General features: G+C 47.0%; 71 protein-coding genes and 2 pseudogenes (2 of these 73 only partly in view). 44 read left to right on the forward strand and 29 right to left on the reverse strand.

Going from position 1 to position 115,343, the window contains the following annotated elements; all coding sequences use genetic code 11:
- From DF182_RS26710 to DF182_RS26770, 15 genes and pseudogenes are all read left to right on the forward strand, one after another.
- Positions 1–3,319, forward strand: the 3' portion of a protein-coding gene (locus DF182_RS26710; RefSeq protein WP_113618813.1) for a non-ribosomal peptide synthetase. Its footprint begins 3,092 nt before the window's first position; only the last 3,319 of its 6,411 coding nucleotides appear in the window; its start codon lies off the left edge, out of view; the stop codon is at positions 3,317–3,319.
- A gap of 3 nt (positions 3,320–3,322) precedes the next feature.
- The gene (locus DF182_RS26715) at positions 3,323–7,810 is read left to right on the forward strand and encodes a MupA/Atu3671 family FMN-dependent luciferase-like monooxygenase (RefSeq protein WP_113618814.1); all 4,488 of its coding nucleotides are present in this window, start codon (positions 3,323–3,325) and stop codon (positions 7,808–7,810) included.
- A gap of 40 nt (positions 7,811–7,850) precedes the next feature.
- Positions 7,851–14,006 (forward strand): non-ribosomal peptide synthetase/type I polyketide synthase, encoded by a 6,156-nt coding sequence (locus DF182_RS26720; protein ID WP_161964279.1) that lies wholly within the window; start codon positions 7,851–7,853, stop codon positions 14,004–14,006.
- A gap of 9 nt (positions 14,007–14,015) precedes the next feature.
- Positions 14,016–17,087, forward strand: a complete 3,072-nt coding sequence (locus DF182_RS26725; RefSeq protein WP_113618816.1) for a type I polyketide synthase — start codon at positions 14,016–14,018, stop codon at positions 17,085–17,087.
- A 3-nt stretch (positions 17,088–17,090) separates the two neighbouring features.
- Positions 17,091–23,630, forward strand: a complete 6,540-nt coding sequence (locus DF182_RS26730) for a non-ribosomal peptide synthetase (protein WP_113618817.1) — start codon at positions 17,091–17,093, stop codon at positions 23,628–23,630.
- A gap of 28 nt (positions 23,631–23,658) precedes the next feature.
- Positions 23,659–25,023, forward strand: a pseudogene (locus DF182_RS32935) (condensation domain-containing protein); the annotation flags it as partial.
- Between the two features lie 81 nt (positions 25,024–25,104).
- A pseudogene (locus DF182_RS32940) lies at positions 25,105–25,644 on the forward strand (AMP-binding protein); the annotation flags it as partial.
- The gene (locus DF182_RS32945; protein WP_449384901.1) at positions 25,642–27,885 is read left to right on the forward strand and encodes a MupA/Atu3671 family FMN-dependent luciferase-like monooxygenase; all 2,244 of its coding nucleotides are present in this window, start codon (positions 25,642–25,644) and stop codon (positions 27,883–27,885) included. The pseudogene DF182_RS32940 and the gene DF182_RS32945, both read left to right, overlap by 3 nt.
- A gap of 18 nt (positions 27,886–27,903) precedes the next feature.
- The gene (locus DF182_RS26740) at positions 27,904–31,605 is read left to right on the forward strand and encodes a beta-ketoacyl synthase N-terminal-like domain-containing protein (RefSeq protein WP_113618819.1); all 3,702 of its coding nucleotides are present in this window, start codon (positions 27,904–27,906) and stop codon (positions 31,603–31,605) included.
- A 6-nt stretch (positions 31,606–31,611) separates the two neighbouring features.
- Positions 31,612–34,002, forward strand: coding sequence for a TonB-dependent receptor domain-containing protein (locus tag DF182_RS26745; RefSeq protein WP_113618820.1), 2,391 nt, complete (start codon positions 31,612–31,614; stop codon positions 34,000–34,002).
- A 16-nt stretch (positions 34,003–34,018) separates the two neighbouring features.
- Positions 34,019–35,662 carry a cyclic peptide export ABC transporter gene (locus tag DF182_RS26750; protein ID WP_113618821.1) on the forward strand — a complete coding sequence of 548 codons (1,644 nt, stop codon included), beginning with the start codon at positions 34,019–34,021 and terminating at the stop codon, positions 35,660–35,662.
- An 18-nt stretch (positions 35,663–35,680) separates the two neighbouring features.
- Positions 35,681–36,388: a thioesterase II family protein gene (locus DF182_RS26755; protein ID WP_113618822.1), complete on the forward strand. Its 708-nt coding sequence runs from the start codon at positions 35,681–35,683 to the stop codon at positions 36,386–36,388.
- Between the two features lie 12 nt (positions 36,389–36,400).
- Positions 36,401–38,830: a penicillin acylase family protein gene (locus DF182_RS26760; RefSeq protein ID WP_113618823.1), complete on the forward strand. Its 2,430-nt coding sequence runs from the start codon at positions 36,401–36,403 to the stop codon at positions 38,828–38,830.
- Positions 38,809–39,213 (forward strand): hypothetical protein, encoded by a 405-nt coding sequence (locus DF182_RS26765; RefSeq protein ID WP_113618824.1) that lies wholly within the window; start codon positions 38,809–38,811, stop codon positions 39,211–39,213. Before DF182_RS26760 ends, DF182_RS26765 begins: the two co-directional genes overlap by 22 nt.
- 169 nt (positions 39,214–39,382) lie before the next feature.
- Entirely contained in the window at positions 39,383–39,808 is a 426-nt protein-coding gene (locus DF182_RS26770) for a hypothetical protein (protein ID WP_113618825.1), read from the forward strand.
- Positions 39,809–39,818: 10 nt separating this feature from the next.
- On the opposite strand, the gene DF182_RS26775 is transcribed toward DF182_RS26770, so the two are convergent.
- Complete coding sequence (locus tag DF182_RS26775) at positions 39,819–40,259, reverse strand: hypothetical protein (protein ID WP_113618826.1); 441 nt, start codon at positions 40,257–40,259, stop codon at positions 39,819–39,821.
- Between the two features lie 199 nt (positions 40,260–40,458).
- Between DF182_RS26775 and DF182_RS26780 the strand changes: the two genes are divergently transcribed.
- The 3 genes from DF182_RS26780 to DF182_RS26790 all read left to right on the forward strand — a co-directional run bounded on the left by DF182_RS26780 (position 40,459) and on the right by DF182_RS26790 (position 44,304).
- Positions 40,459–41,331, forward strand: coding sequence for a helix-turn-helix domain-containing protein (locus DF182_RS26780; protein WP_113618827.1), 873 nt, complete (start codon positions 40,459–40,461; stop codon positions 41,329–41,331).
- A gap of 97 nt (positions 41,332–41,428) precedes the next feature.
- Positions 41,429–43,378: an oleate hydratase gene (locus DF182_RS26785; RefSeq protein ID WP_113618828.1), complete on the forward strand. Its 1,950-nt coding sequence runs from the start codon at positions 41,429–41,431 to the stop codon at positions 43,376–43,378.
- Positions 43,379–43,407: 29 nt separating this feature from the next.
- A complete protein-coding gene (locus tag DF182_RS26790; RefSeq protein WP_113618829.1) occupies positions 43,408–44,304 on the forward strand; it encodes a 3-hydroxyacyl-CoA dehydrogenase in 897 nt (298 codons plus the stop codon).
- A gap of 108 nt (positions 44,305–44,412) precedes the next feature.
- On the opposite strand, the gene DF182_RS26795 is transcribed toward DF182_RS26790, so the two are convergent.
- The 8 genes from DF182_RS26795 to DF182_RS26825 form a co-directional block, all read right to left on the reverse strand.
- The gene (locus tag DF182_RS26795) at positions 44,413–45,162 is read right to left on the reverse strand and encodes a hypothetical protein (RefSeq protein WP_113618830.1); all 750 of its coding nucleotides are present in this window, start codon (positions 45,160–45,162) and stop codon (positions 44,413–44,415) included.
- Positions 45,163–45,196: 34 nt separating this feature from the next.
- Positions 45,197–48,559, reverse strand: coding sequence for a TonB-dependent receptor domain-containing protein (locus DF182_RS26800; protein WP_113618831.1), 3,363 nt, complete (start codon positions 48,557–48,559; stop codon positions 45,197–45,199).
- Positions 48,560–48,768: 209 nt separating this feature from the next.
- Positions 48,769–49,815: a FecR family protein gene (locus DF182_RS26805; protein ID WP_113618832.1), complete on the reverse strand. Its 1,047-nt coding sequence runs from the start codon at positions 49,813–49,815 to the stop codon at positions 48,769–48,771.
- Between the two features lie 234 nt (positions 49,816–50,049).
- A complete protein-coding gene (locus tag DF182_RS26810) occupies positions 50,050–50,652 on the reverse strand; it encodes an RNA polymerase sigma-70 factor (protein ID WP_113618833.1) in 603 nt (200 codons plus the stop codon).
- A gap of 79 nt (positions 50,653–50,731) precedes the next feature.
- Positions 50,732–51,160, reverse strand: a complete 429-nt coding sequence (locus tag DF182_RS32620; protein WP_394337293.1) for an MFS transporter — start codon at positions 51,158–51,160, stop codon at positions 50,732–50,734.
- An 85-nt stretch (positions 51,161–51,245) separates the two neighbouring features.
- Positions 51,246–51,650 (reverse strand): MFS transporter, encoded by a 405-nt coding sequence (locus DF182_RS32625; protein ID WP_211327219.1) that lies wholly within the window; start codon positions 51,648–51,650, stop codon positions 51,246–51,248.
- An 18-nt stretch (positions 51,651–51,668) separates the two neighbouring features.
- Complete coding sequence (locus tag DF182_RS26820) at positions 51,669–52,193, reverse strand: N-acetyltransferase (protein WP_113618834.1); 525 nt, start codon at positions 52,191–52,193, stop codon at positions 51,669–51,671.
- An 86-nt stretch (positions 52,194–52,279) separates the two neighbouring features.
- On the reverse strand, positions 52,280–53,686 hold the full coding sequence (locus tag DF182_RS26825) for an aminotransferase-like domain-containing protein (protein WP_113618835.1): 1,407 nt from the start codon (positions 53,684–53,686) through the stop codon (positions 52,280–52,282).
- Positions 53,687–53,765: 79 nt separating this feature from the next.
- Between DF182_RS26825 and dxs the strand changes: the two genes are divergently transcribed.
- On the forward strand, positions 53,766–55,661 hold the full coding sequence (gene dxs, locus DF182_RS26830; protein WP_113618836.1) for a 1-deoxy-D-xylulose-5-phosphate synthase: 1,896 nt from the start codon (positions 53,766–53,768) through the stop codon (positions 55,659–55,661).
- A gap of 97 nt (positions 55,662–55,758) precedes the next feature.
- Here dxs and DF182_RS26835 read toward each other — a convergent pair whose 3' ends face one another.
- From DF182_RS26835 to DF182_RS26845, 3 genes are all read right to left on the reverse strand, one after another.
- The gene (locus tag DF182_RS26835) at positions 55,759–56,499 is read right to left on the reverse strand and encodes a class I SAM-dependent methyltransferase (RefSeq protein WP_113618837.1); all 741 of its coding nucleotides are present in this window, start codon (positions 56,497–56,499) and stop codon (positions 55,759–55,761) included.
- A 259-nt stretch (positions 56,500–56,758) separates the two neighbouring features.
- Positions 56,759–58,237, reverse strand: coding sequence for a SusD/RagB family nutrient-binding outer membrane lipoprotein (locus DF182_RS26840; protein WP_113618838.1), 1,479 nt, complete (start codon positions 58,235–58,237; stop codon positions 56,759–56,761).
- 11 nt (positions 58,238–58,248) lie between these two features.
- On the reverse strand, positions 58,249–61,503 hold the full coding sequence (locus DF182_RS26845) for a SusC/RagA family TonB-linked outer membrane protein (protein ID WP_113618839.1): 3,255 nt from the start codon (positions 61,501–61,503) through the stop codon (positions 58,249–58,251).
- Positions 61,504–61,886: 383 nt separating this feature from the next.
- Here DF182_RS26845 and DF182_RS26850 point away from each other — a divergent pair, with 383 nt between their 5' ends.
- From DF182_RS26850 to ppsA, 4 genes are all read left to right on the forward strand, one after another.
- Positions 61,887–62,687: a helix-turn-helix domain-containing protein gene (locus DF182_RS26850; protein ID WP_211327220.1), complete on the forward strand. Its 801-nt coding sequence runs from the start codon at positions 61,887–61,889 to the stop codon at positions 62,685–62,687.
- Between the two features lie 73 nt (positions 62,688–62,760).
- Positions 62,761–64,311: an FAD-dependent monooxygenase gene (locus DF182_RS26855; protein ID WP_113618840.1), complete on the forward strand. Its 1,551-nt coding sequence runs from the start codon at positions 62,761–62,763 to the stop codon at positions 64,309–64,311.
- 162 nt (positions 64,312–64,473) lie between these two features.
- Positions 64,474–64,926: a MarR family winged helix-turn-helix transcriptional regulator gene (locus tag DF182_RS26860; RefSeq protein WP_113618841.1), complete on the forward strand. Its 453-nt coding sequence runs from the start codon at positions 64,474–64,476 to the stop codon at positions 64,924–64,926.
- On the forward strand, positions 64,923–67,517 hold the full coding sequence (ppsA, locus tag DF182_RS26865) for a phosphoenolpyruvate synthase (RefSeq protein WP_113618842.1): 2,595 nt from the start codon (positions 64,923–64,925) through the stop codon (positions 67,515–67,517). Before DF182_RS26860 ends, ppsA begins: the two co-directional genes overlap by 4 nt.
- 69 nt (positions 67,518–67,586) lie before the next feature.
- Here ppsA and DF182_RS26870 read toward each other — a convergent pair whose 3' ends face one another.
- The 4 genes from DF182_RS26870 to DF182_RS26885 form a co-directional block, all read right to left on the reverse strand.
- Positions 67,587–68,366 carry an alpha/beta hydrolase gene (locus DF182_RS26870; protein WP_113618843.1) on the reverse strand — a complete coding sequence of 260 codons (780 nt, stop codon included), beginning with the start codon at positions 68,364–68,366 and terminating at the stop codon, positions 67,587–67,589.
- Positions 68,367–68,461: 95 nt separating this feature from the next.
- A complete protein-coding gene (locus DF182_RS26875; RefSeq protein WP_113618844.1) occupies positions 68,462–69,322 on the reverse strand; it encodes a helix-turn-helix domain-containing protein in 861 nt (286 codons plus the stop codon).
- 160 nt (positions 69,323–69,482) lie between these two features.
- Positions 69,483–70,193 (reverse strand): alpha/beta hydrolase, encoded by a 711-nt coding sequence (locus tag DF182_RS26880; RefSeq protein ID WP_113618845.1) that lies wholly within the window; start codon positions 70,191–70,193, stop codon positions 69,483–69,485.
- 123 nt (positions 70,194–70,316) lie between these two features.
- The gene (locus tag DF182_RS26885) at positions 70,317–72,512 is read right to left on the reverse strand and encodes an outer membrane beta-barrel family protein (protein WP_113618846.1); all 2,196 of its coding nucleotides are present in this window, start codon (positions 72,510–72,512) and stop codon (positions 70,317–70,319) included.
- Positions 72,513–72,978: 466 nt separating this feature from the next.
- On the opposite strand from DF182_RS26885, the gene DF182_RS26890 reads away from it, so the two are divergent.
- The 5 genes from DF182_RS26890 (at position 72,979) to DF182_RS26910 (ending at position 75,363) form a co-directional block, all read left to right on the forward strand.
- Positions 72,979–73,374 (forward strand): hypothetical protein, encoded by a 396-nt coding sequence (locus DF182_RS26890; RefSeq protein WP_113618847.1) that lies wholly within the window; start codon positions 72,979–72,981, stop codon positions 73,372–73,374.
- 184 nt (positions 73,375–73,558) lie between these two features.
- The gene (locus DF182_RS26895; protein WP_113618848.1) at positions 73,559–73,882 is read left to right on the forward strand and encodes an ArsR/SmtB family transcription factor; all 324 of its coding nucleotides are present in this window, start codon (positions 73,559–73,561) and stop codon (positions 73,880–73,882) included.
- A gap of 1 nt (position 73,883) precedes the next feature.
- The gene (locus DF182_RS26900; RefSeq protein WP_113618849.1) at positions 73,884–74,351 is read left to right on the forward strand and encodes an SRPBCC domain-containing protein; all 468 of its coding nucleotides are present in this window, start codon (positions 73,884–73,886) and stop codon (positions 74,349–74,351) included.
- Positions 74,352–74,387: 36 nt separating this feature from the next.
- Positions 74,388–74,768 (forward strand): DoxX family protein, encoded by a 381-nt coding sequence (locus DF182_RS26905; protein ID WP_113618850.1) that lies wholly within the window; start codon positions 74,388–74,390, stop codon positions 74,766–74,768.
- 16 nt (positions 74,769–74,784) lie between these two features.
- The gene (locus tag DF182_RS26910; RefSeq protein ID WP_113618851.1) at positions 74,785–75,363 is read left to right on the forward strand and encodes a YdeI/OmpD-associated family protein; all 579 of its coding nucleotides are present in this window, start codon (positions 74,785–74,787) and stop codon (positions 75,361–75,363) included.
- Between the two features lie 67 nt (positions 75,364–75,430).
- On the opposite strand, the gene DF182_RS26915 is transcribed toward DF182_RS26910, so the two are convergent.
- Both DF182_RS26915 and DF182_RS26920 read right to left on the reverse strand, forming a co-directional pair.
- Positions 75,431–76,000, reverse strand: a complete 570-nt coding sequence (locus DF182_RS26915; RefSeq protein WP_113618852.1) for a site-2 protease family protein — start codon at positions 75,998–76,000, stop codon at positions 75,431–75,433.
- A 71-nt stretch (positions 76,001–76,071) separates the two neighbouring features.
- Positions 76,072–77,481 carry an APC family permease gene (locus DF182_RS26920; protein ID WP_113618853.1) on the reverse strand — a complete coding sequence of 470 codons (1,410 nt, stop codon included), beginning with the start codon at positions 77,479–77,481 and terminating at the stop codon, positions 76,072–76,074.
- Positions 77,482–77,740: 259 nt separating this feature from the next.
- Here DF182_RS26920 and DF182_RS26925 point away from each other — a divergent pair, with 259 nt between their 5' ends.
- The 10 genes from DF182_RS26925 (at position 77,741) to DF182_RS32490 (ending at position 96,059) form a co-directional block, all read left to right on the forward strand.
- Entirely contained in the window at positions 77,741–79,882 is a 2,142-nt protein-coding gene (locus tag DF182_RS26925) for a S9 family peptidase (RefSeq protein WP_113618854.1), read from the forward strand.
- Between the two features lie 169 nt (positions 79,883–80,051).
- Complete coding sequence (locus tag DF182_RS26930) at positions 80,052–81,224, forward strand: enolase C-terminal domain-like protein (RefSeq protein ID WP_113618855.1); 1,173 nt, start codon at positions 80,052–80,054, stop codon at positions 81,222–81,224.
- Positions 81,225–81,513: 289 nt separating this feature from the next.
- Positions 81,514–84,642 (forward strand): SusC/RagA family TonB-linked outer membrane protein, encoded by a 3,129-nt coding sequence (locus DF182_RS26935; protein WP_113618856.1) that lies wholly within the window; start codon positions 81,514–81,516, stop codon positions 84,640–84,642.
- Positions 84,643–84,671: 29 nt separating this feature from the next.
- Entirely contained in the window at positions 84,672–86,414 is a 1,743-nt protein-coding gene (locus DF182_RS26940; RefSeq protein WP_113618857.1) for a RagB/SusD family nutrient uptake outer membrane protein, read from the forward strand.
- Positions 86,415–86,650: 236 nt separating this feature from the next.
- Positions 86,651–89,197: a hypothetical protein gene (locus tag DF182_RS26945; protein WP_147243561.1), complete on the forward strand. Its 2,547-nt coding sequence runs from the start codon at positions 86,651–86,653 to the stop codon at positions 89,195–89,197.
- 51 nt (positions 89,198–89,248) lie between these two features.
- On the forward strand, positions 89,249–91,924 hold the full coding sequence (locus tag DF182_RS26950; RefSeq protein ID WP_113618859.1) for a glycoside hydrolase family 38 N-terminal domain-containing protein: 2,676 nt from the start codon (positions 89,249–89,251) through the stop codon (positions 91,922–91,924).
- Between the two features lie 15 nt (positions 91,925–91,939).
- The gene (locus DF182_RS26955; RefSeq protein ID WP_211327221.1) at positions 91,940–93,169 is read left to right on the forward strand and encodes a glycoside hydrolase family 27 protein; all 1,230 of its coding nucleotides are present in this window, start codon (positions 91,940–91,942) and stop codon (positions 93,167–93,169) included.
- Positions 93,170–94,051: an aldo/keto reductase gene (locus DF182_RS26960; RefSeq protein ID WP_113618860.1), complete on the forward strand. Its 882-nt coding sequence runs from the start codon at positions 93,170–93,172 to the stop codon at positions 94,049–94,051. It abuts the gene before it with no gap.
- A gap of 50 nt (positions 94,052–94,101) precedes the next feature.
- Positions 94,102–95,646: an SLC5 family protein gene (locus tag DF182_RS26965; protein ID WP_113618861.1), complete on the forward strand. Its 1,545-nt coding sequence runs from the start codon at positions 94,102–94,104 to the stop codon at positions 95,644–95,646.
- A 2-nt stretch (positions 95,647–95,648) separates the two neighbouring features.
- Positions 95,649–96,059 (forward strand): L-rhamnose mutarotase, encoded by a 411-nt coding sequence (locus DF182_RS32490; protein WP_161964280.1) that lies wholly within the window; start codon positions 95,649–95,651, stop codon positions 96,057–96,059.
- Here the strand turns inward: DF182_RS32490 and DF182_RS26975 are convergent.
- A complete protein-coding gene (locus tag DF182_RS26975) occupies positions 96,046–96,927 on the reverse strand; it encodes an AraC family transcriptional regulator (protein ID WP_113618862.1) in 882 nt (293 codons plus the stop codon). The two genes, DF182_RS32490 and DF182_RS26975, sit on opposite strands and share 14 nt — an antisense overlap.
- Before the next feature lie 270 nt (positions 96,928–97,197).
- Here DF182_RS26975 and DF182_RS26980 point away from each other — a divergent pair, with 270 nt between their 5' ends.
- Entirely contained in the window at positions 97,198–99,477 is a 2,280-nt protein-coding gene (locus DF182_RS26980) for a hypothetical protein (RefSeq protein ID WP_113618863.1), read from the forward strand.
- 7 nt (positions 99,478–99,484) lie between these two features.
- Here DF182_RS26980 and DF182_RS26985 read toward each other — a convergent pair whose 3' ends face one another.
- Positions 99,485–100,969 carry an FAD-dependent oxidoreductase gene (locus tag DF182_RS26985; protein WP_113618864.1) on the reverse strand — a complete coding sequence of 495 codons (1,485 nt, stop codon included), beginning with the start codon at positions 100,967–100,969 and terminating at the stop codon, positions 99,485–99,487.
- Between the two features lie 120 nt (positions 100,970–101,089).
- On the opposite strand from DF182_RS26985, the gene DF182_RS26990 reads away from it, so the two are divergent.
- Together DF182_RS26990 and DF182_RS26995 are read left to right on the forward strand one after the other, a co-directional pair.
- Complete coding sequence (locus DF182_RS26990) at positions 101,090–101,665, forward strand: Crp/Fnr family transcriptional regulator (RefSeq protein ID WP_113618865.1); 576 nt, start codon at positions 101,090–101,092, stop codon at positions 101,663–101,665.
- A 79-nt stretch (positions 101,666–101,744) separates the two neighbouring features.
- Positions 101,745–102,164 (forward strand): DUF4267 domain-containing protein, encoded by a 420-nt coding sequence (locus DF182_RS26995; protein ID WP_113618866.1) that lies wholly within the window; start codon positions 101,745–101,747, stop codon positions 102,162–102,164.
- A 47-nt stretch (positions 102,165–102,211) separates the two neighbouring features.
- On the opposite strand, the gene DF182_RS27000 is transcribed toward DF182_RS26995, so the two are convergent.
- Both DF182_RS27000 and DF182_RS27005 read right to left on the reverse strand, forming a co-directional pair.
- Positions 102,212–103,036 (reverse strand): M57 family metalloprotease, encoded by an 825-nt coding sequence (locus tag DF182_RS27000; protein WP_113618867.1) that lies wholly within the window; start codon positions 103,034–103,036, stop codon positions 102,212–102,214.
- Positions 103,037–103,534: 498 nt separating this feature from the next.
- The gene (locus DF182_RS27005; RefSeq protein WP_113618868.1) at positions 103,535–104,296 is read right to left on the reverse strand and encodes a response regulator transcription factor; all 762 of its coding nucleotides are present in this window, start codon (positions 104,294–104,296) and stop codon (positions 103,535–103,537) included.
- Between the two features lie 133 nt (positions 104,297–104,429).
- Here DF182_RS27005 and DF182_RS27010 point away from each other — a divergent pair, with 133 nt between their 5' ends.
- Both DF182_RS27010 and DF182_RS27015 read left to right on the forward strand, forming a co-directional pair.
- Positions 104,430–105,083, forward strand: a complete 654-nt coding sequence (locus tag DF182_RS27010) for a DUF1349 domain-containing protein (protein WP_113618869.1) — start codon at positions 104,430–104,432, stop codon at positions 105,081–105,083.
- 355 nt (positions 105,084–105,438) lie between these two features.
- A complete protein-coding gene (locus DF182_RS27015; RefSeq protein ID WP_113618870.1) occupies positions 105,439–106,383 on the forward strand; it encodes a terpene synthase family protein in 945 nt (314 codons plus the stop codon).
- Here DF182_RS27015 and DF182_RS27020 read toward each other — a convergent pair.
- From DF182_RS27020 to DF182_RS27035, 4 genes are all read right to left on the reverse strand, one after another.
- The gene (locus DF182_RS27020; RefSeq protein ID WP_161964281.1) at positions 106,378–108,090 is read right to left on the reverse strand and encodes a hybrid sensor histidine kinase/response regulator; all 1,713 of its coding nucleotides are present in this window, start codon (positions 108,088–108,090) and stop codon (positions 106,378–106,380) included. The two genes, DF182_RS27015 and DF182_RS27020, sit on opposite strands and share 6 nt — an antisense overlap.
- 283 nt (positions 108,091–108,373) lie before the next feature.
- On the reverse strand, positions 108,374–109,039 hold the full coding sequence (locus DF182_RS27025) for a hypothetical protein (RefSeq protein ID WP_113618872.1): 666 nt from the start codon (positions 109,037–109,039) through the stop codon (positions 108,374–108,376).
- 33 nt (positions 109,040–109,072) lie between these two features.
- Positions 109,073–109,582, reverse strand: a complete 510-nt coding sequence (locus DF182_RS27030; protein ID WP_113618873.1) for an RNA polymerase sigma factor — start codon at positions 109,580–109,582, stop codon at positions 109,073–109,075.
- 104 nt (positions 109,583–109,686) lie between these two features.
- A complete protein-coding gene (locus tag DF182_RS27035) occupies positions 109,687–110,808 on the reverse strand; it encodes a serine hydrolase domain-containing protein (protein ID WP_113618874.1) in 1,122 nt (373 codons plus the stop codon).
- Between the two features lie 164 nt (positions 110,809–110,972).
- Between DF182_RS27035 and DF182_RS27040 the strand changes: the two genes are divergently transcribed.
- Positions 110,973–112,550 carry a Na+/H+ antiporter gene (locus DF182_RS27040; protein WP_113618875.1) on the forward strand — a complete coding sequence of 526 codons (1,578 nt, stop codon included), beginning with the start codon at positions 110,973–110,975 and terminating at the stop codon, positions 112,548–112,550.
- On the opposite strand, the gene DF182_RS27045 is transcribed toward DF182_RS27040, so the two are convergent.
- The 3 genes from DF182_RS27045 to DF182_RS27055 all read right to left on the reverse strand — a co-directional run.
- A complete protein-coding gene (locus tag DF182_RS27045) occupies positions 112,543–113,325 on the reverse strand; it encodes a GNAT family N-acetyltransferase (protein ID WP_211327222.1) in 783 nt (260 codons plus the stop codon). The genes DF182_RS27040 and DF182_RS27045 overlap by 8 nt on opposite strands.
- A gap of 219 nt (positions 113,326–113,544) precedes the next feature.
- Positions 113,545–113,925 carry a peptidase associated/transthyretin-like domain-containing protein gene (locus DF182_RS27050; RefSeq protein WP_113618877.1) on the reverse strand — a complete coding sequence of 127 codons (381 nt, stop codon included), beginning with the start codon at positions 113,923–113,925 and terminating at the stop codon, positions 113,545–113,547.
- Positions 113,926–114,010: 85 nt separating this feature from the next.
- Positions 114,011–115,343: the 3' portion of an ABC transporter ATP-binding protein gene (locus tag DF182_RS27055; protein ID WP_113618878.1), read on the reverse strand. It continues 440 nt past the right edge of the window; 1,333 of the gene's 1,773 nt are visible here — the last part of the coding sequence; its start codon lies off the right edge, out of view — the gene reads right to left on this strand; it ends in the stop codon at positions 114,011–114,013.

Below are 115,343 nucleotides of genomic sequence, written 5' to 3' on the forward strand. Positions count from 1 at the left end.
GCTGGGGCAGGAGCAGGTAAGTGTGAAAGATAATTTCTTTGAATTGGGCGGCCACAGTCTGAAAGCCACGCGCCTGTCGAGCCGTATCTACAAAGCATTTGAGGTGAAGGTTACTTTGAAGGAGCTATTCACGCACCCGGTGCTGGAGGACCTGGCCCGGCTGATCGCGGGGGCACAGAAGTCAGTGGCGATCAATATACCGGTTGTACCAGAACAATCTTCTTATGTGTTATCATCTGCCCAGCGCCGTTTGTGGGTGCTGAGCCGGTTCGAAGGCGGCAGTGCGGCGTACAATATGCCTGGCGTATTCATGTTTGAAGGAACACTGAACACGGTGGCGCTGTCGCAATCCTTTGATATGTTGATAGCCCGTCATGAGAGCCTGCGCACAATATTCCGTGCAACTGCAGACGGAGATGTGAGGCAATATATTTTATCTGCACCGGCTTTTCGAGTAGCTATACATGATCTGCATGATGAAGCTGAAGCAGTTATCCAGAAGGCTGTGCAGGAGTGCGTTTTACGCCCGTTCGATCTGGAAGAAGGTCCGTTGCTGCGAGCAGAACTGTATCGCGTGAGCGAAGATAAGTGGGTGTTCGCATATGTGATGCATCACATCATCAGCGACGGCTGGTCTATGGAAGTGTTGATAAAGGAATTGCTGGCGTTGTATCAGGCTATCACGGAAAGCCGGCCCCATTCATTGATGCCGCTGCGCATCCAGTACAAGGACTATGCGACATGGCAGCAGGAACAGCTAAGCAGCCCATCGCTGAATGGGCAAAGAAAATGGTGGCTGGAACATTTGTCAGGAGAGCTGCCGATACTGGAATTCCCGGCGGACCACCCAAGGCCCGCGGTCAAAACATATCAGGGCGGCGTAGTGAACGGAATTGTAAACGCTGCTACTGTAGCAGGTTTCAAAGGATTGCTGCGCAGTCGTGAAGCTACCCTGTTTACGGGGCTGCTGGCATTGGTGAAAACATTATTATACCGTTATACCGGCCAGGAGGATATGATCATCGGTATGCCGGTGGCGGGCCGTGAGCATATTGACCTGGAAGAGCAGATAGGGTTTTATGTAAACACGCTGGCGCTGAGAACACAATTCTCGGGTACGGAAAACTATTGCCAGGTGTTGGAAAAAATAAAAGAGCTTACACTGCAGGCGCAGGCGAATCAGTTTTATCCCTTTGATGAACTGGTGGACCAGCTGGCACTTCAACGCGATATGAGCCGCCACCCGCTGTTTGATGTGATGGTGGTGGTACAGCAGGATGATGGCCACAGCAGCGCTTTGCAGCAGCTGAAAGATCTGAAGGTAAGTGCCTTCAATGATGAATCAGCCACATTCTGCAAGTTTGATCTGCTGTTTAATTTCATAGAACAGGGAGATTGTATAAAAACAAAGATCAGCTACAATAGCGGCATCTATTCCCGTAGTACCATCGAGCAGTTATCATTTCACCTGGAACAGTTGCTACAGGCCATTGTGCAACAACCATATCAACCTGTTCAGCAGGTCGACTTCCTGAATGCTGACGAAAAACAATTGTTGTCAGTAACATTCAATGATACTGCGCGTATCTATCCCACCGGAAAAACAATAGTTGATCTCTTCGAAGCACAAGCTGCCAGAACACCCGACGCAATAGCATTGGTAAGCGGTAAGAAAACCTGCACCTACCGTGAGCTGCAGGAGATATCCAACCAGTTGGCCAACTATTTACTGGTCAACCATCATATCAGCACGGAAGACCTGGTGGGAGTGAAGCTGCCGCGTAATGAATGGCTGGTGATCACCCTGCTGGCTGTATTAAAATCGGGCGCAGCTTATGTGCCTATAGATATGAATTACCCGGAAGAACGCATTGCCTATATAGAGTTGGACAGCAATTGCAAACTGACTATCACGGATGCGTTCCTGCTTGAGTTCAGCAAACATATTTCTTCGGGAGAACGGCCGCAGGTGAAACTGCATCCCGGCAACCTGGCTTATGTGATCTATACTTCAGGTTCCACAGGGAAGCCCAAGGGAGTAATGATCACACATAGCAGTGCCGTAACCTTGCTGCAATGGAGCGAGGAGGAATTCACGAATACGGATTTCGACATCATGTATGCCGTAACCTCCCATTGCTTCGACTTGTCAGTCTTTGAAATATTCTATCCCCTGAGTATCGGAAAAAAGATAAGGGTGGTGGAGAACGGCGCCGCCATTGCTTCCTGGCTGCCAGAAGATAAAAAGGTGCTGATCAATACTGTGCCGGCAGTGGTGAATGAGCTTTACAACAATGCTGTGTTGTCAGATCATATTGCCGGTATCAATATGGCCGGAGAACCCATTCCTGTAGCGTTGAGCAACGGTTTACTGAAGTACGGCATTCCGCTCAGGAACCTGTACGGCCCTTCTGAAGACACTACGTATAGCAGCTGTTACCGTATCGAAACACCGCAGGAGCAGTCTGTTTCCATTGGTAAGCCTATTGCCAACACACAGTTCTATATCCTGTCGTCCACGCTGGCGCTGCAACCTATGCTGGTGGCTGGCGAGATCTACATTTCCGGTGATGGTTTATCAAAAGGTTACCTGAACCGCAGTGAGCTCACCGCTGAAAAATTTATTCCCAACCCATACCGTGAAGGCCAGCTGATGTACCGTACCGGAGACGTCGGCCGGTGGATGCCCGATGGGAATATCAGCTTTGCCGGCCGTAAAGATGACCAGGTGAAGGTTCGCGGTTACCGCATAGAACTGGGAGAGATAGAACATGCGCTGATGGCGTCACCGGCTGTTACTGATGCAGTGGTGCTGGCTAAAACGCAGGAAGGGGAAAGATATATAGTGGCTTACCTGAAAGGCACACAGATCAGCGTGGACGAGCTGAAGGCGCATCTCTCGCAGCGCCTGCCCCATTACATGCTCCCTGCCGCTTACGTGGTGCTGGACAAACTGCCGCTCACTCCCAACGGGAAAGTGGACAAGAAAGCGTTGTTGCAGCTGGAAGTGTTCAACGTCAGGACTACTGCGTACGTAGCGCCTGAAGGTGAAGTGGAAGAAAAACTGGCGCTCATCTGGCAGGAAGTGCTGAAGCTCGACAGCGTAGGGACTACAGATAATTTCTTCGAGATAGGAGGGCAGAGCTTAAAGATGATCACCATGCTGAACCGTGTTAAGACGGAATTTGGTTTTGAGATAAAACTGGAGATGTTTCTCGGCCAGCCAACTATCGCATCGGTGGCATTGCATATCGGGAATTTACAATCACTGAATAATACTGCCGGCCCGCGTGCCAATCAGCAGAAAATAATCATTTGAGCTATGAAAACAGCATCCTTAGTGAAGCATATCAGAGAACAGGGTATTGATATGAGGTTATCCGGAGAGAACCTTGAACTGATCTTTGTTAATGAGACGGTTGACAATGCTGTCATCGAGCAGATAAAGGCGCATAAACAGGATATTGTGGCCTACCTGCGATCCATCATGTCTACCGCAAAGTGGGAGCAGATCCCGCAGGTAGCGGTGCAGGACATATATCCCGTTACTTCTTCGCAGTTGCGTTTCTGGATATTGTGCCAGATGGAAGACGTCAACAAGGCCTATAATCTGCCGGCTGTGCTCAGGCTGGAGGGGGCTTTGGACGCAACTATGCTGCAGGCCACATTTGAACAGCTGATCGCCAGGCATGAGATCCTGAGAACGCATTTCACCGCTACGGCAGATGGCGCTATCGGGCAGAAAGTGCTGGGTGCGCGTGATGCAGGTTTTGAGATGCAGATACGCGAGCTTCAGGATGATCAGCAGATCGAAGATACGATTGCTACATTCATACAGGCGCCCTTTGAGCTGAAAGATACATTGTTGTTCAAAGCCCTGCTGCTCCGGAAGAACGAACAGGAACACTACCTCTGCATCAATATTCATCATATCATCGCTGATGGCGGCTCCCTGGAAATATTGCTCACAGAGCTGATGCATATATACAATGCGCTGACTACGCCAACGCCTGTACGTTTGCCTGAGCTGCGTGTGCAGTTTAAGGACTATGCTGCATGGGTGAACAATAGGCAGCAGGCCGGCGATGACGCCGCGTATTGGTCGGAGACTTTCTCCGGCGAGCTTCCGGTCATCAACCTGCCTACATACCAGCCACGTCCGGCACTCAAAACGTATAACGGGGCCGTATATACGCATTCCTGGGAACCACAGCTGCTGAAACAGCTGAAAGAATTTTCACATGAAAACAAAGGCACTGTTTTCATGGCGCTGATGGCCGGCCTCAACGGCCTGTTGCACCGGTACACCGGGCAGACAGACATCATCCTGGGTACGCCCATATCCGGCAGGAGCCATGCTGACCTCCAGGGGCAGATAGGTTTATATATCAACACGCTGCCGGTACGTATGCAGTTTGACGGCTCAAATTCTTTTTCAAATCTTTTCTCACTACAGAAAACAAACCTGGAAGCTGTATATGCCCATGCGGACTATCCCTTCGGAGATCTGGTGCATCAGCTTAACCTGACAAGGGATGTAAGCCGTTCGCCGTTGTTCGATGTGCTGGTGATCCACCAGCGGAAAAACGATGAGCAGCTGCCGGCAGGCACAGGGTTTTCAGGTCTGACATGCTCCTTCTTCAATAACCGGAAAAGTACGGTCAGCAAGTATGATATTACATTCGCTTTCTTTGAGGATGAAAACCGGCTTACCTTATCCATAGAATATAATACAGACCTGTTTCTGGAAACATTCATCAGCGATCTGGCACGCAACGTGGAGCGCTTCATCAGGGAATGTCTTCATGATCCGAAGCAGGAGATACAAAGGATCGCTTACCTGGATGAAGCACAGGTGCAGCAGTTGCTGCATGGCTTTAATAACACCAGTACAGCTTATGATACCACTGCAACGATCGTTTCGCAGTTCCGGACGCAGGTAAAACTGACGCCTGATAATACGGCTTTTGTTTGTGAAGACAGGCAGATCTCATACCGTGAGCTGGATGAACGTTCCACGCAACTCGCGCTGCACCTGCAATCGCTCGGCGCGGGGCCGGGCGCAGTGATCGGCGTATGCCTCGGCCGTTCCATAGAAATGATGACAGGCATACTTGCCATCTTCAAATGCGGGGCTGCATACCTGCCGGTAGATCCGTTCTATCCACTAGACCGTATTGATTATATTCTGCATCACAGCAGGGCCGCGCTGGTGCTTACCAACGACCAGACCAGCCCGATCATCGCCGCCGGACTCACTAACGTGAACATAGAGCACCCGGAAGCATGGCAGACGTCTGGAACCGCTGCGCTGCCAGTCGTAAACAGTGACACCGCCGCTTACGTGATCTATACCTCCGGATCTACCGGCAAGCCCAAAGGCGTACAGGTTTCGCATCGTAACCTCGTTAACTTTATGGAGGGTATGAACCAGCGGTTTGCAAAAACAAACGACGCGGCTGTATGGCTGGCCATGACGAGCATCAGTTTTGACATTTCCATACTCGAACTGCTCTGGACGCTGACAAGGGGCGACAAGGTGGTGATACACCTCGAAAGGCCCGTTCCCGTTATGCCCAGGCCTGAAATGGATTTCAGCCTGTTCTACTTCCCTGCAGGTACATCATCTCCCGATAATAGGTACAGACTTCTGCTGGAAGGTGCGAAGTTCGCTGATCAGCACGGGTTCAAGGCCATTTGGGTACCTGAGCGGCACTTCCATCATTTCGGCGACCAGTTCCCGAATCCTTCTGTAGCCGCAGCGGCCGTGTCAACGATCACACAGAACATAAAGATCCGTTCAGGCAGTGTGGTATTGCCACTGCATGATCCTGTACGTGTAGCCGAAGAATGGTCTATGATCGACAACCTTTCCTCCGGCAGGGTGGAACTGTCTATCGCTTCCGGGTGGCATCCAAATGATTTTGTGCTGGCTCCCGGTGAATACCAGGACCGCCACCGATCTATGCGCGATAAGATCGTTACGCTGAAAGACCTCTGGGAAGGTAAATCGCTGACCCGTAAAAACGGTGTCGGTAAAGACTTTGAGTTCACCATCCACCCGCGGCCCGTTCAAAGCAGGCTACCCTTATGGATTACAGCGGCAGGCAGCATTGATACTTTCAAATATGCCGGATCCATCGGCGCAAATATATTGACGCACCTGCTGGGACAGAGTATCGAAGAGCTGGGCGAAAAAGTGAAGATATACCGGCAGACGCTCCTGGAGCACGGTTTTGATCCGCAGCAGGGCAAAGTGGCGCTGATGGTGCATTCCTTTGTGAATAATAACCCGGAACTGGTACGGAAAGTAGTGGAAGCTCCTTTTAAGAATTATCTGAAAACGTCTCTCAACCTGCTGAAACCAATGGCCGAGGAGAAAGGACTGGATGTGGAGAAAGATGTGGATGCGCTGCTGGAAATGGGTTTCAGAAGGTTTTACAATACAGGCAGTCTGTTTGGTACGCCTGAGTCATGCCTCGAAATCATCAATAGAATTTATGAAGCTGACATCAATGAAGTTGCCTGCCTCATTGATTTTGGAGTGGATGAAGACCTGGTGGCTGCCAGTCTTCCCGACCTGCATAAACTGAAGGAAATGGTAAGAAGGGCCAGGGAGCAGGCCGGTTTCATCACCGCGCGTATGGAGCGCCTTACAGCGGAAGAAGAGACTGGTGCATTGATAGCGCGCCACGGTGTGACACATATGCAATCCACGCCTTCGTTCTATGAAGAGCTGCTGCAGCAGCCGGGAGGAAAAGCCGCGTTGCAACAGATCAGGACATTACTGGTAGGCGGAGAACCACTGAAAAGATCACTGGCAGAAAACCTCTTTGAAACAAGGCAAAGAGAGATATATAACATGTACGGGCCTACGGAGACTACCATATGGTCATCTGTAAAAACGGTTATCTCCGCTCAGGATATCACCATCGGCACACCCATTGCCAATACCGGCATTTATGTGCTGGACCATCTTCATCAGCTGTGCCCCGTGGGCGTGGCAGGAGAGCTTTGTATTGGCGGCGACGGCGTGGCGACAGGCTACCTGCATGAAGAATCGTTAACCGCAGTAAGGTTCATTGAACATCGGTTTGATCAGTATCTCAGGATATATAAAACCGGCGATCTCGCACGGTGGTTACCCAATGGAGAGCTGGAATGCCTGGGACGCCTGGACAGACAGGTGAAAATCAGGGGATACCGTATAGAGCTGGAAGAAATAGAGAACGTGATAGCGTCGAACCCGGATGTAACGCAATGTGTGGTGGCGTCCATACAGAAGAACAACCAGCCCCTGCTGACGGCCTACGTAAAAGCACATCATGCCGTGGATGGCGCTGCCATCAAGGACTGGCTGAGATTGAGATTGCCACATTATATGATCCCGCAGCATGTAATGATCGTCGATGATTTCCCCTATACGCCCAATGGAAAAATAGATCATAAGAAACTGCCGCATCCCGGAGACGAGCATATCGTTGCTGCAAAATTTGTGGCGCCCGCCACAGAGCTGGAGAAGAAGCTGGCGAAGATCTGGAGCGAATTCCTGAAAGTGGAGGCTGTAAGCGTAGAAGACAACTTCTTCGAGATTGGAGGCAACTCCATGAGAGCGTTCCAGCTGCTTTCCATCATCAACACTTCGCTGAACACCGATATGAAGATCATCGCTTTCTTCCAGTACCCGACAGTCAGAACGCTGGCAGAACATTTAAGTCCGAAGAATACCCGGAAGGAAATACAGGTGGAGGAAAATGAAATGGAAGACGTGGACGACCTCATACACTTCATGGGTAACATGGAGCACTAAACGAAAACAGAATTCAATCAAGCAGACCAAAGTCAAACTGATGAAGAAGGACATTGCAATTATAGGCTTAGCAGGTAAGTTCCCGAAATCAGACAACATTGAAGTGTTGTGGAAGAACCTGGTGGAGGAAAAAGAACTGATCCATTTTTTCACTGATGAGGAACTGGAAGAAAAAGGTATTGCCCGGAAAGACATAGCGCGTGCGAATTACGTGAAGGCAGCCTCTTTTATACAGACAACAGATGAATTTGACTATCCTTTTTTTAAATACACCATTCATGAGGCCAGGGTAATGAACCCGCAAACCCGCATGATGCACCAGCTGGTATGGGAAGCCCTGGAAGACGCCGCCTGCAATGTAGACACCTATAACCGGAAGGTAGGCATCTTCGTGGGAGCCAACAAAGATCTGAACTGGAGCATGTACTCCCTGCTAAATAAAAGCGAACATGTGGATGAGCTGACACGCAGCAAATTATCCAACCCCAATTTCATGGCTTCACAGATCGCGTATAAGCTGAATTTCAGGGGACCTTGTTATTTCCTCGACACTGCCTGTTCCACATCGTTGAGTACCGCACATCTCGCCTGCAGAAGTTTGCTGCTGAATGAATGTGGCATCGCGGTGGTGGGCGGCATCCGGCTGCTGTCGATGGAAAACACGGGTTACCTTTATCAGCAGGGCTCTATCATGTCCGCCGACGGGCATAACCGGAGCTTCGATAACAACTCTTCCGGCACCATCAATTGCGACGGGGCTGGTGTTGTGATACTGAAAAGACTGGAAGAGGCCATCGCCGACAAAGATCATATCTATGCCGTTATCAAAGGTTCCGCGATGAACAACGACGGCAACGCCAAAGCCGGCTACACCATGCCCGGCGTGGAAGGCCAGGCAGAGTGCATCCGGATCGCACATAAAATAGCAGGCGTGGCGCCGGCACATATCTCTTACGTGGAAACGCACGGCACCGGCACCATCATCGGCGATCCCATCGAGATAACCGCATTAAACAAAGCATTCAATAACGATACACAACACCGTTGCGCCATCGGTTCCATCAAATCAAATATGGGCCATGCCGATGAAGCCGCCGGTATAGCCGGGTTGATCAAAACGGCGCTGGCATTGAAACATAAGACCATCCCAGCAAGCCTGCATTATAAAACACCCAATAAAACAGTGCCTTTCCAGGAAGGACCGTTTTATGTCAACAATGCCACCCGGTCATGGGAGCATCCGGAAGGCGCGCTGCGCACCGCCGGCGTCAGCTCGCTGGGCATAGGCGGCACCAACGTGCATATGATCCTTCAGGAAGCCCCTGTTCTGCAACACAGGCCTGTCGCTGCAAGGCATTATCTGATCCGGTATTCGGCCAACACCGAAACGGCACTGGAGAGATACGAAGCGAAGCTTCTGCACTTCCTGGAAAAAAGTAAAGACATAGATCCCGCTGATCTGGCCTACACCTTACAGGCGGGAAGAAAGCGTTTTGATTGTGGTCGTTTTATCGTGGCGGCAAGCAGGGAAGAGCTGATCGATATGCTCCGTGGCGGTAGGCTGAAAACACAGCCTGTCAGGCCCAAACAGCATATCACGTTTATGTTCTCCGGGCAGGGAAGCCAGTATGTAAACATGGGCCGTTATCTCTATGAAACGTTCCCGGCCTTCAAAACCATACTGGATGAAGGTTTTGAAAGGCTTCAACAGATAAGGGGCGTCGATTACCGCAAAGCCCTGTTCACAGAAGGAAGCGATGAAATATACAATACGCTGTACACACAGCCCGTATTGTTCCTGTTCGAATATGCGCTGGCGCGGCTGCTGATGACCTGGGGTATACAGCCTGATTACATGATCGGGCACAGTCTGGGAGAATATGTGGCTGCTACTGTCAGCGGTGTGTTCACACTGGAAGACGCCCTGAGAGTGGTAAGCAGGCGCGCTGAACTGATGGCGGGCGTGGAAGCAGGTGATATGATCAGTGTATTGCTGCCCATTGATAAAATTGACGAAAAACTGCTCAGAGATGTGTCTGTGGCGGCTGTGAATGCACCGGATAGCTTTGTGCTCTCAGGTACTAAACCAGCCATCGCTGGCGTGAAAGAACAACTGAAGGCTGCCGATATTCCCTTTACAGAACTGAAAACGTCTCACGCCTTTCATTCCACTATGATGGAACAGATCATTGCGGACTTTGAAAAGGAGTTGGGTGGCGTTGCATTTGGTAAGCCCTCCATTCCTTTTATCTCCAATGTTACAGGCGATTACATCACTGCAGAGCAGTCCTCTTCTCCGGCTTACTGGGCAAAGCATATACTGGCCACAGTACTGTTTGAAAAAGGCATCCGCAGGCTGATGGAAAATGATCATACGCTGTTCATAGAAGTAGGGCCGGGAAATACCCTAACCTCTTTCTTCCGTAAATGCAAAAGTCCCGATCAGCATAATGCGGTGGTCAATACTATCCGTCATCCGCGTGAGCAGGCAGATGATAGTTCTTATCTCGCCTCCTTTCTCGGGAATATCTGGATCAATGGTGTAGATATAGACTGGGAACAGTTTTACGGAGCAGCCAGGCCACGCAGGATACCAGTGCCTGGTTATGCTTTTGAGCCGTATAAAGTACCATCGAGAGTAGCACTGGAAGGACAGCTGCCGGGTCGTGCCGCGGCCATAACAGAGGAAGCGCCTGTTGCAGATGTGGAAATGAACCGGAATAATCTCACCACTACCTATAAAGGAGCCGGCAATGAAACAGAGCAGCAGATCATGCAGCTGTTTGAATCGCTGTTTGGCATACAGGGTGTAGGTGTAGATGATGATTTCTTCGAACTGGGTGGCGATTCACTGAAAGCACTGGTGCTGGTGAACAGGATGAAGAAAGAGACAGGTGCCGAGATCACTATTTCCGAGCTGTTCACCTCCAAGACACCAGCTACGATTGCACTGCTGGTGGCAGAGAAAAAAGAAGAACGTATATCCGTTGACGGTATATCGGCCATTCCTCCCATTGCTCTTTCTGAAAACGGTTATGCGCTTTCGTCTTCCCAGCAACGCCTATGGATACTGAACCAGTTTGAAGAAGGGCTGGCGTCTTATAATATCACACACCAGGTGGAGCTGAACGGCGATTATGATATAAGGCTTTTCAAGATGGCAGTGTATACGGTGCTGGAACGCCATGAAATATTGAGAACAGTATTCCGGAAGAACAATGAGGGTGAAGTGCGCCAGTGGATACTGACGATGGACGAACTGGACTTTGCCATAGACCACCAGGATTTCAGCGCCGTGGCAGATCCCCGTGCGGCGGTAACTGCTTATATCCGTAAGGACGCGGTACAGTTCTTCAACCTGGAGAATGGGCCACTGCTGAGAGCCGCCTTATTACAAACGGCTCCGGGTCAGTATGTGTTCTATTACAATATGCACCACATCATTAGTGATGGATGGTCCATGGGTGTGCTCTACAGCGACGTGGCGGCCAGCTATCAGTCTTTTGTGACCGATACGCCGGTGAGCCTTACACCTTTACCGATACAGTACAAAGACTATGCAGCCTGGCAGCTGCAGGAGCTGAGCAACACGGCCAACGCTGTTCACCGTGAATACTGGTTGTCTGCATTATCAGGAGAACTTCCGGTGATAGACCTGCCCTCCGGCAAACAGCGCCCGCCGGTGAAAACACAACACGGCCATACGCTGGAAGCATTTCTGCCCGCACCGCTGACTCAACAGCTGAAAACATTCACCAAAGACCACGAAGGCAGCCTGTTCATCACGCTGCTGTCGCTGTGGCAGGTACTTATATACCGTTATACCGGCCAGGAAGACCTGATCATCGGCTCTCCGGTAGCAGGCAGGGACCATGCGGACCTGGAAAACCAGATAGGCTTCTTCGTGAACACAGTAGTGTTCAGGAATAGGGTGAAACCGGGAGAAGATTTTCTGCATCATTTCCAACAGGTGAAAGCAAATGCGCTGGAAGCCTATTCACACCAGATGTATCCTTTCGACCGGCTGCTGGAAGACCTGAACCCCAGGCGCAATGTGAGCAGGAGCGCCATCTTTGATATGATGCTGGCATTGCAGAACACCGGAAAGAAAATAACAACGATAAATGCCGAAATCATACCCGAACGCATATACGACAAAGGCCCGCAACTGACGAAGTTTGATATGGAGATCAACTTCACCGAGATAGGCGACCATTTGTCATTCAATGTTAATTTCAACACGGACGTGTATGATCAGGAAATGGTAGGCTCACTGATGCAGCATTTCATGCGGCTGGCGGCGGCAGTCATGGAAGATGCCTCCCGGTCATTACAATCAGTCAGTTTCCTGGCTCCTGCTGAGTTCAGCAAACTGGATGCATTTAACAACACCAGTATTGTGTACGGGGAAAGCGGCACTGTGATAGACCTGTTCAGACAACAGGCTGCGCTTACTCCCGATGCAACAGCTGTTGTATTTGAAGACAGTGCGCTTACATACCGGCAGCTCAACGCCGTATCTGACCAGCTGGCCCATTATCTTACTGCACAGCACAACATTACATTGCATGATCTTGTGGGTATCAGGCTGTATCGCAGTGAATGGATGCTTATAGCAATACTTGGCGTCCTGAAGGCAGGAGGGGCATATGTACCCATTGATCCGGCCTACCCGCAGGAGCGGCTGGACTACATCAGAAACGACAGCGCTTATAAAGTATGTATAGATCAGAACCTGCTTGATGATTTCAGGGCTGCACAGCATCATTATACTAAGCCTTTTGTGATAACGTTGTCACCGGAAGACTATGCCTACGCCATCTATACCTCCGGTTCCACCGGCATGCCCAAGGGTGTTCTCAATCACCATGCGGGATTGCGCAACAGGCTGCTCTGGATGAAACATTATCTGCAGGCAGACAGCAGCTCTGTGATACTGCAGAAAACGCCTTACACGTTTGATGTGTCAGTGTGGGAACTGCTGCTGCCTGTTATCTGCGGCGCACAGCTGATATTTGCAGTGCCGGAGGGGCATAAAGATCCGTTCTACCTGCAACGCCTCATCGATGAAAGGCAGGTGACCATCATTCATTTCGTTCCTTCCATGTTGCAGATATTCCTGCATAGCATAGCCGGCGCGGCCGGCAACAGCCTGAAACATGTGGTGTGCAGCGGCGAAGCCCTGCCGGCGACCGTAGTGAACGCATTCAAAAAGAAAATCAATTGCCGCCTGCATAACCTATACGGCCCTACGGAGGCAGCGATCGACGTGACAGCGATCGACCTGACGGAGATGAATACTACCCTGCAGGGTGTATCTATAGGGTACCCCATCGCCAACTGCAGCATTTACATCGTGAACGAGGCTATGGCACTGCAACCTGTAGGCATTGCCGGCGAATTGCTGATTGGAGGCGTGCAGGTGGCCTATAAATACCTCAATAAGCCGGAGCTGAGCAGTGAGAAATTTATTGAAAGTCCGTTCAAAAAAGGGGAACGCTTATATAAGACCGGCGACCTCGCCAAATGGAACAATGATGGCAGCATCGCTTATCTGGGCAGGAGAGACGGACAGGTGAAGATACGCGGCCATAGGATAGAGCTGGGTGCTATTACCGCGCAGCTGTTGCTGAAGCCGGATATAAAGGAAGCCGTTGTCAGCGTGCATAGGAAGGCAGACCTCGAACATGAGCTGGTGGCTTACGTAGTGTCTGATGAGCCACAGGATACGTCCACATTACGCAAATACCTGGCCGGTAAGGTACCTGATTACGAGATCCCTGCATACTTCGTTCAGCTGGAAGCCCTGCCACTATCGGCCAATGGGAAGATAGATGAAAAAGCATTGCCAGGCCCCGGCTCCAATACCCTGACCGTCAACACGGCCTATGTGGCTCCGCGCAATGAGAAAGAGCAATTGCTCATTGAAATTTTCGCCCGGGAGCTGGGCAGGGAACCGTCTGAGATAGGCATTAATGACAACTTCTTTGACCTCGGCGCCAATTCCATAAAACTGATCAGGATACTGAATGAGATCAGGAATGAATTTAAAGTGGATATAAAGCCCATCATGCTTTTCCAGTACACCAACATACAAGACCTGGTGAACGCATTTGCAGCAGCGCCTGATGAGGAGCCGGAAGAAGAGAACCTTCAGATCTCAGCAGAGATGGACGATATGATCGAATCATTTTAATTTTTTTTCATGAACACAGAAATAAAACAGGCAGCGAGGAAAAAAGATATTGCCATCATCGGGCTGGCAGGCAGGTTCCCGCAATCTGAACATATACAGGCTTTCTGGAAGAACCTGACAGAAGGGAAGGAGCTGGTACGGTTTTTCACACCGGAAGAGCTGTTACAGAAAGGCATTGATAAAAGCGTGATTGATGATAAAAGCTTTATTCCCTGCAGTGCTTCGCTCGACAATGCCGAAAGCTTTGATTATTCATTCTTTGGATATACCCTTGAAGAAGCGTCCCTGATGGACCCCCAGATAAGGGTTATGCATGAGCAGGTATGGGCCGCGCTGGATGATGCCGGCTATACGAAACATATCGATCGCGAAACCATCGGGTTGTTCCTGGCCGCATCCGATAATCTCAACTGGCGGGCTTACGCCATGATGAACCCCAGTGAAAAAGTAACTCCGTTCATTGCAGCAAGGATGGCCAACAGGGATTTCATCAGCACGATGATTGCCTATAAGCTGGGACTGAAAGGCCCGGCCTATCATATCGACACAGCCTGTTCCGGTGCACTGAGTGCCGTGCATCTGGCTTGCAGAAGCCTGTTGCTGAAAGAATGTTCTTTGTCTGTAGCAGGAGGTGTCAGTATCTATACGCAGGACACCGGAGGATATTTTTATAAAGAAGGGATGATCGCCTCCAAAGACGGGCATTGCCGGGCTTTTGACGAACAGGCCTCCGGAACCATCTGGGGCGAGGGCGCGGCCGCAGTAGTGCTGAAACGCTACGACGACGCTGTGCGCGATGGTGATCATATCTATGCCGTAATCCGCTCTTCCGCTACCAACAATGACGGGAAAAGAAAAGTAGGCTATACGGCCCCCAGTGTAGAGGGGCAGGCAGAATGTATCCGGCTCGCGCACAGGATCGCGGATGTGACGCCCGCATCCATCGGCTATGTGGAAGCACATGGCACCGGCACCCGTCTGGGAGATCCGATTGAAATTGAAGCGCTGAACAAGGCCTTTAATTTTGATACCACTTACAGCTGCGCGATCGGCTCGGTGAAAACGAACATGGGGCATCTCGACGCAGCGGCAGGAGTAACAGGGCTCATCAAAGCAAGCCTCTCGCTCAAACACAGGACGCTCGTGCCTTCGCTGCATTTTACCAAACCCAACCCGGAGATTAGTTTCCAGGCAGGCCCCTTTTATGTGAACACCCAGTTTAAAAAATGGGAGCCGCTGAATGGTACGCCATTGCGGGCAGGGGTCAGCAGCTTCGGCATCGGCGGTACCAATGTGCATGTAGTGCTGGAAGAAGCGCCAGTCCTGGTTTCTGGCGGAGATACAAAGCCGTTCTATCCGCTGTTATATTCCGGAAAAACAAAGACATCTCTCAAAAACTATAAACAAAAACTGCGGGAATTTTTACCGCTGCAACAGGAAGGCCTGCCAGACCTGAGTTACACCAGCGCCGTAAAAAGAATGCATCACAAATACCGTGATGCAGTGATCGCAACAGATGTTGAAGACATCCTCAGCAAACTGTCCCGGGATGATTCCTCCCGCCAGTCAGACAAAACGCTGTATCCCGCTAAGGATGTGGTGTTCATGTTCCCTGGTCAGGGCTCGCAGTATTTCGGGATGGCACAGGAACTGTATCGACATCAACCAGTCTTCAGCTCCTGGATGGATAAAGGGCTGCAGACGCTTCAGGAGTTGTCCGGCATCAGCTTCCGGGAGATCATCGGCTATGCCCCCGGTGATAATGCGGATCAGCAGCAGATCAACAACACGCTTTATACGCAACCGTTGCTGTTCCTCGTGGAATATGCTATGGCGCAGACCCTGATCCATATGGGCGTGAAGCCTGCCAGTATGATAGGTCACAGCCTGGGCGAATATGTGGCGGCATGCCTCAGCGGTGTGTTCTCCTTTGAAGACGGTCTGAAGATCATCTGGGAAAGGGCAAGGTTGATGAACAGCCTCCCTGGCGGATCTATGCTGGCGGTAAATGCCGGCCGGGAGGAAGTCAGTCCGCTGCTGACAAATAATATATCCGTTGCCGTTATTAATACCAAAGATACCTGTGTGGTGGCCGGTAACACAGAAGAGATAGATGCACTGGCCATGCAGCTAACCGCGCAGGGAATCGTCTGCACCCGGCTCAGGACTTCCCATGCATTTCACTCCCGCATGATGGACGGCATCCTGCCTGCATTTGAACAGCTGTTGTCCGGCATAAGTCTCTCGGCACCACAGATACCTTTCATCTCCAACCGGAGCGGCAAAGCCATCACTGCTGAAGAAGCGGTGTCGCCTGCATACTGGGTGACGCACCTGCGCGAAGCTGTATTGTTTTCAGCAGGTCTGCAATCGTTGCTGCATGAGGCCAAAGATAGTACCATATTCGTAGAGGTGGGCCCTGGTAAAACGCTCACCGGTTTTTTAAAACAGCAGGAAAATTATGATGCAGGCTGCCGTGTTTTTTCAACCGTAAGGCCAGCGAGAGAACATGCCCATGACTATGGATATTTCCTGAATACGCTGGCCGATCTGTGGAAGAATGGTCTGTCTGTGGATTGGGAACAACTGTATGTATCGGAGAACCGGAAAAAAGTGCCGGTGCTTACCTATGCTTTCGACCGCACGGCGCTGCCGCTGAAAGTGAAACCATTTGAACAGCTCAAACAGTTGAAGAATGGAACGCCGTCATTGCCGGTAGTCCAAAACCCTATACAGCAGCCGGCCGGGAGCGAGTATGACGAACAGCCAGAACGGCCCGAACTAAGCGTCAGCTACCAGCCGCCGGAAAATGAAGTGCAGCGTAAGCTTTGCGAAATATGGCAATCATTCCTGGGATTTGGACAGATCGGTATCTACGATAACTTTTTTGAGCTGGGAGGCGATTCATTAAGGGCCATGTCCCTGTTGAGCAGGATACAGAAAGAATTCAACGTGGTGGTGAACCTCCAGGATTTTTATACCAACGCCAATATAAAAGACATCAGCACAGAGATAGACATAGCCCTGAAGCTGAGCAGCATTAAAAAAGAAAGCGCGAACCGCAATAAAATTAAAATATAAGATATGGATATCCTTCAATTATTAGCCGAACTGGAAGCGAACGGTATTTATGTCTCATTGGATGGAGATGATATACAGCTGAGCTTTGAGCAGGACGAAATTCCTTCAGCCATAATAGACCTGATAAGAACGCATAAGCCGCTGATCATTTCTTACCTGAAGAAATATGATACACCGGCCGGGTATACACCGGTTCCTATGGTGGACATAGCAGCGGATTATCCCGTATCTCCATCCCAGCGCAGGTTGTGGATACTAAGCCAGTTTGATAAAGGCACGCTGGCCTACAATATCCCGTTCTCTGTTAAGCTGAATGGCAGCTACCATATCGAAAGCCTGAAGCGGGCCATCACTGCGGTTATCGGGCGCCATGAAATATTACGTACGGTATTCCGGGAGAATGAACAGGGGGATGTGCGGCAGTGGATATTAAGCGAAGAAGAGGTTAGCCTGCAGATAGATTACCAGGACTATCGTGCGCATTCCTCACCTCAGTTGCAGGCCGACGCTTACATGGTTGCAGACAATGCAAAGACGTTCGATCTGGAGAACGGCCCGCTCATGAGGGTGGCGTTGTTGCAGCTAACTGATACCGATTATGTTTTCTATTATAACCTGCATCATATCATCACCGACGGCTGGTCTATGGACGTGCTGGCCCGCGATGTGATCGCCTTTTATGAAGCATACCGGCAGAACATTGCGCCGGTGCTCACGCCATTAGGAATACAGTACAAAGATTATACAGCCTGGCAACAGCAACAGCTGGAATCCGCTACCGGAAAGGCCGCAGCGGTATGGTGGCTCGATGCACTCAAAGGAGAGCTGCCCGTATTCGAACTGCCGGGCAATAAAAAACGTCCTGCAATAAAAACATATAATGGGCATCGGCTGCAAGCCTGGCTGCCCGCCAGCCTTACACAGGAGCTGAAAACCTTCAGCCGCCAGCAGGGTGGAAGTTTGTTCATGTCGCTGCTGGCTGTCTGGAAAGTGCTTTTTTATCGTTACTCCGGTCAGCAGGATATCATCATCGGTTCGCCGACAGCCGGCCGCCAACACCCCGACCTGGAGAACCAGATAGGTTTTTATGTGAATACGCTTTCGCTGCGTGATCAGCTAAATCCTATGGATACATTCAACGCCTGTTATCAGCGCATCCGTGAAAAAACGCTACAGGCCTTTAATCACCAGGCATTCCCATTTGATTTTCTGGTGGACGGACTGTCGTTGAAAAGAGATACTTCCAGGAGCGCCGTGTTTGACGTGATGATCGCATTGCAGAATACCACCAGTAGGGAAACACCTGCTACAGTTATCGTGACAGATACGGATACCATCTCCTCCTTAGGCCCGTGCTACGCCAAGTTTGATATGGAGATCAATTTCGTGGAACAGGGCGACTGTCTGTCGCTGATCGTAGACTTCAATACAGATGTGTACGAACAGCAGCTGATAGAACAGCTGATGCGCCATTACAAACAGCTGGCGCAAAGCCTGATGGACCATGCAGACCAGCTTATCAGGGATGCTGTTTTCCTGACAGCATCAGAAAAGCATCATCTGCTGGAGGAACTGAATAACACAACAGTGAGCCTGCCCTCAGGTACGCTGCTAGACCTGCTGGAAGCACAGCGCCAACAAACGCCTGACCGCCCAGCGGTGGTGTATGAAAATACGGTACTTAGCTACCGCCAGTACCATGAACTTGGTAACCAGCTGGCAGGCTATCTGAAAGGCCAGTACAGCATAACACCTGGCGACCTGGTAGGCATCGGCCTTGAACGCAGCGAGTGGCTGCCAGTGGTGATCCTCGGCATCCTGAAAGCAGGCGGCGCTTATATTCCCATAGATATAAATTATCCGCAGGAGCGTATCGATTATATTCTGCGTGACGGGGCCTGCAAAGTGTTCATCAATGCGGCCGAACTGGAACAGTTCCTGACCGTGCGTCATCACTACAGCACCTCTAACGTAGCTGCCGGCATTACACCGGAGCATACGGCCTACTGCATCTATACCTCCGGGTCCACGGGCACACCGAAGGGCGTGCTGAACAGCCACGCCGGTATCTGCAACCGGCTGCTGTGGATGAAAGACTACCTGGGCGTAACGCCTGGTGACGTCTTTCTGCAGAAGACACCCTACACTTTCGATGTATCGGTGTGGGAGCTGCTGCTGCCGTTTATCTCCGGCAGCGCGCTGGTGATGGCAGCCCCCGAAAAACATAAAGACCCTGCTTATCTCCAGGATGTTATCAGCAATCATGGTATAACGGTTACGCACTTCGTACCCTCGATGCTGGGCGCGTTCCTGCCGGATGTATCTACTGATAAATGTGCATCACTGCGCCATATTGTGTGCAGTGGCGAAGAGCTGCCTGTATCGATGGTGACCGGCGTGCGCAGCAGGTTGGGGCATGTACACCTTCATAACCTTTACGGCCCTACGGAGGCGGCGATAGACGTTACGGCTATCGATCTGACAGATACGGACGTAGCGCAATACGGCGTAAGCATAGGCGTGCCGGTATGGAACACGAAGATCTATATCGTGAACGAATCGCTGCAGCTGCAGCCCGCGGGCGTGGCAGGAGAGCTGTTGATCTCCGGTGTGCAGGTGGCGCAGGGCTATCTTCACCTGGAGGAGCTGACAGCTTCCCGTTTTATCGCTGATCCCTTCACGCCTGGCAATCGCGTGTACCGCACCGGTGATGTGGCCCGCTGGCTGCCAGACGGCACTATCCAATACCTCGGCCGTATAGACGACCAGGTGAAGATCCGTGGCAACCGCATAGAGTTGGGAGAAGTGGAGAAAGTGCTATCATCTTTCGCCGGCATAGAACAGGGTATCGTTGCAGTGAAAACGTTGCACAACGAAAAGGTGCTGGTGGCCTATTACACCTCATCTTCCACCATCGACAAAACCATCCTGAAACAATACCTGCAACAGAAATTACCGGAGTACATGGTGCCGGGTTATTATGTAGCAGTGGAGCATATTCCGCTGACAGTAAGCGGTAAGGCCGACCGCAAGGCGCTTCCGGGCATCAGCGGTGAAGACATCATCCATCGTGAGTACGTAGCTCCCGGCAATGACACCGAACACACGCTGGTAGCCATATGGGAAGAGGTGCTGGGAGTAGAAAAGGTAGGGATGACGGATGACTTCTTTGAACTGGGAGGCCATAGCCTGAAAGCAACGCGCCTGTTGAGCCGCTATGCTAAAGATTTCAAAGTCAGGCTGAAACTGCAGGATATCTTCAGCCGCACTACTGTAGCTGACCATGCGGAGCTGATACAACATGCCGGAACAGACAACTTTACCGCTATCCCTAAAGCCGCGCTGGCAGAGAGTTATCCTATATCCAGTGCACAGCGCATGATATGGGCGCTGAGCCAGGTGAAAGATGGCTTTGTATCCTACAACATTCCTTCCGCCATCGAGATGGACCATAGCTTTGATGTGTCCTGCTTTGAAAGGGCCGTGAAAGCACTGACAGACAGGCACGAGATACTACGCACTGTTTTCAGGGAAGATGGAAGCGGGGAGATCAGGCAATGGGTATTACCGGCTGATGCGTTCAACTTCAGGACCGGATACGCTGATATCCGGGAAGAAGCTGACCAGGACGGGCTTATAAAAGAATACATCTATCACAATGACCTGTTCAGGCCATTCGACCTGCAAGAGGGACCGCTCTTCAGGATAAAAATTTTCCGTACCGACAGGGGATATTTTGTGTACTACCTGATCCATCACATCATCACTGACGGTATATCCAACCAGGTGGCGAGGAAAGACCTGTGGGCCTTTTACCAGGCCTATATCGCGCAACGCGAACCTGTGCTGCCGGAACTGAACGTACAGTATAAAGACTTTGCCGTATGGCAGCAGGAGCAGCTGGCGAGGCAGGAATACACGCATCAGCGGGATTACTGGGTGAAGCAGCTGAGTGGCGAGATTCCTCTGTTGGACCTGCCCGCGCAGAAAAAACGCCCGGGTGTGAAAACATTCAATGGCCGCTACCTGAACACTTATTTATCATCAGGTCTTACTGCAAAGCTGTATGCTTTCAGTCAGCAGCATGGTGGAAGTCTGTTCATGACCCTGCTGTCTGTTTGGAATGTGCTGTTGTCGCGCTATACCGGCCAGCAGGATATTGTCATAGGTGCGCCCATTGCAGGAAGGAACCATCCTGATCTGGAAAATCAGGTGGGTTGTTATATCAATACGCTGACACTTCGTAACCAGGTAAGTCCGGATGAAAGTTTTTCCGCTTTCTATAAACGGGTGAAACATACCACCCTCGAGGCTTACAATAATCAGATGTACCCGTTCGACCTGCTGGTGAAAGACCTGGGCGTAAAACGGGATGTAAGCAGGAGCAATGTACTGTTTGATATTATGATGGTATTGCAGAACTATGAATCTACCATCGAGATGGCAGATATAGATGATGAAAGCACCGCGATCATTGAAAACCTGGGCCGGCGTCTGACCAAGTTCGATATCGAGATCGGCTTCTATGAAAGAAAGGAGCATATCATGTTCAGGCTCAAATATAATACAGATGTATACGATCAGCCGCTGATAGAACAACTGATGCGGCATTACAAACAGCTGGCACAAAGCCTGGTGGACTATGCAGATCAATCCATAAAAACGATCGATTACCTGACAGCACCAGAAAAGCATCACCTGCTGGAAGAACTGAATAACACAACAGTGAGCCTGCCCTCAGGTACGCTGCTGGACCTGCTGGAAACACAGCACCAGCAAACGCCCGACCGCCCTGCGGTAGTATATGAAAATACGGTACTTAGCTACCGCCAGTACCATGAACTTGGCAACCAGCTGGCAGGCTATCTGAAAGGGCAGTACAGTATAGCACCTGGCGACCTGGTAGGCATCGGCCTTGAGCGCAGCGAATGGCTGCCGGTGGTGATCCTCGGCATCCTGAAAGCCGGTGGCGCTTATATTCCCATAGATACCAATTATCCGCAGGAGCGTATCGATTATATCCTGCGCGACGGGGCCTGCAAAGTGTTCATCAATGCGGCCGAACTGGAACAGTTCCTGACCGTGCGTAATCACTACAGCACCTCCAACGTCGCTGCCGGCATTACACCGGAGCATACGGCCTACTGCATCTATACCTCCGGGTCCACGGGCACACCGAAGGGCGTGCTGAACAACCACGCCGGTATCTGCAACCGGCTGCTGTGGATGAAAGACTACCTGGGCGTAACGCCTGGTGACGTCTTCCTGCAGAAGACACCCTACACTTTCGATGTATCAGTATGGGAGCTGCTGCTGCCGTTCATTTCCGGCAGCGCGCTGGTGATGGCGGCTCCCGAAAAACATAAAGATCCCGCTTATCTCCAGGATGTTATCAGCAGTCATGGTATAACGGTTACGCACTTTGTACCCTCAATGCTGGGCGTGTTCCTGCTGGATGTATCTGCTGATAAATGTGCATCGCTGCGCCATATCGTGTGCAGTGGCGAAGAGCTGCCTGTATCGATGGTGACAGGCGTGCGCAGCAGGTTGGGGCATGTACGCCTTCATAACCTTTACGGCCCTACGGAGGCAGCGATAGACGTTACAGCTATCGATCTGACAGATACGGACGTAGAACAATATGGTGTAAGCATAGGTGCGCCGGTATGGAATACGAAGATCTATATCGTGAATGAATCACCGCAGCTGCAGCCCGCCGGCGTGGCAGGAGAGTTGCTGATCTCCGGTGTGCAGGTGGCGCAGGGCTATCTTCACCTGGAAGAGCTGACAGCTTCCCGTTTTATCGCTGATCCCTTCACGCCCGGCAATCGCGTATACCGCACCGGTGATGTGGCCCGCTGGCTGCCAGACGGCACTATCCAATACCTTGGCCGTATGGACGACCAGGTGAAGATCCGTGGCAACCGTATAGAGCTGGGAGAAGTGGAGAAAGTGCTATCATCTTTCGCCGGCATAGAACAGGGTATCGCCGCAGTGAAAACGTTGCACAACGAAAAGGTGCTGGTAGCCTATTACACCTCATCTTCCACCATCGACAAAACTATCCTGAAACAATACCTGCAACAGAAATTACCGGAGTACATGGTGCCGGGTTATTATGTAGCAGTGGAGCATATTCCGCTGACAGTAAGCGGGAAGGCCGACCGTAAGAAGCTTCCGGGCATCAGCGGTGAAGATATTATTCATCGTGAGTACGTAGCTCCTGGCAATGACACTGAACACACGCTGGTGGCCATATGGGAAGAGGTGCTGGGCGTGGAGAAGCCGGGTATCACGGATGACTTCTTCTTTCTCGGCGGCGATTCCATCCTGTCTATACGACTCCTCAGCAGGATCAACGACACCTTCAAATGCAAGCTCGCGCTGCCCGATCTCTATGATGCCAGGACTATCGAGGCACTGTCGCATAAAATAAAGAGCACAGCTGCCTTGCAGGAGGAAACAGCCGCACCGGCAAATGAGATCGATGCATTCATGCAAAGCCTGATGAACGAAGTGCTTGATAATAACGCTAAGCTTTAAAATATTCTCTGATACAAAAAAGAAAAAAATGCAAAACAAAGAAAATATTGAGAGTGTATATCCCATGAGTGATATTCAGAAGGGGATGACCGCTTTATCCCTCGTGAATCCTGAGGCAGCTTTGTATCATGATCAATTTGTGTATCAGATATCAAAAGTGGACATTGCTCTGTTTGAGAAAGCCCTGCTGCTGATGGTGCAAAAGCACGAAGCATTGAGGACCTCGCTGGACATGGATAATTATAGTGAGGAGGTGCAGATCGTTTATAAAGAGATCAAACTGCCTACTTCGGAGACAGATCTTTATACGCTCAGCACAACAGAGCAGGAGGAATATATCCAGTCGTATATGGTGAAGGAAAGGAAAAATCCTTTTGTGTTAACAGAGGCCCCATTGTGGCGTTCTTCCATCTTTAATGTGGGCGAGGACCGTAGCGTGTTCGTGTTCCAGTTCCATCACGCCATACTGGATGGATGGAGTGTAGCGGCTTTCAATACAGAACTGTTCCAGGTCTACAACCAGCTGAAAACAAACGAAAACTTCAGGCCTCAGAAGCTGAAGTGCAATAACAGGGAGCATGTATTGCAGGAGCTGCTGGCCAAGAAGGACGCGTCTTACGTTGACTTCTGGAAGAAAGAGCTGGATGAGTACAAACGGCTGAACATCTTTACCAATGAAGCAGGCGTGGGGGAGGCGAAGTTTAGCAAAACCCTTGAGAACCCTCTGTTGGAACAGCTCCGGCAGGTTTGTAAAAATGAAAGGATCAGCATCAAAGCGCTGTTGTTTGGTGCATATGCCTATGCATTGAATCTGCTGTCGTATGAAAATGACGTTACACTCGGTCTGGTAGCTAACAACCGTCCGCTGATGGAAGATGGCGACAAAATCCTCGGCTGTTTCCTGAATACACTGCCGGCGCGGGTGAACTTCGAGCAATACAAAGGGCAGTCATGGGGCAGCTTCTTCCGGGAGATGGAACAAAAGCTGATGGGCATCAACAGCCGTAGTGCGCTAACTTTACTGGAGATCGTGAAAACAGTGGAAGGACAGGCGGGAAGGGAAAACCCGTTCTTTGATGTCATATTCAATTACGTGGATTTTCACGTCTATAACGAGATGGATACAAACCGCCAGGAGACTGGTTCCGGGACATCCTCATCTTCCAATTCAAGACTGAAGCTGACGCCGTACGAAAAGACCAACACACTCCTCGATCTTACCATTTCAGCCAACAAAAATAAACTGCATTTCAACTATCATCTCGGAAGTAGGCTGGTGGCGGATGCTACACTGGAGCAGTTGCATAGTTACGTAGAGAACGTGTTGCTGCAATATCTCCAGGATAAAAATGCTGTTGTTGGAAGCATCCAAATCCTCTCATCTGAAGAAAAACAAAAACTGCTGGTTGAATTCAACAGTACCGATAAAGAGGAGGGTAGCTTCCGCTCTGTTGTGGCCCGCTTCGGGGAGCAGGTGAAGGCACATCCGGATAAATGCGCATTGGTCGTTAAAGATAAAATATATACTTACCGGGAGCTGGATAATATCTCCAGCCAGTTTGCCAACTACCTGAAAGTTTTTGGTAAGACAGGGAAGGATGACCTGATCGGGCTGAAAGTGCCGCGCAGCGAATGGATCGTGATAGCCATACTGGCCGTCTGGAAGTCTGGCGGGGCTTATGTTCCCATCGATCCTACCTACCCGGAGAACCGTATCGCTTTCATGGAGGAAGATAGCGAATGCAGGTTTATCATTGATGCAAGGATGATAGAGCAGTTTATTGCAGAGAAAGATCAATACGCTGCCGCATATGATGCGTATCCTGTGGATGAGCGCAGCCTGGCATACATGATCTATACCTCCGGCTCCACAGGGCAACCCAAGGGCGTAATGATAGAACACGGTGCCCTGGCCAATTTCCTGCTGGCCATGAATGACGCGCTGCCATTGGATAGCACCGATCATCTGCTGGCACTGACCACCATCTCTTTCGATATATCCATCCTTGAATTGTTCTGGACGCTCAGCAATGGCGTTGGCATCACCATCGAGAAAGACAATACAGACCTGTATGGATTTGACAGATTTATTGAAAACAATGAAGTGAAAATGGATTTCAGCCTGTTTTACTTCGCCAGCCAGAGCCTGGATGCGGAAGATAAATACAAACTGCTGCTGGAGTCCGCGAAGTTCGGTGATGAACATGATTTTAGCGCCGTATGGCTTCCGGAGCGGCACTTCCATGAGTTCGGCGGTATATTCCCCAATCCTTCCCTGCTGGCGGCAGCGATGGCCACCGCCACGAAAAAGATCAAGATCCGTGCAGGAAGCGTGGTGCTGCCCTTGCATGATACGATCAGAGTAGCGGAAGAATGGTCGGTGATAGATAACTTATCGAAAGGAAGAGCGGCGATGGCCATCGCTTCCGGCTGGCATGCGAACGACTTTGTGCTGCAGCCTGAAAACTATAAGGACCGCCGCGAGGTAATGTACAATCAGATAAAAGAACTGAAACATATCTGGAAAGGAGGTGCGGTAAAACGTATCAACGGTTCGGGCAAAGAAGTGGAGCTGAATATTTACCCCAGGCCCATTCAGCCTGATATCCCCATCTGGATCACTTCTGCGGGGAGCGCAGATACGTTCAGGAGCGCAGGGGAGATCGGTGCCAATCTGCTGACGCATATGCTGGGGCAGGATATACATACGCTGGAAGAGAACATCAGCGTGTATAAGGAAGCTCTCACACAAAACGGCTATGATGTATCAAAAGCGCAGGTGACCCTGATGTTGCACGTGTATATAGGCGACGATATCGAGAGTGTGAAGCAGACCGTAAAAGAACCGTTTAAAAACTACCTGCGGGCTAGCGTGGGGTTACTGAGGAACCTGCTGAGCGGTATCGGTGTGAAAGATACCAACATCGAGGATAATGAGCTGGAAGAGCTGCTGGAAATGGTTTTTGAGCGTTACTGGAATACGGCGGCGTTGTTCGGCACGAAGGAGAGCTGCGCCCGGATATTACACAAACTTTACAGGATAGGCGTTACCGAGATTGGTTGCCTGATCGACTTCGGCATAGCAGACGAAAAAGTAATGCGTGGCCTGCAATACCTGAACGAACTGAAAAACGAGTTTAAAGAAAAGTCCGCCGACAGCCAGCGGCCTGCCATCACTGCCATGCAGATTACGCCTTCTTACCTCGGCGCACTAACGGAAGACAGTGATTCGGCCAGGTTCCTGCATGACCTGAAACATGTGATCGTGGGAGGGGAGTATTTCCCGGAAAAGCTGAAGAAGAAAGTGATGGAAACGACGGATGCAGGGGTGTATAACATGTACGGCCCTACGGAAACAACAATCTGGTCCACTTCCTGCAGGGTGCTGTCGGAGAAGGGGAATACGATTGGGAGGCCCATCGCCAATACGCAGGTGTACATCCTCAATAAAGACAATCAGTTGTGCCCTATAGGCGTGAAGGGACAATTATACATCGGCGGTAGCGGGCTTTCCCGCGGATATCACAAACAGCCGGAGGCCACCGCCAAAAAATTTATTGCCTCTCCCTTCCGTGAGAACGAAAGGATCTATAACACCGGCGACCTCGCCCGGTGGCTGCCCGACGGCACCATTGAATTCTTCGGAAGAGAAGACGGCCTAGTGAAAATACGCGGACACCGCATTGAGCTGGGTGAGATAGAGCATCACCTGGCAAAGATGCCGGGCATTGACGCCGCCGTAGTTATCGACAGAGAGACCGCAGGAGGGCAAAAAGAACTGGTGGCTTACTTCTGTTCGAAAGAACCATTGAAAAGCGCAGAGCTGCGCAGCTACCTCGCAGGCAGGCTGCCGGCTATCATGGTGCCCGCTTTCTTTATACAGATAGCAGAGATGCCGCTCACCGCCAACGGCAAGATTAACAGGAAGGCGCTGGCTACTACCGGCGATTTCACCCCCCAGGCCAATGTAGACTATACCGCCCCGAGAAACGAGACAGAAAAACAACTGGCTGAGATCTGGCAGCTGATCCTGAACAGGAAACAGGTAGGTGTGAATGACAATTTCTTCGAGATCGGAGGCAACTCCCTGAACGTAGTGAGGCTGAGACGCCTGCTGAAGAAGAACATGAACGTCTCCATCAGTATCGTTGACCTGTTCAAATATTCTACCATCGAAGATATTGCCCGGATCATCAACAAGGAAAGGCAGCCTGCCGACAGTGTAAAAGAAAGTGTAGAGGTCTTAAAGTTTTAACGCCAAAAAATATGCAGTATGTATAAATCAATCGCGATTATAGGATTATCATATGAATTGCCGGGAATCAGGAACTGGTCTGAATTATCCCGGTCGCTGAAGTCAAAGGGAACGAACATAGGTACGTTGTCTCCCGGACGGTTGCAGGACATTTATGACAAATATGGCCCGGTGGAAATGGATACTGGTGGATTTATTGACAGGGTAGACTTGTTTGACAATGAATACTTCGATGTGACCGAAAGGGAAGCAGTCAAGATGTATCCGGAGCACAGGTTGTTCCTGCTGCATGCACTGCGTGCCTTTTATGATGCCGGCTATACGGAGAAAGACCTGGAGGGTTCGGGTACCGGTATATTTCTCGCGTCCGGGAAATCGCAGTACCTGAGCTTTTTAGATGGTCAGTACGATTTTTTCAATGGCCTTACAGGGATCGAGGCTACTCGTCTTGCAAAGTTCCTGGACCTCAGGGGGCCTGCCGTAACGGTGAACACAACCTGCTCATCCTCTCTCGTAGCATTGCATAATGCCTGTATGAGCCTTGAACAGAGAGAATGTGATATGGTGCTGACAGGAGGGGTAAGAATAGGGACCATCACCAAAGAAAGGGCCGGGGATTTTGCTATCATGTCCAGAACAGGCGCCTGCCGGCCGTTTGATAAAGATGCGGATGGAACGATGAATGGTGAGGGGGCTGTTTGTATGGTGCTTAAACGTCTCGAGGACGCTATCAGAGATGAAGATCCTATATATGCCACCATCGAAGGGAGTGCGGTCAATCATGGAGGTGCCAGGATATCCAGTCTTACAGCTCCGAGCATTGAAGCCCAGAAAGAGGTGATATTGAAAGCCTGGGAAAATGCAAGGGTTGACCCGAAAGATATAAGGTTTATAGAAGCACACGGTACAGGCACTATACTCGGCGATCCCATTGAGTTCAGCGGGATCAGCGAAGCATTTACAGAAAAAGGCGTGACCGGGCTTACCTGTAAGATCAGTTCAGTAAAAGCTCAGATCGGACACCTGGATACATTGTGCGGCCTGGCGGGATTGTTACGGGTGATTGCGGCATTGAACAACAAGATAATCCCTCCTCAGGCAAATTTTGCTGTCATCAATGAACATATTGAAGAAACGGACAACGTAATTGAGGTACAGCGGGAGCCGGAATACTGGGATGCCGGCAATGGAATTAGAATAGGGGGCGTCAGTAGTTTTGGTTTAACCGGAACGAATGTGCATATGGTTGTTGCGCACAAGGAAGAGGAAAGCCGACTTGCGGCTGACAGTGATCTCTATTTTCTGCAACTGGGAGCTCCCACTCCGGAAAGACTCAGTGACATAAAGCAGGAGATCAGCAATGTGTTGGAAAATAACAGGCATACAAACCTGGATGCACTTAGCCGGAAGCTCAACAGGCTCTATAACGTCGGGAAGTATAATGAAGGGCTCTCCTTTACGGACAGTGCCAGCCTGCTGAAAGGACTACAGCAACCGGTGGCTGTACCCGAAAAGGAAACTATATTCCTTTTGATGGATCTCGATTTACAGGAGTACGACCGGGAGCTGATTGGAACGATATTCAATGAGAACAGTTTAATAAAAAAATGCTGGGAAGATCTGGTTGGTGCTGCCTATCTCCCTGAACGTATCTCAGATGACAAGGTTACCAGTGTTTTATTTCAGTATGTGCTGTACAAATACCTGCTGTCCATCCCGGAAGGTAAAATGCAGGTGGTCACCAGGCAAGGTGAAGGCATATTGCAGCAGCTTCTGAACAATAAGGTGAGGCCGGCGGATATTGTTCAGGACCCCTCATTGATCATAGATAATGAGAACAGCTTCAATAGACAGAATTTTGAGTATTACCTGTTCAAGAATTTCAGGCAGCAGAGAGTCATCCTTGTTGATTTTTCAAAAGGACGGCAGATGCAATTCCCGGACGCTGACAATGTTATAAATATCAGCGGTGGATTTGAGCGGAAGGAACGTTTCCTGCTTTATAGTGAACTGCTGGCATCTGGCAGAAGCCCGCTTAAAGTTCCCAATGTTCCGGTTTTTTTATATGATGCCCAGTTCCCTGTCTATAAACTCAGCCGGTTCTGGCCGAAGAATGTTCCCTCAGCTAATGTTGGCCAGAAAGCGACTGAGCCGGTGGAAAAGATAGATAAGGGGGTATTGACCCTCGCGGAAATTGAAGCCCGCCTGAAGCCCATATGGAAGAAATTGCTGGAGATAGAAGGTGATATAGCGGCTGATGATGACTTCTTTGAACAAGGAGGCGATTCTTTGGCAGGCCTTGATCTGCTTGGTCAGCTGAATAAAGAGTTTAAGAAAAATCTGATCATCTATGAGGAAATGTTTTCTTATTCAACGTTCGGTGGGCTATGCGGTGTATTACATGATAGGCTGACGGGTATCACGGTGATGCCTAAACTCCAGGCACCTGTATCGGCCAACGTTGCGGAAAAGGCGACCGGAACAGTGGCCGTAGTAAAAGAGTCAGAAGATGCAACCTTCCGGGAAAACAAGTATAAAGCGTTGCTGGATACCATTCAGCAAAGCGGAGCACTGGCAAGGATCACACATGGGGACATCCTGATCACTGGATCTACAGGTTTCATCGGTTCATTCCTTGTAAAAAGGATACTGGATTCCACCGATGCGAATATCATCTGTATGGCAAGGGATAAAAAGGGACAGCGTGCCGAAGAGCGTTTCTGGTCAGTATTCAATGAGAGTTTTGGCATCAGTGCCCATGAAAGAATCAGAGTAGTCAACGCAGATATCACGGATGAAAATCTGCTCAGTGACAAGGAGTCAAGGGAGCTGCTGAAAAACGTGACTACTGTTTATCACGCTGCAGGATCGCCGGCCTTTGTAGGAAATCCGAACCTGCAAGAGCATATCAGCTTCAAAGGCACCAAACGGATTTTCGACTGGGCGTTGTCAAATAAAATAAAAAGCTTCAATCATATCTCTACTATCGGGATTACCGGGAATGGTTTGCCGGAGCATATAGAATCATTTTATGAAACTGACCTCAACATGGGCCAGAACGTGGAAAATTATGTGCATTCAGCGACCAAACTAATGGCCGAGGAGTATATAAACGCTCACCGTTCACCTGATATGGGGGTGAATATTTTCCGCATTCCCAATGCCGGCGGCCGGTATGACGATGGCTTCACCCTGCTGCACATGGAGTCCAATTTAATGTACATGAAGCTAAGAAGGATATGCAAGGCAGGATGTTACTCCGATGAGTTCCTGGAGCATAACCTGAATTTCAGAATTGTACCGGTGGATATGCTTATCAAGGTAGTCTGCGAATTATCATTCTATCAGCATAAACACCTCAGTACTTTCCACCTGCCATTCGAAAAAGGATTTACAATGCCTGAAATTATTGATGCCTTCATCAAAAATGGAATTAAATTAACTAAATTGGACAATAATGACTTCCGTGAGTACATGCGAAAATGGGAGGAGAATTCGGAAGAATATTCTGTTAAACTGATTAAATACGGCATCTATGATAAAGTAAGGGGACGAAACTATAAAATCAAGACCGACGCCACCAGGTTAACCTTGGAAAAAATAAAGGAACCCGTAGCCTATGACCGGTTAACATACCTCAAAAATGTTGTGAGTTATTGCCTTAAAGAAGGGTTCTTAAATACGGATACCAGTTTGTCACCAAATTTTATTAATCAATAAAGCACTATGAATACAACCCTAATCAGAACCATTCTTGTTAAAGCGTTGCTCTTTGTATCTGTAGCGCTAAATGCCCAGCAGATCAAATCGATTTCTGGTAAAGTAATAAATGCTAAAAACGAACCCCTTACCGGAAATGTATTGGTGCTATCTGTTGCTGATTCCTCTTTTATTAAAGGGGTCAGCTACCGTGATGCAAGTTTTGAACTGCCTGAGATCAATCAGAAGGCGGTATTGTTGAAACTTACTTCGCTGCAGTTCCCGGATACGATACTGAGAGTTGAATACAATGGACAGGAGCATATTAACCTGGGAAACATTTTGATAAAAAACACGCGTTTCCAGCTTAGTGAGGTGCAGGTGACAAGTCAGGTACCGATGGTAAGATACAGCGGGAACGGGAATGTTGATATAAATGTAGCAAAAACCATATTGGCCAGTAGCAGCTCAGTAACGGAGATATTATCAAGGGCTCCCAGCGTTACGGTTGATGAATCAGGATTGTTCTTTGTTTTCGGCAAGGGAGAGGCTATTATATATCTCAACGGGAAACGCATTACCAGACAACAGATGTCTGCCATCCCCACTTCCCAGATCTCGCGGATTGAAATAGTTTCAAATCCTTCTGCCAGGTATGATGCAGAGGGGAAAGCCGTGATCAATATCATTACAAAGGTCAATACGCAGGAAGGTTTTATTGGTTCAATAAGCCAGCATGTTACCGTTTCCGATTTTGCGGGCACCAATGCCAATACGTTTCTGGACCTTAGCTATATGAAAGGCAAGTTTTCGCTGGTTGGAAACTACGGCCTGCTTGTAGGAAAAAGCAGGGAGTTTTTGTACACGACCCGAAGCAGACCTGCGGGCGCCGATTTTATGAGCTCGGATCTGACAATAGACTGGAGACGTAAATTCAATAACTATTCCAATTTTGGCCTGGGTGCCCAGTACAATATCAATGAGCGCAGTTATGTTTCGCTGGGATACAGTGGATATGTGGAAAACCAGGGTGGTGGACAGTTCAGCAGAAACGTCATCACTACAAACACAGAACGCAGCCTTTATGTCAGCGATCTCAATGTAGACCAGCAGCGATGGAACCACACAGGTACTTTCAATTATAGTACAACATTTGACAGCCTTGGCTCGAACCTGTTTTTTGGAGGACAGTATTCCTATTTTGATGGCAACACGAATGATTTTATTGACGAAAAAAGCCCCACTGACATTTCAGCCGCCGAAAGGTTTCTGAAAAATCTCACGGATACAAGGATTTCCATTTTCACATCTCAGTTGGACTATACCAAAATATATAGTCCCAGGAGCAAACTGGAACTGGGGGCCAAGTTTAGCTATGTACATGATAAATCTGCTACAGACTTTATGGTGAGCGAGAAAGGACAGTTATTCAAACTGGATTCAGGAATGTCAAATAATTTTCTTTATTCGGAGCGGATTCCGGCTGTATATATCAACTATGGCGGCGCACTCACCAGAAAAATAGATTTCAGTACAGGGGTGAGGGGAGAATGGACTGATTTCAGTCTGAACACAAGCTATGGTGGCGGCGAAGTTATCAAAAGAAACTACTTTAATGTATTTCCTAACCTGTCGCTGAGCACAACGGTCAATGCTGTTAAGCTCCGTGTTTCTTATGTATCCAGGATATTAAGGCCGAGGTACCAGGGGCTTAATCCTTTTATTATCTATCAGGACCGTTTTACTTCCATACAGGGAAGCCCGGACCTTGTACCCGAAAAAACACATGCCTTTGAAATAGGCGCCAATTATAGAAAGTTCGACCTGAAGATAGGATACAATTATACGATTGATCCCATCATGTCTGCTGCAATAAGGGGAGATAGCGCTAACAGTTATGTATTAAAGGCTATAAACCTGGAAAAGGACCATACCTTCTTTATCTCCCTTTCCAGGACGATCAACATTGGTTGGTGGAATTCCATGAATACTGCAACGCTGAGCTACAGTAAATCAATCGACAGCAGGTATGCGTTTGTTGAGCCGAAGCCGTATGTATATCTTTATTCCAACAATACTTTCAATGTGCGTAACCTGTTCAAGATACAGCTGCTGGCCTGGTACCTGAGCAATAAATCATATGGGATACGTTTCGAAGAACAGAAGTCAACTATAACAGTCGGCCTTGAAAAGGAATTCTTCAAGAATGCATTAAAACTGAACCTGACTGCGAATGATATCTTTCATAAAACCAATTCCACAGGGTTTTATGATGTCGGAAAAACGGCGGTGTTTTATGACAGGTCCTACAATACCAATTACTTCAAATTTGTAGGCACTTACAATTTCGGTAAGCTGAAGAAATCCAACTACAAAATCAAATCAACAGGACAGGCAGAGAATAACAGGGCCAACTAACCACATATTATTTATCATGAAACGTATACTGCAATTGATTATACCGATGACAGGCAGGTCAGGGTTTATTAAATATGTTTGCCTGGGGATACTATCGGGTTTGTGCAGTTTCCTGTTCATCAACACCGTTACCGGCGTACTGGGGCAGATCATTGCAGGTACCTTCTCAAATATCCGGGAGTATCTGCTTATATTCCTGGCTATTATCCTGTTGTTCGTATGGATAAGAAGGGTGTTGTCTGTGGCCGTTATCCGGCTGTCGCAGACCCTTTTCTGGGACCTCAGGAAACAGATCGTAGCGCTGGTGCTGAAATCGGGTTACCGGCAATTATCATCCAGGAAGGTGGAAGTGCATGCAGCTGTTGTCAGTGATGTGAATATCCTGACGCAGGCGTCACAAAGCATCATAGATTTTTTCACCGCCACGGTGCTGACGGTAATCTGTTTCATATACCTCGCCACATTGTCGATGCCATTGTTCGCTATCACGCTGCTGGTGGCGGTGGCAGGTGTGGCCATCTACCGCCTCAGAGCCGGCATCAACATCCGGAATCTGCAGACGGCCCGCAGCCTCGAGAATAATTTCCAGGACAGCTTTAACTCCATACTCGAGGGTTTCAAGGAGCTCTTCATGGATAGCCGTAAACGTAAGTCCATCTTTGAACAGCAGGTGGTGCCTGTATCTGCAGAAGCCTATGAGAACAACACGAAAGCCTACATTGGTTTTCTCAACAATCAAATCACCGGCTACACCCTTTTCTATACACTCATAGCGGCGATACTCCTTTATCTCAATACGGCGCTGGAGATAGAAGTGAAACATACGCTGACCTTTGTTTTCACGCTCCTGTACCTGCTGGGCGCCATCAATACCATCATGGTGCTGCTGCCGGTGCTGGTGCGCGCCAAAGTGGCCGCTGGCCGCCTGCTCGATCTGAAAGATAAGCTGGAACAGGATGGCAGTCAGGAAGTAACGGCGTCTCCCGTAATGTTTACCGAAAAACTGGAACAAATCGCCATCAGCAACCTGGAATACCATTACGGGGAAGATGACCGGTCTTTCAGCATCGGTCCCGTAAACTTCGATATACAAAAAGGTGATGTGATCTTTATCTATGGCGGCAACGGCAGCGGCAAAACTACATTCGTACATACTTTGCTGGGACTACATATTCCTTCGGCAGGGGAGATCCGCTTTAATGATACTATCGTAGAAAATGAGCACTATACCGGGTATAAGGCTCTGTTTGCGGTAGTGTTCAACGATTTTTATCTCTTTAATGAAATGCTTGGCTATAACAGTTTCAATACAGACAAGTGGCATTATTATCTCCGCATGTTTGAACTGGAAGATAAGGTCAGCATGGGCGATAACGGCGTTTTTTCCACCACAGAGCTTTCCACCGGTCAACGTAAAAGGCTGGCACTTATCGCGGCCTTGCTGGAAGAAAAGCCGCTGCTGGTGATGGATGAATGGGCCGCCGACCAGGACCCGCATTTCAGGAAGAAATTTTATACCGAGATTATCCCGCACCTGAAGCAGGAAGGGCTTACCATCATTGCCATCACGCACGACGACCGCTATTACCATTGCGCCGACAAACTGTACAAAATGGAATATGGCAAGCTTATACCGGAAGGTGTGCAGGTGTATCAATAGACAACAGTGTTCAGAATTATGAAGAAACCTCAATTATTCTTATTGCATTTTGCAGGCGGGAACTGTTACTCCTTTCAGTTCATGAAACCGTTGCTGCACGACTTCGAAGTAATCGCTCTTGAACTGCCCGGAAGAGGCAGAAGGATGGATGAACCGCTGCTGAATGATTTTGATGCAGCAGCCAAGGATCTGTACAGGCAGATTATAGGCGATATTACAGATGCGCCATTCCTGATTTACGGACATAGTATGGGCGCTTCCCTCGCGCTGAGAGTAACTAATCTGCTGGAAGATGCGGGCAAACGCCCGGTTGCTGTTATTGTGAGCGGCAACGCCGGTCCGGGGCTGGAGCGCAGCAGGATGCGGTACCTGCTGGACAGGCCGGAGTTTATAAAAGAGCTGGAACTGCTGGGAGGGCTGCCTCCGGAGATCATCGAAAATGAAGAACTGTTCGGCTTCTTCGAGCCGGTGCTGAGGGCCGACTTTGAAATTGCTGAAAGAAACAATCTGGTTAGTGAGCCTCCTATACAATCACCGTTGTATGCCGTTATGGGCAGCATGGAAGAGAACGTAGAACGGATCGACAACTGGATGGCCTATACCCGGGGCCGCTTCGCCTCGGAGGTGCTGGAAGGGGATCATTTCTTCATTCAACGTCATCCCCATCGTATCGCAGGTATCATAAGTTCCTTTTACCACAGAATGTATGCCATGCCTCAATCATAATCCAAGACAAAAATGAAACGGATCAATATAGGTTTTTTATTCCCGCTCCTGGCGCTTGTTATACTGGTATATGCGTTGTCGCAGCCAATGTTTGTAGCACCTCCCCTGGGCAAACTGCTGGACCCCTTTGTGGGCGCGGTACAGAATGAGGATGAACGCCGGCTGGGCGCGAAGGAGCTGACTATACCCGTTCATCAGCTGAAAGCACCGGTACAGGTGTATTTCGATGAGCGTAAAGTGCCGCATATCCATGCACAGAACACCGAAGACCTCTACTTTGCGCAAGGGTATATCACCGCCTTTTTCCGCCTGTGGCAGATGGATTTCGGTAGTTATGCTGCTGCCGGTCGCCTGTCGGAAATTTTCAGCAAGAAGGAATTTCTGGAATACGATCGCACACAGCGCAGGCTGGGCATTGCAGAAGCTGCGAAACACTCGCTGGAGCTGATCGAAGCCAACCCCGAGACCAGTACTGCAGTTAACGCCTATACGAAAGGAGTGAACGCTTATATACAACAGCTTCATTACCGCGACCTGCCGCTGGAATACAAGCTGCTGGGCTATGAGCCGGAACCATGGACCAACCTGAAGAGTGCCCTTATCATGAAAAACATCGCCAATAAAATGAGCGGTTATGAAGAAGACCTCTACATGTCGAAAATGATACTGGCGCTGGGTGAAGACCGCTTCAACCAGTTGTTCCCTGAATATTATGCACAAAGCACGCCGGTCATGAATATCAGCAGACCGCAAAACGTACCTGCAGCAGCAGTGAAAACGCCGTCCTATCTGAATTACGCTTTCCTTTCGGCCAATTCCGTTATCACGGAGAGCGCCTGGAACCCAAGGCTGGGGAGCAACAGCTGGGCTGTTTCCGGTAAAAAAACAAAGTCAGGGTTTCCTATTCTCGCCAATGACCCGCATCTGAACCTTTCATTGCCCAACGTATGGATGGAAATGCAGCTCACTGCGCCGGGCATGAACGTATACGGGGTGTCTATGCCAGGGACCCCGGCCGTTATCATCGGGTTCAATGAAAATATCGCCTGGGGCATCACCAATGGTGCCGATGATGTGAAAGACTGGTACAAGCTGAAGATAAGCCCTGATTACAAAAAGTATGAGCTGGACAGTAACTGGTCCGACTTGCAGGTAAGAAGGGAGGCGATCAGGCGCAGGGGGCTGCCGGTGTTTTATGATACCGTATATTCTTCTGTGCATGGTCCCATTGTATATAATAAGAGCTTCCCCGGCAAAGACTCCGATATGGTGGACATGGCGCTGAGATGGGAGCTGCATCGTCCGTCCAACGAGTTTCTCACTTTTATCCAGTTGAACAAGGCCGCCGGCTATGAAGATTATAAAAACGCTATCAGGCATTTCCAATGTCCGTTGCAGAACTTCACATTTGCCAGTAAAGACAACAACATTGCTATTAATCACCAGGGAAGTATGCCTGTAAAGTGGCCAGGGCAGGGGAGATTCATCCTGGACGGCACCTCCCGCACACATCTGTACACCCGGTACATCCCGGCCGACAGTCTGCCGCAGCTGCTCAATCCGGCCTGCAACTATGTGCAGTCGGCCAACCAGCGGCCTACCTACGGCAACTACGCCTACTACTACAACGGGCATTACAGTGAAACACGGGCCAACCGCATAGAACAGCTGTTGTCGACCACGCAACAGCTGGACATTTCCTATATGGAGAAGATTCAGCTGGACAATGTCAACGCATTCGCCGTAGAGGCGTTGCCGTTACTCCTGTCGAAAGTGAAAAGCAGTGAGCTGAATGCCGCGCAGCAGCAGCAGCTGGCATCGCTGAAAACCTGGAATGGCAGCTACGAGTACGGCAGCACAACGGCCAAGCTGTATGACCTGTGGTGGTGGAACACACGGAACTTTACCTGGGATGAATTCAGGAATTACAGGTTCTATGTGAGGCCGCCGGAAGATGAAGTGCTGCTGAAGCTGATCAGGACAGACCCGGGCAATACATTCTTCGACAAGCAGGGAACGGTCCGGAAGGAAGATGCCGCTGATATCATTACTGATGCTTTTATTGCCGCCGCTATGGATGTGGATAAGGCCCGGAAGGAAGGAAAAATACAGTGGAGCGATTTTCATAAAGTGAACCTGATACATCTCACCAACCTGCCGGCCTTCAGTAAAATGGGTATTCCTGCTGCAGGACAGCAGGAAGTGCCAAACGCTGTGTCACGCAACTGGGGCCCGTCCTGGAGGATGATAGTAGAGTTGGGTGACAGGCCCAGAGCCTATGGCATCCTTCCCGGTGGGCAATCCGGTAACGCTGCAGGACGGTATTACGATAACTTTGTGGATGACTGGAACAAAGGCAGATACTACCCTTTAACTTTCTTCATGACAGTGCAGGAAGCAGAAAAACAGGCAACCAGCACATGGAAACTGATAAACAGATAACAACTGACAATATGAGCAAAACGACGCTTGATAGTATAAAGGCCTTTTGCTGCCTGGTTCCGTTAATCCTGCTGGTGAGGATGACAGATAGCATCCCATGGTGGAGTTTCGTAGTAGTCGTGGGATTTTTCGGTGCATTCATCTCCATCCGCAAATGGAGCGTAGCCGCTTTTGGTACTGGGTTCCTCGCCGGAATGCTGGTATGGGTGGCCGCGAATATATATTTTCATATAGCCCTGGGCGGTAGTGTGTTTAACAGGATCGGGCTGACGTTGTCAGTACCGGGACCTGTGGTCATCCTTATCTCCGGAATCATAGGTGGCTTGTTAACAGGACTGGCCCTCTTTACCGGGAAGGCGGCGATAAAGCGAGGGGATGCCTGATAACCGACGGGATAATCGAAGAAAATTAAAAGGCTTCAGAACTTAATGTTTTGGAGCCTTTTTGTTTCGGGGCAAGATCATTTATCCTTGTGTCCATTACTTGCGTGAGAATATAGGAATATTCTGAGAAATTTTTATTCTTTGGTATAATAAAAGGTTTTTTTGTGTTATGACAGACTTATGGAAAATACAAAATGATGATGCGTTTGTAAAATATGCCGAAAGTGAGCTACGTTTAATTGGCAGTTTGTATGAGAACGGCTACTTGTTCCATATAAATACCCGGGAGGTAACTTTTATTAATTGGTTCTACGGGAACCCTACGTGTGCCATTATTAGTCAATGCGAACAATGGGCGGCAATGGGAGGGGATAGTGGGTTAACCATTTGGAAACAAGGAGCAACATTTGACATAGAAATTAGCGGGATTTTCAAACTTCGGCAAACCGGCCCCGTAGTTATTCAAATATTAACTGATCCATGGTGTGAAGAGTCCGCAATTTGGGAACTAAACGTTCTCACTTTTTATATGCAAAAGGTGAGATCATTCCCTGATTATATAGATAGGGAATATGCAGATGATGTTATCTGGTAAAACTATTGTATTATTTGAGTGGGAGGTTATGCTGAGGATCAGGTTCTGTTTGTACCGCTGACAGACTTATTAATTTTTCTGCAACCAGTTTGTCTATCATTAACAAGATCGTGACATCAAGATCGGCTGGAATCTTCTGTTTATACTTGCTAGCGACAAAATTTATATACTCACTGACCATCAACCTTCCTGTAGCGCCGAGGAAGACCATCTGAGGCCAGGGATCAAGAGTAATCATTCGGGGAGAGTGGCTATCAATGATCGTTATCATATCGTTGTTGAGCCAGTACCACCGGGCTTTCCGATAAAAGTAAAAATCTTTATGTGGTGATGTCTGTAATGCCTCAAACACAGGTATTACAGGCTTTGATGATTTGAAGAAATTAAATTTCATAAGTCCTGGAAATGTAAAAGTAGCTGAATAAATAGAATTATTGTATAAATCATTCATGATATCACCTCGATTTCTTTCCTATATTTTTACAGGTTAACCTAATAAGCGAAATACCCTTATCCATCTGAAATCTTTACAAAACCTGTAGATTTGGCAATCCGTCATACCTTTAAATGCTGACAGGCAGCAAATGCCGCATCAGCATTAGAAACGCCCGGCATAACCTGACCAATAAAGAGGAAATAAATTATATATAATGAAAGCATACGAGAGTCTGAAAGAAACTTTATCATTTTACGGAGTACAGTGTAATGAGCCGTACTACATTTCTTCCGGGAATCCGATTTTCGAATTCCCTAAAAAGGCTTTCAGGATTGATTTTTATGCATTTTGCATTTGTGCATCGGGAAAAATGGAGGTCGAAATAGACAACCATACCTATCATATAGGGGCGAACAGCTTTCTAATCTCAGCGCCATCTACTATTATCCGCATTGTCCGTTTCAGCAAGGATTTCAGGATGAAACTTCTTTTCTTTGATAAAATCTTTTTGCTGAGGCATATTGCTAATCCTTTTTTTATTGAGCAATTAGCTTTGTTCAGGAATTCGACGTTTAGTGTAATCTCGCCTGGTAAGGAGCATTCCTTGCGATTATTTGCACAGCTGAATTATCTCGGGCAGCAAACGGGCCGGAAAGGCAGGTTTATTGAGGATATCATCAGGACCATTATGATTCAGCTTCTGCTTGAGATAGCCACACTTGTTGATGATGAAAGAGGGGAGATGGCTGAAGATATCCAGGAAACAAACAACCTCTTCTTCAAATTCACAAAACTTGTACAGGAAAATGCCTGGCATAATAAAGACGTACAGTTTTATGCCGACAAGTTATTTATTTCGAACAAATACCTGATCAGCATTGTAAAGAAGACAACGGGCAAAACTCCCCATGAAATTATAGATGAAACCCTGCTTAAAGAGGTATGTGTATTATTGGGCAATCCGGAGAAAACGATATCCCAGATTGCGTTAGACACGGGATTTAGTTCTACTTCCTCTTTTGGACGCTTCTTTAAGAAATATGTTTCCATTTCTCCTCAGGAGTATAGAAAGCACCATTCGTTATAGCGAAAGTGACTTTCTGTATAGGATTGGCGAATTTGGGGATATAAGCGAATTTAGGTATAATTCTAACTTTGTATTGTTAATCAAAAATGATTCGAGTATGAACAACCTTACTTCAAAATTCGAGAATGTAATCCAAACTTCCGACATCTACGGAAAAGTTGACCACCAGCCGGATGCCAGCAAAGAGACGCCGAGAAACACCCCTGAAAAGTCAATGCCTTTTTCTGACCAGATAGGGAACTACCAACGCAATAAGGGTATCCCGGCCAAATCCTATAAAGACAGCAAGGTGTATATCGTGGGTAGCGGTATTGCAGGACTGTCCACTGCTTATTACTTTATCCGTGACGGACATTTTACACCGGAAAACATTACGTTCATAGAGCAGCTGCAGATTGACGGTGGTTCACTGGATGGGGCCGGAAACGCTAAAGACGGATACATTATCCGCGGAGGCCGTGAAATGGACTGCACCTATGAAAATCTCTGGGACCTCTTTCAGGATATTCCGGCCCTGGAAATGCCGCCTCCCTATAGCGTGCTGGATGAATACCGCCTTGTAAACGATAACGATTCCAACTATTCAATTGCGAGATTGATCCATGAGCAGGGGAAAGTGAAGGACTTCAGCAAATTTGGATTGAACAAAAAGGATCAGCTGACACTGATAAAACTGCTGCTCAAGAAGAAGGAAGAACTGGATGATATCACCATTGAAGATTATTTCGGTAAAAGTTTCCTTGAAAGTAACTTCTGGACCTTCTGGCGTACGATGTTCGCTTTCGAAAACTGGCATAGTTTGCTTGAGTTCAAGTTGTATATGCACCGTTTTCTGCATGCCATCGATGGTCTGCACGATCTTTCTTCCCTTATTTTCCCGAAATATAATCAGTATGACTCTTTTGTTACTCCTTTGGGAAGATGGTTGAAGGAAAAGGGTGTAAAGATCCGGTTCAACGCTCTGGTAAAGGACCTGGATATTCATATCAATGCTGAAGGCAAAGTGGTTAAAGGGATCATTACAGAGGAAGACGGAAAAGAAGTTGTTATTCCGGTTACAGCGGATGACTATGTGATCGTCACTACGGGTTCAATGACCGAGGATACATCTTACGGTAATAATACCACCGCACCGGTATTGGCAGTGGACAACAGCACCAGCGGCCAGAGTGCGGGATGGAAATTGTGGAAGAACCTGGCGGCAAAATCTCCTGCTTTCGGTAAACCGGAAAAATTCTGTTCCAATATCGAAAAGTCATCCTGGGAGTCTGTAACCTTGACCTGCAGGCCTTCTGCCCTGGTAGAAAAACTAAAAACATACGCCGTAAACGATCCGTATTCCGGCAAAACCGTTACGGGTGGTATTATCACCATAACAGATTCCAACTGGCTGATGAGTTTCACCTGTAACCGCCAGCCACACTTCCCGACACAACCGGATGACATTCTTGTATTGTGGGTCTACTCCCTGTTTATGGATAAGGAAGGAAATTACATTAAGAAAACCATGCCGGCTTGTACTGGCAACGAGATCCTTACTGAATTGTGTTACCACTTGGGGATTGTGGAACAGATCGATAATGTAGTAGAAAACACCATCGTACGTACTGCTTACATGCCTTACATCACATCAATGTTTATGCCCAGAGCTAAAGGGGACCGCCCGCGGATCGTTCCTGAAGGATGCAAAAACCTTGGTTTGATCGGACAGTTTGTAGAAACGAATAACGATGTTGTGTTTACGATGGAAAGTTCTGTACGCTCTGCACGTGTTGCGGTGTATACACTGCTGAACCTGAACAAGCAGGTTCCGGACATAAATCCGTTACAATATGATATCCGCCACTTGTTGAAAGCCACCAAAACACTGAATGACAATCAGCCGTTCCTGGGAGAGGGCCTGTTGCGGAGAGTATTGAAAGGCACCTATTTCGAACATATTCTGCCGGTAGGTGCTGATGCACACCCTCATGAAGAAGAAAAAGAATCTTTCCTGGCAGAGCAGTTCGGCAAGTTTAAAGAATGGGTTGCAAGCTTTAAGAGCTAAGTGTTTTGGGATAAAAAATTATATGTCTTATGAATTTCAAAAATATTACCATAGCGGGAAGCGGTGTTTTAGGCTACCAGATAGCTTTTCAGGCCGCATTTCACGGATTTGATGTAACCGTGTACGATATTAACGACGAAGTTTTGGAAAAAGCGAAAGCCAAATTCGTGACTATGAGTGAAGCATTCAAAAGAGATCTAGGTGCTTTACAGGATCAATTGGATGCAGCTTATCAGCATCTTCACTATAGTTCCAACCTTGCGGAAGCGGTAAAAGATGCAGACTTATTAATTGAAGCTGTGCCGGAAAATCCGCAAATCAAGATCGATTTCTACCAAAAGCTATCTAAGGTAGCTCCCGCGAAAACGGTGTTTGCAACTAACTCCTCTACATTGTTGCCGAGCCAGTTTGCAGAAGCAACAGGGCGTCCGGAAAAATTCGCGGCGCTTCATTTCGCCAATAATATCTGGAAACAAAATACGGCCGAGGTAATGGGGCACGCTGGAACAGATAAGGCCGTCTTCGATGATTTATTGCAGTTTGCAACAGCCATCGGTATGGTCGCTTTACCGCTCCATAAAGAGCAGCCCGGATATATTTTAAATTCACTATTGGTTCCGCTGTTGAGTGCAGCTACCGATTTATTGGTAAATGGTGTTACTGATGCTGAAACCGTGGACAAAACCTGGATGATCGCAACCGGTGCACCGATGGGCCCCTTCGCAATCCTTGATGTTGTAGGTATCACAACAGCCTACAACATCAATAAAATGATCGCTGAAAAAACACAGGATCCTTTGAAATTGAAAACGGTTGAGTACCTGAAAGCACAGTTCATTGACAAGAATAAGCTGGGTGTAGCCACAGGAGCGGGTTTTTATACATATCCCAATCCTGCATACCAGGACAAAGATTTTTTAAAATAAATCAGGATATCTCCGTATAGTGGAGCAGGGTTTTAAACAAGCGGGTGTACGATTTGAGATCTCTTCTCAAATCTTACACCCGCTAAGTTTTTAGCATATCATTTGTAACTACTGGATGTATTGTGTTAGCTCAATTCCCGTGGCCCCGCTGAAGGTGCCGGCTGCATCTGTATATTCTTTTACGAGCATCAGATAGCCTTTGTCTGCTTTAAGAGGAGAGAGTGTGAATGAAGAAGACATCGCATCCGGCGCATAAGGAGCGGATGGATTTTGTGCGTTCACCACCCGGAATGCCATAGATTGATAAACGGACGGAATGTTCATGTCTATCAGAATAGTGGCGTCATCATTAAAAGGGTAGAGTTTTTTAATGGTCGGTTGGCCTCTTTTAGCCACAGAAACTTCCACCGCTATATCCTTGATGGGCGTCTTACTGTACCTCCTTTCCGGAAAATTTAAAATGATGCCTACATTGCCGGGAGAAGGCTTTGGAATGCCCGGTAGTTTGTCTATAATGGAAATGCCGTCATAGTAAAACTTAATGGCGTTTGAGATGGAGCTTCCATCAATCTTTCTCTCCAGCAGCATTTCTCCTTTTCCGTTTAAAACGGTGAAGGTGGTGGGCCCGTTGGAGGGGCGGGTGGTATTTACTGCGCCTGTAAAATAGATGGACTGTGCATCAGGATTCGGTTTAATGATGGTGTTACCCAGTTTAAACTGCAGTGAATCTTCCGCTATGTAACCGTTGATATTGATGTCGATGATATTATTTATAGGATACAACTCCTCCTGGGATTTGGAACAGGAGAACAGGAATATGCTGGCAATAATGATGGCAGGTTGCCTGAATAGCTTCATACTATTAATTTTATAGAAGATTTTACTGCTTTTTTCAGAAGGTATAATTTAAACTCAAAGTAAAGCGGCGGCCTGTATGCGATTTATACGTGACCTGATCGCCTTTGTCGTAGTTTTTGGATTTACCTGATTTCAGTATGAGATGCCGGGTATAGAAAATCGGATTGTCTAACCGGGGATCCATCTGATTGTTACCATTTTTTACTTCCCCATCATATTCGTAGCTGGCATCGTTATTAAAGTACAGGATGGTTTCATCCAGCAGGTTGGAAATATTGAGTACGATATCGAGTGCACGGTTTTTCAGGCATTTGTAGCTGAATTGCGCGTCCATTTTGCCGTATGGGTTCTGCAGTTCTGAATAGCGCAGGTTAGAGCCAACCAATGTATATTTTCTACCGGTTTTATTATACAGCAGATTGACGCCCCAGCGATCAGTAATATAGGCGAGTCCGATATTGTAGCTGTAAGGAGATTGTCCGTATAAGGGACGGTTATCGCGGTATACAATCTCCTTGGAAACAGGCTTCCCTTCGGCATTCCTTTCCAATACATTACCATCTTCATCGATGGTAGTTGTGCCGTAAGTGTCTACCATACTGTTGTTCAAAGACAGGTTACCCGTGAAGCGGAAGTTGCGTAAGGCACTATTGATAAAACCGAGGCCTTTCTGAATATCGGCTTCAAATCCATATACCTGCGCTCTCTTTGAATTCCTTAAAGAGAATTCACTTTTGTTGGTGGCTGTGAATGCGTTGTACATTTCTATAGGGTCAGCTATGTCACGGTAGTATACGCCGGCAGACAACACATCTCCGGGTTCTGGATACCATTCTGCCTTAAAATCGTAGCCGTTTGTCACAGAAGACACTACCGGGGAATTCCAGATGTACGCAGAGTACATAGGATCATAATAGGAGAACCTGTTTCTTTCAGCGAACTGTGGTCTTGATACCGTTTTGGCATAGGCTAAACGGAAGTTGAAATCACGCCATGGGCTATACGTAAAGTTGACAGATGGTAAATACTGCCACTTTTTTTCTTCAGGAAGAGGCGCATCTGGCGGCCCGTAGCGGCCATCATTCGGATTCTCGATCTCTTCATACTTATAATATTCAGCGCGTACACCCCATACAAGCCGGAATGGGCCGGCATGGTTATCAAACATAACAAAGGGTGCATGTTGGTTTACATTACCTTCATACTTTGAGTTGCCGCCGATCGTCGGCAGCCAGGCGAATCCATCCTTGTTGAAATTCTTTGGGTCCTGCAGTTCTGCGGGAGAAAGGTATTGATATTCTCTGGAAAGATTATTCGGCAGGTTGTACAACCCCGCTTCAAAATAATCCTGCACACCATTTCTTTTTGCACCGAAATAACCTGTTTTAAACATCTGCTCTGCGCCGAGAATTTTGAATGGATAGGTAACAGCGATGTTCCAGTTCCAGTCTTTCCCTCTGTAGGCGTAGTTACCACGGCTGAAAGGGAAGCGGCCGGTACTGTTTTTTGTATTGGTAGCAGGGAAATTAATCACCTCGTCGTTTATGCTGATATTGGAATATCCCAGATAGGTCACATCTTTCTGGTGCCTGCGGATTTCGGTATGTGCAATACCCCAGTCGAATTTGAATCTGCCTGCCTGGTGCCGGCCTTCCAGTTTATTTTGCATAAAGTCGGTGAACAGCGGTCTGTTTACCTCTTCAATCCCAGGGATATCGGTCGACATGCTCGACTGGTCTTTACTCCATCCTTTCACCTGAGTGAAGTCCTGGTTGAAAATATGCGAGTAGATATTACGGAAGGCAAGTTTGCTCTTGCCCAGCTGCAGCCCCATATTTAATAAGCTTCCCCAGGTGGTATTGGTATTATAGGTATTGCCGGTGTTCAGGTATTGGCTGTTGGGGTGATTGGATTCCAGATTCAGTCCCAGTGCATTCTGCCAGCCGCCCCTGCTGATGAAGTCAATCTGCTCTCTTTCCTGCGTATTTCTGAAGGAGAGGGAACCTATGATCCCAAACTTGTTGGTGGTAGACTTACCTAAGCGGAATACTTTACCACCGGCAATTTTCATGTTCAGTCCCAGTGGTGCTGTGGAGGAATAGGTGGTGAAGTTGTCATGAGTGAATAGCCTGGATTGTTCATACAGATAAGGGTTTTGGGTGGCTTCGCCCTTTATCTCATTGGATAACTCCAGGTATGTTTTCAATTGATCCCGCGCAGGAAGATTTCTGCGGCCATCGTCGAAACCCAGGTAGTCGTATTTTCCGGACTGGCGTCCCAGCTGCTGTCTGAAGGTACTGAGATCGTTATAGGAAGTGCCCAGCGAAACTGTCAGAAAATCCTGGTCGGGGATGTCACGGGTATTTACCTGTACATATCCCCCCGCGAAATTGGCATTCATATCAGGAGTAGGTGTTTTACTCACAACGATGTTATCAATGAGACTGGCCGGAATCAGGTCAAAAGAAAAGGATTTTTTTATTGGTTCGGTGCTGGGTTGGGTGATACCATCAACTGAAGTTTCGTTCCAGCGTTCGCCCATCCCGCGTACAACGACGTACTTTTTATCGACGGTAGTGAGCCCGGTAATGCGGGATAACGCATCGGCCGCGTTGTTATCCGGACTGCGGGCTATCTGTTCTGCAGAAATTCCATCTGATAATTCCGCGGCATTTTTTTGTTTGGCCAGCAGGCCAGAGATGCTGGCCTTTTTATATCCTGATGTTATCACCACCTGGTCCAGCGTACTGGTTTTGGTTTTCATGGCGATAGTCAACGGGGTACTGTTGTTTTCTTTTACGATAACATCTGTTATGCGCTGGGACTGGAAAGAGATATAGCTGATCTCTAAAGTGTAGATGCCGGGAGGAAGCATCAGGCTGTAAGTGCCGTCGGTAGCGGATTGTGTAGCCTGACCGCCTTCGATGCGCACAGATGCGCCGATAAGTGGTTCGCCGCGGTCATTGATCACCTTACCGGCAATACGGCCGGGTTTACGTTGTTCCTGACGGCTTGCAGGGGTGCTACCAGCGGGCTTTTCATCGATCAGCACATGATTGTTTCGCTGGGTATAGCGCAGGTTGGTATTTTTGAGTACCTGTTCTATAGCATCTTTTACGGTAATACTCCCGGCATGTACGGATATTTTTACAGAACTGTACTGGTTGATGGCGCTGCCGTAAACAAATTTGAAATTACTCAGCTTCTGTATTTCGGCAAGGGCTTCTTTTATGCTGCGGTTAGACAGCTGCAGGTTGATCTTCTGATTTTCCAGCTGCTGACAGATAGCCAGCAGCGGCATTACCAGAAAGATAATGACCAACAGGGAAAGCCGGTTATGTTTTCCCGTTCGGAGAATAAATGCTGATAATCCTGATGAGGATATATTTTTTTGCATATTATTGTAAGTGATTTACTGATTAATTGCTGAAAGAAATTGATAGGTAGATCCCGGGAATTCCCGGTTTTGCTGTAAAGCCGTTTGGACCGTCAAATCGAACGGCTTTGCAGATACAGGGTGTCTCTCTGACGGAGGGACGCCTTTTTTCATTAAGGGAGATCATGTAATTCTGCTGTGCATAGGCGTTTGGGTTTAGTTATAAATATTTATCTGATAGTGTATGTTTTTCCGTCTGCCGCAAGGTGGTAACTGAATTTACCGACGAAACCCAGCATATCCAGTACTTCCGCAAGAGAAATGGTGGCGGGGAATGTACCACTCACCACATGTCCGGCGGTGCCGGCATTTTCAAAACGGAAGCTGACGCCGTACCTGCGTTCCAGCATAGCCGCCACTTTACCCATGGGCATATCGGCAAAAAGCAGGTCGCCGGCCTTCCACTGTTCTATGCTGCTGATATCAGCTTTTCCCAGTATGGCTTTCCCGGTTGATGGCTGGTAGGTAATTTTGCGGCCAGGTGTTAACAGCGCGAGTTCTGTAGTGGTGGCGTTTTTCACGGCGCTGATGCTGACCTTACCTGTGGCTACGACTACTTCCTGTTCCTGTTCTGCATAGGAAGTTATCCTGAAAGAGGTCCCCAGCACGCGGGTGAGCATGGTGCCTGTCCGGATGAGGAAGGGATGGGATGCATCCTGCTTTACATCAAAAAATGCTTCTCCCTGTAAGGCAATGTCTCTGCCGGTTTCCGGGTAGGTAACGGGATAGGTGAGGGTACTGCCTGCTGCGAGGTATACCACGGTACTGTCGGGTAATAAATGTCGTTTAGGCGCCCCCGTAGGATTGACCATCTTTATATATCGTATAGCCGTTGGGGTGGATATACGTTTTTTACTGAGCTGCCAGGCAGCGAGCCCCGATAGTAATATAAACCCGATACTGGCAGCAGCATACCTGAAAGGTTTGATCCAGTAGGGCGAGCGTTTGTCCTTATGTGGAATGTACGGCTGCTGGCTGGTTTCCCAGGCAGCTATGCGCTGTTGCATTTCCTGTTGTTTTTGTTGTACATGTTCCAGCATAACCGGATTTTCTTCCGGAGGATGCTGCCAGGTAGTGGTTTCCTGCTGTTGCATAAGCTTATCCAGCAATGCCTGGCCGTCTGCCGTTTCCAGTAGTTTGGCTACCTGTTGCAGCTCCTGTGTGGTACACCGACCATCGAGGAACTTTTGCAACAGGTCGTTGGTTGCTTCTTCCATGTTATTATAATTTATGTTGACGGGAAGCCGGAATACTGGCGGGTCTTACGGTTTCCTGAAGCCTTGTGTTTATTTGTTGGGAGAAGATTCTATACATCCCTCTGTATTCATAGACGAGAAAATAAAACAGGTACCACCTATGGGATGGAAATATTTTTTTAAGAAGTAATATATAGGCATGAAGAGGCAACCCTGCTATGGGCTGGGAGAACAGAAAAAAATCGAAACAGTTGGTTATAAATAAGAGGAGGAAAAATCGCTGAGTAGTAAAAGAGGGATAATAGCGGAAGGAACCTTTTCATGCAGGTTTTTACGCAGACTGTTCAGCGCAGCCACCATATAGTTTTCCACGGTGTTTACCGAAAGGTTCATCCGCCGGGCAATTTCAGGATAGGTCAGGTTTTCTTCGCGGCTCAGCATAAATACCTGCCGCCGCTGCGGACTTAACTTATTCAGGACTTCGCGGTAGGTATGTTCGGCTTCTTCCAACAAAAGCCCGTAGTCAGAAGATCTATCCAGCTGTATATTTTCTGCTATTTCATCCAGGCCGGTCATCACCGGCAGATTGCGGCGCATTTCAGTGATAACGCGGTTCCGGATGGAGCGGAACAGATAGCTGGAAAAGCTGCTGATAATATGGATTTCTTCCCGTTTTACCCAGAGATGAAACAATTGATCCATGCACAGCTCCTCGGCTCTCATAGCATCCTGGACATAACGGCGTGCAAGATGGTACATGCGGGGATAATACCTGCTGAATATCTCATTATAAGCCTGCATGTCATCTTTTCGACAACAATCCCACAACTCCCTGTCAGACGCTTGTTTATAATCCATCAGAAACAAAAAATGACCGCTGCAAAATTGCCTGTTTAAATATTACCGGTATATTAAGTTTTTGTAACCAGTATTTTTGTCACCTCTCTTTTCTGAAAACAAATACCGCCACCGCGCCTGCAATAAGTGCACACATGCCATATAGCTCAAAGGCTTTTTCCAGCCCGATGTTGACGATCAGGCTCAATACCAGACTGCCAAGTCCATATCCAAGGAACAGGAAAAAGGCAAAGAGCCCTGTTGCAGCGCCCTTGTTAGTACTATAAGTAGTAATGATCGCTGCAAACAACGGATGCGAAAGATCAAAGCCGAGTGATAAAAGAGTAACCAGCAAACACGAAGCTGCCAGGCTGAATTGCTGACTAAGCAGCAGTACCGCTAACGACCCAACGAAAATGCCCAGCGGTATGATCCTGCTCCTGCCATAGCGGTCAGCCAGCTTCCCCAGAAAAGGCCCCAGCAATAACCCGGGAATACCATAACCGAATAAAGCCAGGCCGATCTGCATTTCATTCAATCCATAGTTTTTATAGAAAAAATATCCTAACCATGCGAAGACCCCGCTGTGAAACATTCCGTTGAACATTACATAACTATAACCCCACCTGGCCCGTTTCTGTGAGAGGATGGTGCGGAAGGATGCCAGGATATTCTTCGGACTGGTTGATGTTATCAGCAATTGTAGTGGCTAGCGTCAGAATGGTAAACAACAGCAGGGATAAAATGATGACCTTAAATCTTCCCAGCCTGTCACTCAGGGGACCATAAAATAGTGTGAAAAGGCCATAGCCCAGCAGGTATGATGGTTCTATAAAACTCACATGCCTGACCGTTGTCTTGAAATATTCTGATAGCACGGGCAACAAAGGGGCTACCATCAATCCCTGAAAAAATATGACAAAAGTAGCCAGTGAAATAACCAATACGGGCAACTTGTAGGCTTTGCCTGGTGCGCTGTTCTCCACCCTGGTAGCTGTCATTTCCTTACTCAGTTCCATTTGAATTCCGTTGGGTGGTTAATGCACTGATAATTTTTCTGAGATCAAACATACGGAGGCCAATGGTAATTCATCAAGCTGACCGGTTGCCTGTTGCCTGGTGAATCCCTTGTTTTCAAAAAGTTCAATCAGGGGATTATCAGCATATTCAGTTATCCATACACTTTCATATGGTTTGCAGACAGTGAGGCATTTCTCAAGCAGGGCATCTTTGACAGCAGGCGCCGGATATTTTTTTAGCACACCGAAATCCACGATGCGGGCAGCCCGCTTACCTTCCAGGGCCTCTGGCCGTTTACCCTTAGAAGTGATACATGCATATCCTGCAGGCTGGTCATCAACATAAACTATCAGCCACTGGTTAGATATATTGTTCACTTCAGCAACCAGGGCCCGTTCATTAAAATTTTTGAAGATGTAGTTGTCTAATGTTTTTTGTTCGAGGAGGGTTGAATACTTCTCTATGGCCAGTTCTTTTGTCAGCATCAAAAGCGCTTCCATTCCCTGTTTCGTAACTACTGTAAATTTCGTGATGATGTTCATATCCTGTCGTAATTATACAGGCAAATCTATCACGCTTCCCCGAATCATACACTGTACACAATTTGAAATTATAAGCAGTACAGATGTTAGCGCGCCCGCTGTCCGGCCAGTCGGATGGCCTCTATCCTTTTGGGAGAAAATTTATCCGCAAAGACTATCCTGAAATGTTTGTCGAAGGCTCCTGAAAACGAGAAGGTGTAACCTGGTGTAAACCTTACCCCGATTTTTTCGCATTGATCATAGAAATGAGCCATATCCGTATCATCCGGCATCTTCACCCAGATATTGTATCCACCCGAAGGTTTGAGGATAGCAGTCTTTTCCGGAAAATGGGCGGACAACAAATTAATGGCGAAGTGCGCATTTTTTGCCAGTTGCATTCTGAATGAACGGAGATGCCGGTCATAACTGTTGCCGGCCAACAGGCGGTTGACAGTTTCCTGGTACAATGGAGAGACGGTACTACCCAATGCAAACTTGATCTGCTCTGCACGTTGCATAAATTTCCCCGCTGCCAGCCACCCAACCCTTATGCCTGGCGCCAGTGTTTTCGCATAAGACGAGTAAGATAACACCAGCCCGCTGTCATCAAATCTTTTTATGATGGAAGGCCGGTGGCCATGGAAATTCAGGTCGCCATAAACATCATTCTCGATAAGCGCAACATTATATTGATGTGCAACTGAGAGTAGTGCCAGCTTTTGTTCATCGGTCAGTAGTATCCCGGTAGGATTGTGGAAGTTGGGCGTTACGATGACGGCTTTAATAGTATTGTTGCGGCAGGCCTTTCTCAAAAAGTCAACATCAAATCCGGTGTATGGGTCAACCGGAACTTCGATAACTCTGAGATGGAGTACCCTTATAACTTCCAGTACGGAAAATACACAAGGGCTCTCAACAGCTATCACGTCGCCTGCATTGCATACAGCGGCTAAAGCGATGTGTAGTGCCTGTAAGGCGCCATCAGTAATAAGTAGTTCGTCGGGATTGATAATGGTTTGATGAACAGCCGCTTTTTTTAGGATATTCTCCTTTAATTCCGCTGATCCATTGGAAGGGTAGTAGCGTAGCAAAGCGGCGCCCTGCTCCCTGATTACCTGTTGCATGGTACGGAGCAGTAATTTTTGAGGTATTAACAGGTCGCCTGGAGCCGCTACATTAAATTCTGAGAATTTACGGCCTGCTTTCAGCGAGGTCGTAAGTCCAAGATGATGTTTGAAAATGGCGTCCCTTGCTACCGGCCGATGTTGGGCCTTCTTCAGCTGATTCGATAAGTCTGGTCTGTTACTGACATAATAGCCGGATTTGGGTACGCTCTCCACCAATCCGCTGGCAACCAGATACTCATATCCATGCTGTATAGTGCTGATGCTTGTTTGATATTGTTCCTTCAGGTCACGGACAGACGGTAATTTATGTCCGGGTTTGAAAACGCCCTCACGTATGTTTTTTTCAATGGCGTTGGTAAAGGCTTCAAATTTATACACCTTCATATCTGTACTGGTAATTTATACATATTCTGTGTCTGTACTGTAAATGTAAGCGATTTAAATTTGTAGGAAAGAAAGCTGAATGCCCGGAAATTATAATATTGATACACCAGATGATCTGCGAAACCTCCCCATTTCTTCTCTGGATGGCCTTTGTGAGGAACTGCGGTCTTATTTAATCGATCATGTTGCCTCGAGCGGAGGTCATTTCAGTTCCAGTCTCGGGGTTGTGGAACTTACGGTTGCGCTGCATTACGTATTTAATACGCCTGAAGACAAACTTGTCTGGGATGTAGGTCACCAGGCGTATCCACATAAATTATTGACGGGAAGGAGGAGCCGGTTTTATTCCAACAGGTTACTGGGCGGGATCAGTGGCTTCCCAAGCAGGGAGGAGAGCGAATTCGATGCCTTTGGAACCGGCCATTCTTCTACTTCGATTTCGGCGATACTGGGCATGGCCTGCGCTGCCAAATACAGAGGTGAAAATACACGCCAGCATATCGCGGTAATCGGTGATGGTGCCATGACGGCAGGGCAGGCCTTTGAGGCATTAAATAATGCCGGTTATGAACAGCCCAACATGCTGGTGATACTGAACGACAATAATATGTCGATCGACGCCAATACCGGTGCTTTACAGCACTATCTCACGGAACTCACTACCGGCAAACATTACAATGCATTAAAGTTGCATATTAAGAAGTTGTTGTCACATCCCGGGCAACCAGATAAGTGGCCTGTAGATGTGGTACGGAAGCTCCAGAAAACCGTGAAAGGTGGGCTGTTGCGCTATAGCAACCTTTTCGAAGCGCTGAACATCCGGTATTTTGGTCCTGTCGACGGACATGATCTTAAAAAGCTGATCCATGTATTGGAAAAACTGAAGCATATACCCGGGCCTAAATTATTACATTGTGTAACAACCAAAGGGAAAGGTTTTGCACCGGCTATGACCGATAAGGAGAAATGGCATGCGCCAAAAAAATTCGACAAACTTACAGGCGCAACGCTGGATGCGGAAACAACTGCAAATAAGGCTGTCACTTTCCAGGCTGTATTCGGTGATACCTTAATTGAACTGGCAAAAAGAAACCCGGGGATTATGGCGGTAACCCCTGCAATGTTGTCGGGAAGTGCGCTAACCAAAATGAAGAAGGAAATGCCTGAACGTGTTTTTGACGTAGGTATCACCGAACAACATGCAGTTACTTTTTCGGCCGGCCTTGCCGCTGATGGAATGACACCTTTTTGCACCATATACTCCACTTTTTTACAGCGTGCCTATGATCAGGTCATCCACGACGTAGCGCTGCAAAAGCTGGACGTCATATTGTGTATTGACCGGGCGGGTGTTGTAGGTCCGGATGGACCCACACATCACGGTGCATTTGATATTTCCTTTCTGAGATGTGTGCCTGACATCATTGGTGCATCACCCATGGACCTGGAAGATTTCAGAAATCTTCTCTTTACAGCACAGGCCAGCAAGGGGAACGGGCCATTTGCTATTCGCTATCCCAGGGGAGCCGGAGTGTCAGCGCCAGCATCCTCCGGTTTCAGAAAACTGAAAATAGGAAAAGGCAGAAAGATCAGGTCCGGAAAGGATATCGCCATTCTTTCCCTTGGCCCGGTAGGACAATACGTAAAAGAAGCCTGTGAGGAACTGAAGGAGCATCAACTGAACGTAGCCCACTATGATCTCCGGTTCTTTAAGCCACTTGATGAGACGTTATTACATGAGGTATGCCGCCAGTTTTCCAGCGTGATCACTATCGAAGATGGTTGCATTTCCGGAGGTGTAGGGAGTGCTGTGATAGAGTTTATAGCGGAACAGGGCTACCATGTTATCGTAAAACGACTGGGGCTGCCAGATACGTTCGCTGTACAGGGTACCCAGCAAGAACTTCATGAATTATATGGGTATGATAAAAAAGCAATCGTCAGGCTGGTCAGACGGCTTGCTGTGCTGGTGTGAAATGTTTGCTGGTTACCGCTACACAGTTTGAACCGATGGGTTTTTTGCGTTCGTTGTCCTGGTCAATATTTCCAATTGTCTTTCTTATTAATGGAAGTTATTGATTATACACCGCTTTGATGGAATACAGCAGTGGAATTTTATTCTGCATAGATGCTATTTGATAGGAATCCGGTCCTGTTTTTACCATGTTACTGAAACATTCATAAGGAGAATCTGTATGTTCATTAAAAAAGCTGATGGTCAGACCCGCTTTGATTAATGCATTCAGAATCTCACTGAGACTATGATTCCATCCGTATTCCTTATCCTTAAGATCTGCTTCCCTGTCGGCATATGTACCAGACTTTTCTTCTTCTATGGGCTCACCGGTATTAAAATATGAATATTTGATATAAGAAAATTCATCATCAAACATCCATAGTATGGGGTGAAAATCGACCATATAAAAAACGCCTCCGGGCTTAAGTCGTTCTACTATTACTGCGGCCCATTTGTCTAAGTCAGGTAACCAGCCGATCGTTCCATAGGAGGTAAATACAATGTCAAATTTGTCTGTAATATGCAAACCGGCATCATAGACATTACTACAAACAAACTGGCTGTTTGCCTCAAGTTCCAATGCGAGGTTTTTTGCTGCCGTTATCGCTTTGTCGGAGAAGTCAAGGCCGGTGGTAATAGCTCCCAGTCTGGCCCATGAGATGGTATCCATTCCAAAATGACATTGCAGGTGAAGGAGTTTTTTGCCTGATACATCTCCCAGTTCACGGATTTCTATCGGGTTTAAAGAGGTGCTTCCGGCTTTGAATTTGTCCAGATTATAAAATGCTGATTTCATGTGGACTTCTGTCTTATTGTTCCACAGTTCTTTGTTTACAGAAAAATAGGTGTTTGGGTCAGTCACGTGTCCGAGTTTAATTTTACAGAAATTAACAATATGAAGGATGCCTCCCTCTATGGATAAAGCCTTGCTATTATTGAACGGAACGAATATAAAGCAGAAAAATGGACTAAAATAATCCGGTCATAAAATAAGGCCGGCCTTCCTGCGAAGGCCGGCCCTTTTTTATGACCGTCTCTATATTCTCAATGATATATTAATAAAGATCCCAGAAATGTTTTGCGGCTTTGCTGTCTTTCCCGCCGATAGCCTGGACAGCTTTTTCGTAGTTGCTTTTATTCAGCTGTTGTTCATCTACGGGATATGTCATGCGGGTGGGTACTACGGTTACGTCACGGTCGAGTGAGCCGTCAACGGGGGCTACGAACAGGTCCTGTCCATTAGGTTTTTTGATGTCGAGCCGCAGTCTTTCAAACCAGCCTTCCAGTCCCTGCATGTACATGGCAAGCCACTTTTGTGTGCCGATTACATTCTTCCACTGGCCGCCATTGTAAGGTACGCCGGCGATGTAAGGATCAATGCCGGCGTTGGGAACGCCGCGGTCTTCCATGGAAGCCCTGATCCCTTTTTTGTAGTGCTCTTCGGCAGAGCCGCTAATGATGTTTCTCTCTATAGCTTCAGCAAGGATAAATTCCACTTCGGCATAGTCCATATAAACGCCGGGGGCTTTGGCGTCCAGCACGGCGCTGCCGGGTAATGAGATGGCGCTGTTGGGGATCATTTCTCCGTTCTGTTGGTTTAATCCGTAGGGTTTGCCAATATACCTGCCATTGTCTTTTGCAGGTGCTGCATAAATGGGCAGTCGGGGATCATTGATATCGAGCATGTAGTCTACTATTGTTTTGCACATGCAGAAATCGATACGTGATTTATAGGATTCATTCAGTGTATTATTGTTCGGGGGAGCTTCCACATATCTGAATATGGCATTGTCTGCATTGGAAGTAAACACCCCGGAGTTTACGGCATCGTTGATCGCCTGGTTGACGAGTGTTTGCATAGAAGGAACATCACTAACCCTGATCGCTATACGAAGCCGGAGAGAATTGGCAAAACGTTTCCATTTATTGACATCCCCTTTATAGATAATATCTGTTTGGGTAGGGAATGATCCTTTGGAAGGGTCCAGTTTGGCCACCTGTTCTCCCAGTACTTTCAGGAGATCGGTGTAGATGGTAATGGCCCTATCGTATGGGCTGTTGGGCTGGTCAAGGCCGCCCTGTGAGAATTTGTATGGAATGTCTTCATATACATCCACCAGCATATGATAGGTCCATGCTTTCATGATTTCAGCGATGGCTATCTGATTGGGAGAATAATCGAATGGTTTTTCTGTATTGATCTTAATGATTTCGTTAAGATCTTTTATGGAGCCGGCATACATAATGTTCCAGAATTCAGTGTTCCGGTTTTCACGGATCTGGTAGCGGCTTTCATTGGAGTAAGTGGTGGCAGACCAGTACTGGGCGTAATGCATACCGGTACGTCCGTTGTTCCATTCGTTCCAGATGTTATCTATGGCTTTTTTCTCGGCAGAAACCAGCAGGTAGCCCGGATCGGTAGTCTTAGGATTATTCGGGTCCTGGTTGATCTCATCAAACTTTTTAGTACAGCCTGTTAACAGGAGTATCAGTATCGAAGCGAAACAGAGTTCTTTAAATACTGTTTTTTTCATAGCGTAATTTTTTAGAAGGAAACGGATAAGTTAACACCGAAGGAACGTACGGATGGGAGGGCAGCAGCTTCAATTCCTTGTACGTTGCCGGCGGATATAGCCAGGTTGGTAGGGTCGAGATGAGGATTGGAAGTACTGATCAGCCATACATTCCTGGCAGAGAAGGAGAGACGCAGGTGTTGCATCCGTAATGCGGATACAAATGATTTTTCAAAAGTGTAGCCGAGGTTGACCTCTTTCAGGTAAAGATAACCTGCATCCCACATATCGAGTTCCTGCACCACATATCCGTTGTTGTTATTGAAATGATCATAAGCAGATATTACTTTGGTGTTTACCTTTCCGTCTTCTGTATATCCTTCTGCTATTGTACCTTTTTCCCTGATACCGTTTTCTGCTGTTTCAGCCAGTATACCTGACTGGCGGCCGAACATGGTAGTAGTAGAGAAATATTTACCACCTATCTGGAAATCAAAGTTGACGCCCAGCGAGATACCTTTATAACTGAATAAAGAGGAGAATCCGCCGGTATAGTCAGGTAGCGCATTGCCGAGCACGGACTGTTTGTCGGCCCGGATATAGAAACCGTCGGCACCTACGAGCTTGTGGCCGTTGGCGTCCCGTTTGATAGCATAACCAACGATAGAGCCGTATGTTTCTCCTTCGCGGGCATTCACGGTTACAGAAAAGGCTGCATTGGCAAGCAGCAGATTGGTGACCTGGATGCCTTTGGCGGGATCATCGTACAACTTTTCGATTTTATTCCTGTTACGGGCTATGTTGAAACCCAGGTCCCAGGTGAATCCACTCTTTGTACGTATGGGCGTTCCTGTTAGTGCCAGTTCAAACCCTTTGTTCCTGATCAGCCCTGCATTGATGATCGCAGTGGTATATCCGGAAGAAGCAGATATGGTCAGCGGTATGATCTGGTCTTTTGATTTTTTGTCGTATACGCTGAGATCTACGCCCAGTCTGTTATGCAGGAAACGTAATTCAAGGCCTGCTTCTACTTCTGTGGTGATCTCAGGTCTGATATTCGCGTTATTCAGCTGGTCCGGTACGGTAATATTGGCGGTGGAACCGAAATTTTCTTCTGCCATATAGGCCAGGGCTGTGCTATACGGAATAGTACCTTTACCTACCTGTGCCCATCCCAGCCTGAGTTTACCAAAAGATAACCAGGGGGCATTTTTCAGATTTTTTATTTCAGAGAATACAAATGACCCGGATACTGATGGGAAGAAGTAAGAATTGTGGGCAGCAGGTAATGTGCTGGACCACTCATTCCTGCCGGTTACATCGAGGTAAAGCATACCCTGGTATCCCAGCGAAGCACTGCCGAAAATGGCATTCTCACGCAGTTTTTCCACTTGGTCGTATACCCGTGCTGGCTGCCGGGAGTTGGCGAGGTTATACCAGCCATCAATATTTAATCCGTCTTTACTCTCTCCACCTGTGAATTTCAGATAGTTCTCTCTTCTGTTGAGGCCAGCAAAGGCAGACAGGGAGAAGTGGGAGCCGATTGACTTATTGAAATTGATACGTCCTTCGTAGTTGTTCTCTTTTACAAAACGAGTGGCTTCGATATAGGAGGAGATTCCCTGTGAACCGATTGCTACTCTTTCCTGCCGGCTGTCTGTATAGAAGTCAGTCATAAATTTACCGGTCACAGAAAGGTAGTCTGTGATTTTGAAGTTGACGCCTGCATTTCCGAATACGCGGTCACGCCGGTCTGTCTCATAGTTCTTATACCTTGTCCAGTAAGGGTTGTCGGTATACCTGGGAGGCTGATCGTCCCATGCACCGCGGTTCCATGAACGTTGGGAACCATCATATGCATAGGCGTAATCTTTCAACTTCTCCATGTCCCAGTCGCGGTGCCCGAACTCAGTAAATCCCTGCATGACATTCCTTCCGTGATAGCCGGTACCGGGTCTGCCCAATGTATTGGTGCCGACGTAGTTGACGCCTATAAAGGCTTCCAGCCGGCTGGATATGGCATAGTTACCGTTGAAGCTGAGGGAATTGCGTTTAAGTTTGGAGTTGGGTAAAACAAATTTCTGATCAAGGTTGGTATAAGCCATTCTGAAGGCACCTTTTTCATTACTACCGGAAACGGCTACACTGTTGGTGAGTGTCAGGCCGGTTTCGAAGAAACTGCGGTTGTTGTTGGGATGTGGTTCCCAGGGCGCCGCTACACCGAAATCAGGGTTTTGTTTGTCTTTATCCCATGACCACCAGTGACGAACTAGTTTACCATCCATTTTAGGACCCCATGAAACATCGGGTTCATAATCAGGAACGAGATCATATGGCCCTTTACCATCATGGTCATCATAGGTAGCCTTGCCATCTTTGAATCCTTCAGGATGTTCATTTACATATAGTTTGGTGAAATTATAACCACCACCATACTCATTCTGGTATTTGGGCATGATGTATACTTTTTCCATCTGTGCACCAAAATTGTAAGTGACGCCAATACCGCTGGCAATACCTGATTTGGATTTTTTGGTGGTGATGGCAATCACACCGTTGGAACCACGGGTGCCATACAATGCAGAGGCTGCAGCGCCTTTGAGCACAGATAATGATTCGATATCATTGGGGTTGATATCCTGTATGGCATTGCCATAATCGTATCCGCCACGGCCGCGTTCCTGGTCGATGGCGGCGGTGGGGTTGTTGCCGGTAAAGAAACTGTTATCCATCGGTACACCATCTACTACGAACAGCGGGTTATTGTTTCCGAAGATGGAGTTGATACCGCGGATAGTGATTCTGGCAGATCCTCCCAGATTGCCGGAGGAGCCTGTAACCTGTATGCCTGCTACCTTTCCGCTGAGTGAGTTGATGAAGTTGGGATCTTTAGTCTGCGTAAGGTCTGCACCTTTTACTTCCTGCACGGAGTATCCGAGTGATTTTTTTTCTCTTTTTACGTTGAGTGCAGTAACTACTACCTCCTGCATGGTTTTGTCATCAGGTTGCAGTTCAATGTTGATACTGGCGGCATCTCCTACAGGTATTTCCTTCAACAGATAACCGATACTTCGGACTACCAGTACGGCATCCTTACCAGGTACCGATAGTTTGAAATTTCCCTGCTGGTCTGTAATAGCACCGGTGGTAGCACCTTTGAGCTGAACGCTGGCAAATGGAACAGGTGCATTGTTGCCTGTCACTTTTCCGGTTATCTGCCGTTGCTGTGCAGACAATAGGAAATTGATTGCCATGAGAATGGCAATAAGACACAAAGTCTTTTTCATGTGGTTTAGATTTGGTTGAAAAATATAGAGGGACCGGTCATTATGCTTGAGTCATAATCGTCTTAGGTTTTTCGTTGAAATAAAAAAATTGGATTGTTTCTCAGGGTTTCGTGTAGTGATCTTCGTGGCATCGGATTAGTTTATTGCAGTTGGGTTTCAAACTGGGCTACAGGTCTATAGTTCATCTAAATAAAGATAATAAAATATAGATAAAATCCATCATTGTTTTCATAAATTATCACTTCATCACTTCGTCACTGATATCATAGTACAGTTAGCTTTTATGAATCCGCTGTGCAGCGGTGGAGTACGTTCATTAATAAAAAATCAGACTTCAGAATACATCTTTACTTACCTTCACATCTATATAATACATCCCAGATATGCGATCTTTCAAAATGCAGCACCGGGAGTTTGAGCCACCTGAGGAGCTACGGGATATCATAAAGTGCTTTTGGTACAACAGTGAAGATTTTGGAGAACAACCATCAGGTTTTGAAGTACTGCCTGACGGTTATGCTGAAATTATTTTTCATTTCGGAGATGCCTGCAGTATTTCTTACAATGGATGTTTGCAGCCAATGCCATCGCCATTTATAATGGGGCTGCTCAATCAGCCTGTTCTTATAAACGCAAAAAATCGTTTGGAGATCATTGGTATCAGGTGTTTTCCCTGGACCGTGTTTGATCTGCTCGGACTGCCTTCCGGTAAGGATGGCGTGCATATATTGGAGCATCCTATCGCCCGGCTTCAATCCACCTTGAACAAATATATTCAGGCCGGTAGGATAGAGGAAGCGCTGGCTGAGGTAACACAGTACTTCCTGCATGTACGGTCGCAGATGGTTATTGATAATATGTTATTCAAAGCGGGAGTTGCTATGCGGGAGGCAAACGGCGGCCTGCCGGTAAGCCAGGTAGCAGCGGCAGCTCATGCAACGGTTCGTACATTGGAAAGGAAGTTCAAGCATTTTTCCGGCTATACTGTTAAAGATGTGTCTGGTCTGATACGCTTTGAGCAGATACGAAACCATTTATGGCTTTATCCGGATTCCAATATTGCCGGCCTGGCTCACGAGCTCGGCTATACGGACCAGGCCCACCTAAGCAGGGAATTCAAACGCTACAGCGGTACTACGCCAGCGGCATTCGCACGAAAAGCCAAAAAGGAAAACAAACCGTAAACAACGATTTTGTCGTGTTTATACAAGCTTACGCTAAGCCCATTCCGGAATTTTGTGTTTCAATTATGCTAATATGAAAGTTACACTTGAAAACACGGAATCCGCGCAAAATCATGCTATTTACGATGTTATCATTTCCGGTGCAGGGCCTGTAGGATTATTCCTCGCCTGTGAACTGGCCCTGGCCCAATGTTCTGTCCTGGTACTCGAAAAGGCGGAGCATCCGCACTCACCATTAAAACAACTTCCTTTCGGAATGCGGGGGCTCTCAGCACCTACTGTTGAAGCGTTTTACCGTCGTGGGCTGTTAGATCAACTTGAAATACCCAAACGCGTTAAAAATCCCCATAGCAGCCCAACTACCGCGCAAGGGCTACCACTCCGTCGTCAGGCCGGACACTTCGCCGGTATTCCATTTCATTTCGATAATATTGACACCTCCCAGTGGAAGTATCGTCTGCCGGGCTCCACCGACACCTCTTTATTGTCTGAAATGGAAGAGCTGGAATCTGTGCTGACACACCGTGCAGAAGCCCTGGGTGTGCACATCAGGCGCGGTTTTGCCATTACAGGCTTCCATCAAAACGAGGATGGGGTGACTGTTCAGGCTGGTGACGGGGCTTTTAAAGGTCAGTGGCTCGTAGGTTGTGATGGCAGCCGCAGCGTTGTCCGCAAGATGGGCGGTTTCGAATTCGCCGGTACAGAGCCGGAATTTACCGGTTATTCTACACTAATGGATATTGCAGACCCCGAAAAACTTGGCCATGGCCGCAATCTCACGGCAACAGGTATGTATCTGCAATCGCAGCCAGGCTATGTGATCATACAGGATTTTGATGGCGGAGCATTTCATAATACAGAAAAGCCCGTCACGCTGGAACATGTGCAGGAGGTTTTACGCCGTATCTCGAATACCGATGTAACTATCAAGGCCCTGCATGTAGCGACTACCTGGACTGACAGGGCACGGCAGGCCACTGCCTACCGCAATGGACACGTACTTTTAGCCGGCGATGCCGCGCATATTCATTCGCCGTTGGGAGGTCAGGGGCTTAATCTCGGACTGGGTGATGCTATGAACCTGGGCTGGAAGCTCGCCGCAACCATCCAAAAGAAAGCACCGGCAGGCTTGCTGGACAGTTATCATACGGAACGACACCCAATTGGTGTACAGGTGCTGGATTGGTCACGGGCCCAGGTTGCTATCATGAAACCTGAACCGCCCGCCCGCGCGCTGAATGCAATTGTCCGCGACCTGATGAATACACGCGATGGTGCTACTTATATTGCGGGAAGGGTATGGGGTATTTTCACACACTATCATCTCGGTGGCGATCATCCACTGACAGGTCACAGTGTCCCCAACTTTGCGTTCGAAGATGGTACCACACTTGGCGAGTTAATGCACGATGGCCGCGGGATACTGCTTGATTTTGATAGAAATGTTTCCCTTAAAACGCTGGCGAATGAATATGGCGACCGAATCAGGTATATTTCAGGCAGTGTAAAAGACCGGTTAGGTATAAGTGCACTGCTGGTACGTCCTGATGGGATTGTCGCCTGGGCTTCTGACAATAACCCGGATTACAGTGAACTCCAAAAGGCCGCTGCCCGCTGGTTTTAGATCTATTTCAAATCGCACTGCTGGCACTTACCTGCAATTAAATCACATAAAACATTCGAGGTGTTCAGAAAAATGAGTGCCGTCCATCTTCAAAATTATTTGAACCCATTTCCAAATTAATAGTATCTTAGTAGCTAAGATATTTAGTTAATAAGATATAAGATGGATAAAGACTTGCTCAAAAAAATAAGGAAACTGAGCCAGCTGCATGCATATACCTCTATTCAGATGCACGAAGCCATCGGCCGAAAGGCAGGACTCACGGGTACCGACCACAAATATTTAGGGTTTTTAATACAAAAGGGGCAAATGACGGCAGGCGAGCTGGCGGCTTTAACAGGCCTGACCACCGGAGCTGTAACAGGTCTGATAGACAGACTCGAAAAGAAAAACCTGGTAAAAAGACAGTTTGCTGAAAACGACAGACGGAAGGTGATCATCGAACCCAATACGGATAACATCAATGCGCTTTTAGTGCCGCTTTACAAAGAATTCCGGAACAAGTCAGAAAAACTGATTGCTTCATTCTCCAACAAGGATGTCAAGGTGCTTGAAACCTACTTCTCAAAAGCAATCGAAATAATGAATGAAACAACAGATAAACTAAAAATATGAGTTCCTATATACTTGGTTTTCAGGAAGTCGATAAGACAAAGTTGGCCATGGTGGGGGGAAAGGGCGCGAACCTGGGAGAGCTTTCCAGGATAGAAGAAGTGCAGGTGCCGGATGGATTTTGTATCTCCACGGAAGCCTTTAGGCGAATCATGGAGGAAACGCCATCCATATACGAATTACTGGATCGGTTATCATTGCTAAAAACGGAAGACCGGGAGAAGATCGCTGAATTAAGCCGGGAGCTCCGTAGTGTTATTGAAGGAGTGACTATCCCTGAAGATATTAGTGAAGAGATCTCCCATCACCTTTTCCGACTTGGTGAAAAAAATGCCTATGCGGTACGGTCCAGCGCCACTGTAGAGGATTTGCCGGCAGCCTCTTTTGCCGGCCAGCAGGATACGTATCTGAACATCATCGGAAAAGCGGCCATCCTGCAGCATGTCAGCAGGTGCTGGGCCTCGCTGTTTACGGAGCGGGCAGTGACTTACCGTCTTCAGCAGGGTTTTGATCATCGTAAAGTATATCTGTCTGTGCTTATTCAGAAGATGGTCTTTCCACAGGCGGCAGGAATATTGTTTACTGCCGATCCTGTCACATCCAGCAGGAAGGTGGTGTCTATTGATGCGGGCTTCGGACTTGGAGAGGCACTCGTCTCCGGTCTGGTGAATGCAGATAGTTATAAGGTGAGTAATGGTAAGATAATCGACAAGAAAATATCCACTAAGAAACTGGCTATTTATGCAGTGAAAGAAGGAGGCACCAGGCAACAAGCGCTGGAGCCTGAGTGGCAGAACAGTCAGGTCCTGACGGATGAGCAGATTTTGCAGCTTGAACGCATAGGCAGAAAGATCGAAGCACATTTCGGTCATCCTCAGGATATCGAATGGTGTTGGGCAGATGATACCTGTTATATTGTCCAGAGCAGGCCTATCACTACTTTATATCCCATTCCTGAAACTAATGATGCTGAAAATCATGTCTATGTATCTGTAGGGCATCAGCAAATGATGACTGATCCCATAAAACCACTGGGATTGTCTTTTTTCCTGCTATTTACGCCCGCCCGCATGCGTACTGCAGGAGGAAGATTGTTTGTTGATGTGGCGCCTAATCTGTCTACACCGGCTGGCAGAGAATATTTGCTGAATACCATCGGACAATCCGATCCGCTTATAAAAGATGCGCTCCTGATTATCATGGAGCGGGAAGATTTTATAAAAGAGAACGAAGAACCGGATGCTAAAAGTCATCCGCCAAGATTGGATCTTCAGGCAACCATCGAAAACGATCCGGCCATCGTTGCTGATTTGATAAAGTGCTGTGAAACATCGCTGGAAGGGTTAAAACAAAACATCCAAGGGAAATCCGGACCGGGATTATTTGATTTTATCCGGGAAGATTTACAGCAACTGAGGAAGACGATGTTTGATGCGGGCAGTATACGGGTGATTATAGCTGCTATTAATGCTTCTGCATGGATCAATGAAAGGATGAATGCGTGGTTGGGTGAAAAAAATGTAGCGGATAAACTTTCTCAATCCGTACCCAACAATATTACTTCGGAAATGGGACTGGCACTGATGGATGTTGCAGATGTGATACGTCCTTATCGCGAAGTAACAGACTATTTACAACACGTAAAAGATGAGAACTTCCTGGATGGACTGATTCAATTTGAAGGTGGACAGGAGATCAGGGATACGCTTTACGCTTATCTTAACAAGTATGGAATGCGTTGTGCCGGGGAAATCGATTTTACTAAACCGCGTTGGAGCGAAAAGCCCGCCACACTCATTTCCATGATACTCAGTAATATCAGAAACTTTGAGCCTGGCGCCGGCAAACGAAAATTTGAGCAGGGACTAGAGGAAGCTTTCAGTAAAGAACAATCGTTATTGGAGCGACTGAAACTATTACCGGATGGCGAACAAAAAGCAGATGAAACAAAACGAAAGATCGACCTGATCAGAAATTTTAGTGGTTATCGTGAGTATCCGAAATACAGCATTGTAAATCATTACTTCGTTTATAAGCAGGCTTTGCTAAAGGAAGCAGAACAGCTTGTGCAGGCCGGTACCATCCAGGAAAAGGAAGACGTATACTATCTCACTTTTGAAGAATTTCAGGAGGTAGTACGTACCAATAAACTGGATTACCAGATCATCAGCAAACGAAAAGAGGAGTACAAATGGTATGAAAAACTGACGCCACCACGGGTTATCACATCTGATGGTGAAATTATAACGGGGAAGTATAAACGGGAAAATATCCCTGCGGAAGCTATTGCAGGGCTGCCTGTTTCTTCCGGAATAATAGAAGGGCGGGCCCGTGTTATCTTAAACATGGAAGATGCTGAGCTGGAAGAGGGAGATATATTGGTGACTGCTTTTACTGACCCCAGTTGGACACCGTTATTTGTAGCCATAAAAGGTCTGGTCACTGAAGTGGGTGGATTGATGACCCATGGAGCCGTCATAGCGCGGGAATACGGTCTGGCGGCAGTGGTGGGAGTGGAGAACGCGACCAGGCTGATCAAAGACGGACAGCGCATCCGGGTGAATGGAACAGGCGGATATGTGGAAATACTATAGGTTGATAAAAACAAAGAACCGGGGCTTATAACCCCGATTCTTTATTTTATAATAAAACGTTCCTGGGTTTTATTTGCCGGACACTTCTTTGGCGGCCTGCATAATGACAGCGGCTACTTTCTGCGGTTGTGATACATAAACAGCGTGACTGCCTTTGATCTCAGTAACCTTAGTGTTGGATCGTTTGTACATATTACGTTGGATGTCAGGGTTAATACTTTTGTCTTCTGTAGCAATGATGCCATAGGTGGGTTTGTTTCTCCAGGCGGCAGCAGTGACAGGAGTCGCAAAACATTTACCGTAAAAGGCACCTTGTGAGGCATACATGAATGCCGCTTCTTCCTTACTCAAATCAGCACAGAAACCTGCATGGAACTTTGTTTTATCATAGTAAACGATGCCTTTCTCATCCGGAGGCAGTACGCCATTCTCAGGAGCGGGTTTGGCAGTTTGAAACCATTGTATGGCAGACTCATTGTTGTCTGGCTGGAAAGCCGCGATATAAACCAATCCCGCAACTTTGGGGTGGTTACCGGCCTGCGTGATAACAACACCTCCCCAGGAGTGGCCGGCAAGGATAGCAGGACCATCCTGAGCATCCAGTGCAAGTTTGGTAGCTGTTACGTCGTCCTCCAGAGAAGTTAATGGATTTTGTACCACTGTAACATGGAAACCCTGTTTGGTAAGGGCTTCATAAACTCCCTTATAACCAGAACCATCAGCAAAGGCTCCATGTACCAACACTACATTTTTTACGGTTTGCGCAGTAGTTGCTGTAGTTGTGCCGGCTAAGGTGAAGAGGGCTATGATACCGGCTTTTAATGTGCTGAGTAAGGATTGCTTTTTCATTTTTTATTTCGTTGAAGTTTTTGTTTGAATCAACGATACAAAGATGAGACGAAAAGCAGCCATCGTTTATGAGCACATTGCCCGATTAGTTGTGATTATTTCCCTTCATTGGATATTACTGCGGCATTTCTGAAATCGGAAGGCGATGCTCCGGCGTTCTTTTTGAAGAAGTTGGAGAAATAGGGTACATCTTCAAAACCCAGCTCAAAGGTGATGTGTTTAATCGATTTGTCGGTGTAACGCAAAAGTCGTTTAGCCTCCACCGTAATCCTTTCCTGGATGATCTGGGAAGGAGTCTTCTGATTGTAGATGGCAAAAAGATTAGACAGGGTTTTGGGCGATTTGCAAAGCTGCCCGGCATAAAAGCTAACGGAGTGTTCTGTCTTGAAATTGGCTTCAACAAGGAGGTTGAATTTTCGGATAATATGAAACCTTTCATCCTGCAGCTTTTTGGTGGGCGTATATCCCAGCTTTGCCAGCTGCGTTACATAGATAATCAGTCGTTTTAACAATACCAGCAGCATTTCGCTCTGGATATGGTCTGAAGTCCTGAATTCCTCCGTGAAAACATCGGATAGGAGCTGTAGTTTTTGTCGGGCCTGATCACCCAGCTTTATGAACAAATGATCGGTACTACTAAAGAGGAAACCAACACAGCTCACTTCACTATCGTGATCGATAATACAATAAAATTCCCGGTTAAACTGCCAGGCAACGATGTCTGCTGAATTTTCAAAACTGAATGTCTGGTTAAACAAAAGAGTCAGGAGGGTATTGGCCGGGAATTCATAGTCAGTTCCATCAATGGTAACAGTCTGGCTTTCTCCCGGGTTCCACGCAATCGTAAAATACTTATTGAACCGGTCTCTGGTAAAAAATAATCTGTCAAAACCTGCTTCTTCCTTAAAAAGCAACAGTTCCCCACCGGTGTTCTCCTCCCTTAGTGTAAGCCTCATTGTTAGTTAGATGAATGATTAGCAAAATATGGTGCCCCGTTTCGTCTTTAAAGTACGAAAGATCAATCGAAGACCAAAATTTTAGTTTCCCCTTATAACACAGGCCCCATTTGCCGCTAGTAGCAAATGGGGCCTGTGTTATAAGCTGGAATATATGTTGTTAAAGGGATGCTTCCTGTGCTGCTTCAACAATAACAGCAGCTACTTTTTGTGGTTGTGAAATATAAACAGCATGGCTGCCTTTGATCTCTGTCACTCTGGTGTTGGAGCGTTTGTACATATTACGCTGGATATCCGGATGGATACTTTTGTCGTCTGTAGCAACGATGCCATAAGTGGGTTTGTTTCTCCAGGCGGCATCGGTGATCGGGGTAACAAAACATTCGGCATAAAATGCGCCTTGTGAAGCATACATGAAGGCGGCATCTTCTTCACTCAGATCTGCACAGAAACCGGCATGGTACCTGGCTTTATCATAATAAACAATTCCTTTTTCATTTGGAGGAAGTACCCCATTTTCAGGAGCTGGCTGCATGCTCTGAAACCACTGCAATGCAGACTCATTATTATCTGGCTGGAAGGCTGCGATATAAACAAGTCCTGCCACATTGGGATGGTTGCCCGCCTGCGTAATAACAGCGCCGCCCCAGGAGTGCCCGGCGAGGATGGCAGGGCCATCCTGGGCGTCCAGTGCAACCCTGGTCGCAGTCACATCGTCTGCCAGAGAAGTTAGTGGATTTTGTACGATAGTAACGGTATATCCTTGTTGGGTAAGGGATTGATAGAGACTTTTGTAACCGGAGCCATCAGCGAATGCGCCGTGTACTAAAACGATGTTTTTTACTGCTGGGAGGTTTGCCTGATTTTTCATTTTGTTAGATTTTGAAGGTTTTTGTTTGGATTGACGATACAAAGATGGTTCGAAAAACCGGCATGGGCAGTGAGTGAATTACCCGATAAGTTGTGATTATTTCCCTTTGGGGGAAATCGCAGGTCAATATGACCTGCTTTTAATATCATCGGTGGCTGAAGACTTCTTTAACTGATTACTTTTATAACTTTTGCTGCCAAACCGGTAATTGAACCCTAAAAGAACATTCCGGCTATCCCAATTGTTGCTGGATTTATAGCTGATAAGTGCATATTGGGCATCAGACTTTGAAATATTCGTAAAAAAAATATCGCTTACGGAAAGAGAAAGCTGTCCCATTCCCTTCAATACATTTTTGAAGATGCTTACATCCACAAAGTAAAACTCGCCTGTTTTGGAGGCGCTATAATAAGTAGGAGAATTATAGTAAGCATAAAGCTCGCATTTCACGCTTTTGGAAAGGGTGAAGGTGTTTGATGTATTAACGCTGAAGTTTGTGTTGTCTAAGCTGGTTGATTGTTGATTGGAGACGAAGTTAAGGTGCCTTTGCATGATTCTGAAGCCGGTGTTGGTGTACCACCATTGGGTAATGTTGGCAAAATAATTTGGATTCAGAATAGCACTTTTAAAGTCTCCGTTATTAGCAATCAATCCTCTGGTAACATTGTTGATGGTGTCCAGTTCTGCATATTCCAGCATGTTGTTTTTGTACCAGGTATAACTGGCTACTACCTGAAATTTATTTTTGAAGGTCCAGGAAAACCTGGTGGCATTTTGGAAATAAGGCTGTAAGCCGGGATTACCGGTATAATAGTAGAAAGGACTCATGTAATATTTGAAATTTGTCAATCTGGAAAAACGAGGTCTTTCAATACTTCTTTTATAACTCAATACAAAGCTGCTTTTCCCTGCCCTCCTGGAAAAAAGTAAGGTGGGAAATACTTCGAAATAGCTTCTGTTTATGCTTCCATAGATATCTATGGGGAATGATTTAATTGCAGTGTTTTCTCCTCTTACACCAATTGAATAGCTGGTGTTACCGATGGCTCCGGACAGGTTTACATATCCCGCGAAGATATTTTCATCATAGGCAGGTTCGTCATTCAATTGCGTAGAGCCGTTAGGGTTGGTTATAGTTTGATGCAGGTTTTGGTTAACACTGGTCCAGCCATACTTTAATCCGGATTCCAGTTTTATTTTCCGGATTGGTTTGGTATAGTCTACCTGAATACTTTTGGTAACTAAATCCATGACAGAGGACTGGTTAAGACTGGATGTTGTTTGATAGGAACTGCCGTCGGTCAGGAAATAGTCATAGTCCTGCGAGTTACTAAAGGTGCTATGTCCTTTTGAATAGGCTGTGTTGAAGTTTAGTTCCTGGCCTGCTGTATCCAGTTTTAATCTATAGTATAGGTCTATGGCACCTGACTGACCTTGTTTTTTTTGAGTACCAGGCATGGTGATCAGTGAATCGGCAACATTGGTGGATAGGGGATGAAGGAAGATCGATGATGTGTTGTACCGATCTGTTGGGGTATTGGAAAACAGGGCGTTTACGACTGTTCCTATCTGGCTTCGGGGGCTCAATGCATATTCCAGGCTCAGTGATAACGGTATGTTTTCCGGTTGACTTTTACTGCTGTTGAGTTCATGTATCAAAGACGTCTTGTTTTTTTCTGTAGGCGTTAAGTTGCGGGAGACATCTTCTTTACTCAGCTGATGGTCTCTGGAATAATTGATGGCAGCCAGGCCCGAGAGTTTATTGTGTTTAAAATTAACAGAGGTTCCTATGCCGCCATTTCCAAATTCTGACCTGGTGCCAATTTTAAGGTTGAGGTTGGCGTTGTACCCGTTGGCCAGGATTTTGGCCGGTTTCAGATTAATGATCGCGCTGGTGGCGGATGCGTCTACGTTTGAGAGAGGTACCGTTATGATCTCTATCTCATTGATGGTGGTGGCAGCCGTCGCGCCCAGGAAGTCTGTTAGTGTTGAGAGGGTTAAATGAATAGTCTTCCCTTTCATCTGGGCAGTTATGGGTCTGCCTTCAAAGAGAATGATATTGTTTTGAATGGTGATGCCGGGAGCCTTTTTTAGTATGTCTGCAACAGATTGTCCGGCCACTTTATTTTTGTCAATAGATAAAATGATTTTATTCTTGTCAATAGCGATGAAAGGTTTTTGCGCAACTATGTTTACTTCTCTGAGAGATTTGCTGCTATCCTGGCTAGCTACAGCTGGTTTTGCCGGAAGGTTTTTTTCCTGAGCGAAAGTGTGACTACTGCAGATAAGTAAAAAATAAAAAGGTATTAAATATTTCATACGGGAAAAATAGATAGTTTAATAAATGACAGTCGAAAAAAGCATCCTGATTCATCCAACCATAAAGCGGAATATATGTATTGCAATTGATAAATAAAAGCCCGGAATGCTTTAATGGTATTGGATTTGGTCAGGTTATCATGTGAACACGACTACTTTAATGCCGTGTTGCCAGCGATGATATATTCCTTGATGTGTGCTTTCTCCATATATATGGGGGATTTATGCCTGGATGCCCGTTTAATATGCCTGGGAGAAATGGCATATTGATGTTGTGCCGTTGTTTTTTGATTTTGAAAAGATTAAATTTATCACGATGCAGCAGCGATAACACTAAATTTAAAGCAAGGGAAAGAATAAAATCCATTTAAAACGCTACGAATAAATGTATATTTAGCGTCAGAATCACTACTGAGTCCTGTGAATACCGAGCATTTCCTGTTGAGACAAACCTAAACTGTTATATATGAATTGGAGCTTAATTTTTAAGTTATCGTTTTTCGGTCTGGCGATGGCGCTGGGCACTGTTTATTTTATTCCTTCCAATGTGGAACCTTTCTGCTGGATGGCTATTTTTATTATCTGCGCATATTTCATCGCGAAGTATTGTACCTCGAAGTTTTTTCTGCACGGATTTATACTTAGTCTTTTTAACTGTGTATGGATAACGGCAGTGCATATACTGTTATATAAAACTTACCTGTCCTGGCATCTGCAGGAAGCCGAAATGATGGCGAAAATGCCGATGCCGGATAGTCCACGGTTAATGATGCTGATGACCGGGCCGTTTGTAGGTGTTGTTTCCGGTCTGGTGCAGGGATTGTTTGCTTATGTGGCTGCCAAAGTAGTGAAGCGTCCATAACTTATCTGCTGCCGGAAAATATTAGATGACAAGTCAACAAATATTGACTTGTCATTTTTTTATCATCAGGTTTATTTTAACTAACAAATAATAAATATGATAATATTTTAATATGAAATTTTTCTGAAAAAAAATTTGTGTAGTTAAATGACTACATATATATTTGTAGTCAAATAGCTACGCAATGAATTTAAGAAGAGATGTATTTCAAGCGATAGCAGACCCGACAAGAAGAGCTATACTATTGTTGGTTGCTTCGCAGGCCTTGACGGCGGGGGCAATAGCCTCCAATTTTGATACGGCAAGGCCGACTATTTCCAAACATCTGCAAATACTTACTGAATGTGAGTTACTTGAACAGGAGCAGAACGGAAGGGAAATTTATTATCACCTCAATGCAAAAAAAATGAAAGAAGTAGCCGATTTTATAGAACCCTTCCGCAAAATGTGGGACGACAGGTTTAATAAACTGGAAGACATCATGAAAACCTACAAAACAAAAAAATAGCATGGAACAAAAGACCAAAGTCAATGCCGAAGACGGCAAAATCGACTTAGTAATTACGAGAGAGTTTGATTTGCCGGTAGATCTGCTTTTCAGGGCGTATGTAGAGCCGGATATTGTGGAGCAATGGATGGGAACGAAAGTATTAAAACTTGAAAGCAAAAAGTACGGCAGCTGGCAGATTGAAACCTCAGATCCTCACGGAAACGTGGCCATGAGAGCCAATGGTGTGATCCATGAACTGATTCCGGCCCGGAAAATCATCCGGACTTTTGAAATGGAGAATACGCCCTTTGGTGTTCAGCTCGAAGTTTATGAGTTCGAAGCACTCAGCGACGACACCAGTAAACTCAACATGCATGTCATATACGAATCCGTGGCGCAGAGAGACCAGGTGCTGAAGATGCCTTTTAGACAAGGTATCAACATGGCCCACAAACGCCTCGAAGAAATTCTTCATAAACTGAAATAATCCGCTATATCCTTCACACATTTAAATTAATTGACCATGACTAAAAGGAATAAAATCATCTATTGGATCGCTACACTCTGGATGGCACTAGGTATGTTATCCACTGCAATGGTACAGGTGCTTAAAATGAAAACCGAAACGGATTATATGACACATCTGGGCTATCCTGCCTATTTTATGACAATTATAGGTGTATGGAAAATTTTGGGAGTAATAGCCATACTTGTTCCTAAGTTTCCTTTACTGAAGGAGTGGGCTTATGCGGGCTTTTTCTTTGTAATGTCAGGAGCCCTGGTTTCTCATATCATATCAGGTGACCCTATGAAGGAAATATTTCCTTCCCTGCTGTTGCTTACACTGACTGCGATTTCATGGTATTTCAGACCTGTAGACAGAAAAGTACTTTCCGTTAATTAATAAATTAGTGAACAACATGAATTCTAAAGTTGATTGGTTTTTTGATAAAGCTGAAAAATGGGAGAAGGAATTTGAGCAGTTGAGAACCATTATTCTTGACTGTGGACTGACGGAAGAATTAAAATGGAGTGTTCCCTGTTACACCTATCAGAACAATAACATCGTGTTAATACATGGCTTTAAGGATTATTGTGCGGTACTGTTTTTTAAAGGAGCCTTGTTGGGTGATGTAAATGGTTTGTTGGTGCAGCAAACGGAAAATGTGCAGGCCGCGCGCCAGCTGCGGTTCACCAGTCTCAAGGAATTAGTGAAAATGGCGCCCATTGTGAAAGCCTATATTTATGAAGCTATTGAAGTGGAAAAGGCCGGGTTAGCAGTGAAGTATAAAAAAACGCCGGAGTTCAATATGCCGGAAGAGTTTCAGCATAAACTGGATGAAATGCCTGCTTTAAAAGCCGCTTTTGAAGCCCTGACACCAGGACGGCAAAGAGGATATCTCCTGTATTTTTCTGCCCCCAAACAATCCAAAACCCGGGAATCAAGAATTGAAAAATGTATCGAACAGATTCTGGAGGGAAAAGGATTGAATGATTGATAAGATATTATTTTTTTGATTGGGGGCTGACCATACTATTGGGTCGGCCCCCGTCTTTATATTGTTGTTACACTTTCCTTAATTTGTTTTTCTTATGAAGATTATTTCCTTTCACAATGGATCGTTCATAAGACCAGGACCGGAACAAATTCAGTAGCAATCTGCCATCAGAATGCAGGATCCTGTGGTTGTGGAGCTGTATGGTTCTGGGATACAGATTGGTGAACAGATCTATTACAGCGGAAAGCAGAAAGATGCTGAATACTAATTTGACAGAGCCATGCATATCAAATGTGAATGCGATCAAAGCAGCTACTCCCGCAATGATAAAAGAAGATAATGGCCCAGCCAGCACAAGGATAGTTTTTTGCCGGATGGTCATATCTTCATGATTAGCGAAGCATATTCCCCTTCTCCACGAAAGTGGATTACGTTTTATATTTATTTCCAGCAGGCTTATATTGAATTGTATATTTCTATCGTCTTCGCCGTAAGAGCCAATGTAGACAATAACCCGCTGCCGGGTAAAAATGATCGCAGGAATGGCATGTCCCAGTTCATGTATCAGGATAGTAAAAAAGCGTACTATAAAAAACAGCACAGAGAGGAGTAAAAATATCAGTAAGTCCTTGCTCAAGATAAATAGGGTATAGGTGAATAAATGTTGAGGACGAAAATAGGATATTTAAATTGAACACCTGTGTGCACTCATAAGCCAGCTTCCTCTTTTTTCTTCAGTAATTTATAAATAGGTATACCTGAAAGCGTGATCAGCAGGCCGGGCCAGGTAAATCGTGGTTTAAATACAAACAGCAGCCCGCAAAATGCGAGTCCCATCACAATGTAAAGTATAGGTAACAGGGGATAACCAAATGCTTTGTAAGGACGTTCTGCATCCGGTCTTTTAAAGCGCAGGATAAATATGCCTGCAATGGTGAGCATATAAAAGGCGACGACCACAAAAGATATCATGTCCAGCAGGTCGCCATAGCGGCCGCTAAGACACCAGATGCTGGCGAAGAGGCATTGTATCCACAGCGCGAAGGAGGGGACGGCTGCTTTGTTGAGCTGTCCGGCTTTTTTAAAGAAAAGGCCATCATTGGCCATGGTGTAATATACGCGGGCTCCGGCCAGTATCAGTCCGTTGTTGCAGCCGAAGGTGGAGATCATGATCATCAGTGCGATGATGAAAGTGCCTGCCTGTCCGAATATAACCTGTGATACGGCAACGCCTACACGGTCTTTAGGGGCGTAAGCTATTTCATGAAGGGGGAGTATGCTCAGGTAGGTGATGTTGGTTAGCAGGTAGATAATGGTGACGATGGCGGTGCCCAGAAACAGGCTCAGGCCGATGTTGCGTTTGGGGTTTCTGATCTCTCCTGCTACAAAGGCTACGTTATGCCACGAATCACTGCTGAACACAGACCCTACCATGGCCGCGGCAATGGCGCCGAGGGAGGCGAGGGCGGTATAAGATGCCGCCGTGCCGTCTGCACTGAGTGGATGCAACTCCCATGCCTGTTGCCAGTTGGCCTGCCATACATCCCGTTTCATAGCTATCAGACCGAATATTATCAGCCCGGAAAGACTTACCAGTTTGGTGAGTGTGAGCGTGGTCTGGATAACTTTACCGCCTTCAATACCACGTGTATTCATATACGTGAGTAGCAGTATAACGGCAATGGAAAGCAGTTGCGCGGCGGTGATATCCATAAAACCCAGGTTCAGCAGTACATTTTCTTCGCTGAAGAACGGAAGGAGATAGGCGGTGAATTTGGCAAAGGCTACGCCAACAGCAGCTATGGTGGCGGTTTGTATCACTGCAAAAAAACTCCAGCCATACAAAAATGCTGTCATAGGATTATAGGCTTCCTTGAGGTATACATATTGTCCGCCTGCCCGGGGAAACATGCTGCTCAGTTCTCCGTAACTCAGAGCGGCCGTCAGGGTCATAAATCCGGTGATTAGCCATACAAGCAGCAACCAGCCGGCACTGCCGGTATGGCGGGTAATGTCTGCACTCACAATAAAAATACCTGAACCGATCATGCTGCCGGCCACGATCATGGTGGCGTCGAGCAATTTCAGCGAAGGCCGGAACGAAGGGTTTTCTGGCATAGCGTTTAGTTTTGGTGTTGCTGATAGTAACTATTTCTAAAATACAGCGATCAGCGCCCCGGTACTATCCGATTATTAACCAATAGTGTGCAGATTTTGCAACTGTGGTCTGTCATCACAAACCTGTTTCTCAGACGGGATTTAGGTTAAAATATGCCTATAAGTCGTCAATAACTGTTTAAAAACAGCATTTTGCCGTGGCTATATTTAAGGGTTAAGGAAAACGACTTACTTACTTTTGATAGCACAGGATATACTTATGAGATACAGTGAATTTTTGGGAATCCTCGCCTGGTGTTGCCTGCCTGGCGGAACCCTGTTGGCACAACGGATAGCACAAACGCCCTATCAGCCTACCCATCTGGAAATGGTGCAACGTTACCACAAAGTACAGCTATTGGACAGCATTACCAGAAAGAAAATATCCCGGCATAATGTGGAGGCCAACTGGCTCCCGGGCGGAGAAAAATTCTGGTATACGGTTAACAGTAGCAAAGACACATCAAAGATATATTACCTGGTACAGGCTTCTTCCGGTCGTAAGGAAGAAGTACAGGACACGGCCAGACTCAGGCAGCTGCCGGCCGCTACCACACCGCAGCCACAGCAGGAGGGGCCTGCACGATGGAGAGACTTTGAAGCCGATTCTCTGTCACCCGACAGGCAGTGGATCGCCAGAAGCATTCATGGTAATGTATTTCTTCAATCCGCTAAAGACAGTACATTGCTGCAGCTCACCAGTAATGGCGCCGACAGCAGCGATGCTCCACGTTATGAAGCATTCGCCTGGTCACCGGACAGCCGGTACTTCGTCGGTTATCTTACCCGTCGGGTAATAGATTCATCAGTCTATTACGTGCTTACAGACGTTGCCGGCACCACCCGCGGACAACTGCGCTCACAGCCTTATAAGCAGCCCGGAGATCCTTTCCCTGCGTATAGGATGCACATCTTTTCCGTGGCAGATAAAAAAGTGACAGCGGTAAATGCTGCAGCACTGGATTTCTACGGCCCGCCTGTCCTGCACTGGCGGCATAAGGATCCCCGCTATTTTTTATATGAAAAGATAGATCGCGGCAATCAGCGTTTCCGCGTGATGGAAGTGGATGCGCTTACCGGCGCCACCCGCGCCATACTCGATGAGCAAACCACTACTTTTCTTTATGAACCCCGCATCTATACCCACTACCTGCCGGAAACGAACGAAATGTTATGGACCTCTGAAAAAGACGGCTGGCGCCATGTGTACCTGGTCAATACCCTCACCGGCGTTGTAAAGAATCAGATTACCAAAGGTGAATGGGTTGTTCGGAGCATCGACAGCGTGGACGCAAAAAAACGGGAGATATGGTTCCGTGCCGGCGGAATGGAGCGGGATGAAGATCCATACTTCATCCATCACTACCGCATCGGCTTTGACGGTAATAACCTGGTAAAGCTCACGCCTGCAAGAGGGAATCATCAGGTGTTTTTTTCTCCCGACAGAAAATATTATATCGATAAATACTCACAGGTGAATGTGCCCCCGGTCAATGAACTGCGTCGTACGCTGGATGCCAAACTCATCACGGTACTTGAAAGAACCGACCTTAGCGCGTGGCAGCCTACAGGAGTGCCTTTTCCGGTGGCTTTCTCTGCAAAGGGCAGGGATGGTAAAACAGATATATGGGGAATGATGTGCCGCCCTTCAGATTATGACAGTACTAAGTTGTATCCGGTGATCGAAAATATTTATGCCGGACCGCAGGACGCTTATGTACCCAAGAGTTTTATGAGTTATTATATAGAAATGCAACGCCTCGCAGACCTGGGCTTTGTAGTGGTACAGATAGATGGCATGGGCACTGCCAACCGTTCCAAGGCATTTCATGATGTATGTTGGAAAAACCTGGTGGATGCAGGATTTCCGGATCGTATTCTGTGGATCAAAGCCCTCGCTGCAAAATATCCATTTGTGGATACCGCCAGGGTGGGGCTGTACGGCACTTCTGCCGGCGGACAAAATGCACTCGGTGGCCTGCTCTTCCATCCTGAATTTTACAAAGCAGCAGTAGCCTCCTGCGGTTGCCACGATAACCGCGTGGATAAACAATGGTGGAACGAACAGTGGATGGGATACCCTGTAGGCAAACATTATGAAGAACAGTCTAATGTTACCAACGCGGGTAAACTGAAAGGCGATCTGCTCCTGATAGTAGGAGAGGCTGATACCAACGTGCCACCGGAATCGACTTACCGCGTCATTAATGCGCTGATTAAAAACAACAAGACTTTCGAATTCCTCCCAATCCCGGGTATGGGACATAGTGATGGCGGCCCTTATGGCCGCAATAAACGCAGCGATTTTTTTGTACGCTACCTGTTAGGAACAACGCCTCCTGACAGAAACAATAATGAATAAAATACAGTATGCAGGCTTCATTACTGCAATGTATGTCAGGGCAAATAAAACATAGGTATTGGTTAAAATGAACTTACTAATAAACAGGTGCTACATTTAAATTTGTTGAAGCACCTGTTTCCTGTAAGAGCGGTGCTACACAAAGTAACATATACCAAAACCAGCTCTGATGCAAAGGATAGGTGGTGAGTTTTTTAACATTAAGTGTGCACAGATCAGCGTGCTGAAACAGGCAAAAGCAGTCACTCCCTTCGAGGATGCTACGATGGGACCTTTTCAGGGATTAGGTATTGCAGTCCTTTCCCTGGAAGACCAGGACGGTTTTATAGGAGAGGCTCCGATATACAGCGCGTACAACAATATCCTGGAAACGTGTTTGCTGCCGATACTATTACATAGTGGGGGCATACCATATGCCGATCTGTACAACAGGATGTACTGGTCTATCCGCAACGAAGGATTCAGGGGGCCGGCTTCCGCGCTGCTTGGTCAGATAGATCTGGCACTGCATGATATAGCGGCCCAACGCAGTAAAATGCCATTGCACAGATATCTGGGTGCAAACAGAAATGAAGTGAAGATTTATGGCAGCGGTGGAGGGGCTAACTATACATTAAAAGAGCTGGAAAAAGAGGTGGGTTATTTCCTGGATGCAGGTGTGGATTGTTATAAAATGAAAATAGGAAGGGTACATGGCAGCAGGATGATGGAGGATGTGGAGCGGGTGAAATTTGTAAGGAACCTGCTGGGTAAAAATGCCCGTCTTGCGGTGGATGCCAATCAGGTATGGACTTGCGACGAAGCACTTCTTTTTCTGGACAAAGTGGAAAGCGCTGATATCTCCTGGTTGGAAGAACCAGTCCATTCCGCCTCTCTGGACCAGATCGGGAAGTTATGTAGCCTGACAACAGTTCCTGTTTCCTACGGGGAATCTGAACGATCTGCACTGGTATTCCCGGCCCTTGTGAATGCGGGTGTCAGGCATTTGCAGCCGGTAGCTACCCAGATAGGCAGTGTACAGGAACTGATGAGTGTAAGAGACCTGGCCTCCCGTGAAAATATCGAATTCTCTTCCGGTGGATATCCCTGGTATACGGCTGCTTTGGTGGCCACGGCGCATGAACAATGTCAGGTGGAGTACCTTTATTCACTGATGTATGGTATACAGGATTATTTTAAAGTACAGCCGGTGTTGAAAAACGGCAACCTGATATTGTCTGAAATACCCGGCTTCCCGGTAAAAGTAGATTGGGAGTATTGCAATAAAAAGAATCTGGTCCTCAGATCTTTTAAATGGGAAAGTGAACGTTTGGATAAATATATGCCTATCGTATCTGTTTGAAGAAGATAAATAATGCAGTTGATATAATAAGGTTTCCTAAAGAAAAACGAGCCTCTTCGTAATGAAGGGGCTCGTTTTTTTTAGAATGATCTATTGTTGTGTAATATAGTGCTGATGGGTGTTATGGCTGAATGTCACAGCAAATAAAACATCGTTAATCGGCAAATTTATGGTGGTTTAAAGCGTAATAAAAAAGGAGCTTTACATACAATGTTATTTCACGTTATCTGAGCACAATACTTATTCGGCCGAATTCCACAAATTATTAGCTACCTATTTAATTTAGTTTATGAACCAATCTAAATCGTTTCTTTGGGCGATCGCATTGTTGTGTATTGTCCTACAGGCTACCGGTACATATGCCCAGAACAAAGTGAGCGTCAAAGGTCTGGTGACCGATTCCGTGGGAGCGCCATTGCCTGGCGCAACAATCAACCAGGAAGGGGATATAAAAAACGGGGCCATTACCAATCCGGAAGGGCGCTTTGAGTTAAATGTTCCTCCTGGCAGCCGGCTTAAAATAACGATGACCGGTTTTCGTACTGCTTTTGTGATGGCCGGTACTACGCCGCTGACGATTAAATTGCACACGGCTGCTACAGAACTGTCAGATGTGGTAGTAGTAGGGTATGGCACGCAGAAGAAGACTAAAATGACGGCTGCTGTTTCTTCCATGAATGCGAAGGATATAGCGCTTGTTCCCACTACTAACCTATCAAATGCGCTGGCAGGACGTTTATCCGGTGTTTTTATCAGTTCACCGACAGGTACACCTGGTATTGGCTCAACGGTCAAAGTGCGGGCCCGCTCCTCCTTTAGTAACAGTGCTGTAGAGCCTTTGTATGTGATTGATGGGGTGGTAAGGGATAAAACAAGTTTCGACGCACTGGACCCTAATGAAGTGGCGGATATTACTATTCTGAAAGACGCCTCTTCCGCAGCTATCTATGGTTCCCGCTCGTCCAACGGCGCCATCCTGGTAACCACAAAAACCGGTAAGAGTGGGGCGGCGGTGATAAATTTCAATGCCACTTACAACGCCCAACGTGTAGGTGCATTGCCCCAATACATGCCAGTGAAAGACGGACTGAATTTGACAAAAGCCGTGAATGGGGGCCTGAGTGATGAAGAAATTAACTGGGTGTTGAAAAATAATCCCAACGGTGATAGCTATTACAAAGCCGCCTATACCAATCCTTCCAGTCAGCGGTATGCACTGAGCGCTTCGGGGGGTAATGAAAAAATAAGGGCGTACATTGGAGGCTCCTATGTGAATGAAGATGGTTTCCTGCCACAGGTATCCTATAAAAAATATAACCTGCGGGGTAATGTACAGGCCAATCTGGTGAAAAACCTTACCCTTGGCTTAAATCTGGGTACCAGCTATGGTACCCGTAATCGATTCAACTTTACATACGATTATGCTTCTGATGACCTGGATAATCTATGGGGTAAACTATTGTACTGGGATGTTTTTGCCACGCCATATATAAATGGTAAACCGAATAATCCGGGTTGGTTGGGAAATCCTATAGAGATGATGAGAAATGGAGGCTACTGGCGTAACAATAATCAGCAGATAGATGCCTTGATTACCGCGGAGTATAAAATACCTTTTGTAGAGGGACTGAGTGTAAAAGGGACCTACAGCAGGAACTTTGACAACAGCTATGTAAAAACCTTTGCTAAGAAGCAGACGCTGTATAATTTTAAGAAAACCGGTCCTAATGGCCTGATTTACACGGATACACTGGTGGGTTCCGTATTAAGCGGAGATCCGGGTACACCGTATTTAGGGAATACATACGAGAAATCGGATGCGTACCAGTTGAATACGCAGGTTAACTACGACCGGACATTCGGTAAGCATACCCTGGGAGCACTGTTTGTGTATGAGCAGTACGAGGGTTACTCGAATAAATTTGGTTTGACGCGGTATAACTTCCCGCTCATCGCGATGGATCAGTTTTTATACACCAGCGCCAACAACGCCGATTGGTCAACAGGCGGTAATGAAGGTCAGATTGGAAGATTGTCCTATATCGGAAGACTGAACTATGATTATGATGCCAAATACCTTTTCAGTGCTTCTGTCAGAAGAGATGGTTCTACCAACTTTGCTCCCGACAAACGATGGGGTTGGTTTCCATCGGTATCTGCGGGTTGGGTGATTTCCAAAGAAGGATTTTTCCAGTCATCCGCGCTCGGTCGTAATATCGATTTCCTGAAGCTGAGAGGCTCCTACGCCACTACCGGTAATGACATCCTCGATAAAGACGATCCCAACGCCAGATGGAGATGGATGGAGCAATATATTATTTCAGACGGCAGCTATTATCTCGGTGCTACCGGTACTTCTGCTCCACGCTTATCATACGGAGGCCTTCCCAATAGTAACCTGACCTGGGAAAAATCTAATTCTGTTGGCGTTGGAGTAGATGCGACGATATATAAAAATATCCGGTTCAGTTTCGACTACTGGAAACGGAAGTCCTACGACATATTAGGCACTCGTATACTGGCTATTCCTAATGAGTTTGGCTCGACTTTACCACCGGAAAATTACGGGAAAGTGAATTCCAACGGTATTGAAGTAGAGCTGGGTTACAATAATAACATCGGCAAAAACTTCAGTTACAATGTGAAAGGCGTATTCACCTATGCTACCAATAAGGTGATCAGGAAAGATGTGGCAGCCAATACGCAGGACTACGCTAACCCAATTGGCAAAACGTTGTCATATGGCTATGGCTACCAGGCTTTGGGTATCATACGCACACAGGATGATTTGAATAAATTACCGGCCGGTTATACCGTCAATGGTGTGGCTCCAGCTATAGGTGATATGTTGCTGGCGGATTTAAGTGGCCCGAATGGAAAACCCGATAATAAAGTAGATAGCTACGACCAGGTAGTGCTGGGTAAATATTTTGGAGCAGACAATGCACCTGTTAGTTATGGGCTGAATATATCATTGACGTATAAAGGTTTTTCCGTGGACGCTTTATTCTCTGGTCTTACAGGATATAAGCTGTTTTACAATGACCCCTGGGGGAGAAATTTTGGTGGCGGAGGAAAGGTACCACAATACCATGCCGATTCATGGACTACTGATAACCCCAACGGCTCTACGCCAAAAATATATCCATCGGGCGATCCACATTCTGCCGGCTATACCTGGACTTCCAGCTTCAACGTATATAACGGCGGATTCCTGCGGATGAAATACCTGAACCTTAACTATCAGCTGCCTGAAATCGTGTTAAACAAATTGTCTGTTAAAGACGTGAGGGTTTTTGTGGCAGGTTCTAACCTGTTTAATATAACGAAGTTTAAGTTGTATGATCCGGAGATAAAAGGATTCATGAGCTATCCTACCACGAAAACTTTTACTGCTGGTATAGATATCAGATTGTAGAAAAGTGTGTTACTATAAAAAGTAAAAAAATGAAGAATAAGTTAAATAAAGCGATACTCACCTTTTGCGTTTCCTGCTTATTGGCAGGTTGTAATAAGGTGCTTGATAAAACGAATCTTTCTGCCGTAGGTCCTGACCAGGTATGGTCGGATGTAAACATGGCCACTGCCTATTTAAATCAGATTTATGGAAGCCTGATGCCGGGAAATACCTATGGCAGCGCCAACGGAACGGATGAAGGAGTTCCCTATCAAAAGCAAACCAATGAATGGCTGAGAGGCACCGCTACCTTCGACTCACGAAATACGTTTAGTAGATATAGTGATATACGCACCATTAATATCCTGTTAGACAATATTGACAAGGCAGCATTTGGTCAGGCAGATAAAGACAAGATCAAAGGGCAGGCGCTGTTCTGGAGGGCCTGGGCTTATCATAGTATGGTGAGTAATTATGGCGGCGTGCCGCTGATATTGGACGCACAGGCGCCTACTACAGATTTGACAGCACTACAGAAGCCCCGCAATAAAACATCGGCGTGTGTAACACAGATTTTAAAAGATCTGGATAATGCGATTGCCTTGCTGCCCGACGCTTTTACAGACAATGATATGGGCAGGATAGATAAAGGCGTGGCTATGGCTTTTAAAGGAAGAGTATTATTGTTTTATGCCAGCCCTTTGTTTAATGGCTTGGGCGGCATCGCTTCCTGGCAAAAGGCATTCGATGCCAATAAAGCAGCCAAAGAATTTTTAGATGCACATGGTAAGGGATTATATAGCCCATATAGCAAAATCTGGGATGATGAGTTAAACAAGGAAGTGGTAATGGTGCGCCGATATAACTATCCGCAGGCGACCTATTTCCAGGGAGGGCTGATTCCGCTGAACTGGTCTAAAGATGATTTGGGCGCCGACCGGCCTTCATTGGAACTGGTAAATGCTTTCCCGATGAAAGATGGCGCTGCGTGGGAATCGCAGGCAAGGAGTTATGATACACTGTTTTTCAACAGAGATGACCGCTTCTACGCCAATATCTATTATAACGGAGCCCCCAACCAATATTTAAAGGGAATGCGCGATGATAAAACCTATCTGTGGACTTATTTCACCAGTATAACAAACTACAGTGGTGCCACCGGATTAGAAGGCGTGCATAACAGCGTTACACAGGACCCGCTGTGGTCTAATTCAAGTTTTTATCGCATAAAAGCCATCGATAAAACGATTGATAAAGGCACGGTGTATAATGCAGCAGTCGACTGGATTGAAATCCGTTATGCAGAAGTTTTAATGAATTATGGCGAATGTGCCAATGAAGTAGGCAATACGACAGTGGCATTGGATGTATTAAAGCAGATCAGGGGCCGTGCAGGCGTTTTACCGGGTACGCTCAATAATTACGGTATTACTGCCGTCGCGCAGCCCGATATCCGGAAAGTGCTTCAGAAAGAACGTTTCGTAGAGTTTTGTTTTGAGGGTAAGCGTATGGATGATTTACGCCGCTGGAAGATGTTTGATTACCTGAGAGCCTTGCCTCAGCGCCATGGTATCGCTGTATTGCTGAATGCTGGTCAACCGGATGTAAGTCCGCTGTCAGATATAAATACGGTGTGGAACAGATTTACTACTACCGTGATTACCACTGATGCTGTTGATATCGCCATCAAAGACCAGTATTATATTTACGGTATTCCTAAGTCGATTATGGACCGAAACCCCTTATTTAAACAGAATAATAACTGGGGCGGAGATTTTGATCCTATGCAATAGATGGTTGTTTTAAGTGATGGGACCGTTTCTCCCGAGGCAGGAAAACAGATTTTACAAAGCCCCCGTTTTTTTGACGAGGGGCTTTGTTGTTGTGCGCCAGGCATGTGTTATAGCTGGACTTTATACTTTCACCGGATAAGGGATGGGCAAATAAATCATCAATATTGGATAATTTCTTGTTAATTAGTTGGGGCTTACCAGTGCTAATTTTGAGGCGGGCATCTAAATTTTTATAAATGAATTTCAGTGGATTAAAACTAATCACGATACTGTTGCCAGTATTGTTGTATACAATATGTCTTCGCGCGCAATCCACGTTACAGACGAAGTACGCAACTGTTACGATCGATAACAAGGGGTTTATATCCTCTGTCAGGAACAGGAAAAACGGACAGGAGTACTGTCCCCGTGGGCTGAGTTCCGCGCTGATGAGCCTTTATGCAGGGAAACAATACATCTTGCCTGTACAGGCAGTATATTCCCCGCAAAAGAAAGAGCTGTCACTTAAATATGCCAACGGAGCGGAAGCCAGGATCAGGATTGACCAGCAAGCGGAGTATCTCAAATTCAAGCTTTTGTCGCTAAGCCCAAGGAATAACATTGACAATATCGTATGGGGCCCGTATAAAACAACGATCAACGCGCTGATAGGAGATGTGATCGGAGTGGTGAGGAACAAGGAGTTTGCATTTGGCCTCCTGGGGCTGGATGATAACACTACCAGCGGTCCGCCCAGTGAAGGAGATATGTCTTTCATGTATTATTTCATACATTCTCCCGATCCCCAGAAATATCCGCTGCCTGCGCATCTGAAAGAAGGACAGACTTTCAGCATCGGTGGTGACGGTGTGAATGATGTGGCCTTTTATTCCCAGCCGGAAGAATATTTCAGAATGAATTACGGCAATGGCGCAAAGCTGGAACCAGCTTATGGAGCAAGCATCTGTATGCATTCCAGGGACCGCCGTAAAGAACAGATGATCCGGTTCCCGGACTACCCGGAAGGAATTGAAGGTAAGGCCAATTCTGCCAGGTATCAGCTGGTAACGCCTGCAGAAGCGGATTTTATCGGTTCCTCCGTTGCACTGTATGCCTGCCCCGATTCACTGGGCCTGCATACGATAGAAAAAATTGTACTGGCCGAAGGGCTGCCGCATCCTACCATTGATGGTAAATGGATCAAGGACCCGGCAGGATTCCGGCCAGATATCGCGTGGTGGGGCCCTCACGACAGTCTGGCTGCTTATGCCGGTCAACTTAATATCAAAGGGGTACAGGATGAAGGATGGGGTGAATATTATCCCAACCCCGCCAACCGCTGGAAGACGAAACAGATAAGTTTTGCCGGATCCGCTCCCATGAGCATCCCGGCATTTGGTGCCCTGATGCAACAGCAAGGCATCCGTTACGGATTGCACACGCTCTGTGAGTTTCTGCAGCCGGATGATAACAGCGATGTGGCTCCCGTGCCCAACGATAACCTCGCTATCATGCAACGTACGGTGATTACAAAAGACCTTCTACCGGAAGATACCATCATCGCAGTGGCTGATACGGCCTATTTCAATGAATTCGGTGGCTGGGAAGGTAATCATACCAACGTTTTGAAGATAGGAAAGGAGCTGATCGAATACGAAGGTATCACCCATACGTTTCCCTATACTTTCCTGAAAGTGAAAAGAGGTTTTCATCATACGGTGAAAGGAACCTACAAGGCCGGAACCACTATTGTGAAGCTGCAACCCAACTGCTACCGAGGTTTTGCACCTGATCTGAAACTACAGGATGTTTATGCTGACTACTACGGTAAATGGTTGACAGAAGGCAAAATGGACTATATCGACTTCGACGGCCTGGAAAGCTGTATGTATCAGGGACATGGTCAATACTCCTTCAAACGCTTTTTCCGCGGGCTTTTCGACAGCTATTACCGCAACGGCGGGAAATATCTCCGGGTAATGGGTAGTGCTGTACAGGAAGGCTGCTGGCATTATATGAGCGTTTGTAATGTTGGTGGCGGTGATCATATGTTCAGCCCTGTACTGAATAAATGGGGCATTGAAGGAAAAGACATGCGGTACGTTTTTGAAAGCAGTTATTTTCCTGCAACATTCGGTATCCAAAACTATCAGTCGGACTGGAGCCTGTATGATGCGGAGAACCTCGAAGCCAAATCCATTGGCTGGAATGCCACGTACATGCTGGGTTTGAGTCAGCAGGCTGTGGAAGCCAGTGCTGAAAAGGCGTCCATATTCAAGGCAATCCATACCTGGGAAGAGGCAAGGGCTGCCAATAAATTCAGCAAGGCCCTGAAAGAAAAGCTCCAGGACCTCAACTACAAATTCCATCTGGAGAAAACAGGGGCCGGCTCCTTCCTGCTGTATACCGTAAAAGAAAACAGGTTTCCGGAACTGACCTGTACCGCTGGCGCTGCGGTAGTCGCCGTAAACAATGAGTTTGAAGACCAGCCACTGGAATTTTCTATCAAAGTCACCGGACCCAAAGATGCTGTTATAAATGGAATGAAGATTATATGGGCCGGTAATACCGAGTTGCGGATTGATAAAAATATAAAAGCAGGGCAGTTGGTCATCTGCAAAAACGGGAAACTGTATGTGGCTGATAATGGCCGTAAACCGCTGGAGCAGGTGGCAGTGAACAAAGCCTTGCGGATTGCGCATGGCCAGCATTCATTCTCTGTGGCGGCGTTACACGCTGCACAGGATGAGAAGATCAGGCTCGAACTGGTGGTGCCGGTAACAAGCCGGGCGGAGAAAATTTAGTGCCATTATTTCTGATTTGAATGATTATATTTGTTCGAACATATAAACATAATGGTTATCAGAAACTGTAAATTCCACGTATTGTTACTGTGGCCGTTGTTCTCTGTAATGACATCAGGTGCACAGTCAACACAGAAAGACACTGCTGTCAGAGAGATCATCCTTGTTTTTAAGACACATTTTGACATCGGTTATACCGATTTTGCCGAAGCTGTTGTACAGAAATACAGCACCAGCATGATACAACATGCGCTGGAAGTGGTAGACAAAAACAAGGCGCTGGATGCAAACAGGAAATTTGTATGGACGGTTTCTGGCTGGCCTATGCAGCAGATATTGCAGCGCAGTGAGCCGGAAATAGCCACGCGGGTGAAGCAGATGCTGTCCAACGGCAACTTTGCCGTTCATGCGCTGCCATTCAGCATACAAACGGAATCAGCAGACCCGGAGATGCTGGTGCGCGGCATGAACATCTCCTCCGGCCTGGTGCGTAATGCAGGACTGCCGTTACCCCGCGATGCAAAGATGTCGGATGTGCCCAGTCATTCCTGGATACTGCCTACACTGCTCACACATGCCGGGGTGAAGATGCTGCATATCGGCTGTAATCCGGCATCTCAATCACCGCAGCTGCCATTGTTGTTCTGGTGGCAGGGCCCCGACAGCTCCAGACTGATGACCATGTACTGGGCGAAGAACTACGGCACTTCCCTGCTTCCTCCGCCTGGCTGGCCCTGTAAAACATGGCTGGCGCTGATGCAGACAAATGATAACGATGGCCCGCCATCTCCGGAAGAGGTAGACCGGATCATCGCAGATGCACATAAACTGGCTCCCAACGCCAGGGTCAGGGTAGGGCGCATCTCTGATTTCTACGACGCAGTCATGAAAGAAAACCCTCAACTGCCTGTTGTGAAGGGAGACATGCCTGATACATGGATACACGGATTCATGTCGATGCCCCGCGAAGTAAAGAGCAACCGGAAAATAAGTGCAGACCTCTTCACCTGGCAATCTCTCAACACGCTCTATCACCTCTGGACTTCCAAAGGATATAGTATCAATACACCGCTGCAAAAAGCATATGACAACAATCTGTTGTTTAATGAGCATACTTTCGGTATGGCTATGAGCCACGCCGGTAGCGGGGTATGGGCATATGGGGACGCTTTTGAACAGATGCGTGCACAGGGAGTGTATGATGATATTGAAACGTCCTGGAAAGAAAAGAGCAACCGTGTCTTTACGGCAGAGAATACCGTTACACCTTATCTCAACCGCGTGTTGCGGGAGCTGGCGCAGGAACCCGGCGTAAACGGCAAGCGGATCTTCGTCTACAACCCATTACCATGGACTCGTGGCGGCCTTGTCACCTTACATGCGTCTTCAGACTGGAACCCGGGCAATGCAGTAAAGGATATTGCAACCGGAGAGATTATTCCCGTATCCAATAAAAATAATGTAATACAGTTTATCGCAAAAGATATTCCTGCATCCGGGTATCGCAACTATCAGCTGATAAAACAGGATGCTCCCATGGGAACGGCATTAAGCATGAATGAAACTACCCACACCATTGAGAATAAATACTTCCGCATACAGCTGGATACTGAGCATGGCGCTATTGCCTCCATGCTGGATAAAAACAGCGGCAGGGAGCTGGTAGACCGCAACAGCGGGTATGGTTTCGGGCAATATGTATATGAACGTTTCAGCAAGCAGGATGCAGACGATTATACCGCCAGCTATGTAAAGGCATTTCATCAGGAATGGGCTGATGCAGAGCTGGGAAGGCCGGCATTGACACCTGGTCCGCATATAACTGTAAAAGGCGGCCATGCGCGAACTGTATTTTCGTCTTCTCCAGTAAGTGTAAGCGCCACCATGTTTTTTGAACCTGATGCCAACGTTCAGCACCGGTATAGTATAACGGCCACCCTATACGAAAATTCTCCTGAACTGGAACTGATATGGAGCATTAATGGAAAACCTGCAGAACCATGGCCAGAGGCAGGATGGATCAGCTTTCCGCTCAACGTCAGCCATCCATCTTTCAGACTGGGCAGGCTGGGAGGAATAACTGATCCCGCAACAGATTTTGTGAAAGGCAGCAATCTGGATTATGGCTTCCTTAATACAGGGATGGCTGTGATCGATGACAAAGGCGCCGGTGTGAGCTTGTTCTCCCCGGACGCTCCCGGCGTAAGCCTCGGCCGCACAGGGCTGTGGAAGTACTCTTCAGACTATGTGCCTCATCAACCAAATGTCTTCATCAACCTGTATAACAACCTGTGGAGCACCAATTTCACAGAGTGGATAGAGGGTTCATGGTCAGCCAGGATATATCTCCGCAGCACAACACATTATGACAATGAAAGCGCCGTAATCACACCGGCAGAAGAATATCGCTACCCGCTGAAAGCCGTGCTGGTAAATAACAAAGGCGGAAAGCTGCCTGTTGTTTCTTCAGGTGTACAGTTGTCCATGAAAGGGGTAATGGTGACCGCCTTCGCTGAAAACCCCGATGGCACAGGAACTGTCCTTCGCTTATGGGAACAGGCGGGTAACAGCGGAAAGTGTACTATTACGCTGCCGCCGCATCATCCCTTTAAGACAGCCTGCTATTGCGACCTGCGAGGGACACCATTAGGAAAACCTTTTGCGGTGAATGAAAAGATGGAAGTCAATATTAGCGCATATGCGCCATTAAGTATTTTATTAAAATAAATTTCTCCTGAAATAATGAAACAGAAGATTCGTTTGATGCTTTTACTGTTCATGGCAACGACTTGCTGCCTGACATCAATAGCCCAAACACCTTACAGCGCCTGGGACTCGCTGGCCCTTACCCCGCCTATGGGATGGAACAGCTGGAATTTTTTTGAAGCCAATGTGAGTGAGAAGGTGATCATGGACATGGCAGACGCGATGGCCTCCAATGGCATGAAAGACGCGGGGTATCAGTATCTGGTGATTGATGATCATTGGGTGGCGGGCCGTGACAAACACAACAACCTCTATGCAGATCCGGCCAGATTCCCGCATGGCATGAAGTATCTTGCTGACTATGTGCATGGAAAAGGTTTGAAGCTCGGTATCTATTCCGATGCTGCCTGGCTTACCTGTGGCGGTGTTACAGGCAGCTATAATTTCGAGGAGCAGGATGCACGCACCTTTGCCGCCTGGGGCATCGATTTTCTGAAATACGATTATTGTAATGCGCCGGAAGACGTAGCGACCGCTTTCACACGCTATAGCCGCATGGGTGATGCATTGAAAAAATGCGGACATCCTATCGTATACTCCATCTGTGAATGGGGACAACGCAAGCCATGGCTATGGGCCAGGGCCGCAGGAGGCCACCTGTGGCGTACCACCTGGGACAGCCGGGATGTATGGGAGTCACATAATTCCGACCTCACCGGCATCATGGAAATATTCCGCCAGCAGGAAAACCTTGCTGCCTATGGGGGGCCTGGCGGCTGGAATGATCCGGACCTGCTGATGGTAGGTCTTTATGGTAAGGGCCGGTCTTCTTCTGTTGACGGACGTTTTAAAGGATGCACCTTCGCAGAGTATCGTACCCACTTTGCATTATGGAGTATGCTGGCAGCCCCGCTAATGGTCAATATGGACCTGAAAAACATTACGCCTGATATACTCCGGCTGATTACCCATAAACAGTTGATCGCTATTAATCAGGACGTGTTGGGCAAACAAGCAGTGACCGTTGTAAAGAGGAATGGTATGCAGGTACTGCTGAAACCATTGAAGGATAAGGCTTTTGCGGTGTGTGTATTCAACAGCAATGCAGGTGCACAGACTTTTGATATTGATCTCACACGGGATCTTGACCTCTGGCAGCCATTCAGGATCACGGATATCTGGAACAACAAAGAGACAAAGGCGCTGAAAGGAAATCTGGAAGGTCATGACTGCGCGGTATTTATCTTGCAGGAAAAACAGAAGTAGATGGATACAAAACGTATAGTGCTGGGAACGGCTGGTCTCGGGGGCGTATGGGGTACAGTGGATGAAAGGACTGCTGTTCACACTATACTTCAGGCACTGGCCAGCGGGATTACTGCTATTGATACAGCGCCCGCTTATGGTGATGCAGAATATTATGTCGGAAAAGCACTGCAACAGTGGAAAGGCCCGTTGCCAACCATTAGTACCAAAGTAGGGAGACTCAGGTCTTACGCAGCAGATGAGGGGCATTATGATTATTCTACCACCGGGATGATAAAGAGCGTGCACAACTCACTGAAAACGCTGGGTCTTTTTGCGGTAGATATCCTGTTCCTACACGATCCCGAGGCAGTACCATCGCAGGAAGCAGACAGGGTAGTGGCCGTGCTGCAGGACCTGAAGCAGAAAGGACTTACACAGAAGATAGGATTGGGAGGGAACATCCCTGTATGGTTTGAGCACCATATAAAAGCAGGCGTCTTTGATGTGATCATGGAGTTCAACCGGCTGAATGCCTGTAACGTAGCTGCTTTGCAGGACAGGTTGCCCTGCTGCAATGAAAGGAATATTGATTATTTTGCGGCCAGTCCGCTGAATATGGGACTGCTGGGGAAAAACTTTCAACGCTGGCAACAAGCGCCACCGCAATGGTTACACACCGGCGCCATAACAGTGGCACAGCGGCTGCAGCAGATTGCGACAGAAAACCATCTTGCCCTGCCTGCCCTGGCGCATCGTTTCCTGCTCAATGTTCCGTATGATTTCAGCATTGTGATAGGGGCGTCCGACAGTACAGAGCTGGAAAGTACGCTGGCCAGCCTCCGGCAGGGGGAGCTGCCTGCATCTGTGTACCGCGATATACTGGAATGTAACAACAGGTGAGATCATGGACCAGCAGGGCATATTCACCGATTGTGTCACAATGGTCTTTTATGTTTCTTACTGGTTTAGATTATACTGTGCTGGTGATTTATATCATCTCACTTTTAACGCTGGGTTTTTATCTGGGCAGAACCCTGGGGCAGGACATATTCCTGGGCGGACGTTCGCTCAGCTGGTGGCAGACGGGGTTTTCCATGTTCAGTGCCAATGCAGGTCCAATGATGCTGATCGGCATGTCAAGCCTTGGGTTTTCACATGGAGTGGTGGGGGCCAATTTCGAATGGCTGGCCTGGATATTCCTGCTGTTGCTCGCGATGTTCTTTTTGCCCCGTTATCTCTCGGCTGGTATCAGCACTATACCGCAATACCTGCTGCACCGTTTCGGGAAAAACGCCTATAATTTTCTCGTGATCTACAGCCTGGTATCTATACTGGTGGTATGGCTGGGCAGCGCATTATATGCGGGAGGGCTGGTGATTGCACAGGTACTGGGATGTCCGCAGATATATGCAGTGGCGCTGATTGCATTGATTGCCACCAGCTATACTGCTGTTGGCGGTTTCAAGGCGGTGGTGCGCACAGGCATCTTTCAGTCGGTCATCATTATTGTTTCTTCCCTTATCCTGACAATACTGGCTTTCAACCGGGTGATAAAGAGCGGAGGTGTTTCTCAACATCTTCCTCCTGATTTCTGGAAACTGCTGCATGGCAGCTCAGATCCTGAATACTCCTGGCTGGCTGTACTGGCAGGATATCCGGTGGTGGCCATCTACTACTGGTGTGCCGATCAAACAATTGTACAGAAACTGCTGGGCGCAAAGGATCTACGTGAAGGGCAATATGGTGCGCTTTTCATTGCGGCGCTTAAAGTCATTACACCGCTTATCTTCCTGCTGCCAGGTGTGATCTGCTTTATTTTGTTCAGTGATATTACAACTGCCGACAATGCTTATATCACACTGGTGAAACAGCTGATGCCTGAAGGTTTCCGGGGGCTGTGTATTGCTGCGTTGATCGCGGCATTGATAGACACGGTAGCTTCGGGACTGAATTCTTTCAGCACGGTTTTTACACTGGATGTGATTGCACAGTTTAGAGAGATGAATGAGAAGGGCCGACGGCTTGCCGGAAGATGGGTTACTGTGCTGGCATCTCTGCTGGCGATAGGCGTGGCGTCAATATTTCAGCATTCCGGCAAAGGGTTATTTGAGATCACGCAAGGCATGGTTTCTATCCTTGCACCGCCATTATCGGTGGTATTCCTGGCATCGGTATGCTGGAAGAGAACGAACAGGGCTGCTGTAAACACAGTGCTCTATGGAGGAGGAAGCATCTGCCTTGTTGCAGGTATGTGTTATCTGCTGAACTTCCCCTACAAAGGATGCTGGCCGCATTTCCTGCTGCTGTCGGTATATCTGTTTGCTGGTCTGTTTGTATTGATGGTGGTAGTTACCTTGCTGACTGCTTCATCTGGCGAAGGGGCCGGGGCACCTCCGGTAGCGGAAGGGCAGGTAGAGGCACTTTCCCCGAAAGTGTGGATGGGCTGGGGTATACTGGCTGCTGTAATGTTGATCATTTACCTTATACTGAATTAAATATGAAAAAGATACAGATACTCCTGCTGTTAATGATTGCCTGTCTGGCTGCCTGTGGTACAAAAGAAAAAACGGAGGAAAAGGTTTTTGTGGTGAATATTGTTCCCGGTGAGCAAAAGCTGCAGGAATACCTCGACTATCACCGGAAGATATGGCCCGAAGTAGAAGCCGGTTTCAGAAAGGCTGGTTACAGAAAGATCACGTTGTACAGATACCAGCACTTGCTGGTGATGAAGATTGTTACGCCCGCAGGTGCAGACCTGCAGCAAATGGGAAAGGTGGCGGAATCATACAGTCCGCGCTGTGCGGAATGGAACCGCCTGATGGCCGGATACCAGTCGGGCGTAGCGGGCGCGGCCCAGGGCGAAACCTGGGTGGAAGCTGCCCCGTTTTATGAGTTCAGGAATGAATAACCGCTTCCTCTCCGTTATACCGTTTTATAAAATCACGGGGAGACACACCTTTGATATCCTTGAAGTGTTTGTTGAAGTTGGAAATATTGTTATAGCCACTCTGATAACAAGCTTCGGCTACGTTATGATGCCCTTGCAGCAATAGTTTGGCGGCATGGCCTATTCTTAACTCTTTCACAAAATCTATCAGTGTGCGGTTGGTTTTACGTTTAAAAAAACGGCAGAATGCTGCAGGAGACATGGGTATCAGTTCCGCCACTTCCTGTAATACGATCTCTTCTGTAAAATTCCGGAAGATATAATCAAATACCTTGTTGATCTTATTGGCTTCGCCTGAATTCTCCACCACATTGAAGTAAGGGGAGGAGAGTACCTCTGCATGTGAAGATAACGACAGCAGGTCCAGCAGCTGCAGCATCAGTACTGCCCTGCTGAGTCCTGTTTTAAACAACATCTGTTGCATAATGTTGTGGGCGGCAGTAATGGTAGGACCTTTGAACAATATGCCTTTCGCTGCTTTTTCAAAGAGTGTGTTGAGCTGTCTTGCCTCTGGTTTTTCCAGTAATTGTTTGCCGAGAAAATCGGGAAAGAAATGAATGATTGTTGCAGTGGGCGGTTGCTGAGCATCTACGAGTCCGTAGTATTGCCAGCAATGCGGCAGGTAACTTCCCAGCAATACCAGTTCCGTACCCTCAAAATCATGGATGTGGTCACCAATAAAACGTTTACCGCTACAGTTCTCCAGTAGCGCGATCTCAAAGTTCACATGTGATTTTAACGCGGTATACTTCTTTATTTCCAGGCATTCCGTTCTGATAGTAAACGATTGGTCTGCTGGAAAGGTGAAGTTTTCATAAACATACTGCATATTAAATTGGCATCTTCAGGAACTAAAAGTATTGAAAAATTTAGCAACATTTAGCAATTGTTTATCATTCTGTTGCCACTCTCCATAAGCGGCAAAAAAAACACCGGTATTGGTCAATTAAGGGCTTGTATGCCGGTGGCATGAATACGAATTTTACGCTCTGTTTAAATGTTGATAATAGCATCTTTATAAATTCCGCGATATGGCTCCCGGGTACCGGGTGTGGCGATGACCAGCCAAGTATAAACGATAAAAAAATTGATAGGGACAATGAGAAGATGGTATCTGTTGCCGTTCTGCTTACTGTGTGGTGGCCTGACGGCGTTTGCACAGTCACCGGCGGATAGTTTGCTTAAAAAGCTGCATGGCACGCTGCACTTCAGTATCCGGCAATTCAACGGTACTACGTTGGTATCAGAGCAATCATTCCGCAATAATGCGGCGCAGACGGTTGATGGCAGCTGGCAGCTGAAAACAACTGCCACGGCCATGCCTGGCGCTATCGACGTGCAGGCCGTATGCAGGCTGGAACAAGGCACTGCTGCACAAAGTGCTATCGCCGTATCGCTGGAGTTCGGTAAATGGAGCACGCACAATTATGTGATGGTGCCTGCCTCCGTGTACAACGGTAACCGTTACCGTGTGATCGGAAACGGCTACAACCCTTCCTATCCGGAGGATATGTATTACAACCCGAAGGTACCACTCACGATCTCCAATAATCCCCGTTTATCAACAGAAATAAATGGGCCTTCGCTTATTTCATTACAAACGGGCAATGCTGCCACACCGGCTATCTGCTTTTTCTCGCCTTCCGAAAAGAAGGGCTTTATCCTGCTTACCACCCAGCAGACGCGCCTTGGCAATAGTGGTCTCATCATTGAAGAGAGTAGCGGCAGCGACAGCTGTGTAATGGGTATAACGGCTCCGGCTGTACGAAAACTGGCAGCAGGTTTCGGCGACTTCCATCCCAGCGGTGATCATGCCCCCGACTGGAAAGCCGGCGATGAAGTAACAATGCATTTCCGGATATATGTATTTGAAGCAGATGGTATTCCAGCTGTGTTAAGTCGTTTTATACAGGTGCGCGGGGAACCGGGCGGCCCCGGCCAGCCCCGCAATATACTACCTATGAGTAAACTGCTGCAATGCGCTTCAGACATCTGCAGGAACAACTTCATAGCAGTAAAGGCAGGCGCTTATTATAAGCCGGAGAACAATGAGGACTTCCAGCTGGGATGGGTAAGTGGTATGATCAACACTTATCCGATGCTGGCGTTGAACGATACACTGGAACGGCAGCGTGTTGCCGCGGAACTTGATTTCGTAGTGAACACCCTGCAGGGAAAGAGCGGTTATTTTTATGGCGGTATCACCGCCGGCGGGCAACTGCACTCCGAAAAAATACATCCTTCCTTTCCGGTGGCGCAGGCTATGGTGAGGAAGAATGGGGATGTATTATTCTGGCTGATGAAACACCTGTTGTTGCTGAAAGCGCAGGGATATGGGGCCAGCATACGGCCGGAGTGGGAGCAGGCGGCAAGGCGCCTGGCCACGGCTTTTGCTGCTACCTGGAAAAAGTATGGTGAATTCGGACAATATATTGCTCCCGAAACAGGGGAGATAGCTGTATTTAATTCCACGGCGGGAGCCATTGTGCCGGCAGGGCTGGTGATGGCATCCCGTTACTTTCATGTCAGGGAATGGACGAAGATCGCTGCAGATGCGTCCGCCTTTTATTACCTCCGCGATGTTGAAAGACAGGGGCTCACAGGTGGTGACTGTGGGGATATTTCACAGGATGCCAATTCAGAATCAGCATTCGGTTTTCTGGAGTCACTGATGGCCATGTATCATTATTCAGGACAGCAACGCTGGCTGACGATGGCTGAAACCCAGGCGGCGCTTTGTGCTACATGGGTGCTTTCCTATGACCCTGTTTTTCCATCCGGCAGCGCTGTTGACCAGCTGCAATGCCATATGGCAGGTGCTGTATGGGCCAGCATTCAGAACAAACACGCCGCGCCGGGTATCTGCACCTCTTCCGGCGATGCCCTGTTCAAACTGTTCCGTGCCACCGGTAACAAGCGATATGCTGATCTCCTGCGGGATATTCAACATGCACATGCCGAAGCGGTGAATATGCCCGGGCATCTGACTACTCACCATCTGATAGGTTCATCTATGGAGCGTATACAACCCAGCGATGCAGAAGGAAAGGAGAGTGTGGGTAATTTTATCAATACACGCAACTCCTGGACAGAAACAGCCGGTATGTTGATGGCGCTGGAAATTCCCGGTATCTATGTCAATACAGATAAAGAAGAGGTATATGTCTTTGATCATGTTACTGCCCGTATCCTATCAAAAGATAAATCTGCTATAACCCTGGCGGTAACCAATCAAACACCCTACGATGCGGCTGTTTCACTGATGGCCGAAACAAACCGGCAGGCCTCTGTTCCGCTGGCATATACGGCATTTCTGAAATGGCTTCATATTAAAGTGGATGCAGGTAAAACTGTGGAGGTACGTATTCCCCGGGACTAGCTGCTTATCAGCCAGCAGCCTGTATGGACAAGGCATGGTGAAATATATTGAGTGGGTCCCATTTAGCTTTCACCTGTTGCAGCCGCGGATAGTTTTCCTTGTAGTAGAGGGTATGCCATGGTATGCCTGACTGGTTCCATTCGGGATCGGCGAGGTCTGTATCCGGATGGTTGATCATGCTGCCATCGGTTTGTTCGTTGGGTACAGGTACGCCACCAGAGCCGGGAAAGAGGTCCTTGTAAAAATTACGGACCCAGGCCATGCTGGGGGATGCTTCTTCGGGGCTGATCCAGCCTGTATTACAAGCTACATCCATGATAGCGTCCCGTTGTGCCGATGCGGTGGCATCCGGTGCTATGGTGCTTACTTTACCGCCGTAAGTGGCCATGCCTAAAACGCCGCCTATGCCGGCTTCCACCGTAAGATACTGATAGGCGGTCGTTATCTGGCTGTCGGTGAAGGGCTTGCGGAAAAAGGCATCTTTCACTTTTGCCTGTACTTTATCAAAGCCTGGTTGAAATAATTCAGGAAATGGATTGAGTGCAAAATGCAGCCAGGGGCTTTCTTCGGTCTGCTGTGTATAAGGCTGGCCAACAGGTGCGGCGATAGCGGCCAGATGATCTTCTATGAGCCGGGCGGCATTGGGGCCTGTGGCAAGGCCTTTTATCTCCAGCCGGCCTATATTACGGTGATTCAGAAAGAGTATACTGAATAGCTGGTTGTAGGGAGAATCGGGGGCGCTGTTTTGCTCGCACCAGGTCCCGAAATTTTGGGCGAGGCGCGAAAACGCAGCTTCATCAATGGTTTTCCAGTCCCATCCCACGCGGAAGGTGGTGATGGATGCCGGTGCTTTGGGTAATGCAGAAAAAGGATCGGATCCGGTAACATCCGGAGATCGCAGCCAGTAGCGGGTTACGATGCCAAAATTACCGCCGCCGCCACCGGTATGTGCCCACCATAGTTCACGATGAGGGTCTGTGGCTTCTCTCGTCGCAATAACACAGTGTGCTTGCCCGGAAGCATCGACAGTGACTAGTTCTACAGCATACAGATAGTCGGCTGCCAAGCCATATTCCCGGCAGAGAAACCCGAAAGCCCCGCCCACTACATGCCCGCCCATACCAATGCCTGGATATTCACCAGCAGGTAAAACAACACCCCAGCCCAGGAACAGCCTGCGGTACATCTCTCCCACGGTAGCGCCGGCCTCTACAGCAAAAGCAGCCTTTTCTGCATCATAATAAATATCGGTCATCAGCGAAATATCAATGAGCACCTGCGCAGCAGGGTCAGCAACAAACCCTTCCAGACAATGCCCGCCGCTACGAACCACCGGCCGCCGCTTGCTGTCCACCGCTTCCTGTAATGCTTCCTCTACTTCCTGCACAGTGGTGGGCAGATAGATATATTCCGGCTTTCCGGTAAAACGTTTGTTGAATCTTTTTTCAACGAGATCAGCATAACGTATATCCCTGGGCGTGATTTTTTCCATAGACTAAATTTAAACAAATGTTTCCAATCATTTTCTTGCTGCCGATTTATCTTATTTTAGCTGTCGGGACAATGGTTGCTGAATACCATTTATCCGGCGAAACCCTTTTAAACACAGCAAATGAACCAACAACTGATTGACAACATATCCTATTTTATACGGCTGTCTGAAGAGGAAAAAGAATGGATTTCTGAGAGATTTATTCCCCGTCATTACAACAAAGGTGATTTTTTCCTGCGAGAAGGACAGGTATGCCGCGAAGTAGGATTTATTGAGAAGGGGTTGATAAGATATTTTGTGACGAAAGAAGATGGAGAAGACCTGACAGTGGACTTCAATAAAGAACTGGAATATACCTGTAATTACGCCAGTTTTCTCGATCATTCACCATCATCTACCAGCATTCAGTGTATAGAGCCAAGCACCATTCTTTGTATTTCCTATGATGATCTTCAACTGTTATATACACATGTAGCAGAAGGGCAGAAGTTTGGCCGCCTGATCTGTGAATACCTGTACGTACTGGCCATTCACAAGGTTCGTTCTATGTACAGCCAGCAACCGGAACAACGTTATCTGCAGTTCCTGGACAGCTATGCGGACCTGGTGCCCAGACTGCCGCAATATTATATTTCTTCCTATGTAGGTGTAAAACCGCCATCACTCAGCCGGATCAGAAAAAGACTGGCCAGGTAAATTTATTAACCTGGGTGAATGAACAGGCGTTGAAGGCTTTATAGCTTTGTGTTGTCATCAGATAAAAACATACAAAGCCATGAAAACAATATCACAAAAAACAGCCTACATCGCCTCCCTGGCCACAGGATTATTACTGATCTTTATCGGAGTACGTTTTTTCCTTGCCCCGCTCCATGCAGAGGCTGATTACGGTATTCAGACAGGACTCAGCAGCAATTTTGCCTTTTGTTATATCAAAGGTATCCGTGATATGGCAACCGGCATCCTTACCCTGGTACTATTGCTGAACAAGGAATTCAGAAGTTTGGGTTGGTTGATGTTATGTATGGGTATTGTTCCTGTCACCGATTTTTTGATTGTATTAAATAGTGCTTATCACCAGAGCAGTCATCTGTATCCTCATCTTACTGCCGTGCTGATTTGCCTGACGGTAGGGCCTTACTATCTCTATACCACAAAAAATTCAACTATGCAAAAGGTTACACCAGCCCAATAAGGCGGTGTAACCTTTCTTTTTTTCATGCATGCCTGCGGAGTGATGGATTATTGATAGAGGTAGTTTAATGCAATGATGTCATTGCTATTAAAGGTACGGTTGCCACCATTAGAGCAGGACAGCATCCAGGAGTCCGGATCAGGATCGCTGGGAGTTCCTGGGAGATATACAGCACCTACGCCGCCATCACCTTCATCCACAGGATCACCACCGCAGCTATAGGAACGGTCCATATAGTCGGTGTGGCGCATACCAATACAGTGGCCCATTTCATGCTGGATAACAGAACCTACATACTGAACATTGGGGCTGCTGCCATATGCGGCAGGATTTGTGTTCATCTGTATCAGATTGAAAGGGTCTCCGGCATCTGTAGGGAAGCCGGATGATCCCAGGGTGATATAACCGCCGCTGGGCCCTTCATTGAAGCCCTGGATGGTCATATCTGCGGTGCCGCTGGTAATACGGCGGAATTGGATGCGAAGGCCTAATGCGTTGTAACGCTGGATAGCCAGGTCTGTGCCCTGTACAAAGGCGCTTCCGAGATTAACCACCCTTACGGTGATTGTACGGGGAAGTGCACTTACCAGGTTGTTGGTGGAATACTGTTCGGTTTTGGCAACTCTTACTTTATTGTAGGTTGCTTTTTTGCTGAGATCATTGGTGCTAAGGAAAATATCTCCTTCTACTAAATAGCCTCCGTTTACAGGGTGTACGTGTTGTGTACTGAATCCTTTAGCTTTGATCTGTGCCAGTACATCATTGGAGATGGCGGCTTTTTCGTTGTTGTCTTGTTTATTGTCTTTCCGGCATGAAGTAATGAGCGATCCTGCCATAAGGCAGATCAGCAACAGAAGTGCTTGATTTTTCATTGGTTGCGATTTTGGATGTTTGATTTTTAGATTGTTATAGTGCTTGCATGAAAAAATGAGTTATACTATAGCTATTGAATAGCTAACGTTAAAGACTATACGTAAAAATAAATACAGGAAAGCTTGGGTTATTCACCAACAAACAAGGCCATCCTTATGATTGCCGTATATGTATCCTCTGAAGCCGGGTTAATGAATAGAAGGGCTTTCCAGTGCTCTGAATTTTTTATGCGGGTTATTTAGATTTGCTAAGAGATTATGGCTCGACGTTTGGAACGTATGTTGTGACTTCTTGCCAATATTACAGCTTTCTGTTAATTGAAAAAAATATTTTAAAAACGTGCAGTTGTTTTTTCCAGTATTAGAATAGCAGTAGTCCGAACTATGTTGCTGTTGAAATTAAGTAGAAATTAAGTGGAATTTAAGTGGAATTTAAGTTTGTTTTAATCTTGTTTTAATGCTGCTGGTAAAGCGTTTGCTTTGATGTATTGATGGTAGCTAAATCAACTTTATCGATTCTGCCATCCTACAGGCTTCCATTGAATTAGAGACATGTAGTTTTTCGAGAATGTTCTGTCGGTGACGATGTACTGTATTTACGCTGATAGAAAGTGATGCAGCGATGTCTTTACTTCTTTTTCCATTTTTGATAAGTAACAGTACATCCTTTTCCCGTTCTGTAAGGATATTATTCAGCCGGTATTCATCCGGACTTATCACTTTACCTGTTCGTGTATTGATAATAGAACCCTGGTAAGTGCCGGTAGAATGTGTGTCCGGCGAAAAATTGTAGAGACATAGGGCCAGCCAGATACTGCCGTCTTCCGTGCTTTGTATATAAAACATCCGGTGCTGAACAGGAACATATTTTTTATGTTTGTCCTGCATATGCAGCGTGCTGATTACCTGGTAGTCCAACCTTTCAGCAACAGGCAGACTTTTTAACAGATGGAAGAAACGCAGCTCCAGCGCGTATTTCCCAAGCAGATCTGTTTGCCGTATCTTCTTCAGAATATCCTCTTCCCAAATTGATGTTATCTCCGTGGAATCTTCTTTATGAACAATACCCAGCGCTGATGCAGCTCCACCAGTGTAGATATAACTTTTGTTGGCTTTCAGATCACTTAAAACACTAATGGAATTTTCTACCTGTGCATATACCTGCGCAATCAACTGGAAATTGGAAAGTTTTGCTGCCGGATCGCTGTTGCCAAATGTTTGCCGGAGTAAATTATTATTTAATGTATGTAGAATATTCATAATGTATTTGTATGGTTATTTTTAACCATTGTGCATTCATTATTAAGGATTTACCTTTGCGAAGGTATTGGTTTTATATGGTTATTTTCTGATAAACCGACAATGCTGCGTAAAAGTTAAATGCTATTTTGATATGAAGAAGATTATTTTAAGTGTGTTGATGCTGTCCGCACTGCAATCCCTTTCTGCCCAGAGCCTGGAGAAAATGCAGTGGTTTAATGAACCCGCGAAATGGGAAATAAAAGAGAATGTTTTATCCATGTTTGTTACACCCCAAACTGATTACTGGCGCATATCGCATTATGGTTTTACGGTAGATGATGCTCCCTTTTATTTTGCTACCTATGGTGGTGAATTTGAGGTGAAAGTCAAGCTGACAGGAGATTATAAGGCGAGATTCGATCAGATGGGCCTGATGATCAGAATCGACCAGGAAAATTACATCAAAACCGGTGTGGAGTTTTATGACGGTAAATTTAATGTGAGCACAGTAGTAACGCACCAAACCAGCGACTGGAGCGTATTGCCGCTGGACAAAACACCACCGTTTATCTGGATTAAGGCTGTCAGAAGACTGGATGCGGTGGAGATCTATTATTCCTACGACGACAAAAATTATGTTATGACACGGAATGCTCCGCTCAGGGATAATCATCCGGTAATGGTGGGGTTGATGGCTGCCTCTCCTGATGGGAAAGGATTCCAGGCGAAATTCGAAAAATTCACTGTTCAACATCTGCCAGACCAGCGGAGATTAAACTGGTTGAAGCAGAACACAGAGAAATAACTCTTTTGGAAACCTGTCCTTATGTAATAACCACTGCTAAAATTCCACTACAGTAAAGGGCCGGATGGGCCCATAAAATAAAAAAAGCCTTCAAGCTCCCCGCTTTGGAGGCTTTTTTATTAAATAAAATGCGCATTTTTGCGGCAAAACCGGTTATCCCTATGTCTCTGTTGTTAGATTGTCTCTCCAAAGGCACTCAGGTGAGTATGTAAAATCCGGTGAATTAGAGGATACACTATACAAAAGAATTTGATGGTCACAAACAATTATTGCTCGTATATCCCTATGCGTTATACCTTACTGATGCTTTCTTTTTTATGCTTACTAATTCCCTCACTTTTAAATTCCTCTACTCATGGAAAATGCTACACAGGTCTGCGTAACGATACCTGGCGACTCCCAAATCAGCCCATTTTACGATCAGGTTCAGGACAACACACTTATCTGGGCCCGGAAATTCAGGCTGGCGCCCGATTTTAAGCCGGTGGAGTGGTATATGAAAGCCCGCTTTGGCTTTCAGGCTGCAAGGGAGTATCCACAGGCTACGCTTGATCAGGTGACGCTGGCAGGACAGCTGCTGACCTGGCTGTTTACCCTCGACGATACTTCCGACCGGGGCTCTACAGATAAAACGGCCGCCCATCATATGCGCCTCCAGCTGGATGGTTTCATCGGGATATTAAACAACCAGCCATACAATGGCGATGGAAAACTGGAGCGGGCCCTGGTAGATATTGTCACCCGTTTAAAGGCAATGAACAAACCCTTTTTGTTTAAACGGTTCTGCGAACATATGATCGACTATGTCAGGGAATGCCAGTTCGAAATTGAGACGCAGCTGTCCGGGAAGAAACCCGATATCGAAAAATACTATAAGGAGCGGCCCTATACCGGTTTTTACATCATGTTCCCACTGGTGGATATCTTCAACAGTTCAGCACTTCCGGATGAAGTGTACGACCATCCTGTAGTAAGAGAGATGGAGCTGTGTATGAACATGTGCGGCTGCCTCAGCAACGACCAGCATTCCGTTGCGCGGGAAGATGATATGGAGGAGAAAGGGTTTAACCTGATCCTGATTGCCAGGCGGGAGAAGGGTATCAGCCTCCGGGAAGCTAATGAATTTGTGGAGCAGGAGCATGCCCGGTATCTCCGGACATTTGAACAATGCCGGGACCGGTTGCCTTTTTGGAACGAGACTATCAACCGGCAACTGAACGACTACCTCTCCGGCTTATATAGAATTGTACGTGGTTATGACGACTGGGCCGTAACAGACACCGGCCGTTATGCCTCATGACAGTGTATGATTGGGAAGGAGAGGAGCCAGTGCCATATATAAATCATCGAAGTGTACAGGCTTAAGTAAAAAGCCGGCAGCGCCGGTATTTAAAATTTCCTCTTTAGAAAAGGCGTCCCCGCTGATAATCAGAATGGGGATGCTTTTTAATTCAGGATCGCTTTTTACAAATTTTACCAGCGCGGCGCCATGGAAGCCTTCCATGCTCAGGTCCGAAATAATGACATGAGGTCTTTCTGCCCTGATTTTATCGATGACTGTTGCTCCATTGGTGCAGATAACGGGGTTTATACCTAATCCTTTTAAGAATTTTTGTAGCAGGGATGCACCTAAAAGATCATCTTCCACTAACAGCACACGGGCGCCATAAAAGGTGTTTCTGCGTAACTGAGTACCCGGCGTGTTTTGTTTGCAGGCTATCGCTGGCTCATAGGGCAGCTCACAGACAATCGTTACTTTCTCCGCGCCTGTACTGTCAGGCATAAGGGCTACCTGACCTCCCAGGTGCTGGGCCAGATCTTTGGTGATAGCCAATCCTAAACCAGTTCCGGTACCGTTCTTGTTTTCAGTAACAAACCGGCCAAAGAGTTTGTCTGTGATATTAGGATCTATCACACCTTCGTTGGTAACTTTGATGATAAGGACATTGTTGTCTGCAGTACAGTCTACCTGTATCTCACTTTCTCCTTTAGAGAATTTCACAGCATTACCCAAAAGGTTATTTAAGATCTTCGTCAGAATCAGTTCATCACTATAAATCGGATTATGCATCAGCAGTGGTGAAATGGTATGGTTGATCCGGATGCCCCGGGAGGAGGCGATGTAGCCATTGGCGGCCACACAGCGTTTCAGGCAGTTTCCGAATGAAATATTTTCTTTTTTGACCGTATAGAATTTGCCGGATTCTATACGGGACATTTCCAGTACATTGTTGATGATATTACGGGTGATGTAACAACTATCGTATAAACTATTATAGAGGTCTTCGTTTTGCGCAGGCTGTTTATCCAGTTTCAGCAGCTGGGCGATGGAGAATACAGCATTGATAGGGGTACGGACCTCATGGAAGGTATCCTGAAGAAAGATGCTTTTACGGTCGCTGATAGCTTTCAGGCGCCTGGCTTCATGTAACAGGCTGTTGATTTGTGTGGTATAACTCATGAGCAGGCCCAGTATAAATATGAGCAGTACAATACTGGTAGACCAGCGCATGATGATGGTAATATTTCTGTTTATTTCCAGCGGGGCTACAAAATTGTAGTAGGAGTTGAGGATCATATAGGCGCCAACTCCCAGGCACCCGGCAATACAAAGCAGTAGTATCTTACTTTTTTTATACAGTATAAATGCGGAAGCCAGATAGAAGGTGATCACTGTGATAAACGCCAGCAACAGTTCCAGTGAAATAGCCGGCCCCAGTACGGTTGACCAGTATCCGATGAAAATGGCATTGGTCACCAGCATCAGTAAATTGGCATTATAATACTGTTTGGACCTGTTGAGGAAAATCACGCTTAGAAAACCAAGTGTTTCTATTGGCACCCCAATCAGAAAAAGAGCAGATGGTTTGAGAAAATAGAAATAACCTCCAACACTCGCTACTAAAATAATCAGCACTACTGCCATTAAATTTAAGACGATAGTGGATCTTTTTTCGACATCTTCCGCATTTTCAGTAGTACCGGCCAATATAGGTTTTAATAGCATGGTTTTTATCAAGAGGAAGCCAGCGTTAATATCACTTTTCATTTTACTACTAAAGGGTTTATAGGTTTAAAGGCCTTTCTCTTATTACAACGGGTTTTTCAATCCGGTAAAAAATCAGCGCTGGTGTAAGAAATGCTTTAACGAAGTAAGATAGTGAATTTATTGAAAATGAAAGTGTATTTTTCTGTTCTCACACATTGATTGTCAGTGTACTTAGTGCATAATACTCCTTTTACGGGGAGGTTTCTTCCATCATTCAAAGAGCTTCGGGAGCGGGTTACGGCTATTTGTTTTTAAAGCGTTCTATTTCTTCCACCTCATGGGTGGCTTTGATAATGTATGTCCATTCTTTGCTTCCAAAGAGGATGCGGAACCATTTTTTCTCCATGTTCTGAGGCGTGATATTCCGGAAGAGCCAGATGGATAAGAGCGTAAAGCCGAGGGTAACAGGAAAGGCTGTCAACCAGAAAGCACCTGCTTTTTCCTGTATCCAGGCTGGAGTCCAGAACCAGGTACAATAAAAGGGCATCTGCAGGAATAATACCCTGTAAATATGAATGGTGGATGCCTGCAGCGCGGAGAGCCGTTGTAAGGTATCGGTGACACTGTTGCTCAAATCAATACGGCGGATCTGTATTACCTGGCGCAGATAAACGATAATGGCCAGGATGCTGAAGAGCATGATCATGCCCATCGAAATGGTGAAAAACGGATTGCGAAGGTGATCGGCATATACGAGGAAACCCAGCAGTAGTACGAGTACGATGCCCAGCAATACTGCCCATGTTTTAAACCGGGCTACTGAGTTGAGTATGGTTTTTACCTTAAACTGTTGCAGGTGCGTGAAGGTTTCCAGATTGACCATCCAGGCCTGCATATTCAATATGCTGGCCTCTTCAACTTTCCGGTTGAAATCGTTCCAGAGGTTTTCTAATTTTATGTCTTCCATATCCTGTATGTTTAATTGGTTATTTTATTAATATCAGTCCGGATCACTCAATATGTTCTTTTTTAGCTTTTCCTTGATCCTGCTGATTTTGGTGGCTACGTTTGTTTCTGTCAGGCCCATGATTTCGGCTATCTCCCGGTAACTTTTCTTTTCAAAATAAAGGATGACCAGAGCCCTCTCAAGGTCAGGTAGCAGGGTTATATGTTTCTGCAGCTTATTGGTGGCTGCTTCCGCTTCTGTTACATCCGGACGGGTGTCTTCAATTTCCAGATAACGCTCCTCAAACGGAATAGTCCCCTTGTTTTTAATCCGGTTCCGGTAGTATGTTATGGCAACGTTGATAGAAACCCGGTACATCCAGGTGGAAAATTTACAGGTCGGGTCATATTTAGGGAAGCCCTTCCATAGCGTAAGAACAATTTCCTGCGCCAGGTCTTCCCGGTCAGTTTTATTATAGCAATAGGCATAGCAGATCTTAAGGATGATTCCCTGAGTGCCCGCCATTAACCGGATAAATGTTTCCTGTTCTTTTGCTGTGCTCATGCTGTATGCTGCTTACAATATATGATACGCAGTCGAAGGGCAAAAATCACAGAAGCGCAAAGAAATTTTTTAGGTAAATGAAGATGAGATATTTTTGGATGAGTTTATTTTTTTATATGTGCGTGGGTTGGCGGGTTATATAAGATACGCAGTATATCATCCCCGATTTTTTCCATATTACCGGTATAGGTATTGCACAGCACGATCACCGTATTTCTGTCTTCCACACAACGGAGCAGGCAGCTGTTAAATCCGAGGATATTACCTCTTCTTTCTATCACCGTAAGATCCCCGCCAGGCTTAATGGAGGAAAGGCGGTTTACATAACTGCCTAAAGCAGTAAAGCCTCTGGCGTACTTGAGAAATCCCAGTTCCTTTACCGGTGTATACATCTCCGTTAGTGAGGCCGGTTGTAGCAACAGGCCGTCATAAAGTGCCTGGTCTACCCGGAAAAGCTCAGCAGCCGTAGTATAGAGCCCGCCGGCGGTGGCATAGTTTTCCAGATAACGGGCCTCATCGTTGTGAAGCGTATCCATGGCGGTGCCGGGACCATAGGTATAATTGTGATACCCGTAAGCCAGCTTCGGAATAATATCCTGCTGTGTGACAATGCCTGTACTGGTGAGTTTTAAGGGTGTCAGGATCTTTTCCTGTAATACCTGTCCCCACTTTTTACCAGTCACCTGCTCAATGACAGCCCCTAACAAAATGTAGTCTACATTGTTGTAGTGGAAGCGGCTTCCCGGAGTGAACAGCAGCGTGTCTTTAACATTATTGCGGATGAAAGCGCCAGGCTGTTTGATGGATTGGGTAGTGTAGTCCGGTACTTTATCACTGGGAAGGCCGGAGCTATGTACCAACAGCTGCCTTAGAGAGATCCGGGCATTGATGGAAGGCAGCAGTTCGGGGACGTAGGCAGATACAGGTTGATCGATATCCAGCTTTTTTTCTTCCTGTAGCTGCAACACCATAATGGCAGTGTACATTTTGCTAATGGAAGCAATTGGAAACCGTGTATCTGCTGTTACCGGGACTTTGAACTGCCGGTTGGCATAACCAAACTGGCCCGTATATACGATTTTGCCTTGCCGGGCCACCAATACTGTACCTTCCAGCTGACCCTGTTGATGATAACCTTGTAATACGCTGTCGAAGCGGTGTTGGAGGGATTGGGAGAAAACTGCTAACGGCAGTATGAGCATTGATAACAGGATATAGGGGCGCATTTTTTGATATTTAAAATATCAAAAAATGTTTTCCTGTTGTTGGTAATTTTAATCATGGAAACTTTGAAGGCCGCCGGCATTGCCTTTATAGCCTGACGCTGCTGTTGGGATTGACTTTTCAAAGATTTGATTAGATTCGCACTACGCACATAAATTCAACCGGAATGATTGAGCACTTTCCTTTTTACATAACCCTGATTTTAGTGATTATATTGCTGATAATGCTGGCCCACAGAATAAAGGTGGCCTATCCGGTGCTGCTGGTGGGGGCCGGATTGCTGATCAGTTTTATACCTGGCATCCCTGCGATGCGTATTAACCCCTCATTAATATTCATCATCTTTTTACCGCCGTTGTTGTACGAAGCTGCCTGGGCTATTTCCTGGAAAGAGCTGTGGCGCTGGCGGCGTATTATCGGCAGTTTTGCTTTTGTGGTGGTTTTCCTGACAGCCTTGTCGGTGGCATTTGTGGCCAATACCTATATTCCCGGCTTTTCACTGGCATTGGGTTTTCTGTTGGGAGGTATTGTATCTCCGCCGGATGCTGTTAGTGCCGGCGCTATTCTGAAGTTTGTGAAAGTACCCAAACGTATGTCTTCTATACTGGAAGGGGAGAGTTTGCTGAATGATGCTTCTGCGCTGATTATTTTTCGTTTTGCCATGCTGGCGATAGCAACCGGACAGTTTATCTGGTACGAGGCTGCACTGAGTTTTGGCTGGATGTTGCTGGGAGGTGTAGGGATCGGTTTGATAGTAGGCTGGATATTTATGAATATTCATAAACGGCTGCCTACCGACGCCAATATGGACATTATTCTCACTTTCGTAACACCATATGTGATGTATATGACGGCAGAAGAAGTGCATAGTTCCGGTGTGCTGGCCGTAGTAAGCGGCGGTTTGCTGTTGTCCCACCGGAGACATCATTTTTTAAAAGCTTCTTCCCGTTTGCGCGGGGTAAATGTTTGGGAGAGTATTGTATTTGTATTAAATGGGATCGTCTTTTTGCTGATAGGGCTGGACCTGCCGGAAATTACAGCCGGCCTGAAACAGGAGGGTATCAGTTTTTCGGCTGCTGTTGGTTATGGGTTATTAATAACGGTGGTGCTGATTGTTATGAGGTTTATAGCTGCTTTCGGTGCGGTGATTGTCACTATGATTGCGCGTAATTTTATTACGGTCGCGGATCCCACCTATCCCGGCTTAAGAGTACCGTTGTTATTGGGCTGGACAGGTATGCGTGGCGTAGTGTCGCTGGCTGCGGCTTTGTCTATACCCGTGCTGTTGGATGGTGAGCCGTTTCCACAGAGAAACCTTATCCTCTTTATTACCTTTATTGTAATACTCACCACCTTGCTGTTGCAGGGATTAACACTTCCGTCTTTAATTAAAAGCATACCGCTGCCAGCCTTTGATGACTATCTGTCTGAAGAAGACGCGGAATACGTCATCAGAAAAGGATTGGCCAAATGTGCACTGGAGCATCTTAACACCCGCTACAGCGAACAGCGGGGTCACCATATCTTCCTGCAACAGCTGGCTGATAAGTGGGAAGAAAAATCCCGGGAAGATACAGACCCTGCTTTGCCAGATGAAAGCAGGGACATATATCTGGACATTTTAAATCAGCAGCGCCAGTGGCTGCTGGATAAAAACCAGGAAGCAGAGCATGTTGATGAAGACATCATCAGGAAATTTTTACACCAGATAGATATTGAAGAAGAAAAACTTAAATTTATCTAGCAATATATTTTAACCTGTAGTAAGGCAACTCTCTGGAAACTTCAAAGCCCAGTTTATGGGCCAGTTTAAAGGAGCCGGTGTTACTCAGTTTGCAGGCCCAGATAGGTTCAAGATCTTTTTCTATGCAGTAGTCTATCAGTGCGGAACATACTTTATGCGCCAGCCCTTTTCCCCTGAATTGATCAATAGTTTCAATGCCCAGTTCCAGCACGCCTTTTTCAATGAAAGCTGCAAAAGCTACAGAGGCCAGTATGTTATCGTAATATAAACTATAGCCTACACCGTTAGTCTCAAAGTCAGCTGAGCTGCTCCAGAAGTTAGCCGGAATAACAGCCCCCTGCAAGGTTTCAAAAACAGTCTGTGTGGTAGGCGTAATTTGTATGCTGGCATCTGCCTGTTCTCCGGCTTTATAATCCAGGTATTTTTCTTTGTTGAATTTAAAATTGACTCTCGCGTCCAGTTCCACTTCAGGGATAAGTTGATGCTGATCATCTCTGAACAACTTATCCAGCACCGTATTCCATTCATGCGGAAATGTCTGCATCCATTCATCTTTGTCGCGCGGGCTATCAGCATTGATAATATATTCCCTGAACTGCTGATTAAACATTTTATTGTCGCTTTTTCCCAACAATAAAGACATCCCATAGGGGTGAATGATATAAAAGGTCTGAGGTTTTCCGATATTATCTACATATACTTTTCCGTCGATCTTTTGTTCAACAACGGAGCGTGCGAAATAGGTGTTGAATGGAACCGCTTTTAAAGATTCCATCAATGTGTGATAGTTATTTTTATCAAGTAATACCATCTGTTTATCTTTTAACAGTCAACATGAAATACAAATATAGCCCATGGCTTCAGCCCTGGGGCAATTATAAGGAGAAAATGGCGCAGTGAAGTAGTCCGGATGATGGATGGATAGTAGTCCGGTTGATATTATAAAAGGAAATGCCTGCAGGCATTTCCTTTTATAATGGAGTGAATATGCTGTTTATGGATATTGAGGTGCATTTTGGCGGAGTACAACTGTTATTAAACTAACGCTAATGTGCGTATTACGGGAATTTGTTACCGTAATGCTTCTGTTTTCCGACACGTGATTGATCTTTTTGTAATTCAGGGTAATGGGTGTGGAGGTGCCAGGGAACATGTATTTTACGATAACTCCCACATAGTGTCCAACTGCATCAGTAAATGTTTTAATCGAGGTGAAACCCAGATCGTCTGCTATCTCCACCTCTACATCGCTGATAGGAGTGCCATCAGCTTCAGTGACATAGCCGCTTACTTCAATTGTACACTGCTGTGCAAACAGAAAATGGGAAGTGCCTGCAATCAGGCATAAACATAACAGGACAGTTTTCATGAACATAGGAACAGAGAATTTACGTGCTGAAAAAGGATATTGTCATGATTAAAATAATAACCATTGCTGCGATCTCACAACAGTTGTGTGGTTATTGTATAAACTGCATCTCACACAGGTTTTTATACAGCCCGTAGTGATTATTGATCAGTTCTTCATGTGTACCTTCTTCTACAATTGTTCCTTTATCTATAACGATGATTTTATCTGCCTGACGGATGGTAGACAGCCGATGGGCGATGACGATGGAGGTGCGGCCTACCATGAGTTTATTGAGGGCGTCCTGCACGAGTCTTTCTGATTCGGCATCGAGCGCGGAAGTAGCTTCGTCGAGGATCAGGATGCGGGGAGCTTTTAAAACGGCTCTGGCGATGGCTACGCGCTGGCGTTGTCCGCCGGAGAGTTGAACGCCGCGTTCGCCTACGATCGTCTGGAGGCCTTGTGGCAGTCGTTGAATAAATTCCCAGGCGTTGGCTTTTTTGGCGGCCGTGATGATTTCTTCTTCGGTGGCATTGGGTTTTCCATAAGCGATATTTTCACCGATGGTGCCGCCGAAGAGGAATACGTCTTGTGGTACGGTAGCGATCTGGGAGCGGAGTGCCGATAATGGGTACTGATGACTTTCTTCGTTGTCGAAGAGGATTTGGCCGCTGACAGGATCGTATATGCGTAACAGTAAGGATACGATAGTACTTTTGCCGGCGCCGCTGGGTCCTATCAGGGCTATTTTCTGATCGGCCCATGCATCAAAGGATATGTCGGAGAGTACGGGCACCTCTTCCCGGCCGGGGTAGCGGAAGAATACGTTTTTGAACCGGATATTACCCTGCAGGATATGTTCAGGGGCGATGCTGGTAACGGGTGACAGTGACTCTGCGGGTTCATCGAGAATGGCGAGCAGATTTTCTGTGGCGCCGAAACTTTTCTGCAGGGCTGTATATACGTCTGCCAGGCCGCCGATGGAACTGCCGATAAAAAGAGAGTACAATACAAATGAAAACAGATGACCGCTATCGAGGCCAATAACAGCTCCCCTCCAGATGACTGCTACCAGGGCGCCGAAGATACCCAGAATCACAAAAGAGGAGAGGGCTGCCCGGTATTTTCCATTCTGAATACCGATAGAAGCCGCAGCATCGGTTTTTTCACGGTAACGGTTCATTTCCATGAACTCGTTGGCAAAAGCTTTTACGCTGAAGATGCCTTGCAGTGTTTCTTCTACAATGGTGCCTGAAGCAGCTACCTGGTCCTGTACTTTTTTAGAGAAGTGCCGGATGAAGCGTCCGAATATGACTGCGATGATTACCATCACGGGTAGGATGGCCAGCATAAAAACGGTGAGCTGTGCAGAGGTCAGCATCAGAAAAGCGATGCCGCCGATAACGATGATCAGCTGCCGTATAAATTCTGCGAGGGTAGTAGTG

It is taken from the genome of Chitinophaga flava (assembly GCF_003308995.1).
In the GTDB taxonomy this organism is placed as follows: Bacteria; Bacteroidota; Bacteroidia; order Chitinophagales; family Chitinophagaceae; genus Chitinophaga; species Chitinophaga flava.

Coding starts and splice junctions, on each gene's coding strand:
- DF182_RS27000 (WP_113618867.1), bottom strand. CDS start 103,036: ATGAAAAATCAAGCACTTCTGTTGCTGATCTGCCTTATGGCAGGATCG.
- DF182_RS26990 (WP_113618865.1), top strand. CDS start 101,090: ATGAACCAACAACTGATTGACAACATATCCTATTTTATACGGCTGTCT.
- DF182_RS26925 (WP_113618854.1), top strand. CDS start 77,741: ATGAGATACAGTGAATTTTTGGGAATCCTCGCCTGGTGTTGCCTGCCT.
- DF182_RS26985 (WP_113618864.1), bottom strand. CDS start 100,969: ATGGAAAAAATCACGCCCAGGGATATACGTTATGCTGATCTCGTTGAA.
- DF182_RS26805 (WP_113618832.1), bottom strand. CDS start 49,815: ATGGAAGAAGCAACCAACGACCTGTTGCAAAAGTTCCTCGATGGTCGG.
- DF182_RS32625 (WP_211327219.1), bottom strand. CDS start 51,650: ATGGAACTGAGTAAGGAAATGACAGCTACCAGGGTGGAGAACAGCGCA.
- DF182_RS26920 (WP_113618853.1), bottom strand. CDS start 77,481: ATGCCAGAAAACCCTTCGTTCCGGCCTTCGCTGAAATTGCTCGACGCC.
- DF182_RS26910 (WP_113618851.1), top strand. CDS start 74,785: ATGAATTCTAAAGTTGATTGGTTTTTTGATAAAGCTGAAAAATGGGAG.
- DF182_RS26905 (WP_113618850.1), top strand. CDS start 74,388: ATGACTAAAAGGAATAAAATCATCTATTGGATCGCTACACTCTGGATG.
- DF182_RS26730 (WP_113618817.1), top strand. CDS start 17,091: ATGGATATCCTTCAATTATTAGCCGAACTGGAAGCGAACGGTATTTAT.
- DF182_RS26780 (WP_113618827.1), top strand. CDS start 40,459: ATGAAAGCATACGAGAGTCTGAAAGAAACTTTATCATTTTACGGAGTA.
- DF182_RS26900 (WP_113618849.1), top strand. CDS start 73,884: ATGGAACAAAAGACCAAAGTCAATGCCGAAGACGGCAAAATCGACTTA.
- DF182_RS26760 (WP_113618823.1), top strand. CDS start 36,401: ATGAAACGGATCAATATAGGTTTTTTATTCCCGCTCCTGGCGCTTGTT.
- DF182_RS27050 (WP_113618877.1), bottom strand. CDS start 113,925: ATGTTCATGAAAACTGTCCTGTTATGTTTATGCCTGATTGCAGGCACT.
- DF182_RS26790 (WP_113618829.1), top strand. CDS start 43,408: ATGAATTTCAAAAATATTACCATAGCGGGAAGCGGTGTTTTAGGCTAC.
- DF182_RS26825 (WP_113618835.1), bottom strand. CDS start 53,686: ATGAAGGTGTATAAATTTGAAGCCTTTACCAACGCCATTGAAAAAAAC.
- DF182_RS26740 (WP_113618819.1), top strand. CDS start 27,904: ATGTATAAATCAATCGCGATTATAGGATTATCATATGAATTGCCGGGA.
- DF182_RS27020 (WP_161964281.1), bottom strand. CDS start 108,090: ATGCTATTAAAACCTATATTGGCCGGTACTACTGAAAATGCGGAAGAT.
- DF182_RS26890 (WP_113618847.1), top strand. CDS start 72,979: ATGAATTGGAGCTTAATTTTTAAGTTATCGTTTTTCGGTCTGGCGATG.
- DF182_RS26860 (WP_113618841.1), top strand. CDS start 64,474: ATGGATAAAGACTTGCTCAAAAAAATAAGGAAACTGAGCCAGCTGCAT.
- DF182_RS26715 (WP_113618814.1), top strand. CDS start 3,323: ATGAAAACAGCATCCTTAGTGAAGCATATCAGAGAACAGGGTATTGAT.
- DF182_RS26795 (WP_113618830.1), bottom strand. CDS start 45,162: ATGAAGCTATTCAGGCAACCTGCCATCATTATTGCCAGCATATTCCTG.
- DF182_RS27025 (WP_113618872.1), bottom strand. CDS start 109,039: ATGGAAGACATAAAATTAGAAAACCTCTGGAACGATTTCAACCGGAAA.
- DF182_RS26725 (WP_113618816.1), top strand. CDS start 14,016: ATGAACACAGAAATAAAACAGGCAGCGAGGAAAAAAGATATTGCCATC.
- DF182_RS26850 (WP_211327220.1), top strand. CDS start 61,887: ATGCGATCTTTCAAAATGCAGCACCGGGAGTTTGAGCCACCTGAGGAG.
- DF182_RS26820 (WP_113618834.1), bottom strand. CDS start 52,193: ATGAACATCATCACGAAATTTACAGTAGTTACGAAACAGGGAATGGAA.
- DF182_RS27030 (WP_113618873.1), bottom strand. CDS start 109,582: ATGAGCACAGCAAAAGAACAGGAAACATTTATCCGGTTAATGGCGGGC.
- DF182_RS26965 (WP_113618861.1), top strand. CDS start 94,102: ATGTTTCTTACTGGTTTAGATTATACTGTGCTGGTGATTTATATCATC.
- DF182_RS27040 (WP_113618875.1), top strand. CDS start 110,973: ATGATTGAGCACTTTCCTTTTTACATAACCCTGATTTTAGTGATTATA.
- DF182_RS26845 (WP_113618839.1), bottom strand. CDS start 61,503: ATGAAAAAGACTTTGTGTCTTATTGCCATTCTCATGGCAATCAATTTC.
- DF182_RS26855 (WP_113618840.1), top strand. CDS start 62,761: ATGAAAGTTACACTTGAAAACACGGAATCCGCGCAAAATCATGCTATT.
- dxs (WP_113618836.1), top strand. CDS start 53,766: ATGCCCGGAAATTATAATATTGATACACCAGATGATCTGCGAAACCTC.
- DF182_RS26875 (WP_113618844.1), bottom strand. CDS start 69,322: ATGAGGCTTACACTAAGGGAGGAGAACACCGGTGGGGAACTGTTGCTT.
- DF182_RS27010 (WP_113618869.1), top strand. CDS start 104,430: ATGAAGAAGATTATTTTAAGTGTGTTGATGCTGTCCGCACTGCAATCC.
- DF182_RS26835 (WP_113618837.1), bottom strand. CDS start 56,499: ATGAAATCAGCATTTTATAATCTGGACAAATTCAAAGCCGGAAGCACC.
- DF182_RS32490 (WP_161964280.1), top strand. CDS start 95,649: ATGAAAAAGATACAGATACTCCTGCTGTTAATGATTGCCTGTCTGGCT.
- DF182_RS26950 (WP_113618859.1), top strand. CDS start 89,249: ATGGTTATCAGAAACTGTAAATTCCACGTATTGTTACTGTGGCCGTTG.
- DF182_RS26870 (WP_113618843.1), bottom strand. CDS start 68,366: ATGAAAAAGCAATCCTTACTCAGCACATTAAAAGCCGGTATCATAGCC.
- DF182_RS26755 (WP_113618822.1), top strand. CDS start 35,681: ATGAAGAAACCTCAATTATTCTTATTGCATTTTGCAGGCGGGAACTGT.
- DF182_RS26765 (WP_113618824.1), top strand. CDS start 38,809: ATGGAAACTGATAAACAGATAACAACTGACAATATGAGCAAAACGACG.
- DF182_RS32620 (WP_394337293.1), bottom strand. CDS start 51,160: ATGCAGATCGGCCTGGCTTTATTCGGTTATGGTATTCCCGGGTTATTG.
- DF182_RS26935 (WP_113618856.1), top strand. CDS start 81,514: ATGAACCAATCTAAATCGTTTCTTTGGGCGATCGCATTGTTGTGTATT.
- DF182_RS27005 (WP_113618868.1), bottom strand. CDS start 104,296: ATGAATATTCTACATACATTAAATAATAATTTACTCCGGCAAACATTT.
- DF182_RS26955 (WP_211327221.1), top strand. CDS start 91,940: ATGAAACAGAAGATTCGTTTGATGCTTTTACTGTTCATGGCAACGACT.
- DF182_RS26885 (WP_113618846.1), bottom strand. CDS start 72,512: ATGAAATATTTAATACCTTTTTATTTTTTACTTATCTGCAGTAGTCAC.
- DF182_RS26945 (WP_147243561.1), top strand. CDS start 86,651: ATGAATTTCAGTGGATTAAAACTAATCACGATACTGTTGCCAGTATTG.
- DF182_RS26930 (WP_113618855.1), top strand. CDS start 80,052: ATGCAAAGGATAGGTGGTGAGTTTTTTAACATTAAGTGTGCACAGATC.
- DF182_RS26785 (WP_113618828.1), top strand. CDS start 41,429: ATGAACAACCTTACTTCAAAATTCGAGAATGTAATCCAAACTTCCGAC.
- DF182_RS26775 (WP_113618826.1), bottom strand. CDS start 40,259: ATGAATGATTTATACAATAATTCTATTTATTCAGCTACTTTTACATTT.
- DF182_RS26750 (WP_113618821.1), top strand. CDS start 34,019: ATGAAACGTATACTGCAATTGATTATACCGATGACAGGCAGGTCAGGG.
- DF182_RS26810 (WP_113618833.1), bottom strand. CDS start 50,652: ATGGATTATAAACAAGCGTCTGACAGGGAGTTGTGGGATTGTTGTCGA.
- DF182_RS27015 (WP_113618870.1), top strand. CDS start 105,439: ATGGAAAATGCTACACAGGTCTGCGTAACGATACCTGGCGACTCCCAA.
- DF182_RS26995 (WP_113618866.1), top strand. CDS start 101,745: ATGAAAACAATATCACAAAAAACAGCCTACATCGCCTCCCTGGCCACA.
- DF182_RS27045 (WP_211327222.1), bottom strand. CDS start 113,325: ATGGAATCTTTAAAAGCGGTTCCATTCAACACCTATTTCGCACGCTCC.
- DF182_RS26745 (WP_113618820.1), top strand. CDS start 31,612: ATGAATACAACCCTAATCAGAACCATTCTTGTTAAAGCGTTGCTCTTT.
- DF182_RS26960 (WP_113618860.1), top strand. CDS start 93,170: ATGGATACAAAACGTATAGTGCTGGGAACGGCTGGTCTCGGGGGCGTA.
- DF182_RS27035 (WP_113618874.1), bottom strand. CDS start 110,808: ATGCGCCCCTATATCCTGTTATCAATGCTCATACTGCCGTTAGCAGTT.
- DF182_RS26770 (WP_113618825.1), top strand. CDS start 39,383: ATGACAGACTTATGGAAAATACAAAATGATGATGCGTTTGTAAAATAT.
- DF182_RS26980 (WP_113618863.1), top strand. CDS start 97,198: ATGAGAAGATGGTATCTGTTGCCGTTCTGCTTACTGTGTGGTGGCCTG.
- DF182_RS26940 (WP_113618857.1), top strand. CDS start 84,672: ATGAAGAATAAGTTAAATAAAGCGATACTCACCTTTTGCGTTTCCTGC.
- DF182_RS26800 (WP_113618831.1), bottom strand. CDS start 48,559: ATGCAAAAAAATATATCCTCATCAGGATTATCAGCATTTATTCTCCGA.
- DF182_RS26895 (WP_113618848.1), top strand. CDS start 73,559: ATGAATTTAAGAAGAGATGTATTTCAAGCGATAGCAGACCCGACAAGA.
- DF182_RS26720 (WP_161964279.1), top strand. CDS start 7,851: ATGAAGAAGGACATTGCAATTATAGGCTTAGCAGGTAAGTTCCCGAAA.
- DF182_RS26975 (WP_113618862.1), bottom strand. CDS start 96,927: ATGCAGTATGTTTATGAAAACTTCACCTTTCCAGCAGACCAATCGTTT.
- ppsA (WP_113618842.1), top strand. CDS start 64,923: ATGAGTTCCTATATACTTGGTTTTCAGGAAGTCGATAAGACAAAGTTG.
- DF182_RS26880 (WP_113618845.1), bottom strand. CDS start 70,193: ATGAAAAATCAGGCAAACCTCCCAGCAGTAAAAAACATCGTTTTAGTA.
- DF182_RS26840 (WP_113618838.1), bottom strand. CDS start 58,237: ATGAAAAAAACAGTATTTAAAGAACTCTGTTTCGCTTCGATACTGATA.